Source organism: Botrimarina hoheduenensis, from assembly GCF_007859815.1.
In the GTDB taxonomy this organism is placed as follows: Bacteria; Planctomycetota; Planctomycetia; order Pirellulales; family Lacipirellulaceae; genus Botrimarina; species Botrimarina hoheduenensis.
Map to the genome: position 1 here is coordinate 403,008 of NZ_SJPH01000004.1, position 103,132 is coordinate 506,139.

At 62.7% G+C, this 103,132-nt stretch carries 85 protein-coding genes and 1 tRNA gene (1 of these 86 running past the window's edge); 46 read left to right on the top strand and 40 right to left on the bottom strand.

Going from position 1 to position 103,132, the window contains the following annotated elements:
• Nucleotides 1–1,067: the 5' portion of an adenylate/guanylate cyclase domain-containing protein gene (locus tag Pla111_RS11620; RefSeq protein WP_146574515.1), read on the bottom strand. The gene continues 718 nt to the left of window position 1, outside the view; only the first 1,067 of its 1,785 coding nucleotides appear in the window; its start codon is at nt 1,065–1,067; its stop codon lies off the left edge, out of view.
• 191 nt (nt 1,068–1,258) lie between these two features.
• Between Pla111_RS11620 and Pla111_RS11625 the strand changes: the two genes are divergently transcribed.
• The 6 genes from Pla111_RS11625 (at nt 1,259) to Pla111_RS11650 (ending at nt 9,353) form a co-directional block, all read left to right on the top strand.
• Entirely contained in the window at nt 1,259–2,521 is a 1,263-nt protein-coding gene (locus tag Pla111_RS11625) for a 2Fe-2S iron-sulfur cluster-binding protein (protein WP_146574517.1), read from the top strand.
• A 54-nt stretch (nt 2,522–2,575) separates the two neighbouring features.
• Complete coding sequence (locus Pla111_RS11630) at nt 2,576–3,601, top strand: cytochrome c family protein (RefSeq protein ID WP_197524974.1); 1,026 nt, start codon at nt 2,576–2,578, stop codon at nt 3,599–3,601.
• On the top strand, nt 3,598–5,253 hold the full coding sequence (locus tag Pla111_RS11635) for a cyclic nucleotide-binding domain-containing protein (RefSeq protein ID WP_146574522.1): 1,656 nt from the start codon (nt 3,598–3,600) through the stop codon (nt 5,251–5,253). The genes Pla111_RS11630 and Pla111_RS11635 overlap by 4 nt, the downstream gene beginning before the upstream one ends.
• A gap of 69 nt (nt 5,254–5,322) precedes the next feature.
• A complete protein-coding gene (locus Pla111_RS11640) occupies nt 5,323–6,138 on the top strand; it encodes a hypothetical protein (protein WP_146574524.1) in 816 nt (271 codons plus the stop codon).
• A 143-nt stretch (nt 6,139–6,281) separates the two neighbouring features.
• Nucleotides 6,282–8,204 (top strand): hypothetical protein, encoded by a 1,923-nt coding sequence (locus Pla111_RS11645; protein WP_146574526.1) that lies wholly within the window; start codon nt 6,282–6,284, stop codon nt 8,202–8,204.
• Nucleotides 8,205–8,549: 345 nt separating this feature from the next.
• The gene (locus Pla111_RS11650; protein ID WP_146574528.1) at nt 8,550–9,353 is read left to right on the top strand and encodes a hypothetical protein; all 804 of its coding nucleotides are present in this window, start codon (nt 8,550–8,552) and stop codon (nt 9,351–9,353) included.
• A gap of 378 nt (nt 9,354–9,731) precedes the next feature.
• On the opposite strand, the gene Pla111_RS11655 is transcribed toward Pla111_RS11650, so the two are convergent.
• From Pla111_RS11655 to Pla111_RS11680, 6 genes are all read right to left on the bottom strand, one after another.
• A complete protein-coding gene (locus Pla111_RS11655) occupies nt 9,732–11,465 on the bottom strand; it encodes a hypothetical protein (RefSeq protein ID WP_146574530.1) in 1,734 nt (577 codons plus the stop codon).
• A gap of 10 nt (nt 11,466–11,475) precedes the next feature.
• On the bottom strand, nt 11,476–14,778 hold the full coding sequence (locus tag Pla111_RS11660) for a multiheme c-type cytochrome (protein ID WP_146574532.1): 3,303 nt from the start codon (nt 14,776–14,778) through the stop codon (nt 11,476–11,478).
• Nucleotides 14,779–15,155: 377 nt separating this feature from the next.
• On the bottom strand, nt 15,156–15,788 hold the full coding sequence (locus tag Pla111_RS11665) for a hypothetical protein (RefSeq protein ID WP_146574534.1): 633 nt from the start codon (nt 15,786–15,788) through the stop codon (nt 15,156–15,158).
• A gap of 294 nt (nt 15,789–16,082) precedes the next feature.
• The gene (locus tag Pla111_RS11670; RefSeq protein ID WP_146574537.1) at nt 16,083–16,727 is read right to left on the bottom strand and encodes a hypothetical protein; all 645 of its coding nucleotides are present in this window, start codon (nt 16,725–16,727) and stop codon (nt 16,083–16,085) included.
• Between the two features lie 339 nt (nt 16,728–17,066).
• Entirely contained in the window at nt 17,067–17,711 is a 645-nt protein-coding gene (locus tag Pla111_RS11675) for a hypothetical protein (protein WP_146574539.1), read from the bottom strand.
• Nucleotides 17,712–18,244: 533 nt separating this feature from the next.
• Complete coding sequence (locus Pla111_RS11680) at nt 18,245–18,943, bottom strand: PEP-CTERM sorting domain-containing protein (RefSeq protein ID WP_197524976.1); 699 nt, start codon at nt 18,941–18,943, stop codon at nt 18,245–18,247.
• 1,755 nt (nt 18,944–20,698) lie between these two features.
• Between Pla111_RS11680 and Pla111_RS11685 the strand changes: the two genes are divergently transcribed.
• The gene (locus Pla111_RS11685) at nt 20,699–23,428 is read left to right on the top strand and encodes a protein kinase domain-containing protein (protein ID WP_146574543.1); all 2,730 of its coding nucleotides are present in this window, start codon (nt 20,699–20,701) and stop codon (nt 23,426–23,428) included.
• Here Pla111_RS11685 and Pla111_RS11690 read toward each other — a convergent pair.
• The 21 genes from Pla111_RS11690 to Pla111_RS11785 form a co-directional block, all read right to left on the bottom strand.
• Complete coding sequence (locus tag Pla111_RS11690) at nt 23,386–24,462, bottom strand: hypothetical protein (RefSeq protein ID WP_146574545.1); 1,077 nt, start codon at nt 24,460–24,462, stop codon at nt 23,386–23,388. The genes Pla111_RS11685 and Pla111_RS11690 overlap by 43 nt on opposite strands.
• Before the next feature lie 50 nt (nt 24,463–24,512).
• On the bottom strand, nt 24,513–25,319 hold the full coding sequence (locus tag Pla111_RS11695) for a DUF480 domain-containing protein (protein WP_197524977.1): 807 nt from the start codon (nt 25,317–25,319) through the stop codon (nt 24,513–24,515).
• Nucleotides 25,320–25,600: 281 nt separating this feature from the next.
• Entirely contained in the window at nt 25,601–26,959 is a 1,359-nt protein-coding gene (locus tag Pla111_RS11700) for an outer membrane beta-barrel protein (protein ID WP_231930972.1), read from the bottom strand.
• A 484-nt stretch (nt 26,960–27,443) separates the two neighbouring features.
• The gene (locus Pla111_RS11705; protein WP_146574549.1) at nt 27,444–28,142 is read right to left on the bottom strand and encodes a hypothetical protein; all 699 of its coding nucleotides are present in this window, start codon (nt 28,140–28,142) and stop codon (nt 27,444–27,446) included.
• Nucleotides 28,143–28,203: 61 nt separating this feature from the next.
• Entirely contained in the window at nt 28,204–28,824 is a 621-nt protein-coding gene (locus Pla111_RS11710) for a CvpA family protein (protein ID WP_146574551.1), read from the bottom strand.
• A gap of 77 nt (nt 28,825–28,901) precedes the next feature.
• Nucleotides 28,902–30,806 carry an ATPase, T2SS/T4P/T4SS family gene (locus tag Pla111_RS11715; protein ID WP_146574553.1) on the bottom strand — a complete coding sequence of 635 codons (1,905 nt, stop codon included), beginning with the start codon at nt 30,804–30,806 and terminating at the stop codon, nt 28,902–28,904.
• Nucleotides 30,807–30,859: 53 nt separating this feature from the next.
• Nucleotides 30,860–32,008: a type IV pilus twitching motility protein PilT gene (locus Pla111_RS11720; RefSeq protein WP_146574555.1), complete on the bottom strand. Its 1,149-nt coding sequence runs from the start codon at nt 32,006–32,008 to the stop codon at nt 30,860–30,862.
• A 242-nt stretch (nt 32,009–32,250) separates the two neighbouring features.
• A complete protein-coding gene (hisF, locus tag Pla111_RS11725) occupies nt 32,251–33,021 on the bottom strand; it encodes an imidazole glycerol phosphate synthase subunit HisF (RefSeq protein ID WP_146574557.1) in 771 nt (256 codons plus the stop codon).
• A 209-nt stretch (nt 33,022–33,230) separates the two neighbouring features.
• Nucleotides 33,231–35,318, bottom strand: a complete 2,088-nt coding sequence (locus Pla111_RS11730; RefSeq protein ID WP_315851488.1) for an ATP-dependent DNA helicase — start codon at nt 35,316–35,318, stop codon at nt 33,231–33,233.
• 9 nt (nt 35,319–35,327) lie between these two features.
• Nucleotides 35,328–35,537, bottom strand: coding sequence for a hypothetical protein (locus Pla111_RS11735; protein ID WP_146574559.1), 210 nt, complete (start codon nt 35,535–35,537; stop codon nt 35,328–35,330).
• 2 nt (nt 35,538–35,539) lie between these two features.
• Complete coding sequence (locus tag Pla111_RS11740) at nt 35,540–36,382, bottom strand: thiazole synthase (protein WP_146574561.1); 843 nt, start codon at nt 36,380–36,382, stop codon at nt 35,540–35,542.
• A gap of 21 nt (nt 36,383–36,403) precedes the next feature.
• A complete protein-coding gene (thiS, locus tag Pla111_RS11745; protein WP_146574563.1) occupies nt 36,404–36,604 on the bottom strand; it encodes a sulfur carrier protein ThiS in 201 nt (66 codons plus the stop codon).
• 45 nt (nt 36,605–36,649) lie between these two features.
• Nucleotides 36,650–37,255, bottom strand: a complete 606-nt coding sequence (locus Pla111_RS11750; protein WP_146574565.1) for a hypothetical protein — start codon at nt 37,253–37,255, stop codon at nt 36,650–36,652.
• 170 nt (nt 37,256–37,425) lie between these two features.
• Nucleotides 37,426–38,127: a zinc metallopeptidase gene (locus tag Pla111_RS11755; protein WP_146574567.1), complete on the bottom strand. Its 702-nt coding sequence runs from the start codon at nt 38,125–38,127 to the stop codon at nt 37,426–37,428.
• A gap of 153 nt (nt 38,128–38,280) precedes the next feature.
• A complete protein-coding gene (locus tag Pla111_RS11760) occupies nt 38,281–38,853 on the bottom strand; it encodes a hypothetical protein (protein WP_146574569.1) in 573 nt (190 codons plus the stop codon).
• Nucleotides 38,850–39,413: a hypothetical protein gene (locus Pla111_RS11765; protein ID WP_146574571.1), complete on the bottom strand. Its 564-nt coding sequence runs from the start codon at nt 39,411–39,413 to the stop codon at nt 38,850–38,852. The genes Pla111_RS11760 and Pla111_RS11765 overlap by 4 nt, the downstream gene beginning before the upstream one ends.
• A gap of 118 nt (nt 39,414–39,531) precedes the next feature.
• Entirely contained in the window at nt 39,532–41,523 is a 1,992-nt protein-coding gene (locus Pla111_RS11770; protein WP_146574573.1) for an ATP-binding protein, read from the bottom strand.
• Between the two features lie 58 nt (nt 41,524–41,581).
• A tRNA-His gene (locus Pla111_RS17260) sits at nt 41,582–41,647 on the bottom strand.
• A gap of 690 nt (nt 41,648–42,337) precedes the next feature.
• Nucleotides 42,338–43,213, bottom strand: coding sequence for an ImmA/IrrE family metallo-endopeptidase (locus Pla111_RS11775; RefSeq protein WP_146574575.1), 876 nt, complete (start codon nt 43,211–43,213; stop codon nt 42,338–42,340).
• A complete protein-coding gene (locus Pla111_RS11780; protein WP_146574577.1) occupies nt 43,173–43,541 on the bottom strand; it encodes a hypothetical protein in 369 nt (122 codons plus the stop codon). Before Pla111_RS11780 ends, Pla111_RS11775 begins: the two co-directional genes overlap by 41 nt.
• A 2-nt stretch (nt 43,542–43,543) precedes the next feature.
• Nucleotides 43,544–44,134, bottom strand: a complete 591-nt coding sequence (locus Pla111_RS11785; protein WP_197524978.1) for an RNA polymerase sigma factor — start codon at nt 44,132–44,134, stop codon at nt 43,544–43,546.
• Nucleotides 44,135–44,290: 156 nt separating this feature from the next.
• On the opposite strand from Pla111_RS11785, the gene Pla111_RS11790 reads away from it, so the two are divergent.
• Nucleotides 44,291–44,791: a hypothetical protein gene (locus tag Pla111_RS11790; protein WP_146574581.1), complete on the top strand. Its 501-nt coding sequence runs from the start codon at nt 44,291–44,293 to the stop codon at nt 44,789–44,791.
• Between the two features lie 1,693 nt (nt 44,792–46,484).
• On the opposite strand, the gene repC is transcribed toward Pla111_RS11790, so the two are convergent.
• Complete coding sequence (repC, locus tag Pla111_RS11800) at nt 46,485–47,846, bottom strand: plasmid replication protein RepC (protein WP_146574585.1); 1,362 nt, start codon at nt 47,844–47,846, stop codon at nt 46,485–46,487.
• A 914-nt stretch (nt 47,847–48,760) separates the two neighbouring features.
• Here repC and Pla111_RS11805 point away from each other — a divergent pair.
• The 3 genes from Pla111_RS11805 to Pla111_RS11815 all read left to right on the top strand — a co-directional run bounded on the left by Pla111_RS11805 (nt 48,761) and on the right by Pla111_RS11815 (nt 50,999).
• Complete coding sequence (locus Pla111_RS11805) at nt 48,761–49,309, top strand: hypothetical protein (RefSeq protein ID WP_146574588.1); 549 nt, start codon at nt 48,761–48,763, stop codon at nt 49,307–49,309.
• An 11-nt stretch (nt 49,310–49,320) separates the two neighbouring features.
• Nucleotides 49,321–50,331: a toprim domain-containing protein gene (locus Pla111_RS11810; RefSeq protein ID WP_146574590.1), complete on the top strand. Its 1,011-nt coding sequence runs from the start codon at nt 49,321–49,323 to the stop codon at nt 50,329–50,331.
• Nucleotides 50,332–50,492: 161 nt separating this feature from the next.
• Nucleotides 50,493–50,999, top strand: coding sequence for a hypothetical protein (locus Pla111_RS11815; RefSeq protein WP_146574592.1), 507 nt, complete (start codon nt 50,493–50,495; stop codon nt 50,997–50,999).
• Here the strand turns inward: Pla111_RS11815 and Pla111_RS11820 are convergent.
• Complete coding sequence (locus Pla111_RS11820; protein ID WP_146574594.1) at nt 50,980–51,936, bottom strand: hypothetical protein; 957 nt, start codon at nt 51,934–51,936, stop codon at nt 50,980–50,982. The two genes, Pla111_RS11815 and Pla111_RS11820, sit on opposite strands and share 20 nt — an antisense overlap.
• 420 nt (nt 51,937–52,356) lie before the next feature.
• On the opposite strand from Pla111_RS11820, the gene Pla111_RS11825 reads away from it, so the two are divergent.
• From Pla111_RS11825 to Pla111_RS11895, 15 genes are all read left to right on the top strand, one after another.
• A complete protein-coding gene (locus Pla111_RS11825) occupies nt 52,357–53,457 on the top strand; it encodes a DUF932 domain-containing protein (RefSeq protein WP_146574596.1) in 1,101 nt (366 codons plus the stop codon).
• 56 nt (nt 53,458–53,513) lie between these two features.
• Nucleotides 53,514–54,065: a hypothetical protein gene (locus Pla111_RS11830; RefSeq protein WP_146574598.1), complete on the top strand. Its 552-nt coding sequence runs from the start codon at nt 53,514–53,516 to the stop codon at nt 54,063–54,065.
• Entirely contained in the window at nt 54,062–54,769 is a 708-nt protein-coding gene (locus Pla111_RS11835) for a hypothetical protein (RefSeq protein ID WP_146574600.1), read from the top strand. Before Pla111_RS11830 ends, Pla111_RS11835 begins: the two co-directional genes overlap by 4 nt.
• The gene (locus Pla111_RS11840) at nt 54,766–55,761 is read left to right on the top strand and encodes a hypothetical protein (protein ID WP_146574602.1); all 996 of its coding nucleotides are present in this window, start codon (nt 54,766–54,768) and stop codon (nt 55,759–55,761) included. The genes Pla111_RS11835 and Pla111_RS11840 overlap by 4 nt, the downstream gene beginning before the upstream one ends.
• 11 nt (nt 55,762–55,772) lie before the next feature.
• Complete coding sequence (locus Pla111_RS11845; protein WP_146574604.1) at nt 55,773–56,198, top strand: hypothetical protein; 426 nt, start codon at nt 55,773–55,775, stop codon at nt 56,196–56,198.
• A gap of 42 nt (nt 56,199–56,240) precedes the next feature.
• Nucleotides 56,241–56,666: a hypothetical protein gene (locus Pla111_RS11850; RefSeq protein ID WP_146574606.1), complete on the top strand. Its 426-nt coding sequence runs from the start codon at nt 56,241–56,243 to the stop codon at nt 56,664–56,666.
• 55 nt (nt 56,667–56,721) lie between these two features.
• Nucleotides 56,722–58,389, top strand: a complete 1,668-nt coding sequence (locus Pla111_RS11855; protein WP_146574608.1) for a type IV secretory system conjugative DNA transfer family protein — start codon at nt 56,722–56,724, stop codon at nt 58,387–58,389.
• Between the two features lie 2 nt (nt 58,390–58,391).
• The gene (locus Pla111_RS11860) at nt 58,392–58,727 is read left to right on the top strand and encodes a hypothetical protein (protein ID WP_146574610.1); all 336 of its coding nucleotides are present in this window, start codon (nt 58,392–58,394) and stop codon (nt 58,725–58,727) included.
• A 21-nt stretch (nt 58,728–58,748) separates the two neighbouring features.
• Complete coding sequence (locus Pla111_RS11865; protein ID WP_146574612.1) at nt 58,749–59,363, top strand: hypothetical protein; 615 nt, start codon at nt 58,749–58,751, stop codon at nt 59,361–59,363.
• A gap of 68 nt (nt 59,364–59,431) precedes the next feature.
• On the top strand, nt 59,432–59,704 hold the full coding sequence (locus tag Pla111_RS11870) for a hypothetical protein (RefSeq protein WP_146574613.1): 273 nt from the start codon (nt 59,432–59,434) through the stop codon (nt 59,702–59,704).
• Nucleotides 59,705–59,991: 287 nt separating this feature from the next.
• The gene (gene mobF, locus Pla111_RS11875; RefSeq protein ID WP_146574615.1) at nt 59,992–62,859 is read left to right on the top strand and encodes a MobF family relaxase; all 2,868 of its coding nucleotides are present in this window, start codon (nt 59,992–59,994) and stop codon (nt 62,857–62,859) included.
• The gene (locus tag Pla111_RS11880; protein ID WP_146574617.1) at nt 62,856–63,251 is read left to right on the top strand and encodes a hypothetical protein; all 396 of its coding nucleotides are present in this window, start codon (nt 62,856–62,858) and stop codon (nt 63,249–63,251) included. The genes mobF and Pla111_RS11880 overlap by 4 nt, the downstream gene beginning before the upstream one ends.
• A 33-nt stretch (nt 63,252–63,284) precedes the next feature.
• Entirely contained in the window at nt 63,285–63,836 is a 552-nt protein-coding gene (locus Pla111_RS11885) for a hypothetical protein (protein ID WP_146574619.1), read from the top strand.
• 85 nt (nt 63,837–63,921) lie between these two features.
• Nucleotides 63,922–64,296 carry a hypothetical protein gene (locus Pla111_RS17270; protein ID WP_197524980.1) on the top strand — a complete coding sequence of 125 codons (375 nt, stop codon included), beginning with the start codon at nt 63,922–63,924 and terminating at the stop codon, nt 64,294–64,296.
• Nucleotides 64,297–64,360: 64 nt separating this feature from the next.
• On the top strand, nt 64,361–64,813 hold the full coding sequence (locus Pla111_RS11895; protein ID WP_146574622.1) for a hypothetical protein: 453 nt from the start codon (nt 64,361–64,363) through the stop codon (nt 64,811–64,813).
• Between the two features lie 26 nt (nt 64,814–64,839).
• Here the strand turns inward: Pla111_RS11895 and Pla111_RS11900 are convergent, their stop codons facing one another.
• The 4 genes from Pla111_RS11900 to Pla111_RS11915 all read right to left on the bottom strand — a co-directional run bounded on the left by Pla111_RS11900 (nt 64,840) and on the right by Pla111_RS11915 (nt 67,135).
• Nucleotides 64,840–65,133, bottom strand: a complete 294-nt coding sequence (locus tag Pla111_RS11900) for a hypothetical protein (RefSeq protein ID WP_146574624.1) — start codon at nt 65,131–65,133, stop codon at nt 64,840–64,842.
• Between the two features lie 131 nt (nt 65,134–65,264).
• Nucleotides 65,265–65,546, bottom strand: coding sequence for a hypothetical protein (locus Pla111_RS11905; RefSeq protein WP_146574626.1), 282 nt, complete (start codon nt 65,544–65,546; stop codon nt 65,265–65,267).
• Complete coding sequence (locus Pla111_RS11910) at nt 65,543–65,815, bottom strand: hypothetical protein (protein ID WP_146574628.1); 273 nt, start codon at nt 65,813–65,815, stop codon at nt 65,543–65,545. Before Pla111_RS11910 ends, Pla111_RS11905 begins: the two co-directional genes overlap by 4 nt.
• A 345-nt stretch (nt 65,816–66,160) precedes the next feature.
• Nucleotides 66,161–67,135: an ArdC family protein gene (locus tag Pla111_RS11915; RefSeq protein WP_146574630.1), complete on the bottom strand. Its 975-nt coding sequence runs from the start codon at nt 67,133–67,135 to the stop codon at nt 66,161–66,163.
• 1,515 nt (nt 67,136–68,650) lie between these two features.
• On the opposite strand from Pla111_RS11915, the gene Pla111_RS11925 reads away from it, so the two are divergent.
• The 7 genes from Pla111_RS11925 (at nt 68,651) to Pla111_RS11955 (ending at nt 76,200) form a co-directional block, all read left to right on the top strand.
• A complete protein-coding gene (locus tag Pla111_RS11925; protein ID WP_146574635.1) occupies nt 68,651–69,349 on the top strand; it encodes a cation transporter in 699 nt (232 codons plus the stop codon).
• Nucleotides 69,346–69,894, top strand: a complete 549-nt coding sequence (locus tag Pla111_RS11930; protein ID WP_146574637.1) for a hypothetical protein — start codon at nt 69,346–69,348, stop codon at nt 69,892–69,894. Before Pla111_RS11925 ends, Pla111_RS11930 begins: the two co-directional genes overlap by 4 nt.
• A gap of 37 nt (nt 69,895–69,931) precedes the next feature.
• A complete protein-coding gene (locus Pla111_RS11935) occupies nt 69,932–71,101 on the top strand; it encodes an ABC transporter permease (protein ID WP_146574639.1) in 1,170 nt (389 codons plus the stop codon).
• 44 nt (nt 71,102–71,145) lie between these two features.
• Nucleotides 71,146–72,786, top strand: coding sequence for an efflux RND transporter periplasmic adaptor subunit (locus tag Pla111_RS11940; RefSeq protein ID WP_197524981.1), 1,641 nt, complete (start codon nt 71,146–71,148; stop codon nt 72,784–72,786).
• Nucleotides 72,787–72,835: 49 nt separating this feature from the next.
• On the top strand, nt 72,836–73,546 hold the full coding sequence (locus Pla111_RS11945) for an ABC transporter ATP-binding protein (protein ID WP_146574643.1): 711 nt from the start codon (nt 72,836–72,838) through the stop codon (nt 73,544–73,546).
• A gap of 2 nt (nt 73,547–73,548) precedes the next feature.
• Nucleotides 73,549–74,691, top strand: coding sequence for an ABC transporter permease (locus Pla111_RS11950; RefSeq protein WP_146574645.1), 1,143 nt, complete (start codon nt 73,549–73,551; stop codon nt 74,689–74,691).
• 75 nt (nt 74,692–74,766) lie between these two features.
• Nucleotides 74,767–76,200: a TolC family protein gene (locus Pla111_RS11955; RefSeq protein ID WP_146574647.1), complete on the top strand. Its 1,434-nt coding sequence runs from the start codon at nt 74,767–74,769 to the stop codon at nt 76,198–76,200.
• Nucleotides 76,201–76,426: 226 nt separating this feature from the next.
• On the opposite strand, the gene Pla111_RS11960 is transcribed toward Pla111_RS11955, so the two are convergent.
• Nucleotides 76,427–76,645, bottom strand: a complete 219-nt coding sequence (locus Pla111_RS11960; RefSeq protein ID WP_231930974.1) for a hypothetical protein — start codon at nt 76,643–76,645, stop codon at nt 76,427–76,429.
• Nucleotides 76,646–77,010: 365 nt separating this feature from the next.
• Between Pla111_RS11960 and Pla111_RS11965 the strand changes: the two genes are divergently transcribed.
• The 12 genes from Pla111_RS11965 to Pla111_RS12020 all read left to right on the top strand — a co-directional run bounded on the left by Pla111_RS11965 (nt 77,011) and on the right by Pla111_RS12020 (nt 92,804).
• Nucleotides 77,011–78,399, top strand: coding sequence for an efflux RND transporter periplasmic adaptor subunit (locus Pla111_RS11965; RefSeq protein WP_146574650.1), 1,389 nt, complete (start codon nt 77,011–77,013; stop codon nt 78,397–78,399).
• A gap of 21 nt (nt 78,400–78,420) precedes the next feature.
• Nucleotides 78,421–81,600, top strand: a complete 3,180-nt coding sequence (locus Pla111_RS11970) for an efflux RND transporter permease subunit (protein ID WP_146574652.1) — start codon at nt 78,421–78,423, stop codon at nt 81,598–81,600.
• Nucleotides 81,601–81,665: 65 nt separating this feature from the next.
• The gene (locus tag Pla111_RS11975; protein WP_197524982.1) at nt 81,666–82,190 is read left to right on the top strand and encodes a hypothetical protein; all 525 of its coding nucleotides are present in this window, start codon (nt 81,666–81,668) and stop codon (nt 82,188–82,190) included.
• A gap of 126 nt (nt 82,191–82,316) precedes the next feature.
• Complete coding sequence (locus Pla111_RS11980; RefSeq protein WP_197524983.1) at nt 82,317–83,798, top strand: trypsin-like peptidase domain-containing protein; 1,482 nt, start codon at nt 82,317–82,319, stop codon at nt 83,796–83,798.
• Between the two features lie 85 nt (nt 83,799–83,883).
• Nucleotides 83,884–86,367, top strand: coding sequence for a heavy metal translocating P-type ATPase (locus tag Pla111_RS11985; protein ID WP_146574656.1), 2,484 nt, complete (start codon nt 83,884–83,886; stop codon nt 86,365–86,367).
• A 3-nt stretch (nt 86,368–86,370) separates the two neighbouring features.
• Entirely contained in the window at nt 86,371–86,565 is a 195-nt protein-coding gene (locus Pla111_RS11990; RefSeq protein WP_146574658.1) for a hypothetical protein, read from the top strand.
• A gap of 94 nt (nt 86,566–86,659) precedes the next feature.
• Nucleotides 86,660–87,406 carry a MauE/DoxX family redox-associated membrane protein gene (locus tag Pla111_RS11995; protein WP_146574659.1) on the top strand — a complete coding sequence of 249 codons (747 nt, stop codon included), beginning with the start codon at nt 86,660–86,662 and terminating at the stop codon, nt 87,404–87,406.
• A gap of 223 nt (nt 87,407–87,629) precedes the next feature.
• On the top strand, nt 87,630–89,027 hold the full coding sequence (locus tag Pla111_RS12000) for a TolC family protein (protein ID WP_146574661.1): 1,398 nt from the start codon (nt 87,630–87,632) through the stop codon (nt 89,025–89,027).
• A gap of 42 nt (nt 89,028–89,069) precedes the next feature.
• Complete coding sequence (locus Pla111_RS12005; protein WP_146574663.1) at nt 89,070–90,593, top strand: multicopper oxidase family protein; 1,524 nt, start codon at nt 89,070–89,072, stop codon at nt 90,591–90,593.
• A gap of 108 nt (nt 90,594–90,701) precedes the next feature.
• A complete protein-coding gene (locus tag Pla111_RS12010; RefSeq protein ID WP_146574665.1) occupies nt 90,702–91,028 on the top strand; it encodes a four-helix bundle copper-binding protein in 327 nt (108 codons plus the stop codon).
• Nucleotides 91,029–91,114: 86 nt separating this feature from the next.
• On the top strand, nt 91,115–92,452 hold the full coding sequence (locus Pla111_RS12015; protein WP_146574667.1) for an APC family permease: 1,338 nt from the start codon (nt 91,115–91,117) through the stop codon (nt 92,450–92,452).
• A gap of 64 nt (nt 92,453–92,516) precedes the next feature.
• Entirely contained in the window at nt 92,517–92,804 is a 288-nt protein-coding gene (locus Pla111_RS12020; RefSeq protein WP_146402691.1) for a metal-sensitive transcriptional regulator, read from the top strand.
• A gap of 18 nt (nt 92,805–92,822) precedes the next feature.
• Here the strand turns inward: Pla111_RS12020 and Pla111_RS12025 are convergent, their stop codons facing one another.
• From Pla111_RS12025 to Pla111_RS12040, 4 genes are all read right to left on the bottom strand, one after another.
• Complete coding sequence (locus Pla111_RS12025; protein ID WP_146574669.1) at nt 92,823–93,440, bottom strand: GNAT family N-acetyltransferase; 618 nt, start codon at nt 93,438–93,440, stop codon at nt 92,823–92,825.
• 93 nt (nt 93,441–93,533) lie between these two features.
• A complete protein-coding gene (locus Pla111_RS17500; RefSeq protein ID WP_231930976.1) occupies nt 93,534–94,571 on the bottom strand; it encodes a hypothetical protein in 1,038 nt (345 codons plus the stop codon).
• A gap of 149 nt (nt 94,572–94,720) precedes the next feature.
• Nucleotides 94,721–98,236, bottom strand: a complete 3,516-nt coding sequence (locus Pla111_RS12035; RefSeq protein WP_146574671.1) for an efflux RND transporter permease subunit — start codon at nt 98,234–98,236, stop codon at nt 94,721–94,723.
• On the bottom strand, nt 98,226–99,902 hold the full coding sequence (locus tag Pla111_RS12040) for an efflux RND transporter periplasmic adaptor subunit (protein WP_231930984.1): 1,677 nt from the start codon (nt 99,900–99,902) through the stop codon (nt 98,226–98,228). Before Pla111_RS12040 ends, Pla111_RS12035 begins: the two co-directional genes overlap by 11 nt.
• Nucleotides 99,903–100,880: 978 nt before the next feature.
• Between Pla111_RS12040 and Pla111_RS12045 the strand changes: the two genes are divergently transcribed.
• Nucleotides 100,881–102,215 carry a TolC family protein gene (locus Pla111_RS12045; protein WP_197524984.1) on the top strand — a complete coding sequence of 445 codons (1,335 nt, stop codon included), beginning with the start codon at nt 100,881–100,883 and terminating at the stop codon, nt 102,213–102,215.
• Nucleotides 102,216–102,285: 70 nt separating this feature from the next.
• Here the strand turns inward: Pla111_RS12045 and Pla111_RS12050 are convergent.
• The coding region (locus Pla111_RS12050; RefSeq protein WP_146574674.1) for a transposase at nt 102,286–103,132 on the bottom strand (847 nt) is incomplete at its 5' end.

Genomic DNA, 103,132 nt, shown 5'->3' on the forward strand with positions numbered 1-103,132 from the left:
TTATAGGCAGCAACCGGTCCGAGACCCGCCGCGGTTTGGTGGTGAAAGCGACGACTAAAGTCGCGCAGGTCGGCAAACAGCACCGACACCTCGCGACGGGCACCATCGAGGAGCCGTTCGTCGGATTCGATCTGCTGGGCAACCTGCGGTGAGAAGGCCAGTTCCAGCAACGTCTGCCGGCGGGCCGCACGACGCTCGTGGGCGTGACGCACCACGCCGCTCGTAACAACATCCGCAACCAGCCGCACAAGGTTGGCTTCCAGGTGCCGCACCGCCCCACGGGCGTTGGCCTCGTGTCGCTTTCGCACCCCGACAATCACTCCTGCTAAGCTGCCCTGCTCATCACGCCAGGGGGCGATCGCCCAGGCCGAGCCATCGTGCTGCAGCGCATTATCAAACTGGGTGGTGGCAGTGTCGATCACCGCGTTGAGTCGGCTGAGCTCCAATCCGATTCCTAGCTCGGGGCGCGTAATGTTGGCGGCCAGCACGCGCCACCCGTCGTGGCCGTCAGTGGCGGGGTCTCGCTCGACAACGTAGGCCGCATCAAAGCCCAGCGGATCAATCACGAGCGAAGCGGCCCCCTGCCAGAATTCGCCCGACCCGACCGACCAGCGGCTGAGGGTCGCAACCGCCTCGAACCAGCGCGTGAGCGTTGCGGGAGCGGGTCCGTTGCCGAGTGGCCCCGCCGAACGCTCTTCGCGCTGCGACGCACGCCGTTCGAGCGTCATCAACGGCTTCAGCTCCTCAGCTGGGGGAGCCTCGATCAACTCGATGTGGGTCGTTCCGCAAGCCAGCCGGACGGGCAGCGTCAAGCGATCGGTCGGCACCAAGGCCCGCGGACCGGTCGGTGTGACAACCTCGGTGGTGAAGAGCGGATCGGCCGAAACACGGCAGCGGACCCCTTCATCGGTAGAGCGTAGCTCGATCCAGGGGCCCTTGAGACCGTCCGCGGGCGGATCGACAAGCCGCCAACCCTCGCCGCTCATCAGCAAGACAACGCCACGCGGCGCCAGCGGTGCTTGCTGAAAGCGATGGCTATCGGTGTCGTAAATCGCAAGCTGGAGCATCGAGACCCGAAGCAACAAGCAAAAAATTTGCGTGAGTGCTGGCACCAATACCAGAACGCCCCTCTCGGTGGATCGGCACCGGCAGCGGTTGTTCTGGACGCTGTCGCCCTGGTTCTCCAATAATGCGGGCCCCAACAAGCTGACGACAGCTCACGCGGGCAAGTAACCGCTAAACCCCACAACGCTCCCCGATGCTGTCACCCTCTGAACCACTGCTTTTCTACCTGGGCGCTGCCCTGTGCCTGGTGGTTACGGCGCAAGCGGTGCTCGGCACGGTTGGCTGGTTCCGCGCGCGTTCCGATCAGCGCAAGCGTTGCGATGCTAGCGGAGCGGAGTTCCGACAGTTGGTTGCGAACGAAGCCGCCGTTGCCGTTGCCAAGCTCTCCAAGCGGGTCGCGTGGGAAGGCTGGCGGACGCTCAAAGTTTCGGCCGTGGTCGATGAGGCGAAGAATGTTAAGTCATTCTACCTGACGGATCCCGAAGGGATGCCGCTGCCACGTTTCTTACCAGGCCAGTATCTGACGATCGAGGCACCGGTCGGCGCGGGGGGCGTGAGCGTGCGGCGTTGTTACTCGTTATCGGATCGACCCCGCAGCGAGTACTACCGACTCACCGTCAAGCAGCAACTGCCCGACGCGAACGATCGGCAGGCAACGCCCGGCTTGGTCAGCACTTGGCTTCATGAGAAAGTTCGCCAGGGTGACACGCTCCGTTGCCAGGCACCGCGTGGTGTTTTTTTTCTCGACCCAACCAGTCCTCGCCCCGTGGTGCTGATCGGTGCCGGGGTCGGAGCCACGCCCCTGGTAAGCATGCTGGCTGCGATCCAGCACGCGGGAACCGTCAAGCCAACCTGCGTGATCCTGAGCTTTCGCGATAGCGAGAGTCATTTGTTGCGTGAAGCAATCGAGGCGGCACGCGGGCTCACGCATATTCGGGTGCGGGTGGTGTACTCTCAGCCGCTTGCTGAAGACCGCCTGGGAATCGACTACGATCTGACGGGGCACGTGACGATGGAGTTGCTCCGCAAGGAATTGCCGAGTAACAACTTTGATTTCTATGTGTGCGGGCCGGCCGAGATGATGCAGTCGCTGGTGCCCGAACTGCTCGAAGGGGGCATCCCCGATGACGCGATCCACTTCGAGGCCTTCGGACCGGCAAGCGTTCGCACGGAAGCCAACCCGACGGCTCTGGAACGTGCCGTCGGCAGCCAGGTGCGGTTCACCAGCGCCGGGCCCTTTCGCTGGGAGGGAGATTACCCGTCTCTGCTGGAACTGGCCGAAGCGCGCGGCATTCCGGTAGCTTCGGGATGCCGGGCCGGTAACTGCGGTGCCTGTCGGGTTCGCGTGCTGAAAGGCTCCGTGACAGCACTCCGCTCGACAAGCGTGGCCATCGGTGAGGGCGAGTGCTTGGCCTGCATCAGTTTGCCGGATGGCGAAGTGACGCTCGACGCCTAAACTAAGCCCCACTGCGACCGCCGCGCTATCTCCCATGGAAGGGGAATCTGCTCCGTGAACCATCTGGCCCGACAAATCGTGAGCGGCACCGCAAGCGTGCTGCTTGTGATTCTCTACGGAATCGCTGACGGAGCCGCGCAGGCCCCCCCGGTCACCGGCGGCGAAGCCTTCGATCCGGCGCGCGTGAGGGGAGCAGATTCGTGCCTCAAGTGCCACACGGCCGAGGTCGATCGCTGGCGCTCGACGCCGCACGCCATGACGATTGATACGCTCCACCGCAAGCCTGAGGCCAAGGCGATCGCCGAGCGGCTTGGCATACGCTCCGTCAAACGGAACGACACCTGTGTGCGTTGCCATTACACCCGACAAGAAGTCCGCGGGCGGGTGCGGATCGATTCGGGCGTCTCTTGCGAGTCGTGCCACGGTCCTTCTGATCGATGGATCGAGCTCCACGCAGATTACGGCCCCGGAGCGACCCGCGAAAGCGAGTCACCCGCGCACCGCCAGCAGCGACGGCAACGCAGCGTCGAAGCGGGGATGAACAACCCGGCCAATCTGTATCTGATCGCTCGACAATGCCTCGACTGTCACACCACACCAAACGAGGAACTTGTCGATGTCGGCGGCCATCCGGCCGGCAGCCGCGACTTTAGCCTCGTTGCTTGGTCACAAGGTCAGGTGCGGCACAACTTTGTGCGTTCCGGCGGCGTGCTAAACGAGCCAAGCTCTCCCGCACGGCTGCGGGTGATGCATGTGGTTGGCGTGATGACCGATCTTGAGTACAGCCTGCGTGCAGTGGCGACTGCCTCAAGAACGGGAGCGTTTGCCACCACCAGCGCCGAACGCGCTGCCAGCAAGAAGCAAGAACTCTGGGAGATCCAGCGGCGGCTGAACGAGCCGCTTATCCAACAGGCGCTGGCTCCGCTCGCCACGTTGCAACTCAAACTCGACAACTCCGCTGCGATTATTTTGGCGGCGCAGACACTCAGCGACGCGACCTATGCCTTTGCGGAGCGCGCCGACGGCGCACGCCTGGCGGCGATCGATAATCTGCTGCCCTCTCCGGAGACGTACAAGTGACGACTTCTCCGACGACGGTCGCGGCGGGTGTGGCCCCCCAGCGCTGGCAAGCGCCCCTCGACGACGCGATGACCGACACGCTCGTCGAACGGCTGATGCGTGTGGCACCGTTCAATCAGATGGACGAGACCGCCTTCCCGGCTTCGATCCCGCTGCGTGGCCTGCTGAAGAACGATACGCGCATCCGCCGCCGTGCCGCCGGCGAGGTGTTGATGCGTGAAGGGGACTACGGTGACACCGCTTTCTTGCTCTTGGATGGGCAAGCGCGGGTCACGCTCGAATCGCTTACCGCCGCGGAACTGGGCCTAGCCGAAACGCCCCGTCGCGCGGGGCTGGGCAGCGCGATCCGTCGCACGCTGGCGACCGTGCTGGGCCCCGCCAAGCCGCCCGAGGTGCGCGATCGGATCGACGCCCGTGCCGCGGATCAACGCAGCGTATTTGTTCAAGATGTGTCTGCCGTACTCGACAGCAAACGCACTGCCTTGCTCTCGCCCGGCGAAGTCTTCGGCGAGCTGGCCGTGCTAACCCGCGCGCCGCGTACGGCAACCGTGTTCGCGGAAGGTAGCGTGGTGGCCCTCGAGATTCGCTGGCAAGGGCTCCGCGATCTGATGCGCTTCACGCCCGCGTGGCGTGCCCACATCGATCGCTTGTACCGAGACAACAGCCTGCGGGTGCATCTGCGGGCGACTCCGCTTTTTACTTCGCTGGACGAACAAGCGCTCGAGCGTGTCGCCTCGGCTATCGAGTTTGCCACGTTCGGATCGTTCGACTGGCGCGATCTACCGCCCGACCCCACCGCCGTCGATCCGTTGGATCGTGTGCGACGCGAGGCACAGGTCGTCAAACAAGACGATCCAATCGAGTACCTGTTGCTGGTCCGCAGCGGCTTCGCGCGGGTTAGCGTCGCCCAGGGCGAGGGGCAGCGGACGATCGCTTATCACGGCAAGGGATCCGTCCTGGGCGCTGAAGCCCTGTTGTCCGCCGACAATGCCTCGGCCCGGTGGCCTGTCTCGATCCACGCGGTCGGCTATCTGGATGTGCTACGGCTTCCCACGGATGTCTTCCTCGCCGAGGTGGGAACAACTTCCGACAAGGTGCCGGTTGCGGACTCCGAGTTGCCAGCGCGTACGCTCGATTATCTGGTTGATCGTCGGCTCATCAACGGTGTCGAGGCGATGGTCATCGACCTGGATCGCTGCACGCGCTGCGATGACTGCGTCCGGGCCTGTGCCGCGACTCACGACGGCAACCCCCGCTTCATCCGCCAGGGTCCCACGCACGATCACTTCCAATTCGCCCACGCTTGTATGCACTGCGTTGATCCCGTGTGCATGATCGGCTGCCCCACCGGGGCGATCCACCGCGATCCGGCGACCGGCGTTGTGCGTGTCAACGACGCCACGTGTGTTGGTTGCTCGGTGTGCGCCAACGCGTGCCCCTACAACAACATCCAGATGGTTGAGGTGCGTGCGCCGGAGGGGGCAATCGTGTTTGATCAGGTAACCGGACAGCCACTGTTGCGAGCCGCAAAGTGCGATCTGTGCAGCGACCAACCCACAGGGCCCGCGTGTCAGCACGCATGTCCGCATGACGCCCTGGTGCGGATCGACTTGTCGTCACCGCATTCGCTGGCGTCGCTGGTCTCGCGCTAAATCGTTCCCGATACTCTTGCCTTCCTCTCATTTTCCCGTCAACGCACCGACGCTCGCTTGCCAAATCGCTTGACTCGCCGCCGCCTCCTCAACAGCAGCCTGCTGGGTGCCGGTGTGGGGGTCTTCGTGTTCTGGACCGCCTGGCTAGATGCCTCGCTCGCACGCGATGCGTTTGCGACCGGATATGTGCTCTACGGCTTGGTCGTTTTTCTGGCGGCGTACAACCTGCGTAAGAAGCTGCCCGGGCTGCCGCTGGGGACAAGCCGGCTGTGGATGCAAGCGCATGCGTATCTCGGGGCGGGTTCAATCTTGGTGTTAGCAGCACACATCGGCTGGCGCTGGCCCGACGGCTGGCTGGAGGGTGTCTTGGCAGCAAGTTTTGCCGCGACTTGGCTCAGCGGCGTGGTGGGGCTGTACCTGACACGGACAGTTCCTCAGCAGCTTGCCCGCACCAGCGAACAGTTTGTCTTCGAACGGATTCCCCGGCTGCGCAGCCGGGTGGCTTCCGATGCCCAAGCGACCGTCCTCGCTGCGGTTCGTGCAACGGGTGCCACCACGCTGGCAGACCTGTACGCCAATCGTCTGCACGGCTTCTTCAATCGCCCGCGCTCGTTGGCTTACGCCCTTTCGCCCACCAGCGCGGCGCGCAAGCGCCTTTTCAACGAGTTGACCGCTAGCCGGCGTCTGCTAACCGACGCCGAACGAACCGCGGCAGAGCGGCTCTTCACGCTAATTCGGCTTAAGGACGATCTCGATTTTCATGCGGCCCGGCAAGGGTTGCTAAAGAAATGGGTCTTCCTGCACATCGCGCTGACGTGGCTGCTGCTGACACTCGGCGCAACGCACGGTCTGTTGGCCCTGGCCTTCCGCGGGGGGCCGACATGAGAGGGCCGCTGGAAGATCCCGACAAACGTCCGCACGACTACGACCGACCAAACCGCGTCTGGATGTGTGGCCTAGAAAACGCGGGTTGCCCTTGCTCGGCAGGGCCGAGTGCTGCGGGCCGCTGCCCGGTCACGGCAGAATGCGTGCCACGCCGCGAGGGCGATCGCTGGGTCTGCAACCGCTCGCTGGCGCGCGGTGGTGTTTGCGACCATGCCGCGCCCGGCGGTGGCCCAACGCCCGAGGGCCAGTGCTGTCTTGTTAAACAGTGCCGACCGCGACGCACGTTACGTTCGATTCGTGGACGCTGGCTTCGCGGGGCGATCCTCTTCACGCTCGGCGCTGTGCTGATGCTGCTGGGCGCGGCGAACCGCAATGCCCTGGTCAAACCCGGCCCGCTGTCATCGCATCATGCTCAAGTCCTCGCCGGAGCAGCGACCAGCGATCGGTGCGCGGCGTGCCACCCCGGGGCGAACAAAAGCAACTTCGAGCTGCTGCAAGCCGCACTCGCCGGCCACGACGGACAGCAGCTCACACAATCGCAGGCATGCCTTGAATGCCATCAAGACCTGCAGCGGGCGGGGGCGGCCCCCCTCTTGGCCCACGGCCTGCCCGAGGGGGCCTTCCCCTTCTTTACGGGCGAGGACTCGGCGACCCAACCCGTAAGCCTCTCGTTGGGAGGCGGAGCGCGGGGCGCGACGCACGACGATCCCGTGGCATGCGCCACGTGTCACCAAGAGCATCACGGAGCCAATCACAATCTCTCGGCGATGACCAACGCGCGGTGCCAAGCGTGTCACGAAGAGCAGTATCAGGGATTCGCTGCCGATCACCCCGACTTCGTTTCCTGGCCGGTCGCTCGGCCCACCCGGATCGCGTTTGATCATACCGCGCACGAGTCGCTGCACTTTTCTAAAGCGGGTCGGGCTTTCGACTGCGCCACGTGCCACCTGCGCGACGCAACCGGCGACCTCACCGACAGACCGACCTACCAGCAGGCGTGCGCTAGCTGCCATGACGAGGACCTGCGGAAGAGTTTCGGCGCAGGACTCGAGTTCGTGCGACTCCCGACGATCGATCCTGAAGCACTCACCGCCTACGCCGCGGCACCAGGTGTTTGGCCCGACGGCGCAACGGGCGACTTTGACGGCGATCTCCCCGCTCTCATGCGGCTGCTCCTCGCCGCGGATCCCCAAGCCGCCGAAGCGCTCGAGGAACTCGGAGCCGACGCTTCGTTCTTTGACGTCGATGCTGACGACCAAGCTTCGGTCGTGGCCGGGGCAAAACTCCTCAGCGCATTACGCTCGCTGCTCGATGAGCTGCAAGAAGAAGGGCACGAGGCGTTGCACTACCGCGTCCGCACACTGCTGGGCAAGCGTGCCGGATCGGTCGAGGACTATGTCGGCCGACTCCCCGTTGAACTGATCGATGAGCTGCAAGGCGTTTGGTTTGGACGGCTTGAGCCCGCCCCGGCCTACGACGCGATCGAAGATCGCCGCACCGGCGGCGGCTGGCAGTTGGATCACCAAAGCCACACGCTCGCGTACCATCCCACCGGCCACGATGATCCGCTCGTCAGGGCATGGATCGATCTGGCGATCCGTCTGCCCGAGGAACAAGCTGATCTCCGTGACACGGTACTCAGCGAGTGGCAACGTCCGGGGGCACCGGGCGGCTGTTTCGAATGCCATCGCATCGAAACCACGCCGACCGGGCTCGCGGTCAATTGGCAGGGCCGACAGCGACTTACCGAACCGCGCGGCTTCACGCGGTTCTCACATCGGCCCCATTTGCTCCAGCCCAAGCTGGCCGACTGCACCCACTGCCATCAGACCAACGCCCAACGAGCAGCGCTGGTCAGCAACGGAGGATCGGCAAGCACGCCTTCCGCCGGAGACTTCGTCGTGCTCAGCAAATCGGCTTGCGTGGAATGCCACCAGCCCCACGCCGCGGGCGACAGTTGCACTCAGTGCCATAACTATCATGTCGCCTCGCCGGCAGCTGGCCGGTTGGTGGAACAAGCCGCTGCGGTTGAGGGCCTGCGGGCCGCGCTGCGGCTGAGCCCTTGAGCCCATAAGAGGGTCCTGAGCAGATTGCTGCCGTCGTCTACGCTAGGGCGTAACCTGCGTCGGTCGGTTAGACCTCAGCGACTTGGCCGGACCGCTTCGGCGCCGAGGTTGAGGCAACCTCGGCAGGTTTGCCGGTCGCATTTCGCTGCTCAGGAGGGTCACACCTTTGCACTTAGCGGCGGTCCATGAAATGACCCCAGCCTGCACTTCGCTATCTTTGTCGCTCTAGAAGACGGGATTGACTGCGGTGCGGATATCACTTCGACTCACGTGAACATCGGTTGCCAATCGGCTGGATGTCCTGTTGGTAGTGAACCGCACCCGCACCCGTTGGAGAAGGACCTCATGAAACGCGCTGCACTTTTCGCCCTGGGCCTCAACGGCCTCCTTCTATCCTCCGCCTTGGCTGGCCCATTCGATTATGGGTTTGACGGCACGTTGTCGGACCATTTCGTGCCGCTGTTTCCTAATCCGAATAGCACGATCACCCAGAACGACGTCACGGAGCAAGTTGAGTACACCGCCTCCGACGGTGATCTCTCGGAAGAGAACGGCACCGGTCTTGAGCATATCAATTTCCGACCACGGTACGACCAATCGTGGCGCGTTGCGGTCGATGTCACTCTCCCCGCCGGCTACGACACCTCTTTTCTTGCCAACAATCCAGCCAACCAAGACAACGGCCGTGATACCTGGATCGAGCTAGGCATCTTTGCCTTTACGAGCTTCGACGATAGGAGAGTCTTTAGCTCGTCGCTCGAAGTCATCTTGGATGGAGGCAGCGTCGTGCAGCGAAACGTTGCATCGCATCACGACCTCGACGACAGCAGCCGCAGAGTGCCTACGACAGACACTTCTGTCCGACTCACCCTTGGGTATGACCACCTCAACGAAGTGCTTAGTGCATTTGCCGGGGATACGCAGATCCACACGGCCAACCTAGGGGCCGCTAGTTCCGATTGGCAGATGACTGACAGCGACACCTTCAGCATCGGCATCTTTGGCTCGACCGGCTTCCAAGCCGTGTCAGCCGACAACCCGCTGATTCACGACAATTTCACAGCCGCTATCATTCCTGAACCGGCAACCCAGATCCTCGCTCTCTTAGCCGTCACCTGCCTGCGGCCCGTAAGGGGGCTGAGAGCCTAACATGCAAAGGTGGCGTCGTCCTGTGCAAGTTGGCGAACTCGCCAACTCGCTGAGGTTGGACCACCCTCAGCGGATTTGAAAGGCGGCTAACTCGCGTCGGTGTGCCAGACCTCGGCAGGTTTCGGGTCGGTACTGCTGTCCCATCTTCCTTCGTCGCACTGGCTATCCGGGACTTTGATTCTCAGGACCGGTTGGTGGGACGCCGGAATGCGGGAAACCCGACATCTCGCCTCAGGCTACCATTTGTCCCAGAAAACGGTCGTTAGTAGGACAGCCCTCCTTAGCGTATATCACGGCAGCAATCTGCTTAGCACCCTATAAGCGGCGTGCAACCCTTGCCAAGCTTTGCCCCGTGATCACCGCAGCCCCGCGCGGTCATCAGAACTTCCAGCGGTACTCGATCCGCGCGCCGGCGATCTCTTCGGAGTCTTCAAGCACGCCTACCATCGCGTCCGCGCGCAGCAGGTGAGCCGTCGTCAGCTGCTTCTGCCAGCGCATCCCCAGACCCACTTGATCGCCGGGCGCAACCCGGTCGATCCGCTCGCCCATCGTGCCCAGCACCGCCACTTCTAGGATCAACTGCTGGTTGAATGCGGGAGACAAAAAGTCGATGCCCGCCGCGGCACCGTAGGTGTTGTTGCCGCTCGGCTCGAGCGTCGGATAGCTCGTGAGCTGATCGGCCTGGAACAGAATCCCCGTGTTGAACAGCACGCCGCCAAACGCTCCCGCGCGGGCGAGGGGCTGGGGACGATCGAACCCCGCAAAGAAGTTCACATAGGGGATCACGTTATACGGATTCGCTGTCAGGAAAGAATTCTCGACCAACAGCAGCACCCCGTCGGCGGTCTGCCGATCGCTGCCCGTATCCTGCCCCACGTTCGCGATCAACCGAACACTGTTCGACACAAGGTTGGCGTAACGCCGCGTGTAGCTGACCCCCATGTTGTGGTAGCTGCGTCCCGCTCCCTCTTGGTCATCGACAAAGGCGTAGCCGAGTTCCAGGTAACCCGAACGAACGTCGATGAAGGTGGTCGCCCCGATCAGCGCAGCGGCGTCGTCATCAAAGCCGAACGCCCCGGACGAGATCCGATCCACACCACCGAAGAACGTGACGTCGAAGTTCGACCAATCCAGCGTGGCGCTGTTGCGCGCGGGGATCGTCACGGCACCGCCGACAATGGCGTCCAGCGCCCACACGCCGTTCTGAAAGAGGAGCGGTACAAGCCCCATCGTCACCGGCATATCGAAGGACGCGTACTCTCCCCGATAGCCGCCGATCATGGCCCCCAGATCGCCCTCAAAGAACAGCGTGTCGGTATCGGCCTGAAAGAAGTCCAGCTCCTCAAAGTACTTGCCGTCCACCACCCGCATAAACCGGGCGTCTTCCTGAAAGGGCCCCACGAACGCGTGAACGCGTTCGGTCGAGGTGATCCAGTAGTCGAGCTCCAGATTCAAGCGGTGCGCGAGGGTAGTCTCCTCGGTCGCCCCCAAATCAGCCTGGGTCATGCCCACCCGGTAATCGCCGTAAACGTAGAACTTCTGCTGAACAAGGTTCGTGGGGCCGAGCAACTCGCTCGCTGCCGGATGCGGACCGCCCTGGTAGAACGGGATGCCCAGCTCGACCAACGGGCGCTGCGTATCGACCTCTTTCTTGCCGTTGTAGGTCTGCAGCTCCGAGCAGGCGTCGTAGGGAGCAAAGAAGGCGTCCGCGCTGAAATCTCCCGTCCGGCACTCGGCCTCGCACACGCCCGGGCTGGCAACGATCGGCGCGTGCTGCACCTCAGGAAGCGGAGCCGGCTTGGCCGTTTTTGCTGTGCTCTGTTGTTCATCCTGACCCGGTGTCGGATCAGGCCCGGGCTGGAAGCTCACGGGCAGATCAACGTGCGTCAGCGGCGGGGGCGCAAACAGCCCGTACCGTCCAACGACCGGCTGCCCCGGCGAAGAAACTCCGCGCGCCCATGCCACGCGCACGCCGTCCGGCGGCGCAGCGTGAGGCGCAAGCGGGGGTGCGGCAGCGGGGGGGGCAAACAACGGTCCCTCGGCGCGCACGCTGCCCCCCCCTGCCAGCAGGCAGGCGAGCACAATCAACGTTGTTGGTAGCCGCGCGGGCATGAGAGCTCGGTTAGTAAACGTCAAACTCGACGCTGTAGGGGTGGATGTCCAAGGTGCCTTCGATCATTGAACGCAGCATCTCGGGCGTCGATTCGCACAGCCGCATGAAGTACATCGGCTCGGTTCGGCTCCGCAAACGGAAGCTCAAGCGATAACGCCCGGGTTGCTGAACCAGCTCCCGCGGCACGGTGTACTTGACCCGTTTCTTGCCCAGCGGGGCGATCGAACGCATCTCCATGCGGATAAACGGCGGATGGTTGGTCACCGTCACGGGGATCGCTCCCGGTCGCAGGTGCGCGACCTGGTCGATATCGAGATTCACCGGCAGGTAGAACTCCCGATCGGTGCCTGTCGCGCCGGTGATCAAGAACATCGTCTGCAGGTTGAACAGCTGCTTGTCAAACGGGATCCGGCGGTTGCGCACGTCTACCGAATGGATATCGCACAGGTCGCCTAGCGAGTCGGTGTAGCCGGTCTCCCACAACCGCCGGCCGTCAGGACCGATCAGCACCACATTGGCCCACAACTGTGGCTGGGCCCCCAGCGACGCCGTCGGCAGGTTGTGCCCCTCGTTGAGGTTGGTCACCACATAGTCAAACTCGAGGTCGCGGCCGACGATCGGCGTGTCGCGGAAGAAGGGCCCCTCGACCTTCGAACCGTTCTCCATCACTAGCTCGCGATAACGGCGCTTGGTCTTCAGCCGCTCGAGGTTGTCCTCAACGATATCGCGTGCGTCGCAGCGGTCATCGGCGTCCGCCCAGACCGGGGGAAACCAGCTTGCCACGTTGACCCCCCGGTCTTCTGCCTGTTCGACACGCTCCTCGAACGCTTCCGTGCCCCAGCCCGCACGCCAATCGAACAGCAACCACTCGTCGAGCGTCCATTTGCCCGCGTCTTTGTGCTGCGGAAAAATGCCCGGATGCGCGATCGAATAGCCCGGCCCATAGAAGATGTGGCTGGACTGTTTGCGGTGATTGTTCACCGTCTTGCCGTTGATCTCTGCCACCGGCCCGTAGTTGTAGCCCCCCGCCATGCCCGGCACCCGGCCCATGTGGCATTCCTGGCAGGTGACCCCCTTCTCGCACGCCGGCGACGCGCGGTACTGCTCCCACACCACCTCAAGCTTCACGCCCGGGTGAACCGCCACTTGGTGGCAGCTGGTGCAGGCCTCCGCCTGGGTGAGCTGGTCAAAGAAGCGCCCTTCGCTGTGGATGCCGACTCCCGGCCCCTTCTCCGCGTCGGAGAGCTTCACCTTGTACTCGTCCTTCTTGGCGATCGCGGCCGCTACGCCATCGCCCCCCAGGCCGCCGTAGATCGGTGCGTAGCGATCACCCGGCACGATGTGCCGCTCGCCGTTGCTCTTGCCCCACCGCTGATTCACCCGGTGGCAAACGATACACGTGACCCCCTCACGCGCCGTTTCGGCGAGCAAGCCGACCGGCGTGCTGCGGGCCTCGCCCATCGCGACCGCCACCGGCGAGTGACACCGGTAACAGAAGTGCCCCACCGTGCCGTTGCTCAGCTGCGTCAGCTTCTCTTCAAAGCGGTGGAACATGGGCGAGACAAACGCGTAGGCGTGGCTCGAAACGCTCCACTCGTTGTAGATCCGCTCGTGGCATTCAGCGCAGTCACGCGCCGAGGGGTAGCAATTGCGGGCAAACAGCTCGCGATGCGATTCGTCGGCCGACTTGCCCTCCGCCGCCTTGCGGGCCGCGGCGGCGTCCTGCGCTGCGCTCGGCCCCCCGTGCGGCGAGGCGGGCGGTGAGGCTGCCGGGGGCGTCGGTCCGGCGGGAGCAGCGAACAACGGCTGGGGTGGCACGGTCGGTACCGGCGTGGTTGCTTCGCTCGTGCCGCGCCGGATCGAATCCGGCACAGGCGTTGGCGGAGAGGGGTTCGGACGCGGTAGCGCCGCGGGGGGAGTTGAGCCGAGCGACGATACCCCCGCCCGCGGAGGGGCAGGAAGTTCCTCGGCACCCTGGTTCGGCAGCGTGTCCTGCGGCTGGCGTTCGCGGACGAGGGGTTGCCGTGGTGGGCGGGGCAGCGCCCGACGGTCCGCCGACGGTGCGGACGGCGACGCCGCCTTGGGTTCGCTTTCAGCTGCTTGCGAAGGTGCCGGAACTACGGGCGGAAGCGGGGTCGAGGGCCACAGGCTCGGTCCCGAGGGTTGGCTTGGCTCCGTGGGTTCCTTCGGCCCCAACGGTTCACCTTGCCCCTCGGAGGTTCCTCCGGGCAGACCCTCTACCGATCCCTCTTCCGATCCCTCTGCTTGCCGCTGATCTGCTGGCGCAGCATCGAGGGGTTTTGTCGCAGGCGGGGCTGCACGCCGCTCCAGCGGCCCTTCCGAGCGTGGTAAACGACGCCCCTGCGCTGCGGGTTCCTCGATCGCGCGCGGCTCACGTGTTAGCGACTCGCCGCGCCGGGGATCGGCCCGTCGGCCGTTCTGTTCCGGCGGCAACGGGCTCGCAGGCAAAGGGGTCGGCGGCAACGGACTGGCCGGCCGCGTGCTCGCTTGCGGCACGGTCTTATTCGGAGGGATCCCCGGCCGCGGCAGGGCTTCTTGTGGGAGGGATTCGCGCGGCAGGCCTTCACGCAATAAGGGCCGCGGCTCCGCGGGCAAGCGCTCGCTCAGCGCCTTGTTCTGTGCCGCGGGCGGGGCTTCAGCTGACTGGACTTTGGCCGACTGGACTTCAGTTGCCAGGACTTCGGCCGAGGGGAGATCGGCCGACGGGAGAGCTGCTGGGGGATTGGTGGTCCGATCTTCGGGCACAAACCATCGCTCGGGCGCAATCAGCCACCCCGCGGGGGGCGCGGTTGGTGCCTGCGCGAGACGCATCACAGGCGCGTCCGTGCGGTTCGTACCTCCCGGCAACGCCGCCACCCGCACCCCTTCCACCCGCAACCCGGTGAGCCTTCCCGTGGGGGCGGCTAGCGGCGGGTCGCTCACCTCTTCAACCGAACGGGCCAGGGTCACCCCGTCCTGCGGCAACACCTCTGCCGGCAAACCCTCCAGCGCTGTCGGGCAGACCGCCGAGAGCATGGCGACCTCGGCATACGTCAGCCGCACGTCGGCCTGGGCCGCTGCAGCCGGTTCCGCTGCCGCGACTCGCGGCTGTGGCTTCGCTAGCGTGAGCGGAGCGAAAACCGAGCTGTTGGCGATCGATGACGCCGACCGGTAAGGCTCCTCCGTGAGGCTGGAGACCGCCAACCACCCAACGCGGCCCAGCACCAGCACCGCAAGCGCAGTGAGCCCCCACGCCGCGGCGCGCGAGCGGCGGTGTGGCGTGGTGCTCAACGGCTCGGACGGGGTCCGCATCGCGACGAAGGTCTATCCGGTTGCAACACGCACCGCCCGGGCCGGCCCGCCCGCTAGCCGTGCTAGCGTCCCCCCGGACCGACGCACCAACAGCGCGCCACTACAACGGATCGAACCGGCGCGACCCAGCAGAACCGGATTTCGGAATCCCCCGGCAAATCTTAACAGCCGCGTCCTACACAGACGGACCGCCCGATCAGCAACGAGCCACAAAAAGCCCCCTCGGCGCTGCGGGCGACGAGGGGGCTCGGTGGGGGGCCAGAAGATTATGTCTCTCAGCTAGCTGCGACCTTCTGCTTACGGACCCTTCGGGCTACGGCCCTTCGGCTTACGGGGACCCTCAGCTTGCTGGGTTAGCAGGACACACTGAAAGCGACTCAGCACCAACGTATGCGGCCGCACAGGCAGCCCGCTCCGGCGAGCAGCAGCAGCCCGGCGGCGGGTTCGGGGATGAGCGTGATCGCCTCAGAGCCCGAGGCGCTGAAGAGCATGCCGCCCTGAGCGAATGCTGCGTTGTAGTTGATCGTCGCCGGACCGGTCAGACGGACGAGCAGCGCATCGACAAAGTCGGTCGTCGTGAACAGATTGCTGCCGTAGGCCGCCCGAACCCGCGTGTTACCTGCAGAGATCTGCGTACCAAAGAACAACGATCCGCCGATATCGCCCGGATTGTTGACGGGGAAGAGAACGCCGTTGACGGCTTCCAGGACGGTGGCCCCGGTGATCGTGGCGTCGATCTCAAAGGCGATCGATCCGCCGGCAGCGGTGGGAAACAGTGATGCGTCGGGCGCGATCTGAAAGACGCCGCTGCCGTCCTGGTTGTCTACCAATCGAAAGAGCGGTGCGGCCTCGACAAACGGAGCCACGAGCCCCGAGAAAGCCACCACCAACAGCCGCAGCCCGCCTAGCGAAACTTCCCGATTCTGTGAGCAGGTTATTAGTTCGATCTCGCTGACAAAGGTTAGTAACTCGTGGTCCGCGATCGCGGACCAGATAACGGCGGCCATCATAGCGGTGTTGCCAGCGCGGTAGCAAAAACATTCCGGCGCTCGTTGCCCCCCCTCTCGCAATTCCTTAATGCGTTTCAGACCACTCCGAGAAAACGCCTGTCGGAGCTGGCTGCCTAACACTGCTTGGCGGCCGCTCCGCTGCGGCGCAAATGGCTATTGATGTGAGGCAATTCAACTTGCGCGGCAATCAACGAAAAAACCCTCCCGTCGCAGGATGCGACGGGAGGGTTTTGTAGTAACGAGTGGTACCGAATTGCGTGCGAAAGGTCGCGACGGGCTTCGGTGTCAACCGACTCAGCGACGACGGATGAAACCGCCGACCATCGCCAGAGCGGCCAGCACGGCGCTGGTGGGCTCGGGGATGAAGGTCAGTACGCCGTCAGTAACGGTGCCGGCGATCTCGAAGACCGGGGCGTTGTCGGTGGTCGAACCGAAGAAGAACGCGATGCCGTCGGCGTCCGACGAGATCGAGATGCGAGCCAACAGGAAGTCGGCCTGATCGGTGATCACCAGACCGGCGGCCGGGGCGAACGCGGCGCTAACCAGCGCGGTGTTCGGCGTACCGACGTTGAGGCCCGACGGGGCACCCATGATGTTGACCGCACCACCAACCACGAGCACGCCTTGCGACGACTCAAAGGTGGGGCCGCCCATCGTGAGGAACGAGTCAAAGGCGAGGTCGGGAACCAGACCGACGAACGCAGCATTGGGGGCCACGTTGCCGCCGAAGCCGGCGGTGTTGTAGATGGTGCCGTTGTCCAGCAGGATGTACAGCTGCTGGCCACCGAGCTGGCCGTCGAAGGTGGCCTTGATGTCGTTAACGACGATCGCGCCGGTACCGAGGGTTTGGGGGAAGCTGTCGACAGAGACTCCGGTGACGCCGGCGTTGGCAGCCGAGACACCCAGGGCGACGCACATGCACGCAATTAGGGTACGCATTAGATCAGTTACTCCTCAGAAGATGCTGTTAAGCAAAGGGACCCGCGAAAAAAAACCGGTTGGCTTGTGTCAGACGAGAGGGTCCAGCTACCCGACGCGGTTGGCGTCGTTGTGCCGTACGGACCCGCAATCTTATCCCTGCCTCCCGACAAACAGATAGTAACAAGCAGATTTTTCGATTCCAGCGTTGCTGACCGAATTTTAACAGAAAAGAGCGGGCCCCGGAATTTCTGCCAGGACCCGCTCTCTCATTCTCACCTCAGGCTAGCCGGACGTCAACGATTTTCCTGACGGAAGTTTTCTCGCTATCGCGCCGAACTTGCCCAATCTTACTCACGCTCAGCCACGGGTGCGGACCGCAGCCAGGCCGCAGGTGGCCAGACCGATCAGCAGGGCCGAAGCGGGCTCGGGAACGCCGATGCGACCATTGATAACGGGAATTTCGAACGTAGCATCAGCCGAACCGTCGGTCGTGCCGAAGTAGGTGAACGTGCCGTTGGCGTCGTTCGACAGCGTGATCCGCGAAACGAAGAAGTTGTCGGCGGGGGCGATGTTGTTGCCCGGCGCCGGAGCGAAAGCAACCGACAGGGTCTGAGCGTCGGTCATCGTCAGCGCCCCGGGGGCACCGGGGATGTTAACGGCGCCACCGACCACGAGCGTATCCGAAGCAACCGAGCCGGTGCTACGACCGCCGATACCAACGAACGTATCGAAGGCAAGTTCCGGCACAATGACCAAGAAGGCGTCGTTCGGGGGGGTGTTACTACCGGTGCCGGGGGTGTTGTAGATCGTACCCGAGGTGAGGGTCAGGAAGATCTGCTGACCGCGAAGGGCTGACGTGTCGAAATCAATCAGGATGTCGTTGCTGGTGAAGTTCGCCAGCGAGGCCGGTCCTGGTGTTACATATTCAACATTGACCCCCGAGACACCAGCCGAGGCCGAGGCGGCGGAAGCAAGAACAAGAGCAGCAAGAGCAAAACGCATGGTGTAAATCTCCATCAAGATCGAGAAATCGTTTGAAACTTTTTAAAAGGCAAGATGCCTACACAAATCAATTGGTCATCAAGCGGCGGAGGAGAGAGGCGGCCGACTGGCCGGGCTCACCGAGGCTGATTGATGTTTGCCACCCTGTCACCGGCCGATCGGCCTGGCGAGGAAGAGGTGACTAACTGATCTGCATTAGGCATGTCCTTTCCGGGTCCGGCGAGGCATTCGCCGAGATCCCAAGTTCAACGATTCTCGAAAAGACGGGATTCGCGACTCACTGAAGCGGGGCTTCGAGGTGGGTCGCTTGACCGCGGCTCTCCGTGATCGGGTGATTCAGCGGCCGGCGACGTGCCGAGGGATCGGGGATCGCCGACCGCTGAAACCTGTGCTGTTGTTTCCGAGGATAAGTCGGGGCCCCTGTGAGGGGGCACCCGCGGGGGTTTCCTTCTACTCTAATCAGCCGCGGGCCATCCTGCCCACGGGAGAATCCGAAATTTTGCGGATTCTTAATTCTTCGTGCTTCTTCTTGATCAGACGCGACGGCGGAGGCCGCAAGCGGCAACTCCGGCGAGGGTCACGAGCAGTGCCGAGGCGGGCTCGGGGACGGCGACGCCGACACCAAAGCCCCAGTTGCCCAGCAGGTCGTTCAGCTCGCCGTTATCGACGGGCGAGACAAATCCGTTAACCCACGTCGGCGGGACGGTTGCGGCACCCCAGCTGCCCAGGAGCAGGTTGAGGTCGCCGTTGTCAACTTTGCCATCGGCGTTGAAGTCGCCGGCGACCGCGTTGGTGATGGCACCGCTGCCGTTGAAGTCGAACTTGGTGCCGTTCTGTGCGACTTCCGCCAAGTAGGTGAAGGTGCCGCCGGCGCTGAGATCGACCGTGAAGGCATCAACCGCGGTGCCGGTCGTGAACAGGTTGCTGCCGTAGGCCCCACGAACCACGTTGCCGGCGATGGCGACGCCGTTAAACAGGCCGCCGACGCCGATGTCACCGGGGTTGGCGGTCGGGAACAGAGCACCGTTGGTGCCGGCCTGAATGGTCGCTCCGGTGACGGTCACCGAGATCTCAAAGGCCAGCGAGCCGCCCGCGGCTGAGGGGAACAGCGCGACATCCGGAGCCAGCCGGAACGTGCCCGTGCTATTACCGTTGTTGACGAAGGTCAGCGCCGGCATGGCGAACACCGGCGAGGTCATCGCACACAGTGTCGCAACAAAAGCGTAATTCATGAAAGACATTCGAAGCTCTCCACCCACTAGAGATTGAAACTTGGATCTGAGTTGCCGGGCTTGACGCTTGCTCAAACGTTCTGCGGAACTCGGTACACGATGAATCTTAAAACTGCGAAACTCAAAAAACCTTGGTTCGTCTGACCGAGGAGTTCTTTCGGTGGGCTGGCTTAAAGAGCCGAAACTCTCAGGCCACGGTGCTCACGCTATGAATCGGCTGGGCGACAAGGTAGGGGAACGATCGCTGCTCAGACTTTCGAACCCCATTAGTTACTTTATTGAACTCTGCGTCTCGCTCGGTTTCAAGGGTCTTGCAGCAAGGTCGTTCGAAAAAGTCGCTGCAAGGTCTGCTCGGATCGCGGTTAGCTTAGCTGAGAGAAGATCGAAAGGGCGGGCTGCTGGATCAGGCCTCCGCAGGAAAGAATCGAGATTCCTTCGGGCGGGGATGCTCTCGCGGGAAAGTTGCCTGCCAGTAGGGGGCAACTCGAGATTCGCGAGAGGCCTGACCCCAACGGGCCAGCCAAGCTGCCTCGAAGGGTCCTCTGCCCCGCCGCTGGAAGACGCTTGCAGAACAATGTTCGCAAGGCAGCCGGCAAGGAAGCGTGAGGACTTCTCTTGGCCGAACTCTGGTTGGCGGAAGGCTCAAAAAACTAGAGCCAGAACGCCTTGAGAGCCACCGTGGGCAAGAGCAAGGTCAGCTAAAGAACGATCTTCTCAGTAGCGTCTCGCGGAAGAGCCTTGAACTCGTGAGAGCGAAGGATTGACGGCAGCCGTGTTTTTGCGATTTCACTCTCTACGCTCCGCTCTCAAACTTAGAGAGCCGAAGCCTCACTCTGAAATCACAAACACCCTACTACCCCCAACACACCCGCATTATTGCTTACGGGTTCTCTGGTTGTCAACGAATCGCGGCAAGAACCTGCCGATTTTTCTGACTCCCCTTTTTTTATCGATTGTGCGGCCTTCGGTCCTTGACGAACCGCTCGCGGGATCCACGCCTTGGGGGCGCACGATCCGCACGATCCGTGCCACCTGATCGCGGCCCCCGATTTTTTTATCGCGGCCGCTCAGAAAGTCGAAAATCGCTTTGACTCACGGCTGGCTCCCGCCGTAAGACACTCGCTGTTGCGACGCGGTGAGGCAAACGGCCCCCGCCCAACAGGCTGAGTTTCGTCTGGTCGATCCCGCTCACCACCGTGGAGGAAACCGTTCGCTAGCTGTTCCTGATCCGCCTTGCCTGCCGACCCAACCGCTCGCTGCGTGCGACGCCTAGGGTGGGCCCCCCAAAGCTCAGGTCGCGAAGCAATCGACAACACCAATCACCGTCGCCGCGCACGGTCCGTTAGCGCGTCAAGTCGAACCGGTGAGCCATGGCTCGCCACACCGCCGTCGCCCCCAATGAGCTTGCTCGATGAGGTCCACGGCTTCGCTTGACGGTCACCCGACAAACCCTGGCGTGCCGCCGATGGCTGATTGTTGAAGCCGAACCGTCCAACGCACCGCTTCGCGAGTTTCCCTCGTTGTCTCCCTCTTGAAGGAGCTTTTCGAGACCGACACTGCGTAACGAAAACGATCTCAAGCACAGCGGTTCGCCGCGTAGCCCGGCGTGTTCGCAAGAGCACGCCGGGCTTCTTTTTTTGTGGAGCGGCGTTCAACCTCTTTTTTACTACGGCTGCCGATACCGACGTCGCGCGCGGTGCGGCAATAATGCTATGATTTCGCGGCGTGCGATCCCCGCCCCCTCTAGCCGGAACGATGGCTGACTTCGCCACCTTTGTCTTCACCGATTTGGTCGGCTCGGTCGATCTGAAGACACGCGTGCCGGGCGACACCGCCGCGCAGCGCGACGAAGCCTATGTTCGTCTGGTGCTCACACCGCACCGTGAGCGGATCGAAGCGGGCCTTGCCGACGCCGGCGGCCGGGTGGTTTCGACCGCGGGCGACGGCCACTTCCTGGCGTTCACCGACACCGCTAAAGCGGCTCTGTGGGCCCTTTCCGTCCAGGCCTTGCACCAAACGACGCCGATCGAGATCGGCCGGGCGGCTCAGGTCCGCGTGCGGATCGGCCTGCACGCGGGCGTGCCCCAACGCGACCCGAACGACGAAACCAACTACATCGGCCGCGCGGTGGACTACGCCTCACGGTTGGCAGACCAAGCTTCGGCCGACCAGGTGCTGGCCTCGCGATCGGTGGCCTCGCTGCTGGAAGACGCCGGATTGAGCGACGTGCGACTGCACAGCCACGGCCGGCGGAGCCTGCGCGGCATCGGCGAGGTCGAGCTGTTCGAGGTACTCGGCAAAGGGGGGCAACCCCGTTCCCCGCGCGCTGACGCGGCCCCGCCCGATCAACGCCAGTGGACCGTTTTGCCGGCCACGATGGGGCTCACCGATTACCACCGTGGCAGCACGAGCGGTCTGTCGGCCACCACCCTGCCCCCCCAGAAGCGGCTGGGGAATTACGAGTTAGGAGAACTCATCGGCGCGGGGGGCATGGGCAACGTCTACAAAGCAAAGCACACGCAGTTCGGCCGCACGCGAGCCATCAAGCTGATCAAGCCCGAGCTGATGGGCTCCGGTGCCGGCGAGTCGGCGGTTCGCCGCTTCTATCAAGAAGTCCGCGCTACCGGTGCTCTGGAGCACCCGAATCTCGTCGTCGCGATCGACTCGTCGGCCCCGGATGACGAGCAGCACTATCTCGTCATGGAGTACATCGATGGCGTGGGGGTGGATCGTCTGCTGGCTCAGCATGGACGGCTCGACCCCGGTGCCGCGTGCGAGATCGCACGCCAAGCCGCGTTGGGCCTGGAACACCTGGCGTCGCAAGGGCTTGTGCATCGCGACGTGAAGCCCTCGAACCTGATGGTCACGCTCCGCGACGACCCCACCGCCTCAACCGGCACCCAAGCCGCTAAGCCGCCAAAAACGGCCGTGGTGAAGCTGATGGACCTGGGTTTGGCCCTGCTAGCGGGCAACGACCGCGAACGGGTCACCCGGATCGATCACGGCGGGATGGGCACCGGCTATTACATGTCACCCGAGCAGTGGCGCACCACGAGTGTCGATATCCGGGCGGACATCTACAGCCTGGGCTGCACGCTTTATCACCTGCTCACAGGCGAACCGCCGTTCGCTCAGTCAGACCTTCGCGCGCAAAAAGCGCATGAGCGCGAGTCCCTGGTGCCGGCCAGCCGCTCGTGCGACGCCCCGCCCGAGCTTGACGCCCTGCTCCGGCAGATGATGGCCAAGAGCCCCGAGGACCGACCCCAACGGCCCCTCGAGATCGCGGCAGCGCTCGAACCGCTCGCTGACCGCGGAGCACTGGCAAGACTGGTCAGGATTAGCGGATCGCCTGAAGGTAGCTCCGCCGTGAGCGGCGACACCCGCGCCCCTGCCCAGGCGGCGCTCGACACCCGTCGGCTTACGCCCCGCGGATCCACGCTTTCCAAAGCCGCCGAACGCGCATGGTGGCTCGCCCCGACCGTAGTGGCGATCGTCACGGCGCTGCTGGCACTGAACTTAGCGTGGTGGTTCAGCGATCTGAAAGGCCGCATGGCCAGCATGAAGAGCCGCATGCTCACCCAGCATGAGGACATGCTATTGAAAGAATCGCGCAGCGCCGCACGGCTGCTCGGCAAGGAAATCAACGAGCGGTTTGTAGAGCTGGAAGATCTCTCGAAGAGCGACGAGCTGCGCGGGTGGTTGCGGGCGATCAACGCCGCACCGCAAGACGAATCGCTCTGGAAGGCACCGCAGGACTGGCTCTCGCTGCAAGAATCCGAAGCCAAGTTCGAGACCAACAGCTGGTTTATCCAGAACCGCAACGGCGTGCAGATCGCCCGTGCTCCGCGTGGCGATACCACGGGCGGCAACTACGGCTATCGCGACTATTTCCACGGCAAGGGATACGATTTCGACCCCCAACAGGCCGACTACACGCTGCCCGAACCGATCACAACGGCCACGCTTTCCGCCGTTTATCGCAGCGATAACAGTGGCAAGCTGAAGGTCGCTTTTTCATTGCCGATCTTCAACGGGCGGCAATCCTCGGATGCCCGCGAGGTGATCGGCGTGCTGGCGATGTCGGTCGAGCTGGGCGACTTCACGCTCACCAAGAAAGAGGCCCAGCAAACCAGCGATTTTGACAAAGTCGAAATCCTGCTCGTCGACTCCCGAGCCGACACCGTTGATGCCGGCGGCCCCGGCAAAGCTCAGCGGGGACTGGTGCTGCACCATCCGCGGATCGGCACGGCGGCGAGCCCCCGACGGCTCGATCAGCAACTGCTCGCAACGATGCTTGAACAAAAGGCCCCCGGCGGAAATCGCCTGATCGATGAGGGCTACATCGAACCGTTCGACAACACCGCCAACTACTGGGGGGCATTCGCTCCCGTCTTGCGGGTGGTGCGCGACGATCCGATCGATACGCAGTGGATCGTGATCGCTCAGGAGCCCAAGCCCGAACTCGATGCCGAGCTGGCCGAATGAGCGCGTGACGCCACCGCATGCACCCCCCCGGCGACGGCGTGCTGGGTGAGCGTTACGAGCAGGATCACGAGCACCGCCAGCGGAGCGTCTCCGAGCAGCGCTCCGGCGAGCCCCAGAGCGAGCCCCGTGTTCTTCATTCCGAGCGAGTACGCCCAGGCGATCCGCACCTGATGCGACACCTTGCCCCAAGGGGCAAGCCCCCACCCGGCTACCGCACCCGAGAGGGGCAGGGCCAACGCGGCACCGGCAGCGGCAAAAATTGGTTGGGGGCGTGCTTCGCTAAGCAGTTGGGGCAACGCCGCGGCAGCGTTGGCGTAGTTGAGCAGCAGCAGCGCGAGCGCCGAAGCCAGCGCCAGCCACGGCCCCGCCGCCCGCCGCCCGGCTGGACCCAGCAGCCCGCCGACAACCAGCCCCAAGGCGGTTGGTCCCAACACCCAGACCATGAACATCACGCCGCTCGACCGCACGACAACGGCTTCGGCCGCCGCGGACTGAGCCGCGGAGAGGGTCAGTCCCATGAAGCTCAGCAGCAGCGGCGCAACCCAGGGACACAGGCCAATCGAAATGATCACCAGGCCCAAAGACCACGGGATCGCGCCGTCAGACTGATGGGTCCACGCCACCGCTGAATTGGCAACAGGCATCGCGGCGGCCAACGCCAGCCCTAGCCCGATCGAGACGGCCTGATCGCTCGGCAAGCAAGCCAACAGAATCGGCACTGTGACAATCGCCACCACCAGCGGCACAACCCAACTCCCGAGCAGGGCCAGCAGCAGAGCGAACGGGCGACTGCCCAGCTCTCGTACCCGCGACGCATCGCTCATTGCGCCGCCACAGAGCAGCAGTACCGCGACCATCCACAACGAGAATCGTGCGGCCTCGCCGCCGGAGCCGACCCCAAAGCTGGCGTCTCGGAGCAACAGACCGGGCCCCGGCGCAAACGCCGCCGCCGCATAAGTGCCCAGCAAGAGCACCAGCAGCCAACGCCGGACGATGCCCGAAAGCGTTGCGACGAGGGACGAGGATCCAGACATAGGGGCCGAAAGCGATTTCCCTTGGGAGTTGCGCAACTTACTTTGGTTCGCTAAGCACCAAGCTGATTCTTCAGATCCGCCAGCTCCTGGCGCAGCTCCGCGATCTCGTCGCTCAACTCGATCCGCAGGGCAAGCAGCTCGGCGGAAAAATCGGGCTTAGACCGTTCCGCAGCGGTGGCTGGGGCAGCGGAAGGCTGCGGTGCCGACGCCGTCGCCGCCGCGGGCTGCACCGGCGCAGGGACCGGACGAGCTACCTCGACAGGGGCCGTCGAAACGACCGCGGCAGACGCCCCCCCTGCGGCGAGGGTGCCCAGCCCAAGATCGCGGCGAACCCGATCGAGCTCGCTGCTTGAGTAGTAGCGGTGCGAAACAATCGCGCCGCGGCCCGGGGGTGAGAGGTACTCCACCAATCCCTTTTCGACGAGCGTATCGAGCACCGGAGTCAGCTCGGTGAGCCCCTTGATCGGTTCCATACGGGCGGCCCGGCCGCGAAGCTCCCCAACCGTTTGCGCACCGCGGAGCAGCAACTCGGCGAGGACCGCCAGCTCGACCTTATCAACGCCAAACCACTCGTAGGCGCGGTGCCGATAGCGTTCGACCCGCGACTCGCCCTGCACCAAGGTCAGCGCCCCCTTCTCGCGGAGCGCGTCCGCCACGGTCTCGACACGGTCCTCGTCGAGATCGAGCTGTGGTGAGCGGTTGCTCTTTTGATTGCATCCCGTCCGCAGGGCGTTCGCGCTCAGCGGATAGGCGTCGGGAGTGGTTTTGGCTTTCTCGATCAGCACGCCGAGAAGGCGTCGCTCGTACAGGTCCAGCGTGGCGGTGCGTCCACGGGGTGCTTCGGCAGGGTCGTTCATACGGCTCGGACGGGGGCAAGAAGGGGCGGAGTGCCTATCGTAAGACGCTCGCGCCTCGCGAACAACGCGAGCCCTGCCCCCTCTGCCGGGCATCGGGCCTACCCGCCAATAAAAAAACCGCGGGCCCGCCCGATTGGCGGGCCCGCGGCGAAGGGTCGCGAGCTTTCCTGTTGGCCTTCTTAGCCGAGCTGGTGCCGCCGTGGGGGCGGGATTGGCTCGGCTTCCCCCCCGCGATCGCTCAACCGAGTGAGCCTCGCGGCGGGTTTCTTCTCGGCGATCGCTCAGTAGGTGAGGATCGCGTCGATGCCGAAGGAGGTCTGGTCGTAGTCGTCCTGGTTGGCGAAGCCGAGGTTGGCAGCCGCCGCATCGGACGGGGTGAAGTCGTGACGAATTTCCGGACGAATCACCAGGTTGGCGTGCGGCCGGTAGTTCAGACCGTAGGTCACTTCACCGTAGCTGAACCCGTCCGACTTCCACCACTCCGCACGGATACCGGCGGCCAGGCAGTCGTTGAGCGTGTAGAACAGGTACTGGTTGATCGCCACCTGGTCGTTCGCCGTGACGGCGCCGCCCTGCGAATCGATACCCACCAGGTCGCTCTGGAACACGTAGTTCAGCTTGTCGCTCAGCGTGACGTCGAACACCAGCGAGTGGCTGTAGTCGGTGTCGCCGTCCGGTGCCCCCTGCACGAACCCACGCGAACGGGCACCGAAGTCGCCGATCGTCGTGATGTAGGTGAAGGCGATGTCGTCGGTCAGGTTGGTGCTNAAACCACCGAGGAAGTTGCTACCGTTGTCGAACTGATCGAAGCCGGTGTCCCAGCCCGCGGTCCAGCCGGCGTACACTTCGAGGTTATCGAAGCCGCTGTACGTACCGACCACACCGGTGTGGGTGAACGGCTCGCTGTTGAACANCGTGAGGGCGTGGCTGTAGAAGAAGTTGTCCGGAGCGGTCACGACTTCGTAGCCCACCAGCGTGTAGAAGTGGCCGGCGATGATGCTCCAGTCACCGAAGGCGATCTCACCGTACAGCTGCGGCATGGCCCAGCCGTAGTTGAAGCCCGCGGCACCGTNGCCGTTGTCCCAGCCGTTCTGGAAGTCCCACGACCCGGGCGGGTTGCCGAAGGCCTGGGTCTTCTGGGCGTCGATGCCGTACATGACGTCGGCACGGAAACCCCAGTCCCAACCGCAGCAGGGGGCTTCAGCGACCTTCTCGGCCCAGAACCACTGCTGGTGCAGGTTCAGGGAGTCGGGGCGGTCGTTGAACGACAGGTTGTCGTTCGTGGCCTGCGAGAGACGGTAGTTGTTGTTGTGGTAGCCCACTTGGGTCCAACCACCGAAGTCGATCCCGTAGCAGTTGCACGGGTCGACCGCACCCTTGAGCGTCCACGCGTCGCCCAAGCAGCAGGGGCCCAACAGCGAGCCCAAGCAGCACGTGTCGCCACATCCACAGCACGCGTCGCCGCAGCACGCGTCGTCACCACAACCGTCGTCGCAACCGCATGACGGTTCGTCGCAGCAGGCCGGAGCCTCGCAACAAGTCAGTTCGTAGTCGAACGCCGTCTGGACCGCGGTATCGGCGTGCGCAACAGCGCTACCGAAAGCGACCAGAGCAACGCCCATAGTCCATTGAAACTTCATTACCTTCAGCTCCTTCTTGGGGGAAAGCTCGCGTCCATTACGCCCGCAACTACGAACCCGAGACACGCTGTCTCCGATGAAGCCGCGGCGATAAATCTCACGCCTGATCGATCGTGATATCGTCGGGCCTCTTCCCCGCTGTCCACGACGTTTGGAGCGGTGAGACCAAAAATCGAGCGCACGTAGGCCCCGATTGAGAAGCTATGACGGCTGTTCGGGCGGTGCCGACCGAGGGCTAGCAAGCGGTGGGAAAAGCCGCACGCCAAGAATTCCCCATTTTGCCTAACCGGCAACCCGATTGAAGCGGGGACGGAGCGTTCAATCGCTCTGAAACCGTCTTCCCTCAAGCGCTGATCGAGCAGGAAACAGCCCGCCTGCGTCGGAGCGTTAACGAGGCGGATCCGAGCCGAGCGATCGTGTGCCCCGAGCGGGCGCGAGGCAATCCCGAGATGCGCAACAAGCGTTCGCGCTCTCGCGGCACGGGCTAGTAAGAGATCGGGGCGATCGAGTACTTCGAGACCCACCAGGAACGGGGCCCGCTCAGCCGGGGCGAGCTGCGTGTCAGCTCCAACAAGACCCGCTGCGAAGGAGCATCTTCGACCGCGGGCAGCTCGTAACGGCGCGTGATGGTTTCCAGGCCTCCCGGTTTAACACCGATCGACGAGGCGTCGAGGAACTGAGCCTCTCCGCCTGCGAGCGTTTGAATCGCCAGGTCGGAACGAAACTTATCGAGCTGTCCGCGGGCCTGTTCATCGGACTCGTAATAGAGCTCCGCCAAATCGTGGCTGGGCCGGCGGTAGCGAAGCCCCAGCGTGAGCTCATAAGCCGACACGAAATCTTCCGCGGCGAGCGCCTCGACAAACCGATCGGCGATCAACTCGGCCGAGGATTGATGCAGATGCTGGCTGACCCGCGTGCTAACCTGGACCGCCATGAACACCGCCACCGCCAGTGCTAACCCGGTCACCGCCAGATTGCGTCCGGTAAGCGTTTCGGGCGATCGGGCGATCGAAGCGGCGGCCACCAACGAGATCGCCGCGGCGATCACCGGCAGCGCGATCAGCCACGGCTCAACCAGCGCAGCGCAAGACAGAACGCCCATTACCAGCCCCGTTACCGCAAGCGGACTGAGCGAGCGATAAGCGAGTTCGTCGTCGGGGTCGATCGGCTCGTAATCCATCATGCGATCGAAAGGGGCAACTTGGGGGGCTAACAGCTCATTCGAAATCGAATGTGCCGGGCGTTTACTTGCGATCGACCAGCACGTCGGTCATTTTCTGGAACGAATCGCGATGCTGCCCAAGGGTGAAGACATAGATCGCCGGCGAGAAGCCGCTGCCGCCGAGTCGGTCGGGAGAGAGCGCCGTCTCGGCCAGCCTCAGCCAAGCAACATCCGGACGTGAGAAGACCGAAAGGCCATCGAGTTCCGTTGCGACGGCATCAACCGTTGTACCGGTCGGTTGCAATTCGGGGAAGAAGTCGGTGGCCCCCAGGGGTGCCGCATGGAACGTGGCCATGGTGAAACAGGCAACAAGCACCGCGGCCACGAGCCCGACGATCGGGCCGCCGATCGGATTGATCGGCTCTTTGAACCGCAGCCGCCTCGGCGACATGACACCCCCCAGCCCCTTCAGCACGCCTACGACCAGCGCAAAGACCAGCCACAGCACGACGAAGTCGAGCAGATAGGTGTAACTGCCTTCGGTCGCCTCGTCGATCATCACAACGATCGGTTGATAGATGCCGAAAGCGGTAAGCCCCCCCACGAGCAGCGTGAACAAGGCGATCAAGTTGGCCCACAGGCCCTCGCGCACCATCATCGCCAACGTGGCGAAGAGCACGATACCAAAGATGGCGTAATACATGGGCTGCGAACAAACGCTCGTGAGGAATCAGTGATGAGTAGCGGGGAGTTATGCCCGCTCAGAACGTCAGAACTCGTTTAAGTCGTGAGGATGCGGCTCAATTCTTCGACCGAGGTCTTGCCGCGGGCGATCAGCAGCGCCCCCTCTTCCTTCAGGGTCCGCATGCCGGCCAGCCGTGCGGCCTTGCGCATCAGGTCGAGCTTCGGTTGCTTGAGCAACACCTGGCGCACCTGATCGTCCACGATCAGCAGCTCGAACAGTCCGGTCCGACCAACGTAACCGATCCCTTGGCACGTCTTGCACGGTTTTTCGATCTCTTCCGCTTTAGGCGCGCGGTAGAGCTTCTCGACTTTGGCCTTGGGGATCTTGAGCTTCGCAAGGAGCTCGGCCGAGGGCTCGAACTCCACCTTGCACTCGTCACACAGCAAGCGGATCAGCCGTGTGTTGAGCGAGGCGAGTGCCGTGCGGGCCAGCTCGCGATGGGGCAACTTCTTCTGCAGCAGCCGCAGCAACGCCTCGGGCGCTTCCTTCGCGTGGGCCGTAGTAATGAGCAGTCGATTGTGCTCGACCACCTCGTTCATTAGCAGCTTGGCCGATTCCTCATCGACCACGTCACGCACGACGTAAACGTTGGGGTACTTGCGTGACAGACTGGGAATGAGCTTGGCGGGGTTCTCTCCCTTGGCCGGATCGAACTGGTGCGGCTCGATGTTCTCGATCTCGCGCTGCGGGTCGTCCGTGGATTCGATCGCGACGAAGTCGCGCATCAGCCGATCGGTCTCGAGCAGAGTGACGTCCGTCAGAGCGGTCAGCCCTCCTTCGGGCATGGCCGAGACGACGATCACGCCCGAATCGGACAGCGTGGCCTCGAGCATCTGCTCGCGGAGCTTCTCACGCATGCCGAGCTGTTCAAAAGTGGAAAAGTCTTTGGTGGCCCCTCCGCGGAGCGAAACGACCACGCGTTCGCCGGTCTTCACACCTTGGCTGACCACGCGGCAATCGTACTTGTAGCCGTTGTATTTGGCTCCAAAGACGCCTTCCTGCTTCTTGCGACGTTCTTTCGTGCTGAGATTGGCAAGCTGCTTCATCACGGCCAGCAGCACGTCGCCCGACTCGCGGTCGCGCGGTTCGCTGTTGTGCCAGACGCCGTCAATCAGCCGCCGGATCGAGACGGCCTCTTGCCCGTAGTCGAGCATCGTACGAATCGCCCGATCGTCAGACATCTCCGAGACGAGCTCTTTGACCAGCACATAGCCGGGCGACTGTCGCGCGGTGAGCAGGTTGGCTTGGTTGATGCGGTCTTCACCGCCACGAGCTTGGATCTCGACGGGCGGGCCCTTCAGATAGCCGGCTTGTTTCTCGGCCCCCAGGTTCAGGCCGACACTCTTGCCCGCCTCGGCGACCTGGAAACGGAACCAGTCGCTTGTAAAGACTTTCTCGTGCGGCTCGACCGAGCGGTTGTGCTTGGCCGCGTAAACAAACAGCGGGACCAGCCACGCCAGCGTCAGCAACAGGTAGCTCACCAGGAAGCTGGGGATCACCAGCAGCAGCCCCATCGCGATCGCAAAGGGGAAGGCCGCCACCGGGTTCCACAATCCGTAGCCCAATTCGTAGTACTGTGCGTCGCGGTTGACCCAATCGCCCGTGCGGGCCCAGGCCAGCAGCGCGAGCACCACCAGCAGCAGCTTCGGCCAGGCGATCGAGAGCGACTTGTTGCGGAGGATCGAGTGCTCGTCGTTCCACTTATCGACGCCCACTACCGGTGCCGGTGCGGCGTCTCCTTCAGCGGCGGCGGCGTCTGCAGTGGGTTCAGCTGCGGCGGCCAGATCGGCATCGGCGGCGGGTTCGGCCGCGCCCCCCGAGGCACGGCGTCCTCCGCCTTCGATCTCCTCGTTACGGATATTGTTCGCTTCCAGCACATCCGCTAGTTGCGCACTGGCTGGCGTGCCGATCGTCGCTATCCAAGCGATCGTCGCGAGCAAGACGAGCCCGCGAAGGCCGAACCTGGGGGGTGTAGCGCTTCGTAAAGTCTCGATCACAGGATACCGCCCTGGGAAACGTTGATCCCCTTCAATGCCATCTTCAGTGCTTCTTGGTTGGGAGCGACTTCCATCGCGGTCGCGCGATCGATCAGTTCTTTGTCCACCAGGTCTTTGAGGCTTTGCGTGAAGTCCTGCATGCCGTCTTCGGCACCGATGCGGATCGCGTCGGGCAGCTTCTCGTCGCGCTCTTCGAGCACCAGTTTCCGGATCGTCGGTGAGAAGGTCATGATCTCGACCGTCGGCACCCGGCTGACGCCCGGCTTGATGCTCTTGAGCAGCTTCTGCGCGACGATGCCCTTCATGTTGAAGGCGATCGCGCTGCGCAGTGCGGGGTGCATGTCTTGCGGGAAGAGGTCCAAGATGCGGCCGATCGTCGTGGCAGCGCTCGACGCGTGAATCGTACCGAACACAAGGTGACCGGTCTCGGCGGCGTGGATCGCGGTCATAAAGGTTTCGCGATCGCGCATCTCGCCGACCAGGATGATATCGGGGTCTTCGCGGACGGCGTGTTTCATGCCGACCTCAAAGTCGATCACGTCCAAACCCACCTCACGCTGGTTGATGAGGCATTTGTCCTGGGTGTAAACGAACTCGATCGGATCTTCGAGCGTGAGGATGTGCTTGCGATAGTTGCGATTGATCCAGTTGAGCATCGAACCGATCGTCGTGCTCTTGCCCGAACCGGTCACGCCGGCCAGGAGCACCATCCCCTGGTCGTACTTGCAGAGCGTCTCGACCGAGGGGGGCAGATTGAGCCCCTCAAAGTCGGGGATGAAGCTGTTCACACGCCGGGCAACCAAACCCATGTGACCGAGCTGCTGGAGCAGGTTGACGCGGAAACGCCAGTTGGTTTCGTCAACGAGCAGGGTGTGCGCGAAGTCGGCACCGCCGTCGCGATCAAAGATCTTCCGCTGACGGTCGTTCATCAGCGGCAGCAAGAGACCCACCATCTCCTCGTCGCCGATCGGACCCCGATTCATCGGGCGCAGCGTGCCGCCGACGCGAACCATCGGGGGAATGCCAACCTTAAGGTGCAGGTCGCTCCCTTCGAGCTTCACGCACGCCCGGAAGAGCTTGTTGACCTCCAGCTCTTGGGTATTCGGGATCAAGCCACTCTTGATCGCATCGGCGGTGCTTGCCATAGACGGGACAGGAAGGGCTGGAAGGCTGCGGACGGGCTCAGAATCTCACGACCGCCGAGGGGCGGTCGCGGCAAAGCTTCCAGTTTACACCGAACCGCGGCCTAAGCGAGCGGGGTGCGAATCGCCCCTGCTTCGCCGTGTTCTGAGCCCCCGATTGCCCGCACCCCGGAGGCGACCTTACGGTCTGGCCCGACAGGCACGAAATCTCCTGCCGAGCGGCATCGCAACCAGAATAGCCGGCGTTAGAGCCTCACCGGCACGCCGCACTCTGCCATGATCTGCTTGGTCTGGGCGATCGTGAACTCGCCAAAGTGGAAGATGCTGGCCGCCAAAGCCGCCGAAGCCTTGCCCTTGAGAATGGCATCGGCCAGATGCCGCGGATGCCCCGCACCGCCGCTGGCCACCACCGGCATGCCCACGGCTTCGGCCACGGCCCGGGTGATCTCGAGGTCGTAACCGTCTTTCGTTCCGTCGGCGTCCATGCAGGTCAGCACGATCTCGCCCGCCCCCAGGCTTTCAACCTCTTGAGCCCAAGAGACGGCATCGAGGCCGGTCGGCGTGCGTCCGCCGGAAATAAATACTTCCCACTTCTCGGTCCCGTCCGGCAGACGGACCCGCTTGGGGTCGATATTGACCACCGTCGCGCACGCTCCGAAGGCCCGTGAGACCTCCTTGATCAGCGCGGGCGTACGGACCGCCGCCGAATTGATGCTCACCTTCTCAGCTCCTGCCTGGATGAGTCGCCGCGCGTCTTCCAGCGTACGGATACCGCCCCCAACGGTGAACGGCATGAAGCACTGCTCGGCCACCTGCCGGACTATATCGGCTGTGATCTCGCGGCTTTCGTGGCTGGCCTTGATATCGAGAAAGACCAGCTCGTCGGCCCCCTCAGCCTCGTAACGCTTGGCGACCTGGACCGGGTCGCCCGCATCAACGAGGTTGACGAAGTTGGTCCCTTTCACCACCCGGCCACGATCAACATCAAGGCACGGGATTACGCGAGCGGCGAGCATGGTTATGAAGGGGCCCGTACGGAGGCACCCGATCGGAGGGGCAAGGTTGCTTAGAGCGAATGAGGGCGAGCTCGTTAGCGAGCCCTCTAACTTAACCGCCCCCCGTTGCTGACAAGAGGGGCAACGATCCGCCCGTAGCCAGCCCACTGCGGTGTGGCATGACTTGGCAGGGCGCGGCGTGGCTTAGCTTAGCTTAGGAGGAAATGCCCTCAACGCGCAGCGGCCGTCTCGCGGCGACAGTCCGGCAAGCTTTCCAAGAACAGCCGGCCGTACGCCTTCGTTTCGATGCGTGGGTCAAGCACCACCACCGTCCCGCGGTCACGTTTGGTACGGATCAAACGTCCAAAGCCTTGCTTGAACTTCAGCACCGCTTCAGGAAGCTGATAGTCGGCAAAAGGGTTGCCCCCTGCGCTGCGGATCGCTTCTAAGCGGGCCTCCAGCAGCGGCCGATCGGGCACGCTGAACGGCAGCTTGGCGATAATCACAAGCTGCAGCGCGTCGCCCGGCACGTCGACCCCCTGCCAAAAGCTGTCGGTCCCCAGCAGCACGCTGCGCGGGTTCTGCTTGAACTCCTCGACCATCTGCGAACGCGGCATGCCGTCCGCTTGCGAAAGCAGCCGCAGGTTCCAGTTGGCCAACCAACGCGTCAACCCGCTCGCGACACGGCGTAGCATGTCGTAGCTGGTGAACAGCACGAACGCCCGGCCGTCGGTCTCCGCAACGTGGTGCTGAATCCGTGCGATGCACGCGCGCTCGTAGGCCTCACGATCGGCGGTGGGGTCGGGCATGTCCGGATACGTTACAAGCCGCGCTTGTTGGGCATAGTCGAACGGGCTGCCCAGCTGGATCGCGTCGCAGTGGGTCAGTCCGATTCGCGCCTGGAAGAAACCGAACCGGTCATCGCGCTGCGCCGCCACCGGCTTTCGCCCCGAGCTGGAGGTCCCCGTTGACGAAGAACCCGCGCGGGCGTCGCCACCAACGGCGAGCGTGGCGCTGGTAAGAATCACCGACGGCACGGTGTCGAAGAGTTGCTCGCGGAGCGCCGGACCGATGTCGAGCGGCGCGGCCCCAAGCGCAACGCGCGGCAAGCCACGGCGTGTCTCGCGGGCGTCCATCCAGTAGACGCTGCCCGACTCCGACTGGGTCCGCCACACCTCGAGCGCCCCGGCGAGGGTCTGCAACCGCGCGTGAGCCGCGGTGTAGTCTTGGCGTTCGACATCGTTGTTGAAGGCATCGCCGGCGCGCTTGACTTTGGTCGCGAGCGCCAGCAGCTCGGCCGACAGACCGGCGTCAACCAGCTCGGGCTGTGTGACCCGGCCGTTTTTCGGACCGCGCTGAGCGCCCCACTCCCACAGCGTCGCAAAAAAATCGTCCGCAACAACGCGGCAACGATCGACCTGACGCATGGCGTCGGTGAGCTTGGCGCCGACCAGCAGTCCCTTTTGAGTGCGATCGTTGTAGAGCCGATTGAGCACGTACTCGACCTGGCTTGCCGTGACGCTCAATCCCAGGTGGTCGCCGGCGACCGCTTCCACGGTGTGTGCCTCGTCTAGCACCACCACGTCGTAATCGGGCAGCAGGCTTACCCCGCTGCGGCGTAGCGCGATATCGCTGAACAGCAGCGCGTGATTCACCACCAGCACCTGAGCGTGCTGCATCCGCCGCCGCGCGGCGTAGTAATGGCACTTAGCGTGTGTGGGGCACCGCCGGCCCAGGCAGTTGCCCGAGTCGCTGGCCACTTCGTCCCACACGATGCCATCGGGCGAGAAGGGGAGATCCGTAAGCGAGCCGTCGGTTGTCTCGGCAGACCACTTCTTAAGCTCGCGGAGCTGCGCAACCTGCTCGTCTTTGTCGAATAGCGTTCCGGCGCGCGCCATCGCGGCCTCGAGCCTGCGGAGCGAAACATAGTTGCGCCGCCCCTTCACGAGCACCGCCGAAAAGTCCCGCGGGATGACCGCGTTCAAGAGCGGCAGGTCTTTGTCGAGGAGCTGCTCCTGGAGGGCGATCGTGTGGGTGCTGACCACCACGCGGCGGGGGCGTTTCGCACCGTCAGGCGTTGTCGCGGGCGGAGCATCCTCGGGTTCGGTGGCGGCGAGAATCGCCGGCACGAGATACGCGAAACTCTTGCCGACACCGGTGCCCGCCTCGGCAACCAAATGACGGCGATCACGGATCGCCCGCGCCACGGCTTCGGCCATCGCCAGCTGCTCGGGGCGCTGCTCGTAATGGGAGAGCCGGCGGGCGATCGCGCCCTCGGGACCCAGGATGTCAGCAACGTTCAGCGGTCGGTCGCTCACCAGAGAATCTCATCCCCAAAAGGTGGCGATGACAGTGATAACGCAACAAAGCAACGCGAAGAGTGCGAAGAGGAATTGGCCGTGCACTTCAAAATCGACTTCTTTCGCAAGACGCGGAGGGTCTTCGTGAGGATCACCACGGCGGAGGGTGTCTAATCTTTCTGCCAACCAAGCGAGGCGGCGGTGTGGTGCCTCATCGCTAGCAGGGAGCAGAAACATGATCACTCCGGCTGCCAGGTGATGACCCCTTCATCGGGGCTGCTGGCGGTAGCGTAGAGCCGCTTGGGGATTCGCCCGGCGAGGTAGCTATCGCGGCCGGCTAGGCACGCTCGGCGCATCGCCTCAGCCATCCGCAGCGGATCGCGAGCGTGCGCGATTGCCGTGTTGAGCAGCACGCCATCAACGCCCAGTTCCATCGCAGCGGTGACATCGCTCGCCGCTCCGACGCCCGCGTCGACAATCACCGGATACGTGGGGTCTTCTTCCTTGAGATACTCCAAGCAGATCTTCAGGTTGTTGGCGTTGAGCACCCCCTGCCCCGATCCAATCGGGCTGCCCGCGGGCATGACGCTCACCGCTCCCGCCAGTTTGAGCCGTTTGGCGACCACCGGATCATCGCTCGTGTAGACCAGCACCTGAAACCCGTCCGCAACCAACTGCTCGGTCGCGCGGACCGTCTCGATCGGATCGGGCAACAGGGTCCGCTTATCCGCGAGACACTCCAGCTTGACCCAATCGGCCCCGGCGTTGCCGAGATCGGCAAGGATCTCGCGGCCCAGCCGGGCGACCCGCACCGCGTCGTCAGCGCTGAAGCAGCCGGCCGTGTTTGGCAGGATGGTGTACCGCTGCGGATCGATGTGATCGAGCAGGTTCTCACCCTGGGCATCGATTAGCCGATCGCGGCGCACGGCGACCGTCACACAGTCGGCACCGCTGCGGCGGAGGGCCTCGCCCATTTGCGCATAACTAGCGTACTTGCCCGTGCCGACAATCAATCGGCTGGCGAGCGTGTGCGTGCCGACTACCAGCGGCGTATCAGTAGCAGATTCGGTAGCGACAGACATCACGATAGACCAGGGGAAGACTCAGCCGCCGCCGACGAGCGTCACGACTTCGATACGATCACCGGGCTCGAGCCCGGTGGCGGCGTGCTCGGCACGCGGGACAACGGTCAAGTTGCGTTCAACCGCGACACCCACCGTGCGTACCTCGAGCATTTCAAGCAACCCGGCAACGGTCAAACCGTCGGGGGCCTCGAGCTGCTCACCGTTTACAAACAGCGTCATAGGGCGGAGGAAGCGGGGGACGATGGGACGCAGCTCGCGAGAGCCTCACTGGTCGCGGACGAACTGGCTGCGGAGCTGACCGGCACCGATCCTTACGAACGAGCCTTTCTGAGGCTTTCCCGCGGCGTACAGGGCCGGATTCCAGGGGACGGCGTAAGCCGCCATCTGGCCGCTAGTGGCTTCGACAATATAGAGAATCGTGTGGCCGAGTCGCCCACCCGCCTGCCGCAGGTTGCGGGCTTCACCGGTCACCATCAGGTACTTGGCGTTCTTGACGCCCGCGGCCCCAAAGTCGCCCGTTACGTTGTACTCGAACAAGCCGTTGAATCCGGCCTGGCGTTCGTTGATGACGGCCCCTTTTAGGTCGCCGGTGAGAAAATCAAGGAAGAAAACGGCTTCGAGCCCCTCGTCGATCGTGCCGGTCGCGAGGACGAAGTTCTCTTGTGCAACGCTGGCGCTGGCGTGGGCCTCGATGGCGGGCAAGAGCGACCAGTCGAGCGTCCCAGCGGACGAACCCGCCGAACGGCCGACCGCATAACCCAGCCCTCCGGCAACCAACAGGCCGCCGAGAGCCACGGCTCCCGCAATTGCCAGCCAAGGCTTGGCAGACGTGGTGGCACGGAATAAAGACGCGCTTGTCGGTTCGGACATTCCCCAGCTCCTGCAACGGGCGCTACTTAGCGGATCGGCGGCTCTTCGTGGCCTATCTTGCCGATCGTATCTCCCCCACCGCCACAGGACCAGCCGAGGAAGCCGCTTGCGGACCGGTAGTCCTCCCCCCCGCTCGCCCCGGAAGCACGACTCGTGTGGCAGCGGGTCGGTCACCGATTGTTGCTGCTGCCGGCGTACCGCATCACGTAGTACAGCAGCGTAAGCACCGCTTGCAGGGTGGCGGCCACATAGGTCCAGGCGGCGGCGTTGAGCACCCCGTTCACATAGCTCATGTCGGCCTCGGAAACGATGCCGTAGCTGACGAGCTGACGCTTGGCACGGTTGCTGGCGTCAAACTCGACAGGGAGATTCACGAGCTGAAAAAACACCACCGCGGCAAACGCGACGATGCCCGCCAGAAAGAGGGGCTTGCCCAGAACGCTGCCCATGCCGGTCAGAATGATCCCGCCGAAGAGCATCCAGGTGCCCGCCTGGCTGCCGAAGCCTGCTAGCGGAACCGCGGCATTACGCACCACCAGCGGGGCGTAGCGCTTGGCGTCTTGCAGGGCGTGACCGGCCTCGTGGGCGGCGATGCCGACCGCCGCCAAGTTCCGGGCTCCGTAAACCCCCTGACTCAAGCGGAGCACCTTGTCGCGCGGGTCGTAGTGGTCCGTTAGCTGGCCCGCGATCGGCTCGATCCCCACGCTCTGCAAGCCGGCTGAATCCAGCAGATGACGTGCCGCGGCAGCACCTGAGAGCTGCGCCGGCACGCGTGAAGCGGCGGCGTACTGGCTCTTGACCCGCCACTGAGCCCAAAAGCCTAGCAGCAGCGCCGGAGCGATCATCAAAAAGAACAGCGGGTCGAAGATCATCTGGTTGTTGTAGAAAGAAAGTGAAAAGGGGAGGATAGGTAAGACTCGCGTTTGCCTTCGTGCTGGCCAAACACCTGGCAGCAACCTTTGGCTACGCGGGAAGGACCGGGCGGGTTCGTAAGGCTGCCCGCCAGCCAACCACACGCCTCTCGCTCATTCGCTCGTGGCTTCTTCGCTCGTGGCTTGTTCGCTCGCAGCTTCTTCGCTGGGCGGGGGTGCGTCTTGGCCACTGCTCTGGTTTTCCTGTGCTTGCGGGACGGCAAACGCAGGGGGAATCGGCCCGAGGGGCTCGGCTCGCGACGGCTCGACCGGCGGATCCGGGACAGCCCCCTGCCCGGTGATCGCTACGCCCGATTGCTGCAGGTAACGCAGCAGATCGCCCAGTGTGCGGAAGTTGGGGATTGTGCCGGCCGGGGCACCCGTCGGACGAACCGGCTGATTGAGGCTGAACAGGCTCTCGGCATCGACCACATTCGCCAGCACATCGCCCACCGCTAGACGCGAGTTGCTCCGCCGCATGTCGGCCAAGAGGGCTTGGTCCCGGCGACTCAGTTGGCTCGAATCGCCGATGAGGGCTGCCACGGACCGCCCCTCTGAATCAACCACCAAGAGTCGCTCGCACACGATCTCGCGCGTCTGGGTCTGCTTCGCGATTTTGTCACGCAGCGCTGCTCCGAGCGCCAGGAACAACAGGGGATAAACGATCCAACGCTCGCGCTCGGTCATCGGGGGTCTCCGGCGGTTGTCGTCGCGTCGGACACGCGCTCGAAGAGCAGCCGACCAAACAACCGATCAGCCCCTTCCTCAGCAAGCGTGAACCGTGCGGGCTGGCCCTCTCGCGCGCGGACAAAAGCGATGCGGAAGCGGCGTCGTTCAGGCTCGGCGGGCTGATCGGCAGCACGCTGCACTTCGATCTCCACCGTCGCGCGGCGGCCTTCCGAAGCAATCACCTGCCAGCGTCCCGTGAGCGGATTCGCACCGTCGAGCTCAAGTTGAGCCACGCCGTCATCGCGCAGATCCAAGGCGACCTCGAACGGTTCGATCGACTCCAAGACCGTACGCTCTGCGGTGGGGAGTTCTTTGGCGGGGGAGGTAGCAGCCTCTGAAGCGACCTCACTGGCGGGGACGCCGGCGGTCGGCCATTCGCGCCGGAGCCTCTCGGCCGCCTGTTCGGGCGTTCCACGCCACTGGCCCACGAGCCGCTGCCGGATCGTTAAGGGCGTGTCGCAGCCCGCCGTGGCGAGCGTCACAACGATCGCCAGCAGAGAGAGCAGATGACGGCTCATCACGCAGGAAATTCGGGGACGGAGGGGAGCCTTCAGCGCTGAGGGCAAGTACTTCACAAGTCTAGGCCACAGCCGCGCTGCGGCGTAACCCGCCCAGGGCCCGATCGCCTGCACCTACTTACGGGGTCGGCGGCGGGGCAACGGCGGGGGCACTCGCTACGACGGCGGCCAGCAAGGTTTTGACCGCGTAGCCCACCACCAGCAACAAAAAGAAGAGAAGCAAGAGTTCCACCCCGAGGATCAACCACGCTTTGAGGGGTAGCAACGGGGCACTGACGGTTCCTTGCTGCGCGATTTCCGCGTGCGCTGTGTAGGCTTCACGCCATGCGCTCCACTTGGCTGCCGGCTTGACGAGTTCCGTGGGAACCTTGCTCGCCGCCGACCAAGCGGCGTCTTGCTTGCGCGCAGTAGCGCGCTTCTGCGCGATCGACATCGCTAAAGAAATCAGCTTGAAGAACAACGTGATTAGCGACGCCGGCCAAGTCAGCAGACTCAAGACCAACTCGCTCTCGCGTTTGCTTAGCTCGACCCGCGCCGCTTGCAGCTTGCGCGGATCGACGGTCGCAACTTCTTTGGGCGGTACCGCAACGGGAACGGCGGCAGCCTCGTCGGCCGATTCTGCGGTGCTCTCTTTGTCGGGCTTGCCTTTACGACTCTCTTGCGACTTGGCCTCACTAACCTTCTCGACGAACCGCCCGCGCACCGGGTCCATCAGCCCTTTGATCTGTCCGCGCGATAGCGGGCCCGCCAGATACGACATCGCCCACCGCGTGTGAAACACCCGCGGCAGGTCCTCGTGAACGTTGTTCATGAGAAACACGCGGCTGCCGACGCCGGCGAGCGTGCGTTCCATCTGTTGCTTGTCGAAACTGCTGCCGGCCTGGGCCGACGCGCCCTCGAGCCCCTCCATCACACGCAGCTTGTCGCGTTCCGTTTGGAGCCGACCCAGAAACCACGTGCCCGCGTTCGACAGCCCTTTGTAGTCCAGATCGACCGGGTTCTGGGTCGCGAGCACACACCCCAAGCCAAAGGCCCGCGCTTGCTTGAGCAGCGTGAGCATCGGCTCCTTGCTCGGCGGGTTCTTCGTGGGGGGGAAGTACCCGAAGACCTCGTCCATGTACAGCAGCGCGCGCAGGTTGCCCGTGCCCGGCTGCGTTCGCATCCACGCGAGCACCTCGTTCAGCAGAATGGTCACAAAGAACATCCGCTGCGCGTCGTCCAGGTGCGCGATCGAGATGATCGAGTGCCGCGGTTTGCCGTCTTCACGGTAGAACAGTTGCTGCACATCGAGCGGTTGCCCGGTCATCCAGCCGGCAAAGCTCGGGCTTGCCAGCAGGTTGTTGAGATCCATCGCCAGCTTGGTGCGTTCCTTCTTGGGGTAGAAGGTCTCCAGCTGCATGACGCCGACCTCTTCGAACGGAGGCTCCTGGATCTCGCGGATCATCTCGGCGATGCCCAGATCTTGGCCCTGCTCCCAGGCCTTGGTCAGCACCGTCGAGAGGAAGATGTGCTCGCGGCTCCGCACGGGATCGGCGTCGATCCCCAGCAGCGCGAGCAATCCCGAGACCGCCGAGGACACCCGCTGGCGGAACGCATCATGATCTTCACGCAATGCAGCCGGCGGGGCGTTGAAATTCTTCAGCACGGTCATCGGCAGCCCATGCGACGCGCCGGGCGTAAAGATCAGCCGCTCCACCGAGTCGTTGTAACGCGCGATGCGTTCCGGCTCTTGGCCCCAACTGGCCAGACCATTCTTCCACATCTCGGCGGTCTGGGCGGCCAGCTCGTCGGGCGAAACCCCTTTGCGCTGCGCGACGCTCTCATCGACCCAGGGCCGAAAATCGGTGGGCTTGAGTTCGGGAAAGCCGAGCAGCAGATTGCCCAGATCGCCCTTGGGATCGATGCAGATGGCCGGCACGCCGTCGAGCGCTGCCTCTTCTAGCAGCGAGAGGCACAGACCCGTCTTGCCGCTGCCGGTCATGCCGACACACACCGCATGCGTGGTGAGCTGGCTCGACTTGTACAGCAGCGGCTCGCCAGCGGTCTGACCGCTGGCGAGGTCGTGCTCGCGGCCCAGGTAGAAATCGTTGCGAGAGTCGATATCGGGCATGAGTTTCTTGACGGTCGGAACGCGCGGCCTAGATGCGTGCGACTTTACAAGAAAAGGGTGGCTGAGGGGACTCGAACCCCCGGCCTCCGGAATCACAATCCGATTATTGAGCATTTGAAAAACATTTGCCTTGCAGGACAGTTGGGCGGCAACCCCTTCATTTTGAGGCCACGCGGTCTGCTCGTCGCTTGAGTCATCCGGGAGTTGGATAGGGCTTGCGTGGCCCATTCTGTGTCAGATCTACGTCAGATTCAGACCTTCGGATTCGCCCAGTTGGGCTTCTGGACTACGCAGATTACAGCATCGTCTGTCACCCGTGCCGCGCGGTCTATCCGGGTTCTGTCCTCGGTTGGGGCAAGCGGAGTCGCGAAGCCGATTGACCGAGCAGCCCGAAGACAGAACTGTGGCGTCTCGGTTGCCCCTTCCTCGCCCGGTTGACCATCCCGTGGAAGTACGCCGCCGGTTGTCACACCGGCCCGTCTTCACGGAACCTAGCCTAGTCGGTGACCGGGAGGCAGATTGCCGCCGCAGAAGTCCGAGCACGCCGCAAGCCGCGCCCTACCTCGCCTGCGAGCCCCTAAAATCAGGCCGTAGCCAATCGCACAGGTAGACGACTTCGGCCTACTTGACCATCCCTTGCCCAAACGGCCAATAGCTACGGACCGATCACTTGCGACTGAACCGGCCTGAAGAAGCGTCACGCACTCGGTCGCCCAGCTTGCAGCAAGTCCTTTGGCTCTCCCCCGTGCGAACCGCGTCTCCCTCTTATCGACTCACTGTCCGAGCTGAGGCGTTTACGTTCGACGCATATTCGTCAATCCGCTTCGCACTCCTCATCTTCTTCGAAGTCGTCCTCGTCCATCGTGAGGAGCACGAGGACCGTATTCATCGTGCCGATCGGGACGAACTCCTCGGTGACGTAGATGTCCGCGTAGCGGTCGTTGAATACCTGGAACCAGTCGGAAACCGCGGACTCGCTCTGCACCGATTCCATGATGCCCATCTGGAACTCGGACCAAAGCGGCTGTGCAGTCCTCGGCAAGTGCCCCTTGCGGGGATAAATCTGGTAGTCGATGAGCGGCTGGGACGGCACCATCCATCTGACAACGCTGTCCCTGATGCCAGCAACGGCACATGGGAAATGGGACAGCCGAACAGCCCGGAACGCGGTGCAGATCGCCGAAGTATCAAACTGACGGGCGATCTCGTAGATCCGCTCCATGCTCAGAGCATGCTTGTTGATGACCGGCTTCGCTTGCGAAGTAGGCAAGAGCATGCTGGCGGCGAAAGCGTCAGCTTCCCGCTCGATCAGGTTGTCAGACGTGAACTCGGCGTGAGATCCGTGTGACGTGCCTCGCTCGCTCATGAGGTAGGCACGGTGCCGATCGATGAAGTAGTGGCCTAGCTCATGGCAAATTGAGAACCGAGTCCGCGGATGATGCTTGTCGGGGCCATCGTACTTCGTGTTGTAGTAGAGCAAGAATCGGTTCTTCGGGCGATGATACTCGAGCATTCCGTCGTACTTGTCGCCGAGGTTCGCGCCTCGTGCACGCAGAAATGCCCGCTCCGATCTGATGATGTCGTGCGGATCGATCGGTGCGGTCAACTTCTCGACCGATACGATGTCGTCGGCGAGAGCCCCGGCCTTATCAAGGCGACTCTGTCTCGCCAGCCATTCCATCTTCGTCATCGTCGTCGCTCAACATTTCGTTGCGTAGCGTATTCTCAGTCTCGTCAGCGTCCTCATCCTCGTCGCCCTTGTTGCGGTTGAGTTGGAGCAATGCCTCCTCCACATCTTTGTAATCGCTCTCCTCCATCCACTCATACGATATTGGGGTATCAGGCGCTGTCTCTTGTTCGCCTGACAGCTTGCCCAATACGGACTGTATGAATCCATCAGGTAAGGGAGCTTCCGTGGCGTTCTCGAATGCTTTCTCTGCCTCTTGCGGAGTCAGTGGGCAGTAGCCGTATCGCTTCCGAGCTTTCGCCAGTAGCTCTTCAAGTTGCTTGTCACTCATGCTCATTTCCTCACCTTCCTTGTTGTAGTGCTGGTGCGGAACGCGCGTACTTCCTGCGCTATCTTCTCCTTCACTTTGTGCTTCGTCACATTGACTGTGTTGATTGTTTTGCCGTTCTGCTCAGCCAGTCGCTTGGCGTTGGCTTCGTCGGTAATGAAGAAGTTTATCCCAACGACACGTTCGAAGCCGGTCAATTGGTTGAAGATGAAGTCGTGGATGTGATCGAGTAGCGGAGAATCGTCTGATTCGCAATCTGGATCTTCGATGCCCTCGCATGATTCGTCGAGGACCTGCGTCTCCAGCTTAGGTTTGGCTCGGATAAGATCGATCGCGGCGTTGTGGGCGAAGGAGATCCAGACCGTACTGAGCCGGGCCACCTCTGGATCGTACTTGTCGGCGTAGTTCCAGAGCGACAGGGCCGACGCATTCAGCGCTTCCTCCAGCTCGTGCGTCCCCAGCGAGTCCTTGAACTGCTTCTTGAGGTAACCGAAGACCTTCGGACCGTACCGCTTCATGACCTCTCCGAGCGCGTACTCGTCCTTGTCCATCATCCTGATGGCCAAATCCTCGTCGTCCGGTGGGTCATCTGGCATGTCTCCGGCCTCCGTACGTTGATACGAAATCATCTTAACCGAAAAAAAATCGGAAAATTCGCCCAGGCGGTTAAGATCGCCCAGCCTCTCTACGTATCAGTGGCGACAGGGGTAAATCAGGGTGATTCGCCCCATAACCATACATGGAGATGAACCATGAGAAACGTAGAGACCGTTCGGCTCAAGCCGAACCCGTCCGGGAAGGACCGGACCCGTGGAGGCTATGCCTCCGCCACTCAGCTCGGTGCTGAGTGGGTTGATCTGAAGAACGTTGGCACGACAAGCTGCGACTTGGGCGATGTAGAGGTCTACCATATCGCCTACAGTGATCGGTCTGACAGCGGTCGGTGGGAGAAGGTGACTGGCTTCAACGGCAAGTTGCCGGCTGGGAAAATCGTCCGCGTCCATTCGGGAAGCGGGCCGATCAATGTTCTTCGGGACGAAGACCAACTCGGTGCCGACTTCCACATCTTTACCCAGAAGGACAGCTACATCTGGAACAACGACCGGGGCGACTGCTCGGGCTTGTTCATGGTGGGGGCGTCCCAGCCGTTCGATAAGGCCTGTTACGACGCTTATCCGCCGGAGGGTGAAGTCTTGCAGCGGTCCGGCAACAAGCTCGTGCCTACGAGCACGGCCGCCAGCCGCCGCTTATGAGGGCGTGGGGGCGCGAGCCCCTTTTTTCGTATTCAGTCAGTGTTTTCCAGAAGTCGCTGCAGTCGTGGCGAGCTAACTTAAGCAGGTACAAATACTATGCAAATCGACGGGGCATTGGTCCGGGAACAGGGTGTCGAGTTCGCAATCGTCATCGTGAAGCCACACGTTATAAATACGCAAGCCGCAGCGGACAGCGCACGAGACGGATTCGCCTCAATCGGCGACTTTTCCGGACTTTCGATTGTTCTTGCGGCCCAAGACTCTCAGGGAGTCTTCACGTATCAAGGCCGTCCGGACATCGTGGACTTCCTTGCGCACATTGACGCATCCCGCATTCCCTGGAAACGCTATTTGATATCTTGATACTTAGGGTCACTAGAGAAGCTTGCCAATTACGCCACTCCTTGTCGTCTTGGATAGCTCAGGCTTTTTCGACTCCTGGGGAGTTCAAACCTGCGTCGAACCGACACGCCGAAGCATTGCTCAAGTCCTGCGGCAGCTCTACGGTACCGATAGTAAGGCGTTGCCGAACTCGCGACACGCAACTGAGGTGCTGCTTTCACCCCTCAGGGCCCGCATGTTAAGTACACGCGTGCCAGACTCGCCACAGAGACGATGCAACTGAGAAATGCGGCGTCGATGGCGCCCAAGTGACACGACAGAACTCCGACCTACAGGTGGACGCAGCTTCGCTAAGACCATACGATTAGCGAATAGCCCATTCCAAGGACCTGCGATGTCGATCCGTGAAGCAGACGAGCGCCGCTTCGAATTAAAGTATAGCGTTGGGTTGTCGGTTCGCGCTGACTCTGAAACGCTCGGCATTCCCAGTCTTGTCGGGTTTCTGTCGTCGGCTTTGACACACGCGAAAGAAGAGCGTGACGGGATGGTTGACGCACCATCTGGAGCACACCCGCAAGACGTACCTGCGTACAATCAATCCGTAGCGTCGGTCGAGTACCGACTGCTCTACGATGACTCGCGAGTTTCGCCAAGCCAATTGACCGAGGCCTTGGCTGATGCCTTAGCTAGGGCTGACACACTAGCTCAGATAATCGATAGCCAAGAAGTCTGGAGCAAGCGTGCCGCAACGGAGCCCGCCAGTGGCATAACGGAGATCATCCGACTCTGTGGTGAGCCGGGCGGAACGAGCCGAGCGTTTGCATTGATGCTTGCAAGAGCTTCTTAAGGCGTACCGACGTAGTTAGGTCTGCGCTTGAGATTTGCTAGGCCTGGTTGTGGGTGGTGCTGGAGAACTCCGAGAGCCTCGGGATCATCTTGGCAAAGTTTTCGATCGCTCACCCTCGGAGCGTTTCGCTGCTGCCGTATCCTGCGTCGGCCCGACACTTCTCGGCAGTTTTGAGCAGTTCGGCGTCCCCGAGCCCAATCGACTACCGACCGACGCAGATACGCGTTACGCTCTGGCGCCGGATTGGGGTACTCTCGAACTGCCTGGCGAGGTCGCCGGGCCGGACGTAGAAATCCACTTCGCATTCGGCACCGGGTCGGATGGCCGGTGAATATAGCCGCTGCAGCGACACGGAGGCCCAATAGCCGGCGGCTTCGCTTCGGGGTTTTCTAACGTCCGACCTCCAGCCCTACGACAGGAGGCTCTAATGCCTAACCACGACGACGAACGCGCCCTTTGGGACGTCATCCGCCGCAACCCGCGGCTCGACAACCTGATTACCTACTACCTCCGCTGCGACGCAGGCCGAGAACTGCTGACGGCGATCGAGGAATCCGAGCAGGAGGACTGAGACCGGCTCAGCAGCCCGAAGACCGAGTTGTGCAGCCGCAGCTCCCCGCGTCGGGCCCGATTGACAAGGCCACGGAAGTAGGCGGCCGGCAGCCGGGCGGGCTGATCCTCCCGTAGCGTTGCGCGATCGGTCACCAGCACACAGAGCGCCGCCCCGGATCGTCCGAGCAAGCCGCACGCCTCGCCCCAGCTGGCTTGCGAAACGCCCAACTCGCCACGCAGCCGGTCGGCCCCCTCGACGACGTCGCTCCAGTCCATCGCGGTCAGGTCCATCGGCAAGTGGCCCCGGAACCGCCCGCTGACAGCGGAAGCGACCTGCTTGAGCGTCACGTGCTCGGCCCCCGAGCTGGGCGTCGGTTCGTTGGGCGCCGGCCCCTCCGCTACGCTTTCCTGAAAGCCTTCGGCCTTTTGCCTACAAGAATATATTGATTGATTGGTGTACTTGTAGTGAGCGTCCGAACGAGCGCTCGTGGACGTACTTCTGGGTGTTGTTTGGGCGATAGGAAGTGGAGAAGTGCCTCCTTCGGTTTTGGTGCTCCCTACTCCCATCGTGGCTGTTAGATCGCTGAGCAGGGCTTGGTGGCGGGTCAGCAACTCGCGGAGCTCTTCGAGCCGGATGTGAGTGCGGAGCTGATAGGCGATCGCCTGGTAGTCCCGCTCGAACCGCTCCTGCTCCGCCGTGTTCCCATTCCCTTCCCGCCATTCGAGCATCAGCGAGCGGATCTGACGGCGGCGCCAGGAGATCTGTCGTTTGGTCTCGTGCCAGGCCCGGTTGTAGAGCTCCTTCTCTTGCAGCCGTTCCTCCAGCTCGGCACGCAGGTGCGCCAGTGGGCTCAGATCAACACCGAACGCCCAGAGGATCGCCCCGGTTTTCGGATCGCGTTGCCCATACCGCTTGCAGTTCCCCGAATCCACATACCCTATCGCCCCAATCTCGAAGAGCTGTTTCTCAAGCTTTTGGATGTGCCGCTCGGACACGCCCAGGTCGAGCGCCGTCTTGGAGAGCGATTGGTAAACGATCGGCCTCCCCTGCTCCCAATCGAGGTCGCGGGTGAAGACGGTCAGGTAGTACTCGATGAGCTGGACCATCTTGGTCGTGAAGCCGGCGTCCCGTCCGGCCCGCTTCACAAGCAACAGCAGGTCGAACCGGCCGAAGCCCGGCTCCAGACCAGTGAACGCCTCTCCGAGTTCGAGCGCGCGGCGGTAGCGATCCGAAGCGACTCGGCCTCCCCCGGCGGGGCGATAGGAAGCAAGGTGGTTTGGTGGTTGTGGGGTACTCGTTTCGGTGTACTGCATCGTGATCGTGAGCGGCCCTCCGCTGGCTCGCGAAAAAGAGGGTGCAAGAACCCGCTGCAACCACACAAAGTGCTTGCAATCTTGTTTCGGCGGCGCTACGGTGAAAATGGCACGATCACCGAGCCCCGCTCGAAGTCCTTACGAAGCCGCCTTGCAGGGCGGCTTCTTCTTTTTGGCTTCGTCGTTGTTCGGGCGCTGCTCCTCCTAGGGTTGGTTTGATGAGACTCCCCTGCCCGCTCGTCGGGCAACGGAACGCTTCTTGAGAAAGCGGTAGAAGACGCCGTCCGACCAAAGTCGAGACGGCAACGCAGTGACCCCCCGAGGCGAGAACGCCCCAAGAAAAAGGGGGCGGGTCTGATTAGCAGAGTGCCGATTCGATTGGGTGATGTCAAGCAATAGCTGGCCACGGCGCCACACGGACACCCGACCGCCCCTGCCCACCCCGGTGTCTCATTCCCCGCAACCCGTTGTCCTCCGCGCCACACCAGCGAGCGGCCACAGAATGGCCACGTTGCACTATGGGCATGAAAGGCGCCCATGCCCGCCCTGACCGCCAGCTACCCGGACATATCAAGGGGCGTCCAGGCACGCGTTCAGACCGACCGCTGGGGTGCGCGTGTTGCAACCTGTTCACCCGTCCGTCCCCTGCCCGCTCCCCGCACGCTGCCCGCTTGGACACCCTGTCCGCCCCGATCGAGCGGGCCTTTCGGGGTGGTCAGGCAAGCGTTTGCCTGGACCTGTCCATCGGCCATGCCCACCCTGCGCATCGGTAAGCAGGTGACGCCATTCCGCCATGGGCGAGCTGGATCACTCACGGTGGGGACAACCCGAATCGCCCTCCCTCAAAAGTCTTGCGCGTGGGGTTCGATCCGTAGTAGGGTGTCCATAGATGCAACACCTAGGAGCCCATGTAGTTGACCAGCACGAAGTACTCGATCTCCGCGGCCAGCCGGATCACCGGCAAGAGCCGAGCTACCATCGCCCGCCACCTCAAAGCGAGCAAGCTCTCGTTCGAACTGGACAACGAGGGGAACAAGCAGATCGACGCCAGCGAACTAATGCGCGTCTACGGCGACGCGTGCGATTTTCTGCTGGAGGAGAGGAGGGGGAAAGGATCCGATACGCAACGCAGCGAAACCAGCCCCAGCCCGAACGACGCCGCGCTCGACGCGGTCCGCGAGCAGCTCATCGATCAGTACAAGGCCCAGGTCGAGCACCTCCAGCAGGCGCTCGAAAAAGCCCAAGACGGTCAGAATCGCGTGACGCTGTTGCTTGAACAGAAGTCGTCGGAGCCGAATGATTGGCAGACGTCGCTCGACGCGATGGGCAAGTCGATCGCCAACCAGACCGAGGCGCAGATCAAGGAACTCCGCGACGGCCACGACCGCGAGATCAAGCAACTTAAGCGGGCGCTGCACCAAGAACGCAGCAAGTCGCTCTGGCAGAAACTCATCGGGCGATAGGGAGGAGGGGGATGGACCGTGATTCGGAACTCGACGCCTTCAAGTCCGTGAACCTGAGCCTGATCGCTAGCGCGTTCGGCTACGAGATCGTCCGCAAGAAATCGACCCGGCACTCCGTACTGATGACCAGCGGTTCGGACAAAATCATCGTCGCCCAGAACGATAAGCACTACGTCTATTTTAGCGTCCACGATCCATTGTCATCGGGCACCGTCATCGACTTCGTCCAGAAGGCCATCGAGCCGGGCTGCTCGCTCGGCCGCGTGCGGCAAATCCTCAGGCCGTTTCTGGGAGGAGGGCATATGGCGAGCGTGCAACAGAAGCACGAGGGCCGTTATCAAGCCGAGATCAGCCCCAGCGAACCGGACCTTATCGGCGTGGCGTCTCGCTTTGCCCGCTTCGAGCCGATCGAGAAGCCGCACCCGTACCTCTGCAAAACGCGTGGCATCCCGTTCGATCTGCTGAATTCGCCGCGACTGGAAGGACGCGTCCTCCACTGTCCGCATCGTCACTCCATCGTCTTCCCACATTGGGGCTCGGTTGAGGCGGCCGACCAGTTGTCAGCGGCGATCACCGGCTACGAGATCAAAGGCCGCGGCGTGAACCTCTTCAGCAAGGGCGGAAAGAAAGGGCTTTGGATGTCCGCCCCGACACCGGATGACCGGATCCTGGCTATCGCCGAGAGTGGGCTCGACGCACTTTCTTACTTGATGGTGCGGGGCGAGGAGGGGATTCGGATTGGCTCTATCAGCGGTCAAATGAACGCACAGCAGCCCGAGCTTATCCGTAGAGCGATCGAATCGATGGCCGGAGGCTCACAGATCGTGGCCGCGTTTGATAACGATGCAAGAGGGGACGAGATGGCCGCGGCCCTCGAACAAATCGTCCGATCGACGTGTCTAGCGGTGGAGTTTCGCGATGATCGACCGGACCGCAGGGGATCGGATTGGAATGATCTTGCGATGACTCAGGCCAAGGCCTCGGGGCGGCTCGGCTCGATTACTCGCTCCTTTGGACGGTAGCGCACGGTTCTTCCACTTGGCCGCGTAACCACTATGTTCCCGGCGAAACGACCGACGGGGGCATTTTCCGCGTCGCGCACACACCACTTGTCGGTGCGACTGTGAACTCACGTGCTATCGATTTATCTTGACAACCGTGTCAGGACTCTGGCAGATAGCATATGCCTGTTCACTACCGACACCCCGAGGTCACATACCGACCAGTCCCGCTAGACGAGCTAGCGGCAGCGATCAACGCCATCGAGCGGGCGATCTCTGACTATCGTCGTGGCCTCTGCACCGTCGATGAGTTTGCCCAGGCGGCCGCGCAACACGCGCACTACGAGGATGTCACACTCGTCGAGGTCTTCTCGTCCAACGCTCAGACCGCCACCGTGGCGGAAGAGCTCGTCGATCGAAACGAGCGGAGCCACGCCTACCGAGAAGCGGCTGAATGGGCAGCTGAGCGATTGGCGGAGCTCTCTCGCGTCCAACGGTCACGAGTCAAGGAACTCGAGCGTTGGTGGGTGGGCGGGCAGCCAATCGACCCCATCGACCCCGACAGCTCTGAGCAGCGCGAAGAGGCGTTCCGGACAGCTGTCCTTGATGACGTCGGTTTGCTCTGGTGCAGATACTTCGGCTACCCCTCATGGCGCGAACTGCCGGAACTCACCGGGCCAGTTTCTTGACAAGACGCTTCTCGGTCTTGGTTACGGGAGGGTAGAAGTGGGCTACCAGCTGCTTCGCGCGCTCAATCGTTCGATGAAGGGCGTCTTTCATCAGCTCCCAATCGGGCGCCACTTCCTTCAGATCGACATCCCAGGCTCTCCTCAAATCTTCCAGATCATCGGTGTTCATCTTGACTAGCGTCAGCCACTGACCGGCAAAGTCTTCCTTTCCAACATCGATCATCCGATGGATGAGTCGCCGTGACCTGCTGTAGGTGTGGTGGAAGGTTTGATCCTGCTGAAAAGTCGGGAAGATAATCTTGCGGACGTGAAAATCTGCGTCCAGCAAGTTATTGATAGTTGCGAGATTGGTGTGATAGCACCCGTTCACGTCGATGTTATCTTCATCGAGGGCCTTGGCGCGGAGGTAGTTGTCGAAGCGTACGGGCAATTCGGTCGCAATCCGTATTAGATGAAACAGGTCGTCATCCTCGAAATGCTTCTTCAGCGTTGCGAAGGCTTTGCATCCTGCTTCGTAGCGGAGGTCGTAGTCGTCGAGTATATCTCTCAGCGGGGTGGGCCCGACGTGGAAGGTGCCGATCGCTAGCCGCCGAGTGCCGACAAACTTTACCTTCTCGTAGAGTCGGAGGCGTTCGTCCCGAAGCTGGTAGTAGGCTTCTCGCTCTTCACGGTGGGTGAGGCGGATCGACGCGAGCTGAGGATCGTCCAGCTGCCAGACCCAATCGACCACATCGACCGGCTCGCCCGTGTCGGGGTGAAGCTCGGGGATCGTTCCGTCCTGGTCAAGCAGTTCTTCAACGCGTTGCGCGAACGCCCGGATGTCATTGCGCAGTGGGTACGCGCCTTCCGGGATGAAGCACAACGCGGTTGGGTCAGTCTTCAAGACCTCGGCCAGGGCGTAGTACTTCTGGAGCTCGACGTTGTCGCCTGCTCTCATTGCACACAGTTTTCTGGGATTGACCCCCGCTTGCTTCGCGGCTTCTTCGGGCGTCGTTCCTCGAGCTGCACAGAGGCGCACCAGTGCCCGGTAGCGGCATGGGAAGGTGTCGCTCTTCCGCACGGGACGAGCCGGGAGTTGGTACTGATGGGGGGGCTGGGTATCCATTTCCGGACAGTGAAGGTTTGCGTGCTGTCCGATTTTTGAGGACTGGTTCGGGGGCGTGTACCGTTGCCCTAAGTGCAGCAAGCGATGAGATCGGACTCACTCGGTAACTCGCTTACTCGCGAAGGGATCGAAGGTAGCCGCTCCGCAAGATTGGGGACAGTACCTCCGATCACCCACACGCGCATACCGAAAGACCTGGAAGACTCATAACCGTTAGCAAACTTCTAAAAGTTATCTCGGAGGCGATGAGCTATGAGCAGCAATGTCAAGCTAGGCGAAGTCATTACTCAAGCCGAACGAATCGAATCCGAGGCTGTGGTGTTCGACACGAAAACTGCGGAGTGGAACAGCGACCGTTTTGAGATTCGCCCAATCGTCAACGGCACACTAGCCGACAACCGGATCAGCTTCCCCTTCACCCAGCCGATCCGCGATGAATTGTACCGGCGGCTCGGCTACCCGGGCGAACAAGTCCAGCGGCGCCTGGCGTGCGAGACCAGAGCACGGGTGATCCGCGAGCTGGTCGATTACGACTTCCGGCAGCCCAAGCGCGACCGCCGTCTGCCTGACACGTTCTGCTTGATGCTGGTCGATGGACATCCCGCTGGGCTGATTGCAGGAAACCTTCACACGGCTTCGAACGCCCAATTCTTTCGGGCGGTTCGAAGCGCAGCCGCTGAAGTCGGATTCGACCTCGACGAGGCGGAGGTCCGCCGGCACGAAGTGGACGACGGCTCGACTCGTATCGAGGCGACCTTCGGTGAGCTGATCTCCGAGCCTCGACCGGGTGACCTGGTCCACTTCGGGCTCGCTATGCAACACAGTTCGGCCGGGCGGCTGGCGAGCCGTGTGGAATTCTTCGCCCACCGCTTGGTCTGTGCGAACGGCATGACGGCGCCAGTGTGCATGGATGACGCGGGCCGGCAGAAGCGGATGCGTATCAGGCGAGGGGGCGAGGCGGAGATCGGGAAGACCCTCCAGCGGATCCAGGCATCCGCGTCGCAGGCTTTCCGGACCATCGATCAGAGGATGGCCGCCCTCAAGGAGCTCACCAATGAGAGGGTCGATCTCAAGAAGCTTGTCGATCGAGTCGTCGCCAACAACCGCTGGAGCCGCGTGGTCCGCGAAGAGTTACTCGCGGCGATCTCGCGGGGCGAGCACGGCGGAGATGAAACCCAGTTCGGCGTCGTGAACCTCCTGTCGTACCTCGGCACGCACGGCGCTTACGATCCCGACCGCCGTATCCCGACGAACGTCCGCCGACGCCTGCAGCTGATGGCCGGCGTCTACGCCGGGCAGGGAGTCCACACTTGCCCGACTTGCCAACGAATCCTCTCTCCGAGCAACAACTGAGGCCCGCTAGTTCTGTCCTGTTCCCACTGCACCCTTCCAAAATAAGGAATCGAACCATGAGTTACGGCACTCACGTTAATCGCCTGCGACAGATTGCTTCGCGTAGCAGCGACGCTCCGAGCGGTGGAGGCGGAACGGGCAGCGGATTCGATAGCCGGTCGCGGAGCCAGGACCCACTCAACACCGATCAGAATGTACGGCAACGGCGCCGAGAGGGTCACGAGGAAACCATCCGACACGCCAACCACGAGGAAGCGAGAACCGCCGCTTACGCCCGCAGTGACGAGGCGGCGCGTGACTCCGCAATCCACAAAATCGAAGTCCAAGAGGTATTCACTGATTTCCAGACCGAACTTCGGGCACGAGCCCTTATGCAGCGCGAGAGCTTGGACGAGTACATCGGCTTGGTAGACACGATCAACACGATCGCGTGCTACGCCGACAATCAGATCTGTCAGCTCGATCAGATCCGAGACGAGGAGGTAAAGACCTCTTCGAAAAACGCGGTGCGGCATACGAGTGCACGGCTCATCGCGCTCGCCCGCATCGCTGTCTTCGGTCACCTGAATGACCCTGACGGCCCGTCACGTTCGGAGGAGCTGTTATGAGCACAAACAACCACGAGAGCCAACTAAGCCGAGAGGGAAGGTCGTGGGTAGCCCAGTGTTTCTTCCTAGCCGGGGTCGTGCTGGTTGGCTTGGTCATCGGCCAGCTTGCCACCTTCTCGGTGCTTGCGATTGTGGTCCTCGCGTTCGTCAACGGCGTTTCGCCGTACCGACGGCTGACCCGCGGTCTGGCGTCGGCGAGCCTGGAGAACCAGCGCGATGATGAACTTCTCGCGGGCGCTTCCGTCCACGACGCCGACGACGTGCTAATCGGCCAGTCAGACAGCACCCTTCACGAGTTGGCGATCCTCAAACGGGCACACCACGTTGAGGGCGGCTGTGATCTCGACGAGGCCCTCTTGAATGTGGTCCGGGAGCCTTTGGACGCGGACGTCAAGCGGATCGGTGACGCCGGAGAGCAAGCCGCGCTGCTCGCGGTAGCTGGGTCGATGGTCGGGCTCGCCGCAGTCGGCTCGTCGCTGGGCGACCAAGCAGGCGTCGCGGCGATGGCGAGCGGAGTGGTGACCATGTCCGCGACCTCGGTAGCCGGCCTCTTTGCCGCGATGTCGCTGCTCGGACTGGAGTCGCGGGCCGAGGTGTCGGTCGAGAAGTACGTCAACAGCTTGCGTGTCCGGCTCGCCGGGGTCCGCCTCGCGCCGGCGGAGCGAGGCCCTAACCACGACAGCCTCTTTCGGAGAAAGGCATGAATCCTCGCAAGTCACGTCGTCGAAACGTCGCGTCCCGGGTCTTCGTAGACCTCGTCTTGCAGATGCTCGCCGTGTTCTTGGTCTTAGCTCAGTCGGAACAGGTGCGGGTCGCGAGCCTCGAACGGAAAGCCGGCCTCGTCCCCGGCCTACGGACCCAAGTAGAGAGTCTTGGTGATCAGATCGGGGGGTATCGCGCAAAAGTCGAGAAGCAGGGTGTTGTCATCCAGGAAATGGGAGATCGTCTCGGGGCCTACCGCGGCAAGATCGACGAGCAAGGTCTCGTGATCGCGAACCAAGGGAAGGCGCTCGGTGGCTACAGGTCACTCGTGAAGGACCTCCGGTCGAAGATCCCCGATGACGCGCCGGTGACCCTGCTGATCGTTGTCGATGAGACTTGGTCTATGACGGCTCCCCACCGGGAGATCGTGTCGGGCACTAAGACGCTCTGTGCGTTCATGAGCAGTCGCAGCGAGAGCTTTCGGTTCGGCGTCATCTCGTTCCGCAACGGGATCTCTAAGCAGCTGCCCATCATGGAGATCTGTCCGACTAGTGAGGACGGCGGGGCCTCGGAGCGCAAGGTCATGGACTTCTTAGCCACGCTGAAGGTCAGGCGTTCTCACACCGACCACGCCCCGGTGCTTCGCGAAGCAATTCGTGCGCTCGAAGCCGACGCCCGCCGCGATCCTCAACGGAAGTTCCGTCTGATCTTCGTTGGTGATGTTGGACCAGCCGAACTCGACGGGGCGGTTGGCTACAGCAGTCAGGAAAAGCTGATCAAGCAGGACCTGTTGGACTTGGTCCACCGCTGGGCACAGCCCGGCGATCGGGCCGTCGCTTCGCTCTACGCGGAAAGCGATTGGACAAGAAACGACCCGGCCTCGGCGGAGAGTCGCGCCTGGTTCGAAGCGTTGGGGAGCGTGTCGGAGGGGTCCTCGTTCACCACCGACACGGGTGAGTTGCAACGAACGATTTTTCACTCTGTCCGCCGGTAAGGAGCTTCAAGATGTTGAAGAAGAAAGTACACGCGCAAGAGACGATCCTGCCGCCGATTGACCTTTCACGGCTTCGACGGGGTCGCGGCCGCAGAAGCGGTCTCCTAAAAGACGCTGGTGGCGGGCTTTCGAGTCAGATGCTGAGGGCACTGCTCATTTGTTTCTTGCCTTGGTTGCTCAAAGCCGGTGTCGCGTTGGTTGCCGTCGCAGCGCTTTGGTTCTCGCTCCCTAACGTGGCCGGCCTAGCCCGGTTGGTGGGGTTCGGCTTCAGCGGGCCATCGCAAGTCACGGATCTCGTCGAATGGTCGCGGGTGCGTTTGGATGGCTTCGCCAACGCGGGGGCTTATGTGCTCGGTGATTTTATTGGCCGGGAAGGCGGCTCGGCCGAGATCACTCCGCTGGTGGGAATTGCCCCCGAAGAAGCAACCGCTCGGTAGTTTTTTCTCTGTCTCGAATCCTGGTGGCCTCAGACGACTCCGATGAAGACCTCCCTCGAAACCATCCGCAATGGTCTCACTGCCCAACTAGCCGATCTCGAACGCGATCTGCAAGCGGCCGAGGCGCGGGTAAATGAGCTGAAATCCACCCGCCGCCAGGTCGTCGCCGCGATCCGGGCACTCGGCGGCCAGGGCTCCGAATCCCCCAAGCCGGCTCCTAAGAAGGCCCAAGTCCGAATGGCGGTCCGCGACCTCTTGGACAGCAACGGCGGCGCGATCGACACGGACGACCTCGAAGGCTTGGTGGCCGACAAGCTGGCGAACGAGCAGGGCTGTTCGGCGATGGGCCTCGCCCTCCGGATGCGTGAGGTCTTGGCGACCGACGAGTTCATCGCGGCGAGCGGGCAGATCCGTCTGTCGCCAACAGCCAAAGCCGGTCCCGAGCCCGAAGCAACCAAAGCCACCTGACCCATTCCACTCCCTATCGCCCGACGTCTCCCGGGTCCCCCAAGAAGGCGCCAATATGAGCGAAGCCCCCAAGCCGTCGTCGCCACCCACCCTCCTAGGGCAATTGATCCTCTGCGGGCTGGCTAGCTGGGCGGCCTACTACTTCTACCCCGACGCCAAGCAGGGCGACGGGGCGGCGTCGCTCATTGCCATCGTCGCCACGATCATCGCCTTGGTCGCCGGGATGAAGTCGCTGTGGGCGTTTGATCAGAAGATCGACCGCCGGCGACGCCACCGACAACTCGAAAGTTTCAACGAGACGAAGGGCAAAGCGAAGATCGGCGACGTCCGAGACGCCAAGGAGGCGGGCTTGCTGGGCGACGAAGGGATCATCCTCGGTCGGATCGGCAAGAAGCTGGTGCGCTATCCGGGCGAGGCCTCAATGCTCGTCGCCGGTCGGCCCGGCAGCTGGAAAGGCGTCGCCGTTGTCATCCTGAACTTGCTGCTGGCACCCAAGCCGACCAAAGAGAAATTTCAGTCGTGGATCGTGACGGATTTCTCCGGTGAACTGTACGCGGTCTGCCATCGGATCCTTCGAGTCCTCGGCTACAAGGTCGTGGTGATCGCAAGCGAGGCCGAGCGTCTCAGCCGCGAGTTGGGCGTGCCGATGGAGTCGGTGCAGCACAACCCGGCCGGTTACCTCGACCCGAACGCGGTCAGCATCCTTGAAGATGTCGATACCTTCGTGCACCTACTGCACCCAGGCGTTGAGCCGGGCAAGCAGAACGGCACGACCCAGCATTTCGATGACCTGGCCCGGCTGGTCTTGTTGACGTTTTGCCTCTGGCTGCTGGATCGGTACGGCGAGGTTACCCTGCCGGGGCTGCGGCGGTGCGTGATGGGCGGTAGCGACGAAATGCACTGCCTGTTGGAGGCCGCCAGCGAGAGCTTGGCCTTCGGCGGCGCCCTGTCGGAGTCGGCTTCGAGTGTGCTGAGCCTGATGGCGAGCAGCCCCGAGGAGTTCTCCGGCGCGATCACAACGGCCACCCGCTCGGTCAAGCTGTTCGCCGCCGGCGGCCCGGTCGGCCAGCAGGTCAGCCGCCACGATTTCGACTGGGGCCAGCTCAAGGAAGAGGCGACCGTGGTCTTTCTGATCGTGCCGCCCGAACGGCTCACGAGCCAGGCTCAGTTCGTCAACCTGACGATCTCGGCGTCTGCCGAGGCGTTGGCCCGTCACCGCTCGAATCAGCGGGTGACGTACCTGCTCGACGAAGCGGGCAACATGCACCTGCCCAACCTGATGACGATCGTCGCGCTGTACCGGAAGTTCGGCATCCAGGTGATCCTCGTGCTCCAGCAGCTCGAAGCCCAGCTGGCCCGCGTCTACGGCAAAGAGGCGGCCCGCGAGATCCAGGGCAACTGCGAGGTCACCATGGCGATGTCCACGACCGAGCTAGAGGACCTCAAGCGGCTCAGTGAGTTGGCCGGTCTCGAGACCTTCAGCGACGGTTCGCACACGCTCCGCGAGTCGGACGAGGGCGCGCCCGAGGTGTCTTACACCGGGGACTACAAGCAACGCCCCGTCCTCACCACCGACGCGATCCGGCGTCTGGACCGGAAACAGGCCGTCGTGCTCTTCGCCAACGCCCCGGCGCTGATCGTCGATCTGGTGAACTACCTCCACGAGCCAGCGATCCGCAAGCTGGCCGACGAAAATCCGTACTACCGCAAGAAGGGAGCCTAGTCATGAACTCTGAATGCCGCTCTCCCTTCGAGAGCCCTTCGCGGTACCTGATCAGCTGGCGCCAGATCGTCCGGCTCGTTCGCAACGCCCTCATTGTCGGCGCCGTAGTGGTCCTACTGATCGATCAGGTCGGCGAGCCGCTGCTCCGCTGGGAGTACCGCTACCGGCGTGGCGACCCAGACCGGCGTCCCTTAGCCGCCACATACTACGGCCTCAGCGGCCGTTATGAGTCATGCCAGCAGTGCTATTCCGACGGGCTTCCTGTGGTCTTGTTTGCCCAGCCCGAGCCACCGCTGTGGCGGCGTGCCGCCGACAAGGTCCGATCCCTGCTGCCGTAGCCTCCAACCACGAGTTCACACATGCCCGACTATACCGTCTACGACTCGGAGCAAGAGCTCCGCGAGCGGATCGAAGACCTCAACAACCTGCTTTCGGACTACGAGAAGACACAGGGAGTGCTCGATGAGGAGCGGGGCGTCTTGGCCGACCAGGTCCAGGGGGCCAAGGTGATCTACGACAAGCAGCTCAATGAGTTCGAGCAGCGGGTCAGCGCGTACGAGCAGAAGCGGGACGACCTCGATCGTCGTCAGAGAGAAGTTGCCGAGGGCCGCGCCGACGCTTTGGAGAACCGCGAGGTGCTTCAGCTTCAGCTCGACGCGAAGCGTGGCAAGAAAATGACCGACCGCGCGGCCCCCAAGGTAGACGGCGCCGCTAAGGGCGTAGGCCAAGCAGACGGGGCGGCCTACACGACCGGTCCGACGACACGCGAGCAGATCGACCAACTGAAAGCTCAACTCTCTAAGCCGGAGCCAGCGCTCGCGTTGGACCCGCCCGGCATGGGCGAGAGCCAAGCCAGCGTGATCGACCGCGACCTAAAGCTCATGGCCAAGATCAAAGCCAAGGAGCAGAAACTGGACGACGCCTCGCAGAAGCTCAAGGACGAGTGGAACCAAGCCAAGGGCCCCAAACGCTAGATCTCTGTTGCGCTGCAGCGTCGAAGTTGCTTGCGCTTCGCAGTGAGCGCTGGCATGGTGAAAGGATCATGCGTTGGACCGAGAAGCAGATCGAAGATTACTTGAGTGACGAGACCCGCGAGCTGAACGACGGCAGCGGGGGCCGCGTCACCGTCACGTTGTTCAAGACCGACTGGATCACCTACGACGCGGTCCGCGTGGACGACGTCTACACCGAAGCCGAACTGGTCGATTGGGCGCGACGCCGAGCCGCCGAACAAGGCCTCGACTTCACCGACGCGCTGCGGAGCAACCTAGTCCACCTCGACCACGAGATCCGCCGACAGAACCTACCGCTGTAATCCAGCGTCGTGACTTACGGTCCCGACCAACCACAACCCACTCCACTTCCTATCGCCCAGAAAAATCGTCTGTGGATAGTTCCCGCCCGACGCCAACGAATCGTTGATTCGGACCGCACGAATCAGGCAGCCTGAACTTGCCAAAGCTCTGCTTAGGGGAGGGGCCTGTAAGAATTTGTAGACGTAATCCGTCCTCCGCATTCTTCGACCCGCTGTCCAAAGCCGCTTTGACGTTCTGAGTTGCCTTCTCCGAGTAGCCCTATCAACCGAGTCCGAAGCCGCTTTTCATGCTCAACGCGACCCAAGCCACCAGCATCGCCGGCGCCCAGCAGTACTTCCGTACGACGCTGTCGCAAGGCGACTACTACCTCGGCGCCGAGGTCAACGGCTCGTGGCACGGCGAAGCGGCTACGAAGCTCGGCCTGAAGCCCGACACGCCCGTGACCGACGAGCAGTTCACAGCGCTCTTGGAAGGCCGCTGCCCGTTCACCGGGAAGCGGCTCGTCCAGCGGCTCCGCAAGGACCGTCGTCCCGGTGTCGACTTGACTTTCTCGGTCCCCAAGAGCGTCTCGCTCGCGTGGGCCATCAACGCGGACGAGCGGATCCTCGCAGCGCTTCGCGAAGCGGTCGCCGAAACCATAACCCGCGACGTCGAGCCGCTGGTCTGCCGTCGGGTCCGCGCCGGCGATAAAGCGGCCACCAACGACCGCCGCGCGACCGGCAACCTGATCTACGCCGACTTCCTCCACAAGACGTCTCGCCCGGTGGATGGCGTCGTCGATCCGCACCTGCACATTCATGCCTTTGTGCCGAACCTAACCTTCGACGACGGCCGCTGGTACGCGGCCGACCTCGAAGAGGTCATGCGCCAGCTGCCCGCCTTGCAAGCCAAGTTCGACGCCCGCTTGGCCGGCAAGCTCAAGCACGATCTCGGCTACGCCGTCACCGCGACCCAGTTCCGCCAAAGCCGACGCCTCAAGCGGGGCTGGGAGTTGGCCGGCGTCGAGCGCTCAACCATCGAAAAGTTCAGCACCCGCACGGCCCAGATCGAGGCCTACGCCGAGGAGCACGGCGTCGATTCGGCCGCCAAGAAGGGTGAGCTGGGCGCCAAGACCCGTCAGAAGAAGGCGCCCGGGGTCGGCGTCGATCGGCTTCGAGAGCGTTGGCTCGATCGGCTAACGCCGGCTGAGCAAGCGGCTTTTGGGGCCTTGGCGAAGCGGGCGAAAGGAACAGGAAGCCGGGAGGAGGGGGAGGCTTTGCGGGCTCAGGAAGCGGTACGCTTCTCGCTAGAGCATCATCTGTACCGGAACTCGACGGTCGAGCGGCATCAGGTCATCGGGACCGCTTTGGAGCAGGGTTTGACGCTCTCGCCCGAGGCGATCGAAGCCGCTTTAGCGAGCGAGGAGGGGGTGATCGACGGCGTTCAGGACATCCGGGGGGCCGACCGCCACTACGTCACAACCACCGAAGTGCTCGAAGCCGAACGGGCGATGATCGCCTTCGCCCGCGATAGCCGGGGCACGCGGCTCCCAATCGGCCGCACCGAACACGTCTTTCAGCGCGAATGGCTCAACGAGCAACAGAAGCAGGCCGTCCTCCACGTGCTCGCTTCTAAGGATACCGTCACGGCGGTCACCGGCGGCGCCGGCACGGGCAAGTCGTCGCTGATGGAGGAGGCGGCCGAAGCGATTCGGGGCAATCGGAAAGAAGTGTTTGTGTTCGCTCCGAGCACCGGTGCCCGCGAGGTTCTCCAAGAGAAGGGCTTTGTGGACGCCCAGACGGTCGAGCACCTGCTGAAGAACGACAAGCTCCACCCGGAGCTGAAAGAACAAGTGCTTTGGATCGACGAGGCGGGGCTCTTGGACGTGCGGGCGATGAATGGCGTCTTCGCGATCGCCAAGGCGCAGAACGCCCGCGTTGTGCTCTCGGGCGACACCCGCCAGCACGCCTCACCCCGCCGTGGCGAAGCGATGCGGCTGCTGGAGACCGAAGCCGGCTTAAACATCGCCCGTGTCGAAAAGATCCAGCGCCAGCAAGGCCGCTACAAGCGAGCGGTCGAACTGATCAGCCGCGGTCACGAGGTCGTCGATCCGAAGAGCGGCCTGACCGGGATGATCGCGGGCTTCGATCTGCTCGACCGGCTCGGCAATATCCAAGAGATCGACGGCGAAAACCGTCACGAAGCGCTCGCCGAGGCTTATATGGAAGCGTCCCGCCGCGGTAAATCGACGCTGGTTGTGGCGCCGACGCACGCCGAGGGCCACAAAGCAACCGCTGAGATTCGGGACCGGCTCCGCGCGGCAGGGGCGATAGGAAGAGAAGAGACCGACGTGGTGCAGTTGCGGTCGTTGAACCTGACGGAGGCCGAAAAGTCATTGCCGTCGAGCTACGAGCCGATGCCAGGGGCTCCCGGCCTTATCGTCCAGTTCCACCAGAACGTCGCCGGCGGCTACACCCGCGGTGCCCGCTACCGGGTCCAATACGACGAACAGAATCTTCCCTTCCTAGCGCCGATCACCGGCGGCCCTGCCAAGCCGATCCCCTACAACGTAACGGACCGTTTTGAAGTCTACAGTCAAACCACGCTTGGCTTGGCCCGTGGCGACCGAGTCCGCTTCTCACTCGGTGGCAAGGCGGGCAAGCGGCGGATTAGCAACGGCCGGCTCGACGAGGTGAGGGGTTTTGACAAGGCGGGCAATCTGCGGCTGAAGAGCGGCATGACCGTCCCGCACGACTACGGCCACCTCGATCTCGGCTATGTCGTCACCTCCCACGCCTCCCAGGGCAAGGACCGGGACGTGGCGATCGCCGCGATCGGCAAGGAGTCTCTGCCGGCGGTTAACGCCAAGCAGTTCTATGTCACCGCTTCCCGCGGCCGCGAGGACCTGACGCTGTTTGTTGACGACAAGGCGGCCGTGCGGCGGGCGATCCAGAACGCGGGCGAGCAGCTCTCGGCGACCCAGCTCACCGCCACCCAGCGGGCGGCCGCCGAGCGGGTCCGTGTCGATCGCACGCGGCGGGCGTTGATTGAGCGGGTCCGCGACTGGTGGCGTGCAGCCTTCCCGAAGAGCGCCACAGCCATGGCGGCGCCGACGCCCGAACGCCAACCGCCGCTGGGGCCGGCTCCGGGCCTCAGTAGGAGCCAACCACGATGAAGCACATGCCCTTCCCCTCCAACCAGAACCCTCTCCCGAAACTCACCGAGGAGCGGTCGCTCGACGCGCCGTGGAAGCGGGCCGCGCCGACCGAGCCGCCGCCGATGATGTTCCAGGTCCGCTTCCGCGACGGGCAGATCATCAGCTACGCCTACGCCGACCTCCGCGAGACGCGGCTCCGCGACGCGGGCTGCCTGCAGCTCTGCCTGCTGGGGATCGAGAAGTACCACGTGACTATTGAAGGGCGTCACCTCACCGAGCTCAACACGCTGATCGGCGCCGGCAAGATCAAGTCACTCGACGAGCTGGGGCCGCGGACGTTCGACCGACCCGAGTCGGCGCCCTCGATCGACTCGATCCACGTCGAGACACTCACCGGCCCGAGCCCCTGAGTCCACGCCCAAGCAACCCAGTGGGAGACTGAGATGTCGCAGTACAGATCTCATGATCAACCTGAAATCGTCTTCTTCACCGATATCGAACAAGCGGCTCTCGACGGCGCCTACGTCGCCACGACCAAGACACCGTTTCACGACATCGAGCTGGCGCGTGTCGGCTTCCCCGTCGAGCGGCTGGTCATCGACCATGGGCGTTCGGGTTACCAAGAAGTCGAACTCGACGCCTTCTCGCTGCGACTCAGTAGCCCGGAGCGGAACACCCGACGCGTCAATCGCGAGACGCTCGATCGCGATTGGATCGTGCTCCCGGCGTACTGCCACAAGCACGCCCACCTCTTGTGGGAGCGGGTCACCCGCGAGGTTCCCGGGAAGGGCTCCACGAAGAGGCGCCTGTGGCGTTGGTTCACGACGGCCTGTGTGGATCCCTTGGACGGAATCGATGAGAAACTTCTCGCCCAACCGGCACGCGACTCGATCCGGGATTACTTGCTCTTCTCGCTTTCGGCACGGATCGAGCTTCTCCGGCGGCAGCCTAGTCATCGCGAGGCATTCGCCGAGCGGACTTGCCGGGCCCGATGAATAAAGCGCGGTAAGCGACTGAAAGCGAACGAGGATTCGGCCTACTTCAGAAATCGGTTGAACCCGAGGCGATAGGGAGACGAGCGTGGAAATTTCGGATCACGACGCAAGCACGGCGCCGGACTACCCAATGACCGTCGATTACGGCTGGTTCGACGTCCGGTTCGCTCGCCTCGCCGAGCGGCTCCGGGCGCTGGAGGGCTCGCTCACGACGATCGAGCAATCGGTGGCCAAACAGGAGGCCGAGCCGGAGCCGGAACGCGCGTACTACTCGGTTCCCGAGTTCGCCGCCCGGGTCGAGCGGGGCGAGTACACCGTCCGCGAGTGGTGCCGGATGGCGCGGATCCACGCCGAGAAGTGCGAGTCGGGGCGAGGGGAGGCGAAGAGCTGGAAGATCCCGGCTGCCGAACTCCAGCGTTACCGCGACCACGGCCTCTTGCCCGCCCAGTACCTGCGTTAGAAACCCCGTTGATTTCCGAAAAGCGTTGACAAATGGACGCGAATCGTGGCTTCAATCGACGGAGATGCCGAACAACGAACCAACCAGCCTCACACTCGACTTCCAAGACGCCGGCGGCTTGAGCGTTCCTACCCCGTTGCCCGAGGCGGTCGAGGCGGCGATCTTCAGCGATCAATCCCGTGGCAGCCCGACCCCCGAAGAAATCGCGGCGATTGTCCGTGAGCACCTGTATGATTTGGTTGACCTATCGCTCCGGATCGCGGGCTACGAAGTGGCCATGAAATCAGGACTTCACCCGCTCACCGGCCGGCCAAGCCGTACCGATAAGGGTCGTCAAGCAAACCGCCATCGAGCCACCGAACTTTGGAAGGAGGCGACCTGCCTGCGGCTCGCCCAGTACGATGTCTACGATCGGGCCTTCGGTATCCCGGCCCGGCGTCGCTTCCAAGCGGTGGTCGAAAAGTTAGCGGACCCCGCCGCCGAAAAGGCCCCGCCAGTTCAACGGGACCTCTTCTGAGTCCGATGGGGTGACGGGGTGGCGGCCTAGACCGATGGCTCGGGACCGGCGTCCTTGTCCGCAGCCCGCTGTTCGATCTCGGCGTCGTAGGCTTTCTCCATCAGCCGCGCGGCCCGCAAGAACTCGGTCCCCGAAAGGTACTCGGTGTCGTGCCAGTCGCCGCTGGCGTCACGGTAGCTACGGGTCAGCTTGCCGGAGTACCGAGGCCGGTCTCCCTCTTGCTTCGGTTCGTTGCGGAAGATCGCGATCTTGATCGCGCCGTCACGGACCTCGCTCACCGGTTGGTTGCTTGAGTTTGTAGTGCTTGGGTTGGTGGTCATGGTAGTTCCTTTCTTTTTTTGGATTGCTCCTATGGAGTAGCGCATCGGGCGCCGCCGAGTCAAGCTTTGCGTGGAGCGTGACGCGGAGAGACACCTCCGGCCGTGTCCGGCCGGAGGTGTCTATTGCCGGCTTATTGGGTCTTGCCGGTCTTCACGTAGCCGAAGTGTTCTGACGCCGTAGCGATTGCTTCCTCGAGGAATCGGTCGAGGTCGTCGGCCGAGAGCAGGTCGGCACAGGCCGCGAGGCTCGACTGCAACAGCTCGAATCTGGCGTACTCTGCGAATTCGAGGTCGCCCAATCGGGCACTAAGGTAACACTCGATGCACTGAGCGAACTCATGCAGCTCTTGCACCCGGTCGGCCGGGGCGAGAGGACGCCCACGGCCTTCAGTGTTGACGAAGAGGGGGCTCATGCCTGAGCTTCTTCGTCGGTGGTTGCCTTGTCGGCGGCACGCAGCTCCAGCACCCGGTCGTAGGCCTGCTCTAAGAGCCGAGCCCCTCGCAAGAGTTCCCCGTTGGAAAGCGAGCGGCTGTCGTGCCAGATCCCTGCCTCGTCCGTGTAGCTCCGCGTCAGATCGACGCTATACCACGCCCCGCTTTCGTTCCGATTGCCCCAAATCGAGGCCTTCAGGCTCCCGTCGCGTAGCGTGTCGATCGGTCCGTTGTTTGATAGTGTCGTCATGGTCTTTTCTCCTTGGTTTGAGTTAATGTGGCATCCAAGAAGACGCCCGTTTGAGTCGGGTCGCTCAAGGGTTTTCCGCCACGGCGGATCGCCCAGAATTTGGCCCGCTCATTTTCTGAGCGGGAGAGAAATTGTTGGCGACCCTTGAACGAACCGACGCGGGTGTCAGGATGCAGCAACGATTAACTCATGACCAAAGAGCCACAGACCATCACGTTCACTCGTCAGAACGGCCGTCGAAACCGGCTACGGGGCTCGTGTCTGGCCTGCGGTGCGGGGGCAATCGGGAGGAAAGAACTGAGCAGGGACGCCGAAGTGAGGCGAACGGCTATGGGCGGGTAGGTACTACGACAGATCCGCAGTGGGTATCTCGCTAGCGGTCGGCTCGGTCGGTTCTTCGTGGGTGGCGTTCGCGAACGTCTCTCCAAGAATCCAGTCGGTCGATTTCTGAGCGGCTGCCGCCGCGGTCACGACCATCCTAGTGTCTCCCGTGATCTGCCTCTTCCAGTTGTCGATGTAGGAAGCCGACTGCTCGATCGTCGGTGGGCTGATGCCAGCCACCGCCGCCAGGAATGCGGCCCCCATCTCGGCGACCAGCTCTTCCTTGCCGTACTCGGCGGAGCCAAACGGGGCCGGGGCGGCGCCGGGTTCGTCGAGGCCGCGGCCGAGCCGCTTCGCAATCCCGGTCGAATGGGAAAGTTCATGGAAGAGGACCGCGAAGTAGTCTTCGGTCGTCGCGAAGGCCGACGGGTCAGGGATGAGCACCTGGTCACGTGAGGGAACGTACCGAGCGGAGCCGGCTCGATGCTCGATTGTCGGGCCGCTCGTGTATCCAGCCACGATCGCTTGGCAAGCCGGTAGCGGCTTAACGGATGGAGCCTCCTCGCCATCCAACAACTTGTCCGGTGTTTCGATCCCTTCGCACTGCTCGGCGTTGAAGACGTTGTAGTGGCGGAGCACCGGCAGCTTGTACTCTTCACCACTCTCGGCATCGGTTCTCTCGTAGAGTTTCCAGAAAGTCACCAGCGAGGCCTTCTCGCCCTTACGGATCGACCCACCCTTCTGCTTCGCTTGGCGGAAGGTCAGCCAGTAATCGGAACCATAGCCGCGCTCGAACGCGGTGACGGCGAGCAGGAAGACGTTGATCCCGCGGTACCGCTTGTCGGTCGTGAAGTTCTTCGGCCATCCGCCTCCGCCTTGTCGACGGATCGGGTTACGCCACGGCACGACACCCCGATCGAGGATGCCAAGGACTCGGTCGGTGATCTCTTGGTAGAGGTCTCGTCGTGGCTTCTTCTTGGTCGATTGCTTCCGCGTCATGCCACCACTCGTGGCACGTTTTTTGTCGTCGAGTCAAGTCATTTCGAATCGACCATCACGACAACCGACCTCACTTAGATGTTAACGAGCGGCACGGGCTCAAACAGGCACTCACATCCGAAAGATGTGATAATCAACATTAGGGAAAATATGTTGTGCGACGCGATCAGGTATATTGCATGAACCAAGTAAAAGCCTTCCGTGTTCATCAGCGTGGTCCGATCCGGTCGATCCAGAAACCATGACTTCTTAGGCCGGTTCGGACCACCGAACGAGCGACAGTCTACACGCTGCCGAAGGCTGTCATCGGGAGACCTGGCAGACCTTCAGAAGGCAACGAAAAACGTTCGCGGTTGGACCCGGGGCGCCGTTCTTGCTATCCGAACCGCAGAGACTGTCCCGGGAAGAGCAGGCCCAGTAAGTGGTGGTGCCGCGTCGGCGCCGGATTGCGGCTCGTCATGGCAGCCGAAACGCGATTCGCCGAGTTGGGGCATGCCTTCCGTCGAAGTGCCGAACGGGAAAAGCAGGCACGGAAAAGAGCCTTGTCGAAGTGGCTTGCACAGCTTGCGTCGTACCGGAGTCGGGGCAAGCCAAATGGGCTCTCGGAGCGGCTCCATATGCCGGCTATGCAGTCGCTAAGCGTCAGCCGTGCAACGACTTAGCATCGCAGAAGCGATCCCCCGCGGTCCGAATGCGTGGCCATCCGACGGAAGCAGCTGCGTTTGTACCGCCTGCCTGAAGCGTCTAAACTTGCGAACTCCGAAGAACCGATAGGATTCTCTGGATCGTTCAACCGCCTTGGGAGCTGCGCAGTCGTGCTACGCCGCTACAACAACATGAAGCGAGGAGTTGCCCTACTCGGGGTAGTGCTCGCGTTGTTGTCTGGCGTCGAGCAAACGCATCTGCTCTGCCAGCTTGGCGGGTGCGCGATAAGTGGCTGCGATAGCGCAGGGCACGATTGCCATCACCACGAGGCCGGCGAATGCGAAGCGTCGATTTGCTCGGACTCGTGCAAGGTATCGCCAACTGAAGTCGTTGAGCCAACGGCGAGCCACACTATTAGGTTCGCACATCAGGATGACTCCTGCCCGTGCCCGCCCGATTGCTGGTGCCAGAGAGCGCCTCAGCCGTTGGAACTGCCAAAGGGATCGGCGGAGTCCGGCGTGGGGACGATCGCGTCGGTTCCGTCCGGTCAGTGGTTCGCCTACCCGACAATCCTGATTGATGCGGAGCGGCCCAAATCCGCTGGCGAACTCAGTTCGCTCGGTAAGACTGCGCCAGAACGCTGTGCCACGCTCTGTCGTTTTCTGATTTGATTTCTCTGCCGCAAGCCCTCTGCTTGCCGCCTGCGTCTCCGCTGCTCTTGGATGCCCCTCGCGGGCTGCCGATCTGAGCCCGTTGCGGATCTGCTCCTTCCCGCTTGGCTGGCGTAACCCGGCTGCGCTTGCCTGCACGTCGAGCGATTGCTGCTAGTCATCCTTTGCCCAACAGGCCATTGCCTCCAAGGAAGAGTTCATGCACAAGAAGTACCGCGGGTCCAATCGTGCGATTGCGAGCCTCGCCCTCTGCGCTCTTGCAACCCAGCCCGCCGCTCTCGCCGCCCCGCCACAACCGGCCATTCGTCAGGTGCAGATCGTTGATGAGGCGATGTGCTGTGCTGGCTGCGCTCGCAAGGTCTCGGGCCAGTTGTACGCCACGCGCGGCGTTCGCGAAGTGGGCGTCGACATGAAGTCCCGCACGTTGACGGTCTCACTGCCCGAACCAACGCCGGCGATGCTCGGGCAGCTCTGGCACGCCGTCGAGAAGGGGAACGGAACCCCGACGAAGCTGGTGACTGCTGAAGCGACGTACACGCTGGTCCGTCCAGAAAGTAATACGGCGGACCAGATAGCTTCGACCGATAGGCCGCTCGTGATCGCCATCGATAACCTGCATTGCCAAGGTTGCGCGAGCAAGATCGCTGGACAGTTGTACGCGATCAAAGGGGTCACCAAGGTAAGCGTTGACCGGGAACGCGGCCTCTTGTTCGTGGAATCCAGCCGTGCCCCTCAGCTTTCACCCTGGACCTTCATCGAAGCCGTGGCGAAGGCAAACGAGCGACCGCTCGCTGTTTCTGGCAGCCACGGAGAACTGTCCATCGAGTGGGTCACGGCGGCGGCTCCCAAGAGCCATCAACAAGCCCAACAACCTCGTACTGGAGGATTCCAACGATGAGAACGGCAACAACGAGAATTCGTTGCCTCGCCTTAGTGGCAACCGTAAGCGGCGTAGCGCTTTCGATCGGCTGCGGGTCCGCCGCTGACTCGGCCGCTCTGGCGTTGAGTCCGGCGACAAGGATCAACGCGAGTCAATACAAGCTGGCCGAGGAGCCCGATGGAGCCATGGGCGTTATTGCCGCACGCGAGTCGGTCGAAGACGGCGCCCCGTTGGTGCTTGTCGGACGTATCGGCGGTGCGGCGAATCCTTGGATCGACGGCAGGGCGGCCTTCACGCTGCTCGACCCCTCGATGGCGGTCGTCGCGAAGGGGGAAGACACCGGAGAAACCGAGCTGTGCTTGGACGACTGCTGCGCCGTGGATCGACAGAACTGCACGACTCTCGTGAAGGTCGTTGATGCTCAGGGCAAACTCGTCTCAATGGACTCGCGAGAACTCTTGGACTTGAAAGAGTCTGACATGGTGGTGGTGAAAGGGACGGCTCAGAAAGACGAGGCGGGCAATTTCGTCATGCTCGCCACCGGTGTTTTCGTCCGCAACTGAACCCGACGAACGACTGCACACGATCGGAAGGCTCCCTATGCTTGGTCAAAAACTTCTCCCCTGGGATTACGGCGTGCGGAACCTGTTCCGCCGTCCGTCACGCAGCGCGCTGACACTGGGTGGGCTGACCATCGTGGTGCTGCTCGTGCTGGTCGTCGTCGGTTTCATCCGCGGCCTCGAGAAGTCGCTCGCCGCGACTGGCAATCCTAACGTGGTGTTGGTCTACGCCCTCTCTTCGGGCGCCGACATCGAGAACTCGTCGATCCCGGGGCGGACCCCGGCACTGCTGTCGGCGAGCGTTGATGGCGTCCGGCGTCAGCACGGCGTGGAGTACGTTTCTCCCGAGCTGTACTTAGCGACACGCATTGCGACCGCTGGCATGACCGAACCGGGGATGGGCTTGGTGCGGGGAGTGACAACGACGGCCCCGCTGGTCCGAGGCCAAGTGCAGTTGGTCGAAGGAACTTGGCCTCAGCGTGGTGAAGTGATGGTCGGTCGCTTAGCCCACTCGAAGCTCAGCGCTACGAAAGAAGACCTCGCCGTCGGCAATCAGATCACGTTCGACGGCGAAAGTTGGACCATCAGTGGCGTCTTCAACGCGGCCGGATCGGCGTTCGAGTCCGAGATCTGGGCGCCGCTAGAAGAGCTGCAGACCGTGCTCAAACGACAAGACCTGAGCCTAGTCGCTGTCAGCATGGAATCGACGGACGGCGTGGCGGATGTCGATCTTTTCTGCCGCGAGCGGATTGACCTAGAACTCAAAGCCGTTGCTGAGAGCTCGTACTACGCTTCGATGCAAAAGCACTACAAGCCGGTCCGGATGCTGGGATGGGTCGTAGTCGCTTTGGTAGCCGGCTCGGGAGTCTTCGCGGGACTCAACACCATGTACGGCGCGGTGGTGGGCCGGATACGCGAATTGGCGACCCTCCAGGCGCTTGGCTTCCGTCGCCGCGCCATCCTGCTGACGCTAGTTCAAGAAGCAACGCTCTTGGCTTGTGCGGCGGCCATCGTGGCTTGCGTCGTCGGTATCTGGCTGGTCGATGGGATGGCGGTCCGCTTCACGATGGGGGCGTTCATGCTGTCGGTCGACAGCGTCGGCATCGCGGTAGCCTGCGGCGTCGCAGCGCTATTAGGAGTAGTCGGCGCGCTCCCCCCCGCGATCAAGGCGATGCGGCTCCCGGTGGTCGAAGCCATCAAGTCAATTTGATCAACCGCACCGAAGTGCGGCGATTTTGATAGGGAATGCGAACGATGTCCGAAAAGTCGTCTCAACTCGACCTCAGCCAACTCGCGGTTGATCGCGGTGGGCCGGCGAATCGCCCATCCAAGAAGCCTAGGCGTGGTTGGCTTACAAGGTACGTGCTGCCTGTCGGTATCTTGGCAGGCTTCGTGGGCCTGTTTGGCTGGGCCGCGAGAGACAGTTTCTTACCCGCTCAATTGATCACCACGACTCCAGTGGTTGTAAGTCGCGCCGAGATCAAGCAGGAAGGGACACCGCTTTTCCAGGCAGCCGGGTGGATCGAACCACGGCCGACTCCGACCCTCGTGTCGGCGTTGGCGGCGGGCGTTGTCGCCGAGATGTATGTCATCGAAGGCCAGCACGTCGAGCAAGGCGAACCGGTCGCACGACTGATCGACGCCGACGCCCGATTGGCTCTGGCCGAGGCCCGAGCCGCCCACGCACTACAAGAGGCGGAGGTGAGTCGTGCCGAGGCGACTCTGGCGGCGGCCAAGACGAATTTCGCTCAACCGACTGAGTTGAAAGCGACTCTGGCTGAGGCCGGAGCGAGGCTCCACGAGACCGAGGTGGCCATCAGCAATCTGCCCTTCAAGATTGAGACAGCGAAGTCGCAGCTGCATCTTGCGAAGGAGAGTGCGCAACGGAAGAAGATGGCAGGACAAGCCATCTCGGGCAGGGTCTTGCGCGAGGCGATCGCAGAACTTTCCGCCGCCGAGAATACGGTTGCCGAACTGATCGCACGCGAGCCCAAATTGACGGCGCAAGCAGGTTCTCTCAGAGAGAAGCGAGACGCCTTGGCGCAACAGCTCCGCCTGCTGACCAATGAGACCCGGGCGGTCGCGGAGGCCGAGGCCAATCTTGCCGCCGAGAGAGCCAGGCTCGATCAGACGCGGCTACGCGTCGAAGTGGCCGAATTGACGCTGGAACGAATGGTGGTGAGGTCCCCGATCGACGGGTGCGTGCTGAGTCTCGACGCCCGCCCGGGGCAGTGGCTCTCTGGTGCAGCGACTCCGCATGGCGCCAATGGGGGAGGCAGCAGCGGCACCAGCGCCGTTGTCGGGCTCTACGACCCGCAGCGACTGCAAGTCAGGGTGGACGTCCGGCTTGAAGACGTGCCGCAGGTGCTCATCGGGCAGTCGACGCTCATCGAGACCGCCGCGTTGGCTGCGCCAATCGATGGCGAGGTGATCTCGGTCACGACGTCTGCTGACATCCAGAAGAACACGTTGCAAGTAAAGGTTGCCGTCAACAACCCGCCGGCGGTCATCAAGCCCGAGATGCTGGGCAAAGTGACTTTCCTGGCCCCCCCCTCGCCCGTCGAGGAAGGCGAGCCGAGCGAGTCGCCGCTTAAGCTCTTTGTCCCGCAGTCGCTGGTGGCCACGGGCGAGGGCGGCGGGACCGTTTGGATCGTCGATTTGACCAACAAAGTGGCGCGGCGACGGACCGTGGAAGTGGGCCGTGGCGCCACCGACGGCGGCCTCGTTCAGATCACCAGCGGACTGCAACCAACCGACAAGCTGATCGTCGCCGGAAGAGAGTCGGTCATCGACGGGACGCGTATCCGCGTTTCGGGCGAGGATCGCACTCTGGTGGATGGCGGCTTCGGCGCTCGAACCCGTCTACCTGAAGCACGCACCGCCCGAGCCTTGTAGGAAACGACCCCCCCAACGGTCAGCCTAACTTTCGAAAGCAGGTCCAAAGATGTCCCTTGTCGAAGTCTCCAACGTGACCAAAGAGTACGCCAACGGCGAGGAGACAATCCGCCCGCTGGATGGGGTCAGCCTCACGATCGAACAAGGCGACTACGTCTCTCTGATGGGCGCTAGCGGTTCGGGCAAGAGCACGCTGCTGAACCTGATCGCGGGGATCGACCGCGCGACCTCCGGAGAGATCGTCGTCGCCGACACCGACATCACGAAGCTCTCACGAGGCAAACTGGCGGACTGGCGGGCGGCGCATATCGGGTACATCTTCCAGACGCACAACCTGATTCCCGTGCTGACGGCTTACGAGAACGTCGAGCTGCCGCTCTTGCTGCTGCCGATGTCCGCTGCGGAGCGTCGCAAGCGGGTCGAGATCGCTTTGGAGGCCGTTGACCTCACGTCGCGAGCCACGCATTACCCGCGTCAAATGTCGGGCGGCCAGGAACAACGGGTTGGCATCGCAAGGGCTATCGTCGCCAACCCGACCGTCGTGGTTGCCGACGAGCCGACCGGCAGCCTCGACGACGAAACAACCGAACAGATCCTGCAGTTGCTTGAGCGAGTGAACAACGAACTCGGCATGACCCTCCTGATGGTGACGCACGACGCCGACGCCGGTTCGCGGGCGAAGCGGCGAATCCGCCTGGAACGAAGCCGCCTCATTGAGAACGGCAAAGAGCTGCAAACCGCTACCCTACGGACCGCGTAACCATGCACAAGTTCATCCCCTACGTCTTCAAGAGCCTGTGGCGTCACCGCGCTCGGACGCTGCTAACCGTGAGCGGCACGGCCGTGGCGTTGCTCGTTTTCTGCTTCATCGGGGCGGTGCAGCAGGGTCTTCTCGCGCTGACCTCCGGCGACGACGCCGGGCGGACTTTGATCGTCTTCCAAGAGAACCGCTTCTGCCCCCAGAGCAGCCGGCTGCCGCAGGACTACGCTGGTGACATCAAGAAGCTGTCTGGCGTGGCGGATGTGGTCCCGATCAAGGTCTTTACGAACAACTGTCGGGCGAGCCTCGACGCCATCGTCTTCCAGGGCATGGAACCCGAGAAGCTAAGAGCGTGGCGCGACCTCGACCTCCGGTCGGGGGACTGGGCGTCGTTCAGCACACAAGACGACGCGGCCCTGGTGGGCGCCGATGTCGCCAGTCGACGCGGATTGAGCGTCGGTGACAAGTTCACGATCGGTGACGTGTCGGTCGTGGTGCGGGGTGTTTTCCAGTCCGCGACGGCGGCGCAGAACAACCTCATCTTCACCCAACTCGAGTTCTTGCAACGAGCACGCGGTGCGAGCGACGTGGGGACCGTTACCCAGCTAGAGGTCCACCTCAACGACACGGCCGACCCGGAGACAATCGCGAAGCAGATCGACCAAGCGTTTCGCGCCGGCCCGGTGGGGACGACAACCCGCACCAAGGGGATGTTTCAAGCGGATACGCTGGCCGACTTGGCCGAGCTGATCGGCTTCGTCCACTGGCTCGGGTACGCCTGCGTGGGCCTGGTGCTGTCGCTCGTCGCGACCACGACGGTCATGGCGGTGCAGGACCGCATCAAGGAACACGCGGTCCTTCAGACGGTTGGCCTCCGCCCCCTGCGGGTCTTCGGCTTGGTGCTGACCGAAAGTCTTCTGCTGAGCACCTTGGGCGGCGTCCTGGGAGTCGTCGGCAGCATGCTGCTGCTCTCGTTGACGGGCATGTCTATCGCTGCCGAAGGGGTCACGATCGCGTTCGAGCCATCGCTTGCGCTAGCCATCCAGGGTGTCTCGGTGGCCGTCGTCGTTGGCGTTCTTGCCGGCGTCGCGCCCGGCTGGCAGGCTTCTCGCACAGAAATTGTCTCGGCACTGAGGCACGCCTAGTCAGCCCGTTCACGCCAGCAGCGTAATTAGTCGATAAACGAAAGTACAATCTCGGCAAGAGAGGCAAGGAAGCCAATGGATATCCGTACTATAACGGCCTGGACTTTACCGCTCTTGCTAGCGGTTGGTTGCGCGGCGGGTCCGCACCAAGTCGCCACCACACCCGACTCGTCTGTGCTTGCGAATGAGCCTGAACCAGAACCGATTCAACAAGTAGACTACGAACAACTGACAGACGTCGAGCTTGTCCAACCGGGTGAGGTTATCGAAGGGCGATTGGAAAGCAGTCCGACGACTGACGTGGAAGTGCTTCCGGGTTACTTGGTCGCCGATGCAAATGGATTGACTCTCACTGCGCTTGAACAGATGGCGTTTTCAAGCAACCCGGCGATTTCCCAGTCGGAAGCACGGGTTCGGGCGCTCCGCGGAAAGTGGGTCCAAGCCGGCCTGCCACCCAACCCCACAACAGGCTACACCGGTGGCGAGATCGGTAACGATGGCAGCGCGGGCCAGAACGGCATGTATGTGGGGCAGAGCTTCATTACCGCACACAAGTTGCGGCGGGACCGCGCCGTGGTTGCCGCCGAGATCGACAAGGCGGAGCAGGATCTTATCTCGGCCCGGCGGCGCGTACAAACCGACGTGCAGCGGGCCTACTACGAGGCCCTGCTTGCGCAGAAAAGAGTCGAGCTGGCTGAAGAGTTGGGACGCATCAGCGATGAAGCGGTCACCTCCTCGCAGTCGCTAGTCGAGGCGCAGGAGATCCCTGTAGCGGGGCTGTTGCAGACTGAGGTTCAGCAACAGAACGCGAAGGTCTTGCTTCGTACCTCGGAGAACGGGCGGGAACGGGCGTGGCGGAGGCTGACGGCGGTGGTCGGCGGCGCCGATTTGCCGGTCCAACCCCTCGCCGGCGATGTCCGTCAGCGACCCGCTTTGCTCGAATGGACCAACCAGCTCGCGCGGCTGCAGTCACAAAGCCCCGAGATCGCTGGGGCGCTGGCGAACGTCGAACGATCTCGAAGAGCGCTGGATCGTGCAAGCGTTGAGGCCGTGCCCGACATCAGCACACAGTTCAGCGTCCAATACGACGATGGGACGGGTGACACCATCGCAGGCGTCCAGGTTGGCATGCCCATCCCGCTCTGGAACCGTAACCAGGGGGGCATCCGTCAGGCGCAAGCCGAAGTTACCGAAGCGGTTCGCAACGTCGCGCGGGTCGAACTCGATCTCAATCAACGGCTAGCCGATGTCTTCCAGCAGTACGCCGACGCCCAGGCAACCGCCGAGACCTACGGAAACGACATTCTCCCCCGCTCCCAACGGACGCTTGACCTCATCCAGAAAGGTTATCAGCAGGGGGAAGTCGGCTACCTCGACCTACTAACCGCGCAGCAGACCTTCTCGCAGACGAACCTCGCCTACTTGGACGCCGTAGGGAATCTCTGGCAGAGCTACGTACAGATCGAAGGCCTGTTGCTCGAAGGGAGTCTCAGCCAGGGAACCGACTAGCTTGTCTATCAGTCGCTTGCGAGAAGAGAAACTCGTTTGGGAGGTGTCCGCTGGCTTTGGCTTTGTGGGCGCGCTCCTAGGGCTTCGCGAGCCAACCGGCAGACCGGACTAGCCTCGCCAAGGCAGGCAGAATAGAGTACTTAGCTGTTTCTCCACCGCTCGGATTCGTTAAACCGTGAACCGACCGCTCCACAGCCTGCTAGCGCTCGCCATTCTGGGCCACGGCCTATTCGGCTGTTGCGCGCACGAGTCCCACGCGGGCTCGGCGTCGGGTTGTGACCATTCGGCGGCGTCCGACGATCCAAGCAGTCATCGCCACGATCGGCATCACGGGACGTATGACGAGCACTTGCACGCCGAGCACGCGGCAGACCTTGCCGAGGGAGCGTGCGAGCAGGAACAAGTACCCGACGCTCCGCACGAGTGCGGACACGAGAGTTGCCACTGGATCGTCGGCGAGGTCGACACCGTCGATCTTTCGTTGGGGGTCTTTTCCCCGTGTTTTGCGTCTACCGTCTATGGCACCCTAAGCCTTCCGCGTGGGGGCTGCGATCGGCATGCCTCCCGAAGCTGCGATAGATGGGATGCGTTGACGCCTGCGCCACCGGTGCGTTCGCACCTTGCCTTGCTTGTCCTCTTGATCTGAACAACTTCAGGACACTTTCTAGCCGCCTCTTGTGAGCGAGAAAGTCGGTCTCTGATTCTCTGAGTTGTTCCCCCTCCGATCGTCTTGTCGGGGGCGCTTCCCTCGCCTTCGTATCACACCGATACGCACCTTCGTGCGTCATCTCGGTCCGCGGAGATAGGTCTATGTCCAATCGCCCTCGCCCCGCTCGACTTACCCGTGTCGCTCTGATTACTGGCGCTTTGCTAGCGATCGGCGCCACGGCCTACGTCACGACCAACTATTGGTTGCCCTACGTGGGGTCATTCGTCCCCAAGGAAGACCAAGTCGCCGGCGCTCCGGCCGACGATCCGCACGCGGGCCACGACCACGAAGGGCACACCGAGGCGGCCTCGATCGAGCTTAGCGACAAGGGTCTCAAGAACATTGGCTATGTCCCGTTGGTGATCCAGCCGACCGAGTACGCTCGCACGCTATCGCTTCCCGCGATTGTGGTCGAACGCCCGGGACGGTCTCAGAAGCACGTCACCGCCCCATTCACTGGGCTGGTTACCGACATCTACGCGGTCAATGGCGAGGCCGTTGGTCCAAATGAGCCCTTGTTTGAGATGAAGCTGACACACGAGGAACTCGTCACAGCTCAGACCGACTACCTGCAAACCCAGGCGAATCTGGAGGTGGTCAACCGAGAGCTCGCCCGCCTGCAAGGGCTTGGGAAGGGGGTCATAGCTGGCAAGCGAATCCTGGAGCAACAGTACGAGAAGCAGAGGCTAGAGTCCGCCTTGATGGCGGGAGAACAGGCGCTGCTGCTCCACGGACTCGCACAAGAGCAAGTAGACGACATACGGAAAACGCAGCAGTTGTTCCGCAGCATCACGGTCTTCTCTCCGGAACACCGTCACAGCGACGAGGCTTGCGAAGGCCCCCACCTGTTCACGGTCCAGCGACTCGGGATCGCCGAGGGCGAGCAAATCGAGGTGGGACGCGAGCTTGCCGTGCTCGCTGATCACTGCGCCTTGCACGTCGAGGCGACTGCTTTTGAAGACGACGCGGCCGCCATTCGTTCCGCCGCCCGGGAAGACCGGAGCGTGACCGCGCGACTGCTGCAGTCCGATTCGGAGGAAGACATCGTCCAGGGCCTCGAAGTCCTCTATGTGGCGGATCAGATCGACCCACAGTCTCGGGCCTTGAAGGTCTTCTTCCGCTTGCCGAATCAGGTGGCCTACGAGAAATCGCTTCCAGGTGGGAAGCGGTTCCTCGAATGGCGTTTCAAGCCGGGCCAACGCTTGCAGGTCAGCATCCCCGTTGAGACATGGGACGACCAGCTGGTCGTCTTAACAACCGCTGTCGTGGATGAGGGGGGAGAGTCCTACGTCTACCGGCAGAACGGCGATCACTTCGATCAGGTGCCGGTGCATGTGGTCCATCGTGACCAGAACGCGATCGTGATCGCCAACGACGGCGCTCTCTTCCCCGGCGACGTGGTTGCCGGGCAAGGCGCCTTCCAGATGCATCTCGCCCTGAAGAATCAAGCGGGCGGCGGGGTCGATCCGCACGCGGGTCACAACCACTAAGAGCAGCGAAGGAATCTTACTGTGCTCAACGCAATCATTCGCTTTTCGCTCCACAACCGGCTGCTGGTGGTCGCCGCCGCCTTGCTGCTGTTGGGTTATGGAGGCTGGCAGGCGACGCAGCTACCGATCGATGTCTTCCCAAATCTCAATCGGCCTCGCGTCGTGGTGATGACCGAGGCTCACGGACTGGCGCCTGAAGAAGTCGAGACCTTGGTCACCTTCCCGATCGAGACCGTGTTGAACGGCGCCACGGGGGTGCAGGCGGTACGGACCTCATCGGGCATCGGCCTGTCGGTGGTCTATGTCGAGTTTGATTGGGGCACGAACATCTACAACGATCGGCAGATCGTCGCCGAACGGATGGCCCTGGCAGGCGACGTCCTCCCACCCGACGTCTCTCCCCAATTGATGCCCATCTCCTCGATCATGGGCCAGATCATGATCGCCGGCATGACCGCCGGCGAAGAGACCTCGCCGATGGAGCTGCGCACCCTCGCCGACTGGGTCGTCAGGCAGCGGCTACTGACGATACCGGGAGTTTCCCAGGTGATTGTCATGGGCGGCGATCGCAAGCAGTTCCAGGTACTCGTCGATCCTGATTCGTTGCTCCGCTACGGGGTGACGCTGCACGAAGTCAAGCAGGCGATCGCCGACAGCAACCAGAACACCGCTGGGGGCTACCTTGATGAGCAAGGCCCGAACGAGTTCCTCGTGCGTTCGCTTGGGCGTGTCTCGTCGGCCGACGAAATCGGGGACATCGTGGTCCGACAACGGGACCGTCAGTCGATCACGCTCTCACAAATCGCCCGCATCACCGAGGGGGCCCAGGTCAAACGAGGGGACAGCTCGGCGTTCGCTCGCAACGTGGAAGGAGAAATGGTGGGCGGCCGCTCGGTCGTGCTGACCATCCTCAAGCAACCCCAGGCCGATACTCGCGCGGTCACCAACCTGGTGACCGAGGCCTTGGAGGAGATGAGCGACTCGCTGCCCAGCGACGTACGGCTGCTGCCCGAACTCTACCAGCAGAAGGAGTTCATCGACCTCGCGATCGAGAATGTGGTCGAGGCGCTCCGCGACGGAGCGATTCTCGTCGTCATCATCCTCTTTCTGTTCCTGATGAATATCCGCACCACCTTGATCACGCTGACGGCCATCCCGCTGTCAATCGTGATCACGGCCATGGTCTTCGCCGTGTTTGGGCTATCGGTGAACACGATGACCCTCGGCGGGCTCGCCGTCGCCATTGGTGAACTCGTTGACGACGCAATCGTCGATGTCGAGAACATCTTCCGTCGCCTGCGAGAGAACCGGAACAAGGAGCACCCAAAGTACCCCTTGCTGGTCGTTTTTCAGGCGAGCGTCGAGATCCGCAACTCGATCGTCTACGGCACGCTGATCGTGATGATCGTCTTCGTGCCGCTCTTCGCACTCTCGGGTATGGAAGGCCGACTCTTCTCACCACTGGGGGTGTCGTACATCGTCTCCATCGCGTCCTCGCTGTTGGTGTCTCTCACCGTGACACCCGTACTCAGCTTCTGGCTGCTACGCGGGAAAGTGACCGAAGGCGAAGAGCGGGACAGCTTGCTGTTGCGTGGCCTCAAGGCGATTGCCGATGCCGTGATACGGTTCAGCTTGCGGCTCTCTTGGCCGATCCTAGCCGCCGCAGCGACTGCCGTCGTCGTCTCGGGTTGGGCCGTCCTGCGATTGGAGAGTGATTTCCTCCCGCCGTTCAATGAGGGCGCGGTCCAGATCAACGTCATCCTGCCTCCCGGCACCTCGTTGGCGATGTCCAACGAGGTTGCCGGTCGCGTTGAACAGCGACTTGCGCAGATCGACGACCTCCTCGCCTTCGTGCGGAAAACGGGTCGGGCCGAACTGGACGAACACGCCGAGGGGGTCAATGTCTCGGAGTTCGTGGCAACCGTTGACCCAAGCACCGCGCGCTCGCGCGAAGAAGTGATCGAAGAGATCAGCGAAGCACTGGCTGATATCCCCGGTATCGTCACCGCAGTCGAACAGCCCCTCGCCCACTTGATCTCACACATGCTCTCCGGCGTGAAAGCCCAGATCGCTATCAAGCTCTTCGGCGACGATCTGGATGAGCTGCGCCGGCAAGCCCAGGGCATGGAGGCCGCTATCCAGGACGTCGAGGGCGTCCGCGACCTGCAGGTCGAACAACAAGTCATCATCCCCCAGCTGCGGATCGAAGCGGACGGCAAGAAACTCAAGGCATTCGGCCTACGGCGTAGCGACGTTAATCAGTTCGTCGAAACCGCGATGCAAGGGGAAGTCATCTCTCAAGTGCTCGACGGACAACGCACGTTCGATCTGATGGTGCGTCTTGGAGAAGAGTTCCGAGAAGACCTGGACGCGCTCAAGCGACTCCAGATCGACCTGCCCGACGGGGGGAGCGTGAAGCTCGAGGACGTGGCTCGCATCTACAAAGCCGGGGGACCCAACACGGTCAATCGAGAGCAGGTGCGTCGCAGGATCGTTGTCCAATGCAATGTGTCGGGCCGCGGCCTGGTTGATGTGGTCAACGACATCAAGGAACGGCTAGAGCCGATCCGCGCGGAACTCCCAGCCGGCTACTTCGTCGAGTTTAGCGGCCAATTTGAGAGCCAACAGTCGGCGTCCAGGATGATCTCGATTCTCTTCGTGGTTTCTCTACTGGGCATGTTCCTGGTGCTCTACAAGATGTTTCGTTCGGCCAACCTCGCCTTGCAAGTCATGGTCGCCCTGCCGATGGCGTTCATCGGAAGCGTCGCGTCGCTCTACCTGACCGGCCAGACGCTAACGATCGCCAGCATGGTCGGCTTCATTTCTTTGTGTGGCATTGCCTCTCGCAATGGCATCTTGCTGATCAACCACTACCTGCACCTCGTGAAATACGAGGGCGAGGGCTGGACCCGCGACATGGTCATCCGCGCCGGCAAGGATCGCTTGGCCCCCGTCCTGATGACCGCCCTCACTTCCGGCATCGGATTGGTCCCGCTGGCGCTTTCGGCGGGAGAGCCAGGCAAAGAGATCCTCTACCCGGTCGCCACCGTCATCATCGGAGGACTCATCACAAGCACGCTCTTGGAGTTCTTGGTGCGACCGGCCCTGTTCTGGACGACGGGCATGAAAGCAGCCCGCGCCGTCGTAGAGTCCTCCCACGAGCAAGTCGAGCTGATTGAAGAGGAAGAACTCGCTGCGTAGGCGGGTAAGGCTATCCCAATCCGGCGTCGCACGACGCCCCCCCCACACCAAAAATTGAAAGTTCTATGAAAGCACTATGTCGCTTCGCCCAACTGGCGGTTGCCTTGGGTTCCTGCGTAGCCGTCAGCGCCCTCGTTGGTTGCGATAGCTCGCAAAACAGCGGACCCGTGTCGCCAGCCGCGCCGGTAGGCGTTAGTCAGGCCGATCACCCGACAGAAGGCCCCCACCATGGGAGTCTGATCGAACTCGGCGCCGAGGAGTACCACGCCGAGCTTGTTCATGACGACGCCGCGGCGACGGTCACGGTCTACCTGCTCGACTCGGAGGCGAAGGTCTCGGTCCCGATCGATGCCAAAGAAATCCAGATCAACCTGAGCCACGACGGTCAAGCCGAGCAGTTTACGCTTGCAGCCAGCCCAGAGGCGAGCGACCCGGCTGGCAGCGCATCGAAGTTTTTCTCGGGCGATGCGGAACTCGCCGAAGACCTCGACCACGAGGAAGCACAAGCCCAGTTGGTCGTGTCGATTGGGGGTAAGCAGTACCGTGGCGCCATTCAGCACGATCACGACGACGAAGAGCACGACCATTGATCCCCACTCGCCAGAAACGACATCGATTTCAGCGGGAAAGCGAAGTCTTGGCGCGTTCCTCGCACGCGTCGCAGCATTCGCTTTCCCGCGCTTTATCATCAGGATGAACGAGGCGGAGTAATGACGATGGAATCACGGACGGCTGCCAGAACGATCGCTGTGCTATGGCCGGCCGCACTGGTGGCGACGACGATTGCCCACCTTGCTACGGCCACAGAAACCCAAAGGCAAGCCGCTGATCGGGAGCCTTCCCACGCCAAAGAACTGTCGCAAGAATTCCGTGCCGCAGCGCAGCGTGTGATGCCATCGGTTGTGCTTATCGAATCGCTTCGAGGTCCCAGAGCAACACCGCAGTGGCGTCGACTCCAGCAGCGACGCAACCGCCACCTCACTCGAAGCGAGGTGCTGACGGAAGACGACCCGTCGAATCCTCGCGACGAACGGGGCTCGGGGATCATCATTGACGGTTCAGGCGTCATCCTTACCTGTCATCACGTCGTCGCGGGAGCCGACGTGATCTTCGTTACCTTGTCCGATGGTCGTCGTTTTGAGCCAATCGATGTCCGCTCAGAACCCGATCGGGACCTCGCCATCCTTCGGATCAATACCGATGGCCAACTGCCCGCAGCACGCCTGGGGGACTCCGACGGATTGCAGCTAGGCGACTGGGTGGTCTCGGTTGGCAATCCCTATGGCTTGGAACGGTCGATTAGCACGGGGACGGTGTCTGCAACCGACCGCGACACCTCACTGAGTCCCGCACCCCTGATCCAAAGCGACGCGTCGTCGAATCCGGGTAGTTCGGGCGGAGCCCTCGCCAACCTTGAAGGAGAGGTCGTCGGCGTGCTAGCCGGCAGTCTCGGCGTGGACGCCGGGTTCCAGGGGGTCAGTTTGGCTGTTCCGATCAATGGCGCCAGACAGGTAGCGGAGGAACTCTCGAAGCGAGGTACCCGCGTCCATGGCTACTTGGGGTGCGACCTGCAGCCGCTTTCGCCAAGGACGTCCCAAAAACTCGAGCTGCCCCGCGAAGGCGGCCTTTACGTGCTGTACGTGGCGGAAGAGACGCCGGCCGCCAGGGCGAAACTGCTGGTGGGCGACCTCATCACGCACTTCGACGGGGAACCGATCGACGAGCAACACCCCTTCAAGAAAATCTTTGATGACGTTGAACCAGGCGAAGCGCACCGACTGTTGGTGTTCCGTGAGGGACGCACTCGACACATCAGCATCACGATCGACAGACGCCCTGGAGCCAACTCCCTCACACCGCCCCACCCCCCAGAGCATAAGCACGTTCCGTCACAGCCGTTCTGCAAACGTTTTGGGCTGTGCGTCGATGCCTTGCTCCCGGAAGTTGCCTCCCAACTGGGCTACGACGCCGACGCGACGGGAGCGTTGATCGCCGGTGTCGAAACTGGCGGGGCGGCCTACAAAGACGGGATCGCGGCAGGGATGCTTGTGCTGCGAGTAAACGAACATGAGATCCGTACGTCGGCAGACTTCGCTCGTGTGACGTCGATGGTCCCACCCGAGAAGCCCGTGCTGATGCTTATCAAATCGCCTGACAAGCGGTATCTCACGATCCTTGCGAACCAAGAAACGCGGTAGCGCAGGGCGCGTTCGTACACCCGCCATCGCGACGCAGAGCGCACAGACAACGCGTTGGCGGCGTTATCACCAGCTGGAGTTTAGGATGCAACGTAAAACGAAGATCAATCTTGCTTTCACCCTGCCCGGTGTCCCGGACGCGACTGATGCCTGTGTCCGCCGTCTGCAGGGCTTATTGGAAGCCAAGCACGGGATCGATTCATGCCACGTTGTCGCGTCGTCAGAGCCATCGGATAGTGAAGTCTGCGTCCACTTCGATTCGGACGTGGTCACGATTGCGGAAGTTCGCGATCTATCCCGACGCGTAGGGCTGGAACTCGTTGAGAGATACGGGCATTGGCGCGCCGACCTGCAACCGATGCACGCCGGCAAGGCGTCTGCCATCGAATCACGACTCGGCCGGGTCAAGGGCGTGCTCGAAGTAGCCGTTTCGCCTGGCGGCACGTTACGTGTTGAGTTCGATCGCCAAGTCACCAGCGAGGACAGGATCGAGGAGGCGGTTGGGGAGTGGTTGGAGCAGCCGGGGCACCAAGCCGATGACCACACCGGCCACAAGCACGACGGGGAGGCCCACGAGGACGAACACGATCATTCCGCGCACGGACACGCCCACGGCGGGATCTTCGGAGCCCGCAGCGAACTCATCTTCGCCGTGCTTTGCGGCGTCTTTCTCCTGGTTGGATGGCTACTCGAGACGGTCGCGGACGTCTCCAGCTGGCCGCCGATCGCCTGCTACGTCGCCGCCTATCTTTTCGGTGGCTACTACACCGTCACCGAAGCGATCGAGAAAATACGGGCGGGAAGTTTCGAGATCGACCTTCTAATGGTCGTGGCTGCTGCCGGTGCGGCTTCGCTTGGCGCCTGGGCAGAGGGCTCGCTTCTGCTGTTCCTGTTCAGCATCGGCCATGCCCTGGAAGGCTACGCGATGGGCCGCGCCAAGCGGGCGATCGAAGCCCTCTCCGAACTCGCCCCACGGACCGCTCGCATTCGTCGGGATGGCCGGGAGTCGGAAGTCGACGTCGAGGAATTGCGGGTCGGGGACGTCGCCATCGTCAAGCCCGACGAGCGGCTGCCGGCCGACGGGTTTGTTATCCGCGGCGAAACAAGCATCGACCAAGCCTCAATCACCGGTGAAAGCGCGCCCGTTGACAAGCTACCGGTCGCCGATCGGGAGTCTGCCGCCGCCGACCCGGAAGGCGTCGCTTCCGACCACCGGGTGTTCGCGGGCACGATCAATCAAGCGGGGTCGATCGAGGTCCACGTGACCAAGACCGCCGCCGAGAACACGCTCGCTCGTGTCGTCACGATGGTCAACGAAGCGGAGACACGCACTTCGCCAACCCAGAAGCTCACGAAGCGGTTTGAGCGCTACTTTGTGCCCGCGGTGATCGCCACCGTTGTGCTGCTCCTCTTCGCACCACTCGTTCTCGATGAAGCCTTCAGCGACTCCTTTTATCGTGCGATGGCGGTCTTGGTCGCAGCTAGCCCTTGCGCCTTGGCGATCGCAACACCGAGCGCGGTACTGAGCGGTGTGGCCCGAGCGGCGCGTGGTGGTGTGCTCGTAAAGGGGGGCGGCCCTTTGGAAAGTCTCGGCCGCTTGGACGCGATCGCCTTCGACAAGACAGGCACCCTGACCGAAGGCAAGCCTCGCATGACGGATGTGCGACCCGCGGACGGTGTAAGTAAAAAGGAGCTTCTGCGTATCGCCATCGCCGTGGAAGACCTCAGCAAGCATCCGCTCGCCAAAGCCGTCGTTCGTGACGGAACAGCAATGTTGGAAGCAAAGAGCAATGGCCTACCTAAGGCGACGAATCTTAAGAGTATCACCGGCCGCGGGGTTCAGGCAGAAGTGGATGGGAGAACTGCTTTCATAGGCAAAGACGAGTTGTTCTCGGAGGTTGACGGCCCGTCTCTTCCCGATTCGATCCGCTCGACCGTCGAGTCATTGGAGAGCGAGGGACGCACTACGATGATCGTGCGGTATGACGACCGCTACCTCGGCGTTATTGGGCTCATGGATACACCACGTGAAGCGGCCCAACGAACCATCACGCGGCTCCGAGAACTCGGCGTCAAGCGAATGATCATGATTTCCGGAGACAACCAGCAGGTCGCCGATGCGGTCGCCAAAGCGGTTGGCATCGATGAGGCGCGAGGCGACTTGATGCCCGAGGACAAGGTCGAAGAGATCAAGAAGCTCAATAGCGTCGCCGGGGTGGCCATGGTCGGCGATGGGGTCAACGACGCACCGGCGATGGCGTCCGCATCGGTTGGTATCGCGATGGGAGCAGCCGGTAGCGACGTCGCCCTTGAAACGGCCGATGTCGCGTTGATGGCGGACAATCTCGATCATCTGCCATTGGCAATCGGACTGAGCCGTGCCACTCGACGCATCATCCGCCAGAATCTGTGGATGAGCCTCGGCATGGTCGCCTTTCTCGTGCCAGCAACGATCTTCGGTCTCAACATCGGCCCGGCGGTAGCGCTCCACGAAGGCTCGACGCTTGTCGTTGTGTTCAACGCACTCCGCCTGCTCGCCTACGCATCACCATCTACCGACGGGAGCTAGCCAATGGAAGTCAAACACATCATCCTCGGCCTGCTGGAAGCGGGCGCCTGGTACTTCTTCATCTACTACCTGCTGGACACGCTGAGAAAGCCCAATAGGAGCCCTTGGATCGCGGCGGGAGTCTTGCTGGCGCTCTTCTATCTTGGGTTCATGCTTTGCCCGTGGGTGAAGCACACGCCGGTGTGGCAGCAGCTCTAGGGACCAAACCAGCACCGTGTTCGACACGTATGCTTGATTGGCCACCAAAGGGCCGCATTTAAGAGAACCAACGAACGGCACGAGGGAGAGTTCGATGCGGCAGAAATTTGAGACCAACCTGCGTTGCCAGAAATGCTTGGCGACGATCGGCCCGCTGCTAGACGACGAGTCGGGAGTGCTTGACTGGTCCGTAGATCTTGACGATCCGAGGAAGCCCCTCACCGTGGATCTGGCAGAAGCGTCTGCCGGGAGCCGTGTTGTTGACCTGTTGGCAGGCGCGGGCTACGAGGCGACACCGGTCGATCGAGCATCGACGGAGTCTATCGAACCACCTAACGAGGCTGACTCGGCGTTCAAGCTAGCCAACTACAAGCCGCTCTTGCTTGTGGTCGCCTACGTGTTGGGCGCCACGGGAGTCGCCGAATCAATCCACGGCGGTTTCGTTTGGCCGCGGGCGATGAGCTACTTCATGGGCTTCTTCTTTCTCGGATTCGCTTTCTTCAAGCTGCTCGACATCCCCGCCTTTGCGGACTCGTTCTCTAGCTACGACATCATCGCTAAACGCTCACGCGGCTACGCATTGGCGTACCCGTGGATTGAGCTTGGGCTCGGAGTCCTGTTCGTGAGTGGCGTGCTGCCGCTCGTCGCCAACGGGGTGACCGCGGTGATCATGGCCGTTGGGCTGGTCGGTATCGTGCAGGCCGTCTTCCGCAAGCAAGCCATCCAATGCGCCTGCCTAGGCACCGTCTTCAACCTGCCGATGTCGACCGTCACGATCGTCGAGAACAGCGTCATGCTAGCGATGGCGATCACGATGCTGGCAAGGGCGGTTGGGGCCTGAGCTATCAGCTGGTCACTCAGACGACCAGCCGTCCGTCGAGTATTGCAGGCCGCAAACCTTCACAGCGGCGGCGCCCGGACTGATTGGAAACTGGCCACGCCGATGTACCCCCAGGGGGTACTCCGCCGATATCGGTTAGGTCGAGCCTTCCGAAAGCCAGCCCGAAAGTTAGCTCACGGTGCGTATGCCCCGGTCATCGAAACTAATCGCCGCAAGCTTAGGGATGATCGCCGTTTGCTGCGGCGCGACGAAGGGGCAAGAGCTGGTTGCTCCCCCGCGTGCGCCAATCCCGCCGAGAGCAGCGAAGGTGTTCACCGCTGCGCCAGCGATCCCGACCGTGCCCGACCCCGAGCTGCAGATCGACACGCCCCCTGATGGAGGGGTCGCCGAGTCTGGCTACACGCTCGACGTATTGCTGAGGCTCGCCGGACGGAACAACCCAACGCTCCGGCAGGCGCAGCTCCATATTTCGGCCGAGCTGGGCAAGGCGCAGCAAGCCGGCCTCTATCCGAACCCCATCTTCTCTTACGAAGCCGAGCAGATCGGGGTCGATGTCGAGGGCAACAAAGACTCTCCGGGTGAATTTCAAGGCGGCGTTTTGGAGCAGCGCTTCGTGACCGCAGGCAAGCTGCGGCTGAGTCGCGAGAAGTACCTACGGCGGGCCCATGTATCCGAGCACCTCGCAACGGTTCAGCAGTTCCGCGTCTGCAACGATGTGCGGCTCCACTTCTACCGGGCCCTGGCGGCCGGCGAGACGCTGGCGATCCGCCGCGAGTTGCTCAAGAGCAGTGAGGACGCCGCGGTCACCGCTCAAGAAGCGTACAACATGGGACAGTCACGCCGACCCGAAGTACGGCGGGCCAACATCACCCTACAGCGCGCTAGGCTGAGTGTGATGCGAGCGGAGAACGCTCAGCGGGAAAGCTTCCGCCGACTCACGGCTTTAGTAGGCGTGGCGCTCACCGAAGGTGCTGTCGAAGGGAGTTTGGCGCCCGAGCGTGAACCGACTTCTTTCGATAGTGAACTGGGTCGTCTGCTTGCCGAAAGCCCCGAGGTCGCGGCCGCGAGGGCGAAGCTCGCCGTCGATCGGGCGACGGTTGAGCGGGAACGGGTCGAATGGGTGCCCGATCTCGTGGCGCGTGGTGGTGCGGGATACAACTTCGAGGCGGGCGAGACGGTCGCCGTCGCCGGGCTGTCGCTAGAGCTTCCCATCTACGACCGCAACCAGGGCACGATACGTCAGGCTAGAGCCGACTACGCCCGACAGCAGCAAGAACTTCGACGGATCGAACTCGGCCTGCGGAACCGGCTGGCGATGACCTACGAACGGTACCTCTCATCGCTGCAGCACGTCTACGAATACGAGCGGGTGATCCTGCCCGAGTCGAAGGCGGCGTACGCCGAGCTGCTCGAAAGCTACAAGCGTGATCGGGTCGATTGGCCCGACGTGCTGATGGCGCAGCACGACTACTTCGACGCCAAGCTGATGCAGGTCGATAACCTTTTGGAAGCCCGCACGCACGAAGTCTTGATCGCGGGCTACCTGCTCCACGACGGCCTGATGGCCGCCGGCGGGCCAACGCCTCCCGGCCACATCAACGCCACGCCTAAACCGCGCTAATCGAGCTTTCATTGATACAGCCCTCAGCCCGACCGATCAACCATGAGCAGCCAACAAGAACCGAATCGCCCCCCGCGTCGCGAGTTTCTACGCACCACGGCACTCGCCGCCGGTGGGGCTTTCGCCGGCTCGTCGGTCGCCGGGGCACAGCACATGGGCCACGAGATGCACGGCGGCGGAGGCGGCATCGACCACAAAATGCTACAGCCGATCGGCGATCCATTGGCGGGTCGTCCAACCGGTGTGCAGGACGAATACGATGGCTTCCGGCGCTTCGCCCCAAGCCGCGGCAATAGCCCGGACAGCGACTTTTACCTTGGTAAGCTGGTGCCGGGGCTGCGTGATTCGTCGGCGGGTCGGGCTCCGTTCGTCGCCCCGGATATCCCTTCGATGTCGTACGAGATGAAGGACGGCGTCAAGGAGTTTCACCTTCGCGCGACGCCCGTCGAAGCCGAATTCCTACCCGGCTACAAAATGAATGTCTATGGCTACAACGGCAGCATGCCGGGGCCGACAATCGAGGTCACGCAGGGCGATCGGGTCCGGATCATTGTCACCAACGAGCTGCCCGAAGAGACGTACATGCACTGGCACGGCTTCGAGTGCCGCGTCCAGTACGACGGCGCCGACGCTCTGATTCAGAACCCGATCAAGCCGGGCGAGAGCTTCAACTACGAGTTCACTTTCCACGAAGAAGGGACGTTCTTCTACCACTCGCACGTCGCGATGCAGGAGGCGTTCGGGATGGTCGGCTGGTTCATAGTCCACCCAAAGCAGGACTGGGACCCGCCGGTCGATCGCGACTTCGGGCTGATCTTCCAGAACTTTGCTATCGAGCCGGGTCAGACGATCTCCAACAGCTGGGCGATGGACTGGAGTTGGCACACGATCAACGGGCGGAGCGGTCCGTTCAATTCGCCGCTGGTGGTAAAGCACGGTGAGCGGGTGCGGATTCGTATCCTCAACTTCGCCCCGATGCAGCATCACCCGATCCACCTACACGGCCACACGTTCTGGGTCACCGGACACGAAGGAGCGAGGATTCCTAAGAGCGCGTGGATCCCGCGGAACACCGAGCTGATCGCCGTCGCTCAGGCTTCCGATTTCGAGTTCATCGCTAACAACCCGGGCGACTGGATGATGCACTGCCACATGGTGCATCACATGATGAACCACATGACGAAGCAGATCGGCCCCCGGGTTCGGCCGAACCAGTCGGTCGATGCCTACCTCGCCAACCTCGACCGTTCGCCAGGCGTTTCGATGCAGAACCCCGACCCCGGCTTCGCGGTGCCTGGTTATCCCCAAACCATGAAGGGGATGAACATGGACATGATGATGAGCGATCGGATCGTCGGCCGCCGCGAGACGCTAGGCATGCGGGCCGACTGGCCGATGGCGATCATGGGTCTGATGCTGGCGGTGCGGGTGCTGCCCGAGGACCTCTACCAACTCGTCATGGAGACCGACGAGCCGGTCGAACCAGGATCCGTGTTTGCCGAGATCGTTCGACGGTTCGGCGACCCGAACGACTACCAGCCGGCCATGAAGATGTCGCACGGTTAGGCCTCTTCGCCATTACGCCGCATACCCCCGGGTGGTATGCGGTTTGCTCCGGCTCTGGTTGTCCATTTCGGCGATTGCTCGCCAAAACCAGATCGAGGAGACCTTTTGATGGCTACCGCGACTGCGAACTATCAAGACTGCATTGAGGCCTGCAACGCTTGCCTCGCCGACTGTCTTGCCTGTGTTGAAGGCATGCTGGGCAAGGAGTCGATGAACGACTGCCCGAAGTGCTGCCTGGAATGTGTGGCGATCTGCCGGGCTTGTGTCGAGGCGATGGCGATCGGCGGCGAGCACGCCGGGGCGTTCTGCAAGTTGTGCGCCGAGGTTTGCCAGTACTGTGCCGATCAGTGCGGCGCACACGACCACGACCATTGCCAAAAGTGCGCCGAGAGTTGTCGCCGCTGCGTGGAGAGCTGCCAAGCTGTTGCGGCTTGAGCCAGCTAGGTCCTTCAACGCACTCGATCGGAGGCGGTCCGGGCGACTGGGCTGCCTCCTCCTTTTAAGTCTCGACAGGCCACAGGATGCCCTCAAATACTGACGACAAAGGCAACTCGTACGAGTCTGGCAGTCTCTCGCTGCCGGGTGCGGTAGCGATGGGCACTGGCGTGATGATCGGCGCTGGCATCTTCGCGTTGACCGGGCAGATGGCAGAGCAAGCCGGCGGTCTCTTTCCGTTGGCCTTCCTCTCGGCGGCGGTTGTCACGGCATTCAGCGCCTACAGCTACGTGAAGATGTCCGACGCTCACCCGTCCGCGGGCGGCATCGCGATGCACCTCAAGAAGTGCTACGGCGAAGGGACGATCACGGCCGGTTGCTCGTTGCTGATGTACTTCTCGATGGTCATCAACGAGAGCCTCGTCGCGAGGACGTTCGGCGCGTACACGCTCCAGCTGTTTGACGCCCCACAGGACTCGTGGCTCGTGCCGGCCCTCGGAGTCGGTCTGCTACTCCTCGCCTTCGCCGTCAATCTGATGGGCAACCAATGGATCGGCGGGATGTCGATGGTGACCGCGGTGATCAAAATCGGGGGCATCGCGCTGTTCGCGGGAATCGGGCTCTGGCTCTCGGGCGGATCGTTCGCGCCAGTCACTTCGGCAAAAGAAGCCTCCCTGACAGGTTTCTTGGCGGCGACTGCGCTGGGCATCCTCGCCTACAAGGGCTTCACGACTATCACCAACGACGGCGACGAGTTGGTCGAGCCGAAGAAGAATGTCAGCCTCGCGATTGTGATCTCGATCGGGATCTGCGTCGCCACTTACGCCTTGGTCGCTTTGGCAGTAGCGGGCTCGCTGAGCCTCGACGAGATCGTCGCCGCTAAAGACTACGTCCTGGCCGAAGCAGCGCGGCCGGCTCTTGGCGAAGCAGCGGTCTACTTCACGGTCGGATTGGCGATCGTCGCGACGATCTCCGGGGTGATCGCGAGCGTCTTTGCGGTCTCGCGGATGCTGGCGATGCTTACGCAGATGGAATTGGTCCCGCACCGCCACTTCGGGATGCCCGGCGACGTGCAGAAGCACACGCTCGTCTACACGGTCGTGCTGGCGATCGTCTTGACGATCTTCTTCGACCTCAGCCGGATCGCCGCCCTCGGAGCGTTCTTCTATCTCGTGATGGACATCGCGATGCACTGGGGCATCTTTCGGAGCCTACGCGAGGAGATCGGGGCCAGTGGGCCGGTTCTCCTGACCGCGATTGGGCTCGACTTGGTCGTGCTCGGCGCCTTGATCGCCGTGAAGGGGGCCGCCGATCCGTGGCTGCTTGCTATCGGGGCAGCCGGATTCTTGCTGATCTTCGGTGGCGAGCGGTGGTTCCTCGGCTGGAAACACGGCGAATCGGCCGCGGCAGAGACGACCAGCTAGGCCGGCTCTTGCCGGACAGGTAAGCTGGGCAATTCTAACCCGACACCGCGAGTTGTTGCCCCCCGTGCTCTCCGACGACGACAAGACGAAGATCGGCAATCGCCTGCGGCGGATCGCGGGGCAAGTCTCGGCCGTTCAGCGGATGATCGACGAAGACGCCTACTGCGTCGAGACGCTCACGCAGATCGCCGCTGCCAACGGCGCCCTCAGCAAAGTGGGCCGGATGATTTTAGAGACGCATGTCCAGACCTGCATCCAGAGTGCCCTCGAAGGAGACGACGAGGCGAAGCGCGACGCGATGCTCGAAGAGCTGGCCTCGCTCTTTCAGAAGTACGGCCGCGTAACCGACTGATCCAGCTGACCTGTCTGGCTATCCAAAAGATTGGATCGGCGGGACGGGTTTCGGGTAGCTTCCGAACACTCGGCGGCCGATGCCGTAACGCGTGTAGTGACCGATCTCCTGGAAGCCCGTTCTGCCGAAGGCACGGCGTGCTGGGGTGTTGAGGCTCTCCGTCGTGGCGACCAACCAGTCAGCGCCGCCGGACTCGGCAAGCTCGTTAGCCGCGCAACAAAGAACTTCTCTCATCAATCCGACGCCGCGCGAACCGGCGGCTGTGTAGGCGTGAAAGACGAAAACGCTACACTCGTCGAGTTCGATCGCGGTAGCCGTAGCTTTCGATCGACCGTAGTTCATGCCGGCTTCTGCCGAGCCGTGAAAGAACCACGCAAACGAGCTTAGCCTTTCGGCGGCAATAACAGCGAAGCAACTGAGTCTTGGGTCGTCGAGTCTTTCGACAAGCTCCTCGCAATAGGGAGCCTCGCCGCTCTCGATGAATCGCTTCAGCTTTGCTGCTGAAATCCGCTCCGCCTGCCCGTTGATTGACTCTGCCGCGAGCTTAGAAGTCTCGGCGATCATCACGGTGACCCTTTCGAGCACCATGACGCGTTGCAAACAGCGGTAGGCAACCCGTTTTAGCCAGAGAGACATCGTGTCGTTCTCCATAAAAGGGCGGGGGCGACGGGGCGCTCCGGGTAGGAGGACCTCCCCTCGGCACGTCGCCGCCCCCGCGAGAATCGCGTCTTATCGAACCCGCGGCGGTTCGACGCCTTGTTGGGCCAGCTTCTGGAGGTAGCCCTGGGGGTCGGCGTGCAGCTTCTTCGCGCAGCCTGGGCAGCACAGGTAAACCACCCGTCCTTCGACAACGGTCCGGTACGGCCCGCCCATCGCGTCGAGCGGCTCATCCATCACGGGACAGAGTTTCTGGGCGGCTACAAACGGGGCATCCGCCGCGGTCGCCTTGGTGATCTCTGGCTTCGCCGTTCCGGGCGCAGCGGGCAGCTTGGCAAGGTACTTCTGCGGCTCCTTTTCCAAGAACTTCAGGCATCCCTTGCAGCAGAGATAGACATCACGCGGCAAGCCGGTGACCTTGAGCGGCGTCCCCATCGAGCCGAGGGGCTCGTCCATCACAGGGCAGAGCTTCTGAGCCGCGATCGCCGCCGCGTCGGCGTCCGTGGCTGGCGCGACCTTGAGCATGGGCTTGCCGATCACGTACTGAGACGGGTTGTCTTTGACGGCATCAATGCAGCCCGCGCAGCAAACGTAGACCGTCCGATCACCGACTTGCACCGGGATCGGCCTGCCCATCGAACCCAACGGTTGGCCGCTGACGGGGCATACCTTCTGCTCGGCGATGGCGGCCGCTACCTGCTGGGCTTCGGTCCTCGGGGCAACCGCGGTCGTCTGGAATCGGACCGGCTGGCCTTGCGGACCGGAGAGGCCGGCGAGCTGGACAGCGAGTTCGATTTGGCGACCGGCGATCGGCGAGAGATCAACCGCCACCGCCAACGCTTCGGCCGAGCCGTCGGAGCGTGTCTCAGCGAAGAGATCGTACCGATAGCGTTTAGCGTCACCCTGGACCTGAAGCGTCGCCACGCCACGGACATCGCGTAGATCAAGCGGATTCTTCTGCTCGTTATAGGCGAAGAGACGGATACCGCTTGGAGCAATCACGGTTTCGATCTGCATCGCGCCGACGTCGGCCAGCCGACCGCCGTGAGGGCCTTGGTCATTGGCAACGGCTGGTGCTGGGGGAGCGACCGGTGGTTGTTGCGCAGCCATCTTGTGGCCGGACCCGTGCGTTGTGTGATCATGTTGAGCAAATACAGGTACCGCGATTGCAAGACCGCAAGCGAGCACCAAGTAATTGAGGACTCTCATCGTTTCTCTCCCTAGGTTCACTTCTTCGATTGATCGCCGCGGACGCTTCCTTACGCCGTTGGCACGAGTTCTGAGACTTCTTTGGCCGACTCGGTGCCGGCCCAGTGCCGATCCGGAAGGCCCATCTGCATCTTCATTTCCTTGTAGCCGCAGTAGACGACCGGAACGACGAACAGCGTCACCAATTCGACGATCATGCCGCCAAACACCGGCAACGCCATCGCGCGAGCGACGTCGGCGCCTCGCCCGGTCGAGAGGAGCACCGGCACGAGCGCCAGGACCGTGGTTGCCGTCGTCATCAGGCAGGGTCGGATGCGGCGCATGCCTGCCTGGATCGTCGCGGTTCGGATGTCCTGCACGCTGTTGAGCTTCACGCGGCTGAAGACTTGATCGAGGTAGGTGGCGACCACCACCCCGTCGTCCACCGCAATGCCGAACAGAGCGATGAAGCCGACCCAGACGGCGGTGTTCATTTCGGCGCCGGCGATCGCCAGGGCGATCATCCCTCCGGCAAACGCCACCGGGATGCCGGCGAAGACCGCAAGCGTGATCGGCACGTGGCGGAACTGGAGATAGATGACCAGCAGGTTGATCAACACCACCATGGGCACCAGCCAGATCAGCCGCTGGTTCGCTTCAATCTGATTGCGAAAACTGCCAACCGATTCGATTGAGTAGCCGGCCGGCAACGCAAGCCGCGAGGGATCGTTCTCAGGAAGCGCCATCGCGTCACGCAGCGACTTCTCAATCGCCGCCACCGATTCGAGGTCGCCTGTCACGCCGCTCGACGCGAACGCGACGTGCGCCACCAATCGGGCGTTCTCGCTGTTGATGGCGCCGGGCCCCCACGTGGTTTCTAGCTTCGCCAGCTCGCCAAGCGGGATGACCTGCCCGCCATGGGCGACAACCGGCAGGCTCTCCAACTGGTCGATGCGTTCCCGCAGGTCGCGGCGGTAGCGGATGCGGACTGGGTAGCGTTCACGGCCCTCAACGGTCTTAATCAGATTCATGCCGCCGAGCGCTGTCTCGACGACTTGATTGACCATCTGCACCGACATGCCGTAACGGGCGGCGGCAGCACGATCGACCGTGAACTCGATGTAGGGCTTACCCAGCACGATGTCGGGGTTCACCGTCGCGGGGTTCACGTACGGCGAGCCACGCAAGTGCTCGGCGATCGAGACCGCCGCGTCGGCCAGCTCCGCGAGCGTGTCGCCGTAGATGCGGATCGCCATCGGCGCCTTGATGCCGCTTTGGAGCATCACGACACGGCCTTCGATCGGCTGAAGCGGACTTGCGGGCGTGACACCCGGCAGCGTCGCGGCCGCGTTGATCTCGTCCCACACGTCGCGGGAAGTGACACCCTCACGCCACTGATCCTTCGCCTTGAGCATGACGTAGGTCTCGATCATCGCGGCGGGCGCCGGATCGAGGGCCGACTCGACGCGACCGATCTTGCCAAGAACGTCTTGCACTTCGGGGATCTGACCGATGAGCACGTCCTGGGCTTGGAGCACCTGCATCGCTTGGCTGAAGCTCGCAGCCGGGTAAAGCGTCGGCATATAGAACCAACTCCCCTCGTCTAGCGCGATCCAGTCGTCGCTCTTCAGCCCGGTAAAAGTGTGTTTTAGATCGACGTACCCCGGTAATTCGTTCGGTTTCACGCCGAGGACCGTGGCGATCCGCTCGAAAGGCCGCATCACGGTTGGCAGTCCGATCCAACCCCCCAGCCCAACGACCATGATCAAGACCGGGACCACCAGGAACGCGGCTTTATTCCGAAGGAAGAGGTTGAGCGTGGGCACATACGCTCTCACGATTGCGCGACTGACGAAGCTCTCCTCGATCGGTCGGATACGCTCCCTAGTGAGCAGGTAGCCACCGAGCCCGCCTAAGGCGACGGATAAGGAGACTGCGATAAGCGGTGCGACGCCGTACTCGGCCTCAATCGCCTCGGTCCATAGGAGAGAAACCAGCAAACCGCCCAGAACGCCGCCGACCAAAGCCACGGCGAGGTTCGCAGAGCGTGGCCAGCGAGCGCTGCGGAGTAAGAGTCGGGCGAGTGCCGGCACCAAGGTCACGGCGACGACCAACGCCGCGGCGATAGCGAAGGTCTTGGTCCATGCTAGCGGGCTGAAGAGCTTGTAATCGCGGCCCGTTAAAAAGAAGATCGGTAGGAAGCTGACGATGGTCGTTGTCACGGCGGTCACGACCGCCGGAGCGACCTCGGTCGCCGCGTCGGCGATGACTTGGCTGCGGCGTTCAGCGCCCCCCTCTTCGCCCGCCTGCTCCCACTCGGCGAGGTGCTGGTAGATATTCTCCGAGACGATGATCCCCATATCGACCATCGTCCCGATCGCGATCGCGATGCCCGCAAGCGACATGATGTTGGCGTCAACGTGCAGGGTCTTCATCGCGACGAACGCCAACAGCACAGCGACGGGCAGCGTGGCGGCGACAATGAAGCTGCTGCGGATGTGCAGCAGGAAGAGCAGGATCACGACCCCCGTGATGAGGATTTCTTCGCGCAGAGCGGTCGTCAGTGTGCCGATCGTTTCATCGATCAAACCGGTTCGATCATAAACGCCGCGGATCGTGACGCCGTCCAGGGCGGGCGTGATCTGCTCGATCCGCTTCTTGATGCGGTCGATTACCTGCCGCGGGTTCTCGCCGTACCGCATGACGACCACGCCACCGACCGCCTCGGTCCCGTTGTAGTCGAGCGCTCCCCGGCGGAAGTCGGGCCCCAACTGCACCCGAGCCACATCCTCCACCCTCAGCGGCACCCCATCTCGCTGGCGGATGACGGTCTGCTCGATGTCACGGATCGTCTTGGTTGCGTCACCGTCGCCGCCCAGAAACCCCTTGCCACGGACGATGAACTCCATGCCGCTGGTCTCGACGGTCTTGGCGCCGACATCGACGTTCGATCCCCGCACCGCCGAGACCACCTGATCCAACGCGACACCGTGGAAACGCAGCTTGTCCGGATCGACCTCAATCTGATACTGACGCACGTAGCCGCCGATCGAAGCGACTTCGCTGACCCCCTCCACCGCTTGCAACTCAAACTTCACGACGAAGTCCTGAAGCGACCGCAACTCGGCGAGGCTCATGCCCTCTGGGGGTGGGCGCAGCACGTAGTAGTAGACTTGCCCGAGCCCGGTTGCATCGGGCCCGAGTTGAGGAACGACGCCATCGGGAAGTTGGCCCGCGGCCGATCCCAGCTGTTCGGATACTCGGCTGCGTGCCCAGTAAAAATCGACCGAGTCTTTGAACGTGACTTGAACGAAGGAGTAGCCGAACATGCTCTTGCCGCGCACGCTCTCCGCGCCGGGCACCGCCAGCAACGAAACGCTGAGCGGGTAAGTGACTTGATCCTCGATATCCTTTGGTGAACGTCCTGGCCAAGGCGTCAGGACGATGACTTGGTTCTCGCCGATGTTCGGAATCGCATCGATCGGCACGGTCCGGTAGCTGTACCAGCCGTAGACGCTCAACCCCACCGCAAGCAGCACGACCAGCCAGGCTTCTTTGACGCAGAACCTCACGAGACTAGTGAGCATGGGGAGCCTCCGTCATGGCGGGCATGGGGGCGTCGCCCTCGTTCTTGTCTTCGCCGCGGCTCGGGTCCATTAAGGAAGGCTTGCCACCGAGCTGCATCTGGGAGTCGATGAGGAAGTTGCCGTCGGTCGCCACCGTTTCACCCACCGTGAGTCCGTCGAGCATGACGGCCGACTCATCGGTAAGGGCCGCGATCGTGACCTCACGCAGCTCGAACTCGCCCGGCTTGGTCTCGACATAAACGACCGAGTTGTCGCCAGCCATCAACACGGCGCCACGCGGCACGACGATCTCCCCGTCATCCGGCGGCGGCTGCTCCGCGTAGCCGAAGCGTGTCGTCGGGACGAGGTCCATCTGGCAGATCGGGCAGATCCCCGGCTCGGTGCGGACGATCTGTGGGTGCATCGGGCTGATCCACTTGCCGGCGAGGGCCGGGTCGTAGACCTCATCTCGTGGGATCGCCGGGACGCGGATCGTCGCGGTGGCGTAGTCGCCCGGTTTGAGACGGCCGTCGAAGTTCGACAGCTCAACCCGCACACCGACCGTCCGGGTCTTGTCGCTGACCATGGGGTCGATAAAGGCAATCCGGCCGGTTGAGACCTCGCCCGGGAAGGACTGAACCTCGGCCTGGACTTCTTGGCCGAACCGGACCCGGGCGGCGTCGCTAGGATAAAGGTCGAGCATCAACCAGACGGTCGAGAGATCGACGACACGGTAGATCGGCTCACCCGTCTTGATGTAGTCGCCTTCGACCTTGAAACGCTTGACGACGGTGCCAGTGATCGGCGCAGTGATTCGGAGTCGCTTGTCGGCTTGCCGTGTCGTCAACAGCCGATCGATCTGCGATGGCGTCATCCCCAGCTCTTGCAGGTTGTCCTGAGCGACGTCGCTCAACTTGTCGTTCCGATTGCCAAGCACCGAAAGAGCCGGCGTATCAAGGCTCGACAGGTACTCGACCTGGGCCGAGTAGAGCGCCGGGCTGTAGACGAGCGCCAAGTCGTCTCCCTTGGCCACTTCGACGCCCTCGTACTCGGCGTACATCTCTTCGATCCGGCCATCCACGTAGGCGGCGATCGTCGCCATCCGCTCCTGGTCGTAGGCGAGCTGGCCAATGCTGCGGATCGTGCGGTAGGCCGGTTTACGCTCGACCGTCGCGGTGCGGATACCGAGAATGCGTCGTGCCGCGGCGTCGATCGAAACCGATCGCTCCCCGCCCCCCCCCGCTTCGGCGAGCACCAAATCCATGGCGCACACCGGGCACTTGCCCGGTTCGCCCTGCGGTGGCGTGCACATCATGGGGCAGATGTAGCGTTCGTCCTCGGCACCGGCCTTAGCTCCTGGAGCTTTTCGGTTGGACGAGACCGCTACGGGGACCAACGCCATCCCGCAGATCGGGCACTTGCCTTCGGTGTCTTGGCGTATCTCGGGGTGCATCGGGCAGGTGAACTCGGTCGCCGCCGCCTCGACGGATTCGAGCGCCAAGGCTGTGCCGCCGCCGCTCTGGATCCATCCGATCCGTTGGCTCAAGCCGACCAAGAAGAGGCAGAGCACCATCACACCAACCGCGATGCCGGCCTGCCGCACCGTGCGGGCAACCCAGCTTCGTATGGTGCCCGAGCGAGACGACGAATGCGTCTCGCCACTGGCGATCTTGTTTGCGGTTTTCATGCGAAAGGTCTCACGAGACGGGAGAGCAGATCACGATCAAGTTTTCGATCGTGACCAACGGATTCGTGGCCGCGCGTAGCAGCCAACTGAATGCTTCCCTGAGAAACGACCGCCAAGAAAAGGCGTGTCGTCGTTGCGCCGACGGATCGCTCGGCGCGTACCTTGAGCGCTAGCGACTCAAATGCGCCAAACGCCAAGCCGAGCTAGGCGTCCATTGGACGGCTCGACGGCTGGGTCAAATGAAGAATAGGCCTTCCGCTCTGAAAAATCGGCGAACCATTGACTCGGTAACCGAACGACCGCCCCTTGCAGTTGTTCGGCAAGCCGCTTCAAGACGGGGCGGGCGTCGCTCTCCGGTGCAGCTGGCTCGGCAGGCTTCACGCACAGGCAACCCTCGCCAACAGAGCCAGAAACGCTCGTGTCGTCTGGACGAGTCGGTTGCTGACCGCGGTCACTCTTGTTGCAGCAGCCCGAAGTTGCGTTGGGCGGTCGGGTAACGGCAGGTTTCCGCGTTTTCGAGCAACAGCCACAGCGCTGACCTACCTGCGTTACTGGGCAGGAACCGCAGCCGGCACAAGTCGCATCGACGTCGGCATTGCTCGTGCAAGTCGACCCGTGCGCTCCCGGAAGACCGTGCAGCGGGAACGCTAGCATTCCGATCAGGAAGAGCTTGACGGCCGAACGGATTGCACGGGACTTGATCAACGGGCCGGTCGATAGGTTGGTAACGAGAATACCTCTGGGGGGTATTATCGGCAGGATGCCCCGCTACAGCAAGTGTAGTTCTCTTGAGCACCTCGCGAAGACACTCTCAAAAGCCGTTCCGAACGCATGGATGACCAGAGACAAAGCGTGTGGAGCCTGTCCACGCTAGGAATCGTCGTTGCGGGACTCTCGGTCCTGGCTGGCTGCCGTGCGCCCTTTGGACAGCGGGACTCGCGAGTTGAGGCATCATCGCCATTTGCTGACGATCGGGCGATGCTTGTTGATTTCGAGTCGGCGGCCGAACCGGAAGAGGCGGCGGCTGTCAGCCTTCTAGATGGGGGGCCTCCCCTGGAACCGGCCCAGCCCGAGGTCATCAAGCTCGGCTTTAGGCCCACGCCCCTTGCCCGACAACCTGTCGAGCAGCTGGTCGCCGTAGCAATCGATCAGCACCCCCGCGTGAGAGCGGCCCGAGCACGGTACGCCTCGGCAACCTGGCGGCCAGAGCAAGCCCGATCGCTCGATGATCCGATGCTGTCAAACACGTTCTTCCCGATCTCGGATCAGGCTCTGCAAACGGCGGGCGGTCGGGCTGGCAACACGATGTCGCTGTCGCAGAAGTACCCGTGGCCAGCTAAGCGCGAAGTGAAAGGGGCGATCGCCGAACGGGAGGCCCAAATCGCCGCGACGAAGATTAGGCAGGCCGAGCTTGAGATCGAAGAGCTGGTCCGGCTTGCCTACTACGAACTCTGGTTCGCTGATCGAGCGATCGGGATTACCGAGCGGAACCGCGAGATCGCCATCGAACTGGTCAAGCTCGCCGAGGCCCGAAACGCCGCCGGCGGGAGTCAGCAGGACGTGCTGCGTGCTTCACTGCAAGTTGACAATCTCGACTCGAAGTTGATCAGCCTCGCCGAGCAAAAGGCGCTCGCCCAGGCCGACCTCGCTGCCCTGACGCAGCAACCGAGCGCGCAAGGCATCGAGCCGACCGAGACCATCGACCTCTCCGGCGCCGAGCAACAACGTGAGGCCTTGTTCGCCCTCGCGCTTGAATGTAATCCCAGCCTGAACGAGCAGCGATGGGCGGTCTCACGTGATCGGCAGAAGCAAGAGCTTGCCTGCTTGCAGAAGCGTCCTGATTTCACGTTCGGAGTTGGTTGGCAAACCATCACCGAGAGCGACGCCATCTCCCCGGTCGCCAACGGGCGCGACAACATCAGCTTCGCGGTGGGTCTCACTCTGCCAATTTGGCGTGACCGGATCCGAGCGGGGATCAACGAGGCGTCCGCGGCCGTCGCGGCCTCGTCACGCGAGTATGCCGACACACGCGATGACACCTTCCGTCGCATCCGCCGCTACAACGAACAGGCGCAGGCAGCCCAGCAGCAACTCGACCTGTACGAGAATCGCCTGAGGCCCAGATCTAAACGGGCGCTCGAAATAGCCTCGGCCGACTACCGGGGCCGCCTCGTCGATTTCGGTGAGGTCACCGCCGGCTTCACCGAGCTGCTAATGATCGAACTACAAGTCGCCCGGACCGAAGCAACCCTCGCCGGGGCCATCGCTCAGCTAGAGCGAGCCGTTGGCTGCGGGGTCGGTACGACTGAGTGACTACTGGCTTTCCAGTCACACAAAGTTGATGGCTATCGACCTCGGCGTTTACGACGAATGGCACGTAGTTTTACCGAAGCTCTTTGAGCAGTTGGAGTTTGGTCTCGTGCCTGGGGAGCATCATCCACTGGAATCGCTTGGGCCTTCGCTTGACCTGTCTCGGTTCGAATCGCCCAGGTCGATCGCCAACGGCGTGGGCTGCGATGCAGTCGAGCAGTCGTTCGTAAGCCTCGTGACGGAGGCGTGAGCAACAAGCGATCACGGGCCGGAAGGCTTCGAGCGTCTGCATCGCGCCTTTGAAGCTGATCGACCGCGGCTGGAGGGCGTGTTCGCTCGCCGCTTGGGCCATCACGGTGCGGATCAGGTTGTAGGCGAGCACGTGCGTCCAGATCTCCTTGCGCACCAACTCGGGCGTCTTGCACCGCAGCACCTCCATCTGCATGGTCGTCTTGACCGACCGCAGGTCGAGCTCGGCGTTCCATCGGGCTCGGTAGAGCGCCGCCAGGTCGTCCCTCGTGAATTCGTCGGGATCGAGCAGCGTCGTCACGACGACGATCGACTTGTTCCGGAAGCCCGCCTGGCCGATGACCACGCGGCACTCGCGGACCGTGATCGTGTCGGGCAGGTCACGGTAAGTCGGCCAATCGACCGAACGGATCGTGCTCGGCTTGGGCCACTCGACGAGGTGATCGCCCTTGCCGAGGCGCTGGCCCTTGCGGAAGTCGGCCTTCCGCATGACCTGCAGCTGCGACACGGCGTGGACGCCACGCTCCTGGAGCGTGAGCAGTTCCCGCCAGGTACAGTACAAGCGGTCGGTGAGCACCACGTCTCCCGGCCGGAAGAAGCCCATCAGCCGACGGAACACGCTCAGCTCGCCTTGCCCCTTGCCGGCATAGCGGCAGACGCCCAGGTCGAGG

Coding starts and splice junctions, on each gene's coding strand:
- Pla111_RS11705 (WP_146574549.1), bottom strand. CDS start 28,142: ATGATGGATTACGAGCCGATCGACCCCGACGACGAACTCGCTTATCGC.
- Pla111_RS11770 (WP_146574573.1), bottom strand. CDS start 41,523: ATGCCCGATATCGACTCTCGCAACGATTTCTACCTGGGCCGCGAGCAC.
- Pla111_RS11895 (WP_146574622.1), top strand. CDS start 64,361: ATGCCGAACAACGAACCAACCAGCCTCACACTCGACTTCCAAGACGCC.
- Pla111_RS11775 (WP_146574575.1), bottom strand. CDS start 43,213: ATGACGAAGATGGAATGGCTGGCGAGACAGAGTCGCCTTGATAAGGCC.
- Pla111_RS12005 (WP_146574663.1), top strand. CDS start 89,070: ATGAGCAGCCAACAAGAACCGAATCGCCCCCCGCGTCGCGAGTTTCTA.
- Pla111_RS11835 (WP_146574600.1), top strand. CDS start 54,062: ATGAGCACAAACAACCACGAGAGCCAACTAAGCCGAGAGGGAAGGTCG.
- Pla111_RS11870 (WP_146574613.1), top strand. CDS start 59,432: ATGCGTTGGACCGAGAAGCAGATCGAAGATTACTTGAGTGACGAGACC.
- Pla111_RS12015 (WP_146574667.1), top strand. CDS start 91,115: ATGCCCTCAAATACTGACGACAAAGGCAACTCGTACGAGTCTGGCAGT.
- Pla111_RS11925 (WP_146574635.1), top strand. CDS start 68,651: ATGCACAAGAAGTACCGCGGGTCCAATCGTGCGATTGCGAGCCTCGCC.
- Pla111_RS11655 (WP_146574530.1), bottom strand. CDS start 11,465: ATGCCCGCGCGGCTACCAACAACGTTGATTGTGCTCGCCTGCCTGCTG.
- Pla111_RS11825 (WP_146574596.1), top strand. CDS start 52,357: ATGAGCAGCAATGTCAAGCTAGGCGAAGTCATTACTCAAGCCGAACGA.
- Pla111_RS11930 (WP_146574637.1), top strand. CDS start 69,346: ATGAGAACGGCAACAACGAGAATTCGTTGCCTCGCCTTAGTGGCAACC.
- repC (WP_146574585.1), bottom strand. CDS start 47,846: ATGCAGTACACCGAAACGAGTACCCCACAACCACCAAACCACCTTGCT.
- Pla111_RS11880 (WP_146574617.1), top strand. CDS start 62,856: ATGAAGCACATGCCCTTCCCCTCCAACCAGAACCCTCTCCCGAAACTC.
- Pla111_RS11735 (WP_146574559.1), bottom strand. CDS start 35,537: ATGTTTCTGCTCCCTGCTAGCGATGAGGCACCACACCGCCGCCTCGCT.
- Pla111_RS11740 (WP_146574561.1), bottom strand. CDS start 36,382: ATGTCTGTCGCTACCGAATCTGCTACTGATACGCCGCTGGTAGTCGGC.
- Pla111_RS11755 (WP_146574567.1), bottom strand. CDS start 38,127: ATGATCTTCGACCCGCTGTTCTTTTTGATGATCGCTCCGGCGCTGCTG.
- Pla111_RS11780 (WP_146574577.1), bottom strand. CDS start 43,541: ATGAGTGACAAGCAACTTGAAGAGCTACTGGCGAAAGCTCGGAAGCGA.
- Pla111_RS11905 (WP_146574626.1), bottom strand. CDS start 65,546: ATGAGCCCCCTCTTCGTCAACACTGAAGGCCGTGGGCGTCCTCTCGCC.
- Pla111_RS11940 (WP_197524981.1), top strand. CDS start 71,146: ATGTCCGAAAAGTCGTCTCAACTCGACCTCAGCCAACTCGCGGTTGAT.
- Pla111_RS11965 (WP_146574650.1), top strand. CDS start 77,011: ATGTCCAATCGCCCTCGCCCCGCTCGACTTACCCGTGTCGCTCTGATT.
- Pla111_RS11750 (WP_146574565.1), bottom strand. CDS start 37,255: ATGTCCGAACCGACAAGCGCGTCTTTATTCCGTGCCACCACGTCTGCC.
- Pla111_RS11860 (WP_146574610.1), top strand. CDS start 58,392: ATGAACTCTGAATGCCGCTCTCCCTTCGAGAGCCCTTCGCGGTACCTG.
- Pla111_RS11990 (WP_146574658.1), top strand. CDS start 86,371: ATGGAAGTCAAACACATCATCCTCGGCCTGCTGGAAGCGGGCGCCTGG.
- Pla111_RS12000 (WP_146574661.1), top strand. CDS start 87,630: ATGATCGCCGTTTGCTGCGGCGCGACGAAGGGGCAAGAGCTGGTTGCT.
- Pla111_RS11975 (WP_197524982.1), top strand. CDS start 81,666: ATGAAAGCACTATGTCGCTTCGCCCAACTGGCGGTTGCCTTGGGTTCC.
- Pla111_RS11845 (WP_146574604.1), top strand. CDS start 55,773: ATGTTGAAGAAGAAAGTACACGCGCAAGAGACGATCCTGCCGCCGATT.
- Pla111_RS11950 (WP_146574645.1), top strand. CDS start 73,549: ATGCACAAGTTCATCCCCTACGTCTTCAAGAGCCTGTGGCGTCACCGC.
- Pla111_RS11995 (WP_146574659.1), top strand. CDS start 86,660: ATGCGGCAGAAATTTGAGACCAACCTGCGTTGCCAGAAATGCTTGGCG.
- Pla111_RS11945 (WP_146574643.1), top strand. CDS start 72,836: ATGTCCCTTGTCGAAGTCTCCAACGTGACCAAAGAGTACGCCAACGGC.
- Pla111_RS11815 (WP_146574592.1), top strand. CDS start 50,493: ATGCCTGTTCACTACCGACACCCCGAGGTCACATACCGACCAGTCCCG.
- Pla111_RS11625 (WP_146574517.1), top strand. CDS start 1,259: ATGCTGTCACCCTCTGAACCACTGCTTTTCTACCTGGGCGCTGCCCTG.
- Pla111_RS11985 (WP_146574656.1), top strand. CDS start 83,884: ATGCAACGTAAAACGAAGATCAATCTTGCTTTCACCCTGCCCGGTGTC.
- Pla111_RS11690 (WP_146574545.1), bottom strand. CDS start 24,462: ATGTCTGGATCCTCGTCCCTCGTCGCAACGCTTTCGGGCATCGTCCGG.
- Pla111_RS11820 (WP_146574594.1), bottom strand. CDS start 51,936: ATGAGAGCAGGCGACAACGTCGAGCTCCAGAAGTACTACGCCCTGGCC.
- Pla111_RS11790 (WP_146574581.1), top strand. CDS start 44,291: ATGAGAAACGTAGAGACCGTTCGGCTCAAGCCGAACCCGTCCGGGAAG.
- Pla111_RS11680 (WP_197524976.1), bottom strand. CDS start 18,943: ATGAATTACGCTTTTGTTGCGACACTGTGTGCGATGACCTCGCCGGTG.
- Pla111_RS11935 (WP_146574639.1), top strand. CDS start 69,932: ATGCTTGGTCAAAAACTTCTCCCCTGGGATTACGGCGTGCGGAACCTG.
- Pla111_RS11915 (WP_146574630.1), bottom strand. CDS start 67,135: ATGACGCGGAAGCAATCGACCAAGAAGAAGCCACGACGAGACCTCTAC.
- Pla111_RS11855 (WP_146574608.1), top strand. CDS start 56,722: ATGAGCGAAGCCCCCAAGCCGTCGTCGCCACCCACCCTCCTAGGGCAA.
- Pla111_RS11710 (WP_146574551.1), bottom strand. CDS start 28,824: ATGTATTACGCCATCTTTGGTATCGTGCTCTTCGCCACGTTGGCGATG.
- Pla111_RS11660 (WP_146574532.1), bottom strand. CDS start 14,778: ATGCGGACCCCGTCCGAGCCGTTGAGCACCACGCCACACCGCCGCTCG.
- Pla111_RS11850 (WP_146574606.1), top strand. CDS start 56,241: ATGAAGACCTCCCTCGAAACCATCCGCAATGGTCTCACTGCCCAACTA.
- Pla111_RS11650 (WP_146574528.1), top strand. CDS start 8,550: ATGAAACGCGCTGCACTTTTCGCCCTGGGCCTCAACGGCCTCCTTCTA.
- Pla111_RS12025 (WP_146574669.1), bottom strand. CDS start 93,440: ATGTCTCTCTGGCTAAAACGGGTTGCCTACCGCTGTTTGCAACGCGTC.
- Pla111_RS11830 (WP_146574598.1), top strand. CDS start 53,514: ATGAGTTACGGCACTCACGTTAATCGCCTGCGACAGATTGCTTCGCGT.
- Pla111_RS12035 (WP_146574671.1), bottom strand. CDS start 98,236: ATGCTCACTAGTCTCGTGAGGTTCTGCGTCAAAGAAGCCTGGCTGGTC.
- Pla111_RS11720 (WP_146574555.1), bottom strand. CDS start 32,008: ATGGCAAGCACCGCCGATGCGATCAAGAGTGGCTTGATCCCGAATACC.
- Pla111_RS11885 (WP_146574619.1), top strand. CDS start 63,285: ATGTCGCAGTACAGATCTCATGATCAACCTGAAATCGTCTTCTTCACC.
- Pla111_RS11760 (WP_146574569.1), bottom strand. CDS start 38,853: ATGACCGAGCGCGAGCGTTGGATCGTTTATCCCCTGTTGTTCCTGGCG.
- Pla111_RS11900 (WP_146574624.1), bottom strand. CDS start 65,133: ATGACCACCAACCCAAGCACTACAAACTCAAGCAACCAACCGGTGAGC.
- Pla111_RS11810 (WP_146574590.1), top strand. CDS start 49,321: ATGGACCGTGATTCGGAACTCGACGCCTTCAAGTCCGTGAACCTGAGC.
- Pla111_RS11980 (WP_197524983.1), top strand. CDS start 82,317: ATGGAATCACGGACGGCTGCCAGAACGATCGCTGTGCTATGGCCGGCC.
- Pla111_RS12010 (WP_146574665.1), top strand. CDS start 90,702: ATGGCTACCGCGACTGCGAACTATCAAGACTGCATTGAGGCCTGCAAC.
- Pla111_RS12040 (WP_231930984.1), bottom strand. CDS start 99,902: ATGAAAACCGCAAACAAGATCGCCAGTGGCGAGACGCATTCGTCGTCT.
- Pla111_RS11910 (WP_146574628.1), bottom strand. CDS start 65,815: ATGACGACACTATCAAACAACGGACCGATCGACACGCTACGCGACGGG.
- Pla111_RS11840 (WP_146574602.1), top strand. CDS start 54,766: ATGAATCCTCGCAAGTCACGTCGTCGAAACGTCGCGTCCCGGGTCTTC.
- Pla111_RS11675 (WP_146574539.1), bottom strand. CDS start 17,711: ATGCGTTTTGCTCTTGCTGCTCTTGTTCTTGCTTCCGCCGCCTCGGCC.
- hisF (WP_146574557.1), bottom strand. CDS start 33,021: ATGCTCGCCGCTCGCGTAATCCCGTGCCTTGATGTTGATCGTGGCCGG.
- Pla111_RS11685 (WP_146574543.1), top strand. CDS start 20,699: ATGGCTGACTTCGCCACCTTTGTCTTCACCGATTTGGTCGGCTCGGTC.
- mobF (WP_146574615.1), top strand. CDS start 59,992: ATGCTCAACGCGACCCAAGCCACCAGCATCGCCGGCGCCCAGCAGTAC.
- Pla111_RS17500 (WP_231930976.1), bottom strand. CDS start 94,571: ATGGCTGCGCAACAACCACCGGTCGCTCCCCCAGCACCAGCCGTTGCC.
- Pla111_RS11670 (WP_146574537.1), bottom strand. CDS start 16,727: ATGCGTACCCTAATTGCGTGCATGTGCGTCGCCCTGGGTGTCTCGGCT.
- Pla111_RS11695 (WP_197524977.1), bottom strand. CDS start 25,319: ATGAACGACCCTGCCGAAGCACCCCGTGGACGCACCGCCACGCTGGAC.
- Pla111_RS11865 (WP_146574612.1), top strand. CDS start 58,749: ATGCCCGACTATACCGTCTACGACTCGGAGCAAGAGCTCCGCGAGCGG.
- Pla111_RS11765 (WP_146574571.1), bottom strand. CDS start 39,413: ATGAGCCGTCATCTGCTCTCTCTGCTGGCGATCGTTGTGACGCTCGCC.
- Pla111_RS11785 (WP_197524978.1), bottom strand. CDS start 44,134: ATGCCAGATGACCCACCGGACGACGAGGATTTGGCCATCAGGATGATG.
- Pla111_RS11665 (WP_146574534.1), bottom strand. CDS start 15,788: ATGATGGCCGCCGTTATCTGGTCCGCGATCGCGGACCACGAGTTACTA.
- thiS (WP_146574563.1), bottom strand. CDS start 36,604: ATGACGCTGTTTGTAAACGGTGAGCAGCTCGAGGCCCCCGACGGTTTG.
- Pla111_RS11955 (WP_146574647.1), top strand. CDS start 74,767: ATGGATATCCGTACTATAACGGCCTGGACTTTACCGCTCTTGCTAGCG.
- Pla111_RS12045 (WP_197524984.1), top strand. CDS start 100,881: ATGCTTGTTGATTTCGAGTCGGCGGCCGAACCGGAAGAGGCGGCGGCT.